This window comes from Enterobacter sp. D2, assembly GCF_034427575.1.
GTDB lineage: Bacteria > Pseudomonadota > Gammaproteobacteria > Enterobacterales > Enterobacteriaceae > Enterobacter > Enterobacter cloacae_M.
On record NZ_JAXQPP010000001.1, the window covers coordinates 401,291 to 514,891 of the forward strand.

The 113,601-nt window shown below is 56.4% G+C and carries 110 protein-coding genes, 5 tRNA genes, 1 pseudogene and 1 riboswitch (2 of these 117 only partly in view); of the genes and pseudogenes, 67 read left to right on the plus strand and 49 right to left on the minus strand.

Features of this window, described 5'->3' with window-relative positions; all coding sequences use genetic code 11:
• From speF to kdpF, 8 genes are all read right to left on the minus strand, one after another.
• Positions 1-235, minus strand: the start of a protein-coding gene (gene speF, locus SPG90_RS01900) for an ornithine decarboxylase SpeF (protein WP_032661123.1). The gene continues 1,964 nt to the left of window position 1, outside the view; only the first 235 of its 2,199 coding nucleotides appear in the window; it begins with the start codon at positions 233-235; its stop codon lies beyond the left edge, outside the window.
• Positions 236-489: 254 nt separating this feature from the next.
• Positions 490-594: a leader peptide SpeFL gene (gene speFL, locus SPG90_RS01905; protein WP_003858645.1), complete on the minus strand. Its 105-nt coding sequence runs from the start codon at positions 592-594 to the stop codon at positions 490-492.
• 279 nt (positions 595-873) lie between these two features.
• A complete protein-coding gene (gene kdpE, locus SPG90_RS01910; RefSeq protein WP_008501074.1) occupies positions 874-1,551 on the minus strand; it encodes a two-component system response regulator KdpE in 678 nt (225 codons plus the stop codon).
• Positions 1,548-4,235, minus strand: coding sequence for a two-component system sensor histidine kinase KdpD (gene kdpD / locus SPG90_RS01915; RefSeq protein WP_126302887.1), 2,688 nt, complete (start codon positions 4,233-4,235; stop codon positions 1,548-1,550). Before kdpD ends, kdpE begins: the two co-directional genes overlap by 4 nt.
• Positions 4,236-4,811: a potassium-transporting ATPase subunit KdpC gene (gene kdpC / locus SPG90_RS01920; protein ID WP_023310778.1), complete on the minus strand. Its 576-nt coding sequence runs from the start codon at positions 4,809-4,811 to the stop codon at positions 4,236-4,238.
• A gap of 12 nt (positions 4,812-4,823) precedes the next feature.
• Positions 4,824-6,872 carry a potassium-transporting ATPase subunit KdpB gene (kdpB, locus tag SPG90_RS01925; RefSeq protein WP_023310779.1) on the minus strand — a complete coding sequence of 683 codons (2,049 nt, stop codon included), beginning with the start codon at positions 6,870-6,872 and terminating at the stop codon, positions 4,824-4,826.
• Positions 6,873-6,890: 18 nt separating this feature from the next.
• Complete coding sequence (kdpA, locus tag SPG90_RS01930) at positions 6,891-8,570, minus strand: potassium-transporting ATPase subunit KdpA (RefSeq protein ID WP_023310780.1); 1,680 nt, start codon at positions 8,568-8,570, stop codon at positions 6,891-6,893.
• Positions 8,570-8,659: a K(+)-transporting ATPase subunit F gene (gene kdpF / locus SPG90_RS01935; RefSeq protein ID WP_014069365.1), complete on the minus strand. Its 90-nt coding sequence runs from the start codon at positions 8,657-8,659 to the stop codon at positions 8,570-8,572. Before kdpF ends, kdpA begins: the two co-directional genes overlap by 1 nt.
• A gap of 309 nt (positions 8,660-8,968) precedes the next feature.
• Between kdpF and SPG90_RS01940 the strand changes: the two genes are divergently transcribed.
• The 7 genes from SPG90_RS01940 to nei all read left to right on the plus strand — a co-directional run bounded on the left by SPG90_RS01940 (position 8,969) and on the right by nei (position 14,868).
• Positions 8,969-9,175, plus strand: coding sequence for a YbfA family protein (locus tag SPG90_RS01940; protein WP_023310781.1), 207 nt, complete (start codon positions 8,969-8,971; stop codon positions 9,173-9,175).
• A gap of 391 nt (positions 9,176-9,566) precedes the next feature.
• Complete coding sequence (gene phrB, locus SPG90_RS01945; protein WP_126302886.1) at positions 9,567-10,979, plus strand: deoxyribodipyrimidine photo-lyase; 1,413 nt, start codon at positions 9,567-9,569, stop codon at positions 10,977-10,979.
• A gap of 10 nt (positions 10,980-10,989) precedes the next feature.
• On the plus strand, positions 10,990-11,733 hold the full coding sequence (locus SPG90_RS01950) for a type 2 GTP cyclohydrolase I (RefSeq protein WP_023310783.1): 744 nt from the start codon (positions 10,990-10,992) through the stop codon (positions 11,731-11,733).
• A gap of 14 nt (positions 11,734-11,747) precedes the next feature.
• Entirely contained in the window at positions 11,748-12,404 is a 657-nt protein-coding gene (pxpB, locus tag SPG90_RS01955; protein WP_045402199.1) for a 5-oxoprolinase subunit PxpB, read from the plus strand.
• Positions 12,398-13,330: a 5-oxoprolinase subunit PxpC gene (pxpC, locus tag SPG90_RS01960; RefSeq protein ID WP_023310785.1), complete on the plus strand. Its 933-nt coding sequence runs from the start codon at positions 12,398-12,400 to the stop codon at positions 13,328-13,330. Before pxpB ends, pxpC begins: the two co-directional genes overlap by 7 nt.
• Positions 13,317-14,057: a 5-oxoprolinase subunit PxpA gene (pxpA, locus tag SPG90_RS01965; protein WP_063408977.1), complete on the plus strand. Its 741-nt coding sequence runs from the start codon at positions 13,317-13,319 to the stop codon at positions 14,055-14,057. Before pxpC ends, pxpA begins: the two co-directional genes overlap by 14 nt.
• Before the next feature lie 19 nt (positions 14,058-14,076).
• Positions 14,077-14,868: an endonuclease VIII gene (gene nei, locus SPG90_RS01970; protein WP_023310787.1), complete on the plus strand. Its 792-nt coding sequence runs from the start codon at positions 14,077-14,079 to the stop codon at positions 14,866-14,868.
• A 99-nt stretch (positions 14,869-14,967) separates the two neighbouring features.
• Here the strand turns inward: nei and SPG90_RS01975 are convergent, their stop codons facing one another.
• Positions 14,968-16,251 (minus strand): citrate synthase, encoded by a 1,284-nt coding sequence (locus SPG90_RS01975; protein ID WP_023310788.1) that lies wholly within the window; start codon positions 16,249-16,251, stop codon positions 14,968-14,970.
• Positions 16,252-16,890: 639 nt separating this feature from the next.
• Here SPG90_RS01975 and sdhC point away from each other — a divergent pair.
• The 26 genes from sdhC to pnuC all read left to right on the plus strand — a co-directional run bounded on the left by sdhC (position 16,891) and on the right by pnuC (position 39,067).
• Complete coding sequence (gene sdhC, locus SPG90_RS01980) at positions 16,891-17,295, plus strand: succinate dehydrogenase cytochrome b556 subunit (RefSeq protein ID WP_020684965.1); 405 nt, start codon at positions 16,891-16,893, stop codon at positions 17,293-17,295.
• A complete protein-coding gene (gene sdhD / locus SPG90_RS01985) occupies positions 17,289-17,636 on the plus strand; it encodes a succinate dehydrogenase membrane anchor subunit (protein WP_008501088.1) in 348 nt (115 codons plus the stop codon). Before sdhC ends, sdhD begins: the two co-directional genes overlap by 7 nt.
• Positions 17,636-19,402 (plus strand): succinate dehydrogenase flavoprotein subunit, encoded by a 1,767-nt coding sequence (sdhA, locus tag SPG90_RS01990; RefSeq protein WP_023310789.1) that lies wholly within the window; start codon positions 17,636-17,638, stop codon positions 19,400-19,402. Before sdhD ends, sdhA begins: the two co-directional genes overlap by 1 nt.
• Positions 19,403-19,417: 15 nt before the next feature.
• Positions 19,418-20,134: a succinate dehydrogenase iron-sulfur subunit SdhB gene (gene sdhB, locus SPG90_RS01995; RefSeq protein WP_008501090.1), complete on the plus strand. Its 717-nt coding sequence runs from the start codon at positions 19,418-19,420 to the stop codon at positions 20,132-20,134.
• Positions 20,135-20,404: 270 nt separating this feature from the next.
• The gene (gene sucA, locus SPG90_RS02000) at positions 20,405-23,212 is read left to right on the plus strand and encodes a 2-oxoglutarate dehydrogenase E1 component (protein WP_126302885.1); all 2,808 of its coding nucleotides are present in this window, start codon (positions 20,405-20,407) and stop codon (positions 23,210-23,212) included.
• 14 nt (positions 23,213-23,226) lie between these two features.
• Complete coding sequence (odhB, locus tag SPG90_RS02005) at positions 23,227-24,447, plus strand: 2-oxoglutarate dehydrogenase complex dihydrolipoyllysine-residue succinyltransferase (protein ID WP_126302884.1); 1,221 nt, start codon at positions 23,227-23,229, stop codon at positions 24,445-24,447.
• Between the two features lie 82 nt (positions 24,448-24,529).
• Positions 24,530-25,696: an ADP-forming succinate--CoA ligase subunit beta gene (sucC, locus tag SPG90_RS02010; protein WP_023310791.1), complete on the plus strand. Its 1,167-nt coding sequence runs from the start codon at positions 24,530-24,532 to the stop codon at positions 25,694-25,696.
• Complete coding sequence (gene sucD, locus SPG90_RS02015) at positions 25,696-26,565, plus strand: succinate--CoA ligase subunit alpha (RefSeq protein WP_008501094.1); 870 nt, start codon at positions 25,696-25,698, stop codon at positions 26,563-26,565. The genes sucC and sucD overlap by 1 nt, the downstream gene beginning before the upstream one ends.
• Positions 26,566-27,298: 733 nt before the next feature.
• Positions 27,299-28,867 (plus strand): cytochrome ubiquinol oxidase subunit I, encoded by a 1,569-nt coding sequence (cydA, locus tag SPG90_RS02020; RefSeq protein WP_023310795.1) that lies wholly within the window; start codon positions 27,299-27,301, stop codon positions 28,865-28,867.
• Between the two features lie 15 nt (positions 28,868-28,882).
• Positions 28,883-30,022 (plus strand): cytochrome d ubiquinol oxidase subunit II, encoded by a 1,140-nt coding sequence (gene cydB, locus SPG90_RS02025; RefSeq protein WP_023334940.1) that lies wholly within the window; start codon positions 28,883-28,885, stop codon positions 30,020-30,022.
• A 14-nt stretch (positions 30,023-30,036) separates the two neighbouring features.
• The gene (cydX, locus tag SPG90_RS02030) at positions 30,037-30,150 is read left to right on the plus strand and encodes a cytochrome bd-I oxidase subunit CydX (RefSeq protein WP_003858598.1); all 114 of its coding nucleotides are present in this window, start codon (positions 30,037-30,039) and stop codon (positions 30,148-30,150) included.
• Positions 30,150-30,440 carry a cyd operon protein YbgE gene (gene ybgE / locus SPG90_RS02035; protein WP_010428735.1) on the plus strand — a complete coding sequence of 97 codons (291 nt, stop codon included), beginning with the start codon at positions 30,150-30,152 and terminating at the stop codon, positions 30,438-30,440. Before cydX ends, ybgE begins: the two co-directional genes overlap by 1 nt.
• Positions 30,441-30,588: 148 nt before the next feature.
• Positions 30,589-30,993, plus strand: coding sequence for a tol-pal system-associated acyl-CoA thioesterase (gene ybgC, locus SPG90_RS02040; RefSeq protein WP_003858593.1), 405 nt, complete (start codon positions 30,589-30,591; stop codon positions 30,991-30,993).
• Positions 30,990-31,682 carry a Tol-Pal system protein TolQ gene (gene tolQ, locus SPG90_RS02045; protein ID WP_008501101.1) on the plus strand — a complete coding sequence of 231 codons (693 nt, stop codon included), beginning with the start codon at positions 30,990-30,992 and terminating at the stop codon, positions 31,680-31,682. Before ybgC ends, tolQ begins: the two co-directional genes overlap by 4 nt.
• A 3-nt stretch (positions 31,683-31,685) precedes the next feature.
• Positions 31,686-32,114: a colicin uptake protein TolR gene (tolR, locus tag SPG90_RS02050; protein ID WP_003858589.1), complete on the plus strand. Its 429-nt coding sequence runs from the start codon at positions 31,686-31,688 to the stop codon at positions 32,112-32,114.
• 28 nt (positions 32,115-32,142) lie between these two features.
• A complete protein-coding gene (gene tolA / locus SPG90_RS02055; protein ID WP_047173431.1) occupies positions 32,143-33,429 on the plus strand; it encodes a cell envelope integrity protein TolA in 1,287 nt (428 codons plus the stop codon).
• A 134-nt stretch (positions 33,430-33,563) separates the two neighbouring features.
• Complete coding sequence (tolB, locus tag SPG90_RS02060) at positions 33,564-34,856, plus strand: Tol-Pal system beta propeller repeat protein TolB (RefSeq protein WP_322408153.1); 1,293 nt, start codon at positions 33,564-33,566, stop codon at positions 34,854-34,856.
• A gap of 35 nt (positions 34,857-34,891) precedes the next feature.
• On the plus strand, positions 34,892-35,413 hold the full coding sequence (gene pal / locus SPG90_RS02065) for a peptidoglycan-associated lipoprotein Pal (protein WP_003858578.1): 522 nt from the start codon (positions 34,892-34,894) through the stop codon (positions 35,411-35,413).
• 9 nt (positions 35,414-35,422) lie between these two features.
• Positions 35,423-36,217 (plus strand): cell division protein CpoB, encoded by a 795-nt coding sequence (cpoB, locus tag SPG90_RS02070; protein WP_023310799.1) that lies wholly within the window; start codon positions 35,423-35,425, stop codon positions 36,215-36,217.
• Between the two features lie 161 nt (positions 36,218-36,378).
• Positions 36,379-36,454, plus strand: a tRNA-Lys gene (locus tag SPG90_RS02075).
• Positions 36,455-36,580: 126 nt separating this feature from the next.
• Positions 36,581-36,656, plus strand: a tRNA-Val gene (locus tag SPG90_RS02080).
• 3 nt (positions 36,657-36,659) lie between these two features.
• Positions 36,660-36,735 (plus strand) — tRNA-Lys (locus SPG90_RS02085).
• Between the two features lie 141 nt (positions 36,736-36,876).
• A tRNA-Lys gene (locus SPG90_RS02090) sits at positions 36,877-36,952 on the plus strand.
• A 31-nt stretch (positions 36,953-36,983) separates the two neighbouring features.
• Positions 36,984-37,059 (plus strand) — tRNA-Lys (locus SPG90_RS02095).
• A 222-nt stretch (positions 37,060-37,281) separates the two neighbouring features.
• Positions 37,282-38,325 carry a quinolinate synthase NadA gene (nadA, locus tag SPG90_RS02100; RefSeq protein ID WP_126302883.1) on the plus strand — a complete coding sequence of 348 codons (1,044 nt, stop codon included), beginning with the start codon at positions 37,282-37,284 and terminating at the stop codon, positions 38,323-38,325.
• Positions 38,326-38,347: 22 nt separating this feature from the next.
• On the plus strand, positions 38,348-39,067 hold the full coding sequence (gene pnuC / locus SPG90_RS02105; RefSeq protein ID WP_045357760.1) for a nicotinamide riboside transporter PnuC: 720 nt from the start codon (positions 38,348-38,350) through the stop codon (positions 39,065-39,067).
• On the opposite strand, the gene zitB is transcribed toward pnuC, so the two are convergent.
• Together zitB and SPG90_RS02115 are read right to left on the minus strand one after the other, a co-directional pair.
• On the minus strand, positions 39,064-40,002 hold the full coding sequence (zitB, locus tag SPG90_RS02110; RefSeq protein WP_045403816.1) for a CDF family zinc transporter ZitB: 939 nt from the start codon (positions 40,000-40,002) through the stop codon (positions 39,064-39,066). The two genes, pnuC and zitB, sit on opposite strands and share 4 nt — an antisense overlap.
• A 106-nt stretch (positions 40,003-40,108) precedes the next feature.
• Positions 40,109-40,489, minus strand: coding sequence for a protein YbgS (locus tag SPG90_RS02115; RefSeq protein ID WP_023310803.1), 381 nt, complete (start codon positions 40,487-40,489; stop codon positions 40,109-40,111).
• A 304-nt stretch (positions 40,490-40,793) separates the two neighbouring features.
• On the opposite strand from SPG90_RS02115, the gene aroG reads away from it, so the two are divergent.
• On the plus strand, positions 40,794-41,846 hold the full coding sequence (aroG, locus tag SPG90_RS02120) for a 3-deoxy-7-phosphoheptulonate synthase AroG (RefSeq protein WP_047173434.1): 1,053 nt from the start codon (positions 40,794-40,796) through the stop codon (positions 41,844-41,846).
• Between the two features lie 60 nt (positions 41,847-41,906).
• On the opposite strand, the gene gpmA is transcribed toward aroG, so the two are convergent.
• The 7 genes from gpmA to modE form a co-directional block, all read right to left on the minus strand.
• On the minus strand, positions 41,907-42,659 hold the full coding sequence (gpmA, locus tag SPG90_RS02125) for a 2,3-diphosphoglycerate-dependent phosphoglycerate mutase (RefSeq protein ID WP_023310804.1): 753 nt from the start codon (positions 42,657-42,659) through the stop codon (positions 41,907-41,909).
• A gap of 206 nt (positions 42,660-42,865) precedes the next feature.
• Complete coding sequence (gene galM, locus SPG90_RS02130; RefSeq protein ID WP_023310805.1) at positions 42,866-43,906, minus strand: galactose-1-epimerase; 1,041 nt, start codon at positions 43,904-43,906, stop codon at positions 42,866-42,868.
• Positions 43,900-45,048 carry a galactokinase gene (gene galK, locus SPG90_RS02135; protein WP_045403812.1) on the minus strand — a complete coding sequence of 383 codons (1,149 nt, stop codon included), beginning with the start codon at positions 45,046-45,048 and terminating at the stop codon, positions 43,900-43,902. The genes galM and galK overlap by 7 nt, the downstream gene beginning before the upstream one ends.
• 5 nt (positions 45,049-45,053) lie before the next feature.
• Positions 45,054-46,100 carry a galactose-1-phosphate uridylyltransferase gene (gene galT / locus SPG90_RS02140; RefSeq protein WP_063440600.1) on the minus strand — a complete coding sequence of 349 codons (1,047 nt, stop codon included), beginning with the start codon at positions 46,098-46,100 and terminating at the stop codon, positions 45,054-45,056.
• A 9-nt stretch (positions 46,101-46,109) separates the two neighbouring features.
• A complete protein-coding gene (gene galE / locus SPG90_RS02145; protein ID WP_023334950.1) occupies positions 46,110-47,126 on the minus strand; it encodes a UDP-glucose 4-epimerase GalE in 1,017 nt (338 codons plus the stop codon).
• A 200-nt stretch (positions 47,127-47,326) separates the two neighbouring features.
• Entirely contained in the window at positions 47,327-48,790 is a 1,464-nt protein-coding gene (modF, locus tag SPG90_RS02150) for a molybdate ABC transporter ATP-binding protein ModF (protein WP_322407890.1), read from the minus strand.
• A 67-nt stretch (positions 48,791-48,857) separates the two neighbouring features.
• The gene (gene modE / locus SPG90_RS02155; RefSeq protein ID WP_126302882.1) at positions 48,858-49,646 is read right to left on the minus strand and encodes a molybdenum-dependent transcriptional regulator; all 789 of its coding nucleotides are present in this window, start codon (positions 49,644-49,646) and stop codon (positions 48,858-48,860) included.
• Between the two features lie 127 nt (positions 49,647-49,773).
• Between modE and SPG90_RS02160 the strand changes: the two genes are divergently transcribed.
• From SPG90_RS02160 to modC, 4 genes are all read left to right on the plus strand, one after another.
• Positions 49,774-49,923, plus strand: a complete 150-nt coding sequence (locus tag SPG90_RS02160) for an AcrZ family multidrug efflux pump-associated protein (RefSeq protein WP_023310811.1) — start codon at positions 49,774-49,776, stop codon at positions 49,921-49,923.
• A gap of 178 nt (positions 49,924-50,101) precedes the next feature.
• Positions 50,102-50,875 (plus strand): molybdate ABC transporter substrate-binding protein, encoded by a 774-nt coding sequence (modA, locus tag SPG90_RS02165; protein ID WP_322407891.1) that lies wholly within the window; start codon positions 50,102-50,104, stop codon positions 50,873-50,875.
• The gene (modB, locus tag SPG90_RS02170; RefSeq protein ID WP_126302880.1) at positions 50,875-51,564 is read left to right on the plus strand and encodes a molybdate ABC transporter permease subunit; all 690 of its coding nucleotides are present in this window, start codon (positions 50,875-50,877) and stop codon (positions 51,562-51,564) included. The genes modA and modB overlap by 1 nt, the downstream gene beginning before the upstream one ends.
• A 2-nt stretch (positions 51,565-51,566) precedes the next feature.
• Positions 51,567-52,625, plus strand: a complete 1,059-nt coding sequence (gene modC / locus SPG90_RS02175; protein WP_126302879.1) for a molybdenum ABC transporter ATP-binding protein ModC — start codon at positions 51,567-51,569, stop codon at positions 52,623-52,625.
• Here modC and SPG90_RS02180 read toward each other — a convergent pair whose 3' ends face one another.
• Complete coding sequence (locus SPG90_RS02180; RefSeq protein WP_047173441.1) at positions 52,626-53,444, minus strand: pyridoxal phosphatase; 819 nt, start codon at positions 53,442-53,444, stop codon at positions 52,626-52,628.
• A 140-nt stretch (positions 53,445-53,584) separates the two neighbouring features.
• Here SPG90_RS02180 and pgl point away from each other — a divergent pair, with 140 nt between their 5' ends.
• Positions 53,585-54,580 carry a 6-phosphogluconolactonase gene (gene pgl / locus SPG90_RS02185; protein ID WP_023310837.1) on the plus strand — a complete coding sequence of 332 codons (996 nt, stop codon included), beginning with the start codon at positions 53,585-53,587 and terminating at the stop codon, positions 54,578-54,580.
• A 121-nt stretch (positions 54,581-54,701) separates the two neighbouring features.
• Here the strand turns inward: pgl and SPG90_RS02190 are convergent, their stop codons facing one another.
• Positions 54,702-55,985 carry a putative acyl-CoA thioester hydrolase gene (locus SPG90_RS02190; RefSeq protein ID WP_126302878.1) on the minus strand — a complete coding sequence of 428 codons (1,284 nt, stop codon included), beginning with the start codon at positions 55,983-55,985 and terminating at the stop codon, positions 54,702-54,704.
• 226 nt (positions 55,986-56,211) lie between these two features.
• On the opposite strand from SPG90_RS02190, the gene hutI reads away from it, so the two are divergent.
• The 5 genes from hutI (at position 56,212) to hutH (ending at position 62,457) form a co-directional block, all read left to right on the plus strand.
• Positions 56,212-57,435 carry an imidazolonepropionase gene (hutI, locus tag SPG90_RS02195; RefSeq protein WP_126302877.1) on the plus strand — a complete coding sequence of 408 codons (1,224 nt, stop codon included), beginning with the start codon at positions 56,212-56,214 and terminating at the stop codon, positions 57,433-57,435.
• Entirely contained in the window at positions 57,432-58,370 is a 939-nt protein-coding gene (gene hutG / locus SPG90_RS02200; protein WP_126302876.1) for a formimidoylglutamase, read from the plus strand. The genes hutI and hutG overlap by 4 nt, the downstream gene beginning before the upstream one ends.
• Positions 58,371-58,389: 19 nt before the next feature.
• The gene (locus SPG90_RS02205; protein WP_126302875.1) at positions 58,390-59,124 is read left to right on the plus strand and encodes a histidine utilization repressor; all 735 of its coding nucleotides are present in this window, start codon (positions 58,390-58,392) and stop codon (positions 59,122-59,124) included.
• 127 nt (positions 59,125-59,251) lie between these two features.
• Positions 59,252-60,937 carry a urocanate hydratase gene (gene hutU, locus SPG90_RS02210; RefSeq protein WP_248182365.1) on the plus strand — a complete coding sequence of 562 codons (1,686 nt, stop codon included), beginning with the start codon at positions 59,252-59,254 and terminating at the stop codon, positions 60,935-60,937.
• On the plus strand, positions 60,937-62,457 hold the full coding sequence (hutH, locus tag SPG90_RS02215; RefSeq protein ID WP_322407893.1) for a histidine ammonia-lyase: 1,521 nt from the start codon (positions 60,937-60,939) through the stop codon (positions 62,455-62,457). The genes hutU and hutH overlap by 1 nt, the downstream gene beginning before the upstream one ends.
• Before the next feature lie 98 nt (positions 62,458-62,555).
• Here the strand turns inward: hutH and SPG90_RS02220 are convergent, their stop codons facing one another.
• Positions 62,556-63,032 carry a kinase inhibitor gene (locus SPG90_RS02220; protein ID WP_047173446.1) on the minus strand — a complete coding sequence of 159 codons (477 nt, stop codon included), beginning with the start codon at positions 63,030-63,032 and terminating at the stop codon, positions 62,556-62,558.
• A gap of 48 nt (positions 63,033-63,080) precedes the next feature.
• Positions 63,081-64,370 carry an adenosylmethionine--8-amino-7-oxononanoate transaminase gene (gene bioA, locus SPG90_RS02225; protein ID WP_072254530.1) on the minus strand — a complete coding sequence of 430 codons (1,290 nt, stop codon included), beginning with the start codon at positions 64,368-64,370 and terminating at the stop codon, positions 63,081-63,083.
• Between the two features lie 86 nt (positions 64,371-64,456).
• Here bioA and bioB point away from each other — a divergent pair, with 86 nt between their 5' ends.
• From bioB to bioD, 4 genes are read left to right on the plus strand one after another with little or no spacing between them, the layout of a single operon-like run.
• The gene (gene bioB / locus SPG90_RS02230) at positions 64,457-65,497 is read left to right on the plus strand and encodes a biotin synthase BioB (RefSeq protein WP_033144975.1); all 1,041 of its coding nucleotides are present in this window, start codon (positions 64,457-64,459) and stop codon (positions 65,495-65,497) included.
• Positions 65,494-66,651: an 8-amino-7-oxononanoate synthase gene (bioF, locus tag SPG90_RS02235; RefSeq protein WP_213751003.1), complete on the plus strand. Its 1,158-nt coding sequence runs from the start codon at positions 65,494-65,496 to the stop codon at positions 66,649-66,651. Before bioB ends, bioF begins: the two co-directional genes overlap by 4 nt.
• On the plus strand, positions 66,635-67,390 hold the full coding sequence (gene bioC, locus SPG90_RS02240; RefSeq protein ID WP_126302872.1) for a malonyl-ACP O-methyltransferase BioC: 756 nt from the start codon (positions 66,635-66,637) through the stop codon (positions 67,388-67,390). Before bioF ends, bioC begins: the two co-directional genes overlap by 17 nt.
• The gene (gene bioD, locus SPG90_RS02245) at positions 67,383-68,084 is read left to right on the plus strand and encodes a dethiobiotin synthase (protein ID WP_045403786.1); all 702 of its coding nucleotides are present in this window, start codon (positions 67,383-67,385) and stop codon (positions 68,082-68,084) included. Before bioC ends, bioD begins: the two co-directional genes overlap by 8 nt.
• On the opposite strand, the gene SPG90_RS02250 is transcribed toward bioD, so the two are convergent.
• Entirely contained in the window at positions 68,047-68,769 is a 723-nt protein-coding gene (locus tag SPG90_RS02250; protein ID WP_023310849.1) for an ABC transporter ATP-binding protein, read from the minus strand. The genes bioD and SPG90_RS02250 overlap by 38 nt on opposite strands.
• Before the next feature lie 752 nt (positions 68,770-69,521).
• Here SPG90_RS02250 and uvrB point away from each other — a divergent pair.
• Complete coding sequence (uvrB, locus tag SPG90_RS02255) at positions 69,522-71,537, plus strand: excinuclease ABC subunit UvrB (protein WP_023310850.1); 2,016 nt, start codon at positions 69,522-69,524, stop codon at positions 71,535-71,537.
• A gap of 72 nt (positions 71,538-71,609) precedes the next feature.
• Here the strand turns inward: uvrB and yvcK are convergent, their stop codons facing one another.
• Positions 71,610-72,518, minus strand: a complete 909-nt coding sequence (gene yvcK, locus SPG90_RS02260; RefSeq protein ID WP_023310851.1) for a uridine diphosphate-N-acetylglucosamine-binding protein YvcK — start codon at positions 72,516-72,518, stop codon at positions 71,610-71,612.
• 225 nt (positions 72,519-72,743) lie between these two features.
• Positions 72,744-72,877: riboswitch (molybdenum cofactor riboswitch) on the plus strand.
• On the opposite strand from yvcK, the gene moaA reads away from it, so the two are divergent.
• The 6 genes from moaA to SPG90_RS02290 all read left to right on the plus strand — a co-directional run bounded on the left by moaA (position 72,865) and on the right by SPG90_RS02290 (position 76,344).
• Positions 72,865-73,854 (plus strand): GTP 3',8-cyclase MoaA, encoded by a 990-nt coding sequence (gene moaA, locus SPG90_RS02265; protein WP_126302870.1) that lies wholly within the window; start codon positions 72,865-72,867, stop codon positions 73,852-73,854. (Overlaps the previous riboswitch by 13 nt.)
• Positions 73,855-73,878: 24 nt before the next feature.
• Positions 73,879-74,391: a molybdenum cofactor biosynthesis protein B gene (gene moaB / locus SPG90_RS02270; protein WP_024908761.1), complete on the plus strand. Its 513-nt coding sequence runs from the start codon at positions 73,879-73,881 to the stop codon at positions 74,389-74,391.
• Positions 74,392-74,394: 3 nt separating this feature from the next.
• On the plus strand, positions 74,395-74,880 hold the full coding sequence (gene moaC, locus SPG90_RS02275; protein ID WP_008501142.1) for a cyclic pyranopterin monophosphate synthase MoaC: 486 nt from the start codon (positions 74,395-74,397) through the stop codon (positions 74,878-74,880).
• Positions 74,873-75,118, plus strand: coding sequence for a molybdopterin synthase sulfur carrier subunit (gene moaD, locus SPG90_RS02280; protein ID WP_047073846.1), 246 nt, complete (start codon positions 74,873-74,875; stop codon positions 75,116-75,118). Before moaC ends, moaD begins: the two co-directional genes overlap by 8 nt.
• Position 75,119: 1 nt before the next feature.
• Positions 75,120-75,572 carry a molybdopterin synthase catalytic subunit MoaE gene (gene moaE, locus SPG90_RS02285; protein ID WP_322407895.1) on the plus strand — a complete coding sequence of 151 codons (453 nt, stop codon included), beginning with the start codon at positions 75,120-75,122 and terminating at the stop codon, positions 75,570-75,572.
• A gap of 64 nt (positions 75,573-75,636) precedes the next feature.
• Positions 75,637-76,344 (plus strand): Bax inhibitor-1 family protein, encoded by a 708-nt coding sequence (locus SPG90_RS02290; RefSeq protein ID WP_126302867.1) that lies wholly within the window; start codon positions 75,637-75,639, stop codon positions 76,342-76,344.
• A gap of 105 nt (positions 76,345-76,449) precedes the next feature.
• Here SPG90_RS02290 and SPG90_RS02295 read toward each other — a convergent pair whose 3' ends face one another.
• Genes SPG90_RS02295 through SPG90_RS02305 form a run of 3 tightly spaced genes read right to left on the minus strand, consistent with a single transcriptional unit; the run spans position 76,450 to position 79,408 of the window.
• Positions 76,450-77,412: a lysylphosphatidylglycerol synthase transmembrane domain-containing protein gene (locus SPG90_RS02295; protein ID WP_033144983.1), complete on the minus strand. Its 963-nt coding sequence runs from the start codon at positions 77,410-77,412 to the stop codon at positions 76,450-76,452.
• Positions 77,412-78,650 (minus strand): cardiolipin synthase ClsB, encoded by a 1,239-nt coding sequence (gene clsB, locus SPG90_RS02300; RefSeq protein ID WP_239632136.1) that lies wholly within the window; start codon positions 78,648-78,650, stop codon positions 77,412-77,414. Before clsB ends, SPG90_RS02295 begins: the two co-directional genes overlap by 1 nt.
• Entirely contained in the window at positions 78,647-79,408 is a 762-nt protein-coding gene (locus SPG90_RS02305; protein ID WP_239632138.1) for an endonuclease/exonuclease/phosphatase family protein, read from the minus strand. Before SPG90_RS02305 ends, clsB begins: the two co-directional genes overlap by 4 nt.
• A gap of 133 nt (positions 79,409-79,541) precedes the next feature.
• Here SPG90_RS02305 and SPG90_RS02310 point away from each other — a divergent pair, with 133 nt between their 5' ends.
• Entirely contained in the window at positions 79,542-79,952 is a 411-nt protein-coding gene (locus SPG90_RS02310; RefSeq protein ID WP_014883088.1) for a YbhQ family protein, read from the plus strand.
• Here the strand turns inward: SPG90_RS02310 and SPG90_RS02315 are convergent.
• The 5 genes from SPG90_RS02315 to cecR are packed head-to-tail and all read right to left on the minus strand — an operon-like array spanning position 79,914 to position 85,554.
• Positions 79,914-81,020, minus strand: coding sequence for an ABC transporter permease (locus SPG90_RS02315; RefSeq protein ID WP_023310860.1), 1,107 nt, complete (start codon positions 81,018-81,020; stop codon positions 79,914-79,916). The genes SPG90_RS02310 and SPG90_RS02315 overlap by 39 nt on opposite strands.
• 9 nt (positions 81,021-81,029) lie before the next feature.
• The gene (locus SPG90_RS02320; RefSeq protein ID WP_322407897.1) at positions 81,030-82,163 is read right to left on the minus strand and encodes an ABC transporter permease; all 1,134 of its coding nucleotides are present in this window, start codon (positions 82,161-82,163) and stop codon (positions 81,030-81,032) included.
• On the minus strand, positions 82,153-83,892 hold the full coding sequence (locus tag SPG90_RS02325) for an ATP-binding cassette domain-containing protein (protein ID WP_322407898.1): 1,740 nt from the start codon (positions 83,890-83,892) through the stop codon (positions 82,153-82,155). The genes SPG90_RS02320 and SPG90_RS02325 overlap by 11 nt, the downstream gene beginning before the upstream one ends.
• The gene (hlyD, locus tag SPG90_RS02330) at positions 83,885-84,880 is read right to left on the minus strand and encodes a secretion protein HlyD (protein ID WP_239632140.1); all 996 of its coding nucleotides are present in this window, start codon (positions 84,878-84,880) and stop codon (positions 83,885-83,887) included. Before hlyD ends, SPG90_RS02325 begins: the two co-directional genes overlap by 8 nt.
• The gene (gene cecR / locus SPG90_RS02335; RefSeq protein WP_039261402.1) at positions 84,877-85,554 is read right to left on the minus strand and encodes a transcriptional regulator CecR; all 678 of its coding nucleotides are present in this window, start codon (positions 85,552-85,554) and stop codon (positions 84,877-84,879) included. Before cecR ends, hlyD begins: the two co-directional genes overlap by 4 nt.
• Before the next feature lie 207 nt (positions 85,555-85,761).
• Here cecR and rhlE point away from each other — a divergent pair, with 207 nt between their 5' ends.
• Together rhlE and dinG are read left to right on the plus strand one after the other, a co-directional pair.
• Complete coding sequence (gene rhlE, locus SPG90_RS02340; protein WP_196350305.1) at positions 85,762-87,147, plus strand: ATP-dependent RNA helicase RhlE; 1,386 nt, start codon at positions 85,762-85,764, stop codon at positions 87,145-87,147.
• A gap of 97 nt (positions 87,148-87,244) precedes the next feature.
• Positions 87,245-89,422 carry an ATP-dependent DNA helicase DinG gene (gene dinG, locus SPG90_RS02345; protein ID WP_322407899.1) on the plus strand — a complete coding sequence of 726 codons (2,178 nt, stop codon included), beginning with the start codon at positions 87,245-87,247 and terminating at the stop codon, positions 89,420-89,422.
• Here the strand turns inward: dinG and SPG90_RS02350 are convergent.
• From SPG90_RS02350 to SPG90_RS02370, 5 genes are all read right to left on the minus strand, one after another.
• The gene (locus SPG90_RS02350; RefSeq protein ID WP_047173460.1) at positions 89,409-89,912 is read right to left on the minus strand and encodes a fimbrial protein; all 504 of its coding nucleotides are present in this window, start codon (positions 89,910-89,912) and stop codon (positions 89,409-89,411) included. The genes dinG and SPG90_RS02350 overlap by 14 nt on opposite strands.
• Entirely contained in the window at positions 89,909-90,901 is a 993-nt protein-coding gene (locus SPG90_RS02355; protein ID WP_045403826.1) for a fimbrial protein, read from the minus strand. Before SPG90_RS02355 ends, SPG90_RS02350 begins: the two co-directional genes overlap by 4 nt.
• 20 nt (positions 90,902-90,921) lie before the next feature.
• Positions 90,922-93,465 carry a fimbria/pilus outer membrane usher protein gene (locus tag SPG90_RS02360; RefSeq protein WP_126302858.1) on the minus strand — a complete coding sequence of 848 codons (2,544 nt, stop codon included), beginning with the start codon at positions 93,463-93,465 and terminating at the stop codon, positions 90,922-90,924.
• 25 nt (positions 93,466-93,490) lie between these two features.
• Positions 93,491-94,165, minus strand: a complete 675-nt coding sequence (locus tag SPG90_RS02365; protein ID WP_126302857.1) for a molecular chaperone — start codon at positions 94,163-94,165, stop codon at positions 93,491-93,493.
• 68 nt (positions 94,166-94,233) lie between these two features.
• Entirely contained in the window at positions 94,234-94,770 is a 537-nt protein-coding gene (locus SPG90_RS02370) for a fimbrial protein (protein WP_023310872.1), read from the minus strand.
• 265 nt (positions 94,771-95,035) lie between these two features.
• On the opposite strand from SPG90_RS02370, the gene ybiB reads away from it, so the two are divergent.
• The gene (gene ybiB / locus SPG90_RS02375; RefSeq protein ID WP_023310873.1) at positions 95,036-95,998 is read left to right on the plus strand and encodes a DNA-binding protein YbiB; all 963 of its coding nucleotides are present in this window, start codon (positions 95,036-95,038) and stop codon (positions 95,996-95,998) included.
• A gap of 115 nt (positions 95,999-96,113) precedes the next feature.
• Here the strand turns inward: ybiB and ybiJ are convergent, their stop codons facing one another.
• The 3 genes from ybiJ to mcbA form a co-directional block, all read right to left on the minus strand.
• Positions 96,114-96,374, minus strand: a complete 261-nt coding sequence (gene ybiJ / locus SPG90_RS02380; RefSeq protein ID WP_023310874.1) for a DUF1471 family protein YbiJ — start codon at positions 96,372-96,374, stop codon at positions 96,114-96,116.
• A 285-nt stretch (positions 96,375-96,659) separates the two neighbouring features.
• Complete coding sequence (locus SPG90_RS02385) at positions 96,660-96,926, minus strand: DksA/TraR family C4-type zinc finger protein (RefSeq protein WP_029739810.1); 267 nt, start codon at positions 96,924-96,926, stop codon at positions 96,660-96,662.
• A 122-nt stretch (positions 96,927-97,048) separates the two neighbouring features.
• Complete coding sequence (gene mcbA, locus SPG90_RS02390; protein ID WP_023310876.1) at positions 97,049-97,315, minus strand: DUF1471 family periplasmic protein McbA; 267 nt, start codon at positions 97,313-97,315, stop codon at positions 97,049-97,051.
• 243 nt (positions 97,316-97,558) lie between these two features.
• Between mcbA and rlmF the strand changes: the two genes are divergently transcribed.
• Positions 97,559-98,470, plus strand: coding sequence for a 23S rRNA (adenine(1618)-N(6))-methyltransferase RlmF (gene rlmF / locus SPG90_RS02395; RefSeq protein ID WP_023310877.1), 912 nt, complete (start codon positions 97,559-97,561; stop codon positions 98,468-98,470).
• A 48-nt stretch (positions 98,471-98,518) separates the two neighbouring features.
• Here the strand turns inward: rlmF and ybiO are convergent, their stop codons facing one another.
• The 5 genes from ybiO to SPG90_RS02420 all read right to left on the minus strand — a co-directional run bounded on the left by ybiO (position 98,519) and on the right by SPG90_RS02420 (position 104,414).
• Positions 98,519-100,732, minus strand: coding sequence for a mechanosensitive channel protein (gene ybiO, locus SPG90_RS02400; protein WP_322407901.1), 2,214 nt, complete (start codon positions 100,730-100,732; stop codon positions 98,519-98,521).
• Between the two features lie 125 nt (positions 100,733-100,857).
• Positions 100,858-101,580, minus strand: a complete 723-nt coding sequence (gene glnQ / locus SPG90_RS02405) for a glutamine ABC transporter ATP-binding protein GlnQ (RefSeq protein WP_023310879.1) — start codon at positions 101,578-101,580, stop codon at positions 100,858-100,860.
• Positions 101,577-102,236, minus strand: a complete 660-nt coding sequence (gene glnP / locus SPG90_RS02410) for a glutamine ABC transporter permease GlnP (RefSeq protein WP_014169254.1) — start codon at positions 102,234-102,236, stop codon at positions 101,577-101,579. Before glnP ends, glnQ begins: the two co-directional genes overlap by 4 nt.
• Positions 102,237-102,320: 84 nt before the next feature.
• The gene (gene glnH, locus SPG90_RS02415; RefSeq protein ID WP_013097464.1) at positions 102,321-103,064 is read right to left on the minus strand and encodes a glutamine ABC transporter substrate-binding protein GlnH; all 744 of its coding nucleotides are present in this window, start codon (positions 103,062-103,064) and stop codon (positions 102,321-102,323) included.
• A 609-nt stretch (positions 103,065-103,673) separates the two neighbouring features.
• Complete coding sequence (locus SPG90_RS02420; RefSeq protein ID WP_226855144.1) at positions 103,674-104,414, minus strand: SHOCT domain-containing protein; 741 nt, start codon at positions 104,412-104,414, stop codon at positions 103,674-103,676.
• Positions 104,415-104,501: 87 nt separating this feature from the next.
• On the opposite strand from SPG90_RS02420, the gene SPG90_RS02425 reads away from it, so the two are divergent.
• Both SPG90_RS02425 and SPG90_RS22350 read left to right on the plus strand, forming a co-directional pair.
• On the plus strand, positions 104,502-105,233 hold the full coding sequence (locus SPG90_RS02425) for a hypothetical protein (protein ID WP_023310882.1): 732 nt from the start codon (positions 104,502-104,504) through the stop codon (positions 105,231-105,233).
• A gap of 200 nt (positions 105,234-105,433) precedes the next feature.
• Positions 105,434-105,638: pseudogene (locus SPG90_RS22350) on the plus strand (IS4 family transposase); the annotation flags it as partial.
• 45 nt (positions 105,639-105,683) lie between these two features.
• On the opposite strand, the gene dps reads toward SPG90_RS22350, so the two are convergent.
• Together dps and rhtA are read right to left on the minus strand one after the other, a co-directional pair.
• Entirely contained in the window at positions 105,684-106,187 is a 504-nt protein-coding gene (gene dps / locus SPG90_RS02430; protein WP_010428924.1) for a DNA starvation/stationary phase protection protein Dps, read from the minus strand.
• Between the two features lie 299 nt (positions 106,188-106,486).
• Positions 106,487-107,374 carry a threonine/homoserine exporter RhtA gene (gene rhtA, locus SPG90_RS02435; protein WP_023310883.1) on the minus strand — a complete coding sequence of 296 codons (888 nt, stop codon included), beginning with the start codon at positions 107,372-107,374 and terminating at the stop codon, positions 106,487-106,489.
• A 354-nt stretch (positions 107,375-107,728) separates the two neighbouring features.
• Here rhtA and ompX point away from each other — a divergent pair, with 354 nt between their 5' ends.
• A complete protein-coding gene (gene ompX / locus SPG90_RS02440; protein ID WP_023310884.1) occupies positions 107,729-108,247 on the plus strand; it encodes an outer membrane protein OmpX in 519 nt (172 codons plus the stop codon).
• Positions 108,248-108,392: 145 nt separating this feature from the next.
• Here ompX and SPG90_RS02445 read toward each other — a convergent pair whose 3' ends face one another.
• Both SPG90_RS02445 and mntS read right to left on the minus strand, forming a co-directional pair.
• Positions 108,393-109,976, minus strand: a complete 1,584-nt coding sequence (locus tag SPG90_RS02445) for a phosphoethanolamine transferase (protein WP_126302854.1) — start codon at positions 109,974-109,976, stop codon at positions 108,393-108,395.
• A 283-nt stretch (positions 109,977-110,259) separates the two neighbouring features.
• Positions 110,260-110,388, minus strand: coding sequence for a manganase accumulation protein MntS (gene mntS, locus SPG90_RS02450; protein WP_014831181.1), 129 nt, complete (start codon positions 110,386-110,388; stop codon positions 110,260-110,262).
• A gap of 183 nt (positions 110,389-110,571) precedes the next feature.
• Here mntS and mntR point away from each other — a divergent pair, with 183 nt between their 5' ends.
• The 4 genes from mntR to SPG90_RS02470 form a co-directional block, all read left to right on the plus strand.
• Complete coding sequence (mntR, locus tag SPG90_RS02455; protein ID WP_023310887.1) at positions 110,572-111,045, plus strand: manganese-binding transcriptional regulator MntR; 474 nt, start codon at positions 110,572-110,574, stop codon at positions 111,043-111,045.
• A complete protein-coding gene (locus SPG90_RS02460) occupies positions 111,042-112,151 on the plus strand; it encodes an anion transporter (RefSeq protein ID WP_126302853.1) in 1,110 nt (369 codons plus the stop codon). The genes mntR and SPG90_RS02460 overlap by 4 nt, the downstream gene beginning before the upstream one ends.
• A gap of 101 nt (positions 112,152-112,252) precedes the next feature.
• On the plus strand, positions 112,253-113,347 hold the full coding sequence (locus SPG90_RS02465) for an HlyD family secretion protein (RefSeq protein ID WP_126302852.1): 1,095 nt from the start codon (positions 112,253-112,255) through the stop codon (positions 113,345-113,347).
• Positions 113,344-113,601, plus strand: the 5' portion of a protein-coding gene (locus tag SPG90_RS02470; RefSeq protein ID WP_033145003.1) for a DHA2 family efflux MFS transporter permease subunit. It continues 1,314 nt past the right edge of the window; only the first 258 of its 1,572 coding nucleotides appear in the window; its start codon is at positions 113,344-113,346; the stop codon falls past the right edge of the window. The genes SPG90_RS02465 and SPG90_RS02470 overlap by 4 nt, the downstream gene beginning before the upstream one ends.

Consider the following 113,601-nt stretch of genomic DNA (forward strand, 5'->3'; position numbering starts at 1 on the left):
GAATGCGCGATAAATAGTCTGCCGGAATGAATTCCTCTTTGTGCGTCGCGACAAAAACAGGAATGCCAAAACCGGTGGCTTCTATTTCGTCCAGGATACCGCTGGCAATATCCGTGACCGCCAGAACAATGGCGGCAACATCAATATAATCAGAGGCACGGACATCTACCAGTTCACGCTGGGTAGTAAAGCAATCCGGACATGCACGACTGGCTGCGATTTTTAAACTTTTCATCTTTCTCTCTTTATTTTAGGTAATAAGCGTCCCTCGATTTCCTGCAAGAAAGAAATCGATAATTTACCGGAAAAAAAGCAAAGGGTGGCCGCTGATTAAAATCAGTGAATTGCTTTTTTGATGATTGAAATTCAGTCCGCCCGGTGCGGATGAGTCTGAATTAAAATGAATGAGCGCATGAGTTCACAGGCAATCGCCTGTAAAATAAGGTGTTTCAGGATAACCTGTAAGCGGGTGCGCCAGAAGTCGAAGGACTACCGGGCATTAAAGAGATGAAAGTCAAAGCAGTTTCGGTGGGCAAACATCATGATATGTGTTGTCCGCCTTATATGGGGCATTAAGCGATTGTTGTTTTCCATGTTTCATTTTCCTTTCAGTAATTGAAAGCATGGTCATTTTATCCAGGAAAAGGCGATTAACCGTGAGGTAGATCACCGTTAACCGATCAAATTAGAAATAAATATTCGTTTTAGATGAATATCGCAGATCAAAATTCTGATTTGTTGGTGTTACGTTAACAGGTTGTGTTATCAATGTTTTAAATGAACAAGAATAACCCGTAAAAATAATGCATGGGTTATTTATGAAATATTTTCTGAGGTATTTTGATTTTATTTAAAAATAAAATGAATAGTTATTCAAAGCATAAACCGATAACCGATACCGGTTTCAGTTAATAAATGGCGAGGGCGAGCGGGGTCAACTTCGAGTTTCTGACGAAGATGTCCCATATATATGCGTAAATAATGACTATGTTCCACCGCGTTGGGCCCCCACACCTGACTTAGCAGCTGGCGTTGGGTGAGAACCTTGCCGTGGTTGTTGAGCAGAACGGCGAGCAGGCGAAATTCTATTGGCGTCAGATGGATTTCTTCTTCACCGCGCACAATACGCCGCGCGGCCAGGTCAACCCGGATATCCCCAAACGTGTAGGTTGGGTCAGCAGGCGTGGTTGCGCTGTGGCGACGCAGCGCCACGCGAAGGCGAGCCTGTAACTCGCCGATACCAAAAGGTTTAATCAGATAGTCATCCGCCCCGGCATCCAGCGCCGCGATTTTATCCGTCTCTTCCGTACGCGCGGAGAGCACGAGGATCGGCATCTGGCTCCACTGGCGGACTTCACGAATAAAATCGATGCCGTCGCCGTCCGGGAGTCCAAGATCGAGGATCACCAGGTCCGGCTTGCGGGTGGCGGCCTCAATTAAACCCCGCTGAAGCGTACCCGCATCATGAACGCGCAGACCGTCTCCTTCCAGCGCAGCGCGCAGAAAACGGCTAATGGCGATCTCATCTTCAACAATCAGAACGTTAATCACAAATCCTCTGGTAATTCATTAAGTTCTGGCGGGGTTTCCAGAGGAAGTGTAACACAAAAACGTGCGCCGCCTTCGGGACGATTCTCTGCGGAAATGGACCCGCCGTGGACGTCAATGATTGCCTGGCAAATCGCCAGCCCCAGCCCCACGCCCGGAATGGCCGACTCCTTATTGCCGCGTGCGAATTTCTCGAAAATAGCCAACTCCTGCCCGGCTGGAATGCCGGGGCCGGTATCCCAGACGTTAAGGCGAAGCGCGCCATCTTCCACTGTCGCATCAACGCCAATTTGAGCACTGGCGCCCGCATATTTGCCGGCATTTTCCAGCAGGTTGATCAGCACCCGTTCAAACAGCGGACCATCGACATGAATTAACGTCAGGGGCTCGGGCATGTTCAGCGCGATATGTCGCCCGCCCAGACCGGGTTCGAGCATTTTCAGGGCGCTGCCCACCACCTCTTCCAGCGTGAGCCACTCTTTTTTGAGGTTAAAACCGCCCGACTGGATACGCGCCATGTCGAGCAGGTTATTCACCAGGCGCGTGGTATTCAGCACGTGCTGGCGGATCTCGCTGGCCTGAAGGGCATGTTTAGAGCCTTCCGCCGCCAGGTCCAGCGTCAGAATTTCTGACTGGCCGAACAGGACGGTGAGCGGGGTACGCAGATCGTGAGACAGCGCCGCCAGCAGCGAGTTACGAATGCTTTCACGCTCGCTCGCCAGACGGGCCTGTTCCTCGCTGGCGGTGAGGGCCAGTCGTTCCAGCGCGCTGGCAACCAGTAGGGTAAAGGTCTCCAGCAGTCTCTGCTGTTCGGGGATCATCAGCTGGCGCAGGTTGGAAGGCTCCACGATGACCAGCCCCTGATTTTTATCGGCGCTGCGCAGGGGCAGAATTTGATAGGGAACGCCGGGCAGGGTGTCGGTCCCTGCGCCCGCCGGTAAGCCTTTGTCAAAGCTCCAGCGCGCGATGGCTTCGTCCCAGGGCGTCATGCCTGAGGCCGACGTCAGCGGGCGCAGCTTGCCGTGTTCGTCCGGAAGTAAAATCAGGTTGCTGGCATGAAACGTCGAACGAATAAACTGCTCGCTGGTCTGTACGATATCCAGCGGCGTGCGGCCCACCGCCAGCGATTTCGACATCTCATAGAGATGGCGCGTGCGCTGCTCGCGATAGCGGGCAATACGCGCCTGATAGCGCACGCCCGCCGTCAGATTCCCGATCACCAGCCCGACGGTGAGCATCACCGCGAAGGTAAGAATGTACTGTACGTCCGACACCGCGAGCGTCCCTCGCGGAGCAATAAAGAACAGATCGAAGCTGATGACGTTGATCACCGTCGCCAGTACCGACGGCCAGCGCCCGTAAAAGAGCGCCACCACCACTACGCCAAGCAGGTAGATCATCACCAGGTTGGCGGCATCAAACGCGATCAGCCACTGGCTGGCAATCACGGTAATCAGGGCGCAGAGCACGACGGCGACAAGACAGCCGCGCAGCTGAATGCGCCATTTATCGCTGAAGGCACGGCTGTCCGGCGCGCGGCTGGGTAACGGCGTGGGCTTATCATCCAGCGCCACGATCACCAGGTCCAGATCCGGTGCGCGGCGGGCCAGCTTGTCGGCAAACGATTCGCGGCTAAACCAGCGGCGATGCTGGCGACGGCCAATCACGATTTTCCCCAGATTGTGCTCACGGGCATAGCGCAAAATAGCTTTATCTTCCTGAGGGTCGGAAAGGGTGGCGGTTTCGGCACCCAGCTCCTGCGCCAGGCGAAGCGAACTCAATATCGCGCGGCGCTGGTTCTCGGGCAGCGCGTGCAGCTGTGGCGTTTCGACATACACCGCATGCCAGACGCTGCCAAATTTGGCCGCCAGGCGCGCGGCGGTGCGGACAAGCTTTTCATTGCCGCTGCCGTGCCCTACGCACAGCAGGATGGCATCTCGCGTATGCCAGACGCGCTCCTGGCCCTGCAGATCGCGCCAGGCACGCATCTGATCGTCGACGCGATCGGCAGTACGACGCAGGGCCAGCTCGCGCAGGGCAATCAGGTTGCCTTTACGGAAGAAATGCTCGATGGCGCGCTCGGCCTGGCCGGCGATATAGACTTTGCCTTCATGCAGGCGCTGGCGTAAATCGTCGGGGGGCAGGTCGACCAGCACCACTTCATCGGCAGAATCAAAGAAGGGGTCGGGCACCGTCTCGCGCACCTGAATGCCGGTCACGCCGCTGACCACGTCGTTCAGGCTTTCGAGATGCTGAACGTTAACCGTCGTGAACACATCGATACCGGCTTCAAGTAACTCTTCAACGTCCTGCCAGCGTTTGGGGTGGCGCGAGCCTGGCGCATTGCTGTGCGCCAGCTCGTCCATCAGGATAAGCGCGGGGCGGCGGGCGAGGGCGGCATCGAGATCGAATTCAGTGACTAACCGACCGCGATGGCTGATGCGGCGGGGCGGCTGGGTTGCCAGCCCCTTCAGCAGTGATGCCGTCTCTTTACGTCCGTGGGTTTCAACCACGCCGATCAGAATATCGAGCCCCTGCGCCCGAAGCCGCTGGGCTTCCGTCAGCATGGCGAAGGTTTTCCCGACGCCTGCGCAGGCGCCAAAGAAAATTTTCAGTTTGCCGCGATGGGCTTCGGCCGTCTGTTCAAGCAGCCTGTCCGGATCCGGGCGCATGGGCTCGTCGGTCATTTAGTTTTTCCTTAGCGCGTCCAGCGCCAGATTCAGCTCAACAATATTCACCACGGGCATGCCGATAAAGCTGACCAGCGGCTTTTGCGTGTGCTCTGCAACCAGCTGGCTAACCTGCTCGACGGTCAGCTGACGGGCCGCGGCGACGCGCGGGATTTGCCATGCCGCGGCTGCCGGCGTCAGGCTGTAGTCCAGCCCACTGGCCGAGGCGGTCACCAGCTCTACGGGCACCTCACGGCTGGCCTGCGGATTAGCGGCGCGCAGGGCTGCCACGCGCTCAGCAACGGCTTTGTCCAGCTCGGGGTTGCTGCCCGCCAGGTTACTGCCGCCGGATGCCATCGGATTATACGGGCTTTCGGCAGTGGCGGAAGGGCGTCCCTGGAAGTAACGGGCATCCGTAAAGTTCTGACCAATCAGGCGCGAACCGCGGTTTTCACCGTTTTGCATAATCAGCGAGCCGTTGGCCCGATCCTTAAACCACCACTGGCCCAGCGCGGTGGTCACCAGCGGGTACAGCCCGCCGGTAATGAGAGACAGCAGAATAAACAGAAGTATAGCGGGGCGTAACATCGTCATTTGATTCACCTTTTAAACCAGGCCGAACAGCGTCAACAGCAGGTCGATCACCTTGATACCGATGAAGGGCACCACCAGCCCGCCCAGCCCGTAAATCCACAGGTTGCGGCGCAGCATGGCGGCGGCCGTGAGCGGCTTATAGCTCACGCCCTTCAGCGCGAGCGGGATCAGGAAGACAATAATCAGAGCGTTAAAGATGACTGCGCTCAGAATGGCCGATGCCGGAGAGTGCAGGTGCATCACGTTCAACGCGTTTAATTGCGGGTAGGTCGCAGCAAACGCCGCCGGAATGATGGCGAAATATTTCGCCACATCGTTGGCGATACTGAACGTAGTCAGCGACCCGCGCGTCATCAGCATCTGCTTGCCAATGTGCACCACTTCAATCAGCTTGGTCGGGTTAGAGTCGAGGTCGACCATGTTGCCCGCCTCTTTTGCCGCCTGGGTACCAGAGTTCATCGCCACCGCCACGTCGGCCTGCGCCAGGGCTGGGGCGTCGTTGGTACCGTCGCCGGTCATCGCCACCAGGCGGCCTTCCGCCTGATACTGACGAATCAACGCCAGTTTCGCTTCCGGTGTGGCTTCGGAAAGAAAATCATCCACGCCCGCTTCGGCGGCAATCGCCGCGGCGGTAAGACGGTTATCCCCGGTGATCATCACCGTTTTGATCCCCATTTTACGCAGCTGGGCAAAGCGCTCCTTGATACCGCCTTTGACGATATCCTTCAGGGCAATCACCCCCAGCACGTGTGCGCCCTCGGCCACCACCAGCGGCGTCGCCCCCTGACGGGCCACGCTTTCGACCAGGCTGTCCACTTCAGGTGGGAAGTGGCCGTTGTTGGCCTCAATGTGGCGACGGATAGCGTCAACAGAGCCTTTGCGGATCATGCGATCCTGAATGTTAATGCCGCTCATGCGGGTTTGCGCTGTGAAGGGCACGAAAGTGGCGTGCAGGCTCTGAACGTCGCGCTGGCGCAGGTTAAAGCGCTGCTTGGCGAGGATCACGATACTGCGGCCTTCCGGGGTTTCATCGGCAAGCGAAGAGAGTTGTGCGGCATCCGCCAGCGTTTTTTCATCCACCCCCGGGGCGGGCAGGAAATCTGACGCCTGGCGATTACCGAGGGTAATAGTCCCGGTTTTATCCAGCAGTAAGACGTCCACGTCACCGGCGGCTTCCACCGCCCGCCCGCTGGTGGCGATGACGTTGGCACCGAGCATACGGCTCATGCCGGCTACGCCGATGGCTGACAGCAGGCCACCAATGGTGGTGGGGATCAGGCAGACCAGCAGCGCCACCAGCACCGTGATGGTGACCGCGGTGCCGCCATAGGCGGAAAACGGCCACAGCGTCGCGGTTGCCAGCAGGAAGACGATGGTCAGGGCTACCAGCAGGATGGTCAGGGCAATCTCGTTCGGCGTTTTACGACGCTGCGCGCCTTCCACCATGGCGATCATCCGGTCTAGGAAGGTTTCCCCCGGGTTAACGCTACACTGGATCACCAGCCAGTCGGAGAGAATGCGCGTCCCGCCCGTCACGGAGGCGAAATCGCCGCCGGATTCGCGGATAACAGGCGCGGATTCCCCGGTAATGGCGCTTTCGTCCACCGAGGCGCCCCCTTCGATGACTTCACCGTCGCAAGGGATAATGTCCCCGGCTTCCACCAGCACCACATCGCCTTTGCGCAGTTCATCCGCCGGAACGTGGTCCATCTGCGCGCCGTATTTCGGTTCACGTAGCTTGCGCGCGAAGGCGGTTTTCTTCACCCCTTTCAGGCTGTTGGCCTGGGCTTTACTCCGGCCTTCCGCCAGCGCTTCCGCAAAGTTGGCGAACAGCACGGTAAACCACAGCCACAGGCTGATGGCGCCGGTAAACATCGCATTTCCCGGCATGTGGCCCGTACCCATGGCAATCGCCAGGGCGGTGGTCAGCACGCTTCCCGCCCAGACAATAAACATCACCGGGTTGTGCCACTGCACGCGCGGACTCAGCTTTTTCACCGCATCCATGAGCGCCTGGCGAACTAATGACGGTTCGAACAGGGCCAGTTGTTTACGACTCATGACAATTTCTCCGCAAAATCAGCGTAAAGAGAGGTATTCCGCGACCGGGCCTAACGCGAGGGCGGGGATAAAGGTCAGGGCGCCGACCAGTAAAACGGTACCCGTCAGCAGGCCGATAAACAGCGCGCCGTGGGTCGGCAATGTCCCGGTGGTGGTCGGTTGGATTTTTTTATTCACCAGCGATCCGGCAATCGCCAACACCGGCACAATGATCCCAAAGCGGCCCACAAACATGCAAAACGCCAGCAGGCAGTTCCAGAACGGTGAGTTGGCGCTTAAGCCCGCAAAGGCGCTGCCGTTGTTGTTGGCGGCAGAGGAGACGGCATACAGTACTTCGCTAAAACCGTGAATGCCGGGGTTAAAGATGCCGCTGCGTCCGGCCTCGGTCATCAGCGCCAGCGCGGTGCCGAGCAGCACAAGCGCCGGGGTGACCAGAATCGCCAGCGCGGTTAATTTCATCTCGCGAACGTCGATTTTTTTACCGAGGTATTCCGGGGTGCGGCCAATCATCAAACCGGCAATAAACACCGCCAGCAGCACGAACAGCAGCATGCCGTACAGACCCGAACCTACGCCGCCAAAGACGACTTCGCCAATCTGCATCAGCCACATCGGGATCATGCCACCCAGCGCCGTAAAGGAATCGTGCATGGCGTTGACTGCCCCGCACGAGGCCGCCGTGGTGACCACCGCATACAGGCTGCTGGCGAGAATGCCAAAGCGGCTCTCTTTACCTTCCATGTTGATATTGCTGTTGGCCCCCAGCTGCATGAAATGGCTGTTGCCGCTCCATTCAGCCCACATCACCAGCGCCACGCAGACCACAAAGATCAGAGACATGGTCCAGAGCAAGGTGCGGCCCTGACGGCGATCGTTAACCACATCACCAAAGGCAAAGCAGAGCGCGGCGGGGATCAGGAAAATCGCCAGCATCTGCACATAATTTGTCAATGCGGTAGGGTTTTCAAACGGATGCGACGAGTTGGCGTTGAAGAAGCCACCTCCGTTCGTCCCGAGCATTTTGATGGCTTCCTGTGACGCTACAGGCCCCATCGGCAGGAGCTGTTTTGCACCTTCCAGCGAGGTATAGGACGCGTAAGGCATCAGGTTTTGCAGGGTGCCCTGCTGGATGAAGAACAGAGCGATCAGCAGCGCAATTGGCAGCAGGATCCACAGCGTAATGCGGGTCAGGTCCACCCAGGCGTTACCCAGGGTATTGATTTTCTGACGCGCAAACGCACGCGTCAGCGCGAAGATCACCGCGATACCGCTGGCGGCCGAGAGGAAGTTTTGCACGGTTAACCCGACCATCTGGCTGAAATAGCTCAGCGTGGTTTCACCGGCGTAGGACTGCCAGTTGGTGTTAGTGACAAAGCTCACCGCCGTGTTCAGCGCAAGATGCCAGGACAGGCCCGGTAACTGTTGCGGATTCAGCGGCAGGATGCCCTGCAACATCAGCATGGCAAAAAGCGCAATGAGCCCAACGATATTCAGCAGCAGAATGGCGATCAGATACTGACGCCAGCTCATCTCCCGATCGTCTATTCCCAGTACGCGCCAGATCCCTTTTTCAACGCTTCCCGTGCCGGGCAAAGGGACGTTGTTGATTAATCGTGCCAGTCCCGATCCCAGTGGCCTTGCCAGAATGAACAGTACCACTAAGAAGCTGGCAATAAGCAGAAACGCCTGAGCAGCCATCAGAAGGCCTCCGCATTTATCAGGGCATAGACCAGATAACCCAATAACAGGAACACCAGCACGATGCCGGCAATAAGACCTGCACTCACAATCCACCTCCGGGTGACTTTCGTTGTTGTACTAACGGTAGGATTTCCGGCGCAAAGATTTCGCAAAAATGGGGAGGGCGGGTGTAAAAAAAGTATAAAAATGGCAAAGCCCACAATTTAACTATTGATAAGTAAATCGTTAACTTTTTTGTAACTTAATTACGGAGAGAATGTAAATATTCACTAAATGGGCAAAAATAAGTGGTCGGATGAGTAGTAAAATTACAAACAAAGCGATATTATTTTAGCCAGGTCACAGATTTTGAATTTTCCGGATGACGTTTCCGGCCAACTATAGGGGAGAAAAATATGGATCTTTATAAAGAGTATCCGGCTCATATCGTGTTCTTGCGCCGCGCTTTCGCCGTAGTGGCTGGCGTGCTGGCTCTGCCGGTGATGCTGTTCTGGAAAGATCGTGCACGTTTTTACAGCTATCTGCACCGCGTCTGGGCGAAAACCAGCGAGAAGCCGGTGTGGATGGATCAGGCCGAGAAAGCGACCTGCGATTTCTACTGATACGAAGACTACACATAGCAATAAAAAAACCGCCAACAGCAATGTGGCGGTTTTTTTGTCCCTCGGGATTCGCGGTCCGTTGGGTGGCTTCAGGCCCTCGTCAGAGGTTACAGGCATATATTTAGCCCTCTTTCTTGCCGGGTGACGCTGCGCTTACCCGGCCTACACAGTGCAAGGATATCAAGTATGGCATGTTTCATTCCAGGCCCGTGCAAGCGTAGCGCCGCCGGGCGAAACGCACATCAAGCTCTTTGTTAGCAGTCTGTAAGGCCGCCTCGGGCGGCCTTTTTTATTTCATCCCGTCTACACTTCATGGCAAAGTAGTTCAATGCATGCTTTTTCCTTTTACGGCATGCCCTTACGGACATAATGGATAATTGCCTGGAGTTTTATGCCCACCCATCTGGTTTGGTTTCGCGCGGACCTGCGCGCACATGACAACATCGCCCTTGCGGCAGCCTGCCGCGCCAAAGACGCTAACGTATTGGCACTGTTTATGGCCACGCCCGAGCAGTGGCGGCAGCACGATATGGCCCCCCGGCAGGCGGCCTTGCTCCGGGCGTATCTGAACGATCTGCAGCACTCGCTCGCTGGAAAAGGCATACCGCTTCTCTATAAAGAGGTGGGTGATTTTGCCGCACAGCTTCAGACGGTGCAGGAGATCTGTAAGCAGCACAAGGTCACGCATCTTTTTTACAACTATCAGTACGAATTCAACGAGCAGCAGCGCGACCGTCAGCTGGAGAAGATGCTGGAAGGGGTGGTCTGCGAAGGGTTTGATGACAGCGTGATGCTGGCACCGGGCAGCGTGATGACCGGCAACCACGAGATGTATAAAGTTTTTACTCCGTTCAAAAATGCCTTTATCAAACGTCTGAAAGAGGCGCTGCCGGAGTGCGTTGCCGCGCCTGCCGTGCGAGGCGAAGCTATAAAAGAGCTACCTGAGCTGACGTTTGATTACCCTCAGCAGCCGTTTGATGAAACGCTGTTCCCCGCCGATGAGAAATCTGCCATCGCCCAACTGCGCCAGTTCTGCAAGCAGGACGCGGCCAGTTACGACGCGCGTCGGGATTTTCCCGCCATCGAGGGTACCAGCCGCCTGTCGGCCTGTCTGGCGCTGGGCGCGATCTCACCGCGCCAGTGTTTGCACCGTCTGCTGGCGGAGCAGCCGCAGGCGCTGGAGGGCGGCGCAGGGTCTGTCTGGCTGAATGAACTTGTCTGGCGCGAGTTTTATCGCCATCTGATGACCTTTCATCCAGGTTTATGTAAGCATCGGCCCTTCATTGGCTGGACCGATAACGTAAAGTGGCAATCGAATGATAAGCAGCTGAAAGCCTGGCAAAGCGGGCAGACGGGCTATCCGATAGTCGATGCCGCCATGCGTCAGCTTAATGAGACGGGGTGGATGCATAACCGCCTGCGAATGATTACCGCCAGCTTTCTGGTGAAGGATCTGCTTATCGACTGGCGTATCGGAGAGCGCTATTTTATCTCTCAGCTGATCGATGGCGATCTCGCGGCGAATAACGGCGGCTGGCAGTGGGCGGCCTCTACCGGCACCGATGCCGCACCCTATTTCCGGATTTTCAATCCGACCACGCAGGGGCAAAAATTTGATGCGGACGGCGAGTTTATCCGCCGCTGGGTTCCTGAACTTAACGGTATACCTGCTAAAGCGATCCACGAACCGTGGGCATGGGCGGATAAACAGCGTGTAAAGCTGGATTACCCTCGTCCGATTGTCGACCATAAACAGGCGCGTGTCGCCACGCTGGCGGCGTACGAAGCTGCCCGCAAAGCATAAGAGAGTGATGATGAAAAACAGCGAACTGGAAAGCCTGATTAACGAAAAACTGAACAGTACCTCTTTCAGCGATTACGGCCCGAACGGGCTCCAGGTTGAGGGACGCGAGACGGTGCAAAAAATTATCACCGGCGTGACGGCAAGCCAGGCTCTGCTGGACGAGGCCGTTCGTCAGAACGCCGACGCGGTGATTGTTCATCACGGTTACTTCTGGAAAAACGAATCGCCGATTATTCGCGGGATGAAGCGCAATCGTCTGAAAACGCTGCTGGCTAATGACATCAACCTGTACGGCTACCATCTGCCGCTGGATGCACACCCGGAGCTCGGCAACAACGTCCAGCTGGCGCAGCTACTGGGGATTACCGTTATGGGTGAGATTGAACCGCTGGTGCCGTGGGGCGAGCTGGCGATGCCGGTTCCGGGGCTGGAGCTGGCATCGTGGATTGAAGCGCGCCTGGGCCGTCGCCCGCTGTGGAGCGGTGATACCGGTCCGGATACGGTGAAGCGTGTCGCATGGTGTACCGGTGGCGGACAGGGCTTTATCGACAGCGCCGCGCGCTTCGGCGTCGATGCTTTTATCACCGGCGAGGTTTCCGAGCAGACCATTCATTCGGCGCGTGAACAGGGGCTGCATTTTTACGCGGCTGGCCATCACGCCACCGAGCGCGGCGGCATTCGCGCCCTCAGCGAGTGGCTGACGGAAAATACCGATCTGGATGTGACCTTTATTGATATCCCTAACCCAGCCTGACGAGAGGTAGTTAAGTGCAGCGAGCACGTTGTTATCTTCTGGGTGAAACCGCAGTGGTTCTGGAGCTTGAACCACCGGTGACGCTTGCCACGCAAAAGCGTATCTGGCGGCTGACCCAGCGTCTGGCCGACATGCCTGAAGTGGTTGAGACCATTCCGGGTATGAATAACATAACCGTCGTGCTGCGTAGCCCGCATACCCTGGCGCTGGATGCCATTGAACGTTTGCAGCGCTGGTGGGAAGAGAGCGAGGCGCTGGAACCGGAGTCGCGTGCCATTCAGGTCCCGGTCGTTTATGGCGGTACGGGTGGGCCAGATCTTGGCGTGGTGGCAGACCACTGCGGATTAACAGAAAAGCAGGTTGTTGAGCTGCACAGCTCGGTTGACTACGTGGTCTGGTTCCTTGGGTTTCAGCCCGGATTCCCGTATCTGGGCGGATTATCTCCCCGGCTGCATACGCCACGCCGTGCCGAGCCGCGCGTGAGCGTGCCGGCGGGGACGGTGGCTATCGGCGGTGAGCAGACCGGCGTTTATCCGCTGACATCTCCTGGCGGCTGGCAGCTTATAGGGCATACCGCGACACCGTTATTTGAACCCGGGCTGGAGACGCCAATACTCTTGCGTCCCGGGGATACCCTTCGCTTTATTCCGCAGAAGGAGGGGGTATGTTAACGCTTATTCGCGCCGGGCTTTACACCTCCGTACAGGATGCCGGTCGCTTTGGTCTGCGCCAGTCGGGCGTGAGCTACTGCGGTGCGCTTGACCGTCCTTCGCTGGAGATTGCCAACCTGCTTGTGGGCAACGAAGGCAGCACGGCGGCGCTAGAAATTACGCTGGGTCAGTGTGTGATTGAGTTTGGTCAGGAAACCTGGTTTGCCTTAACCGGCGCAGGGTGTGATGCGACGCTGGATGGTAAAGCGGTGTGGACCGGCTGGCGGCTGCGGGCGAAAGCCGGGCAGCGCCTGACGCTCAAACGTCCGCTGCACGGCGTGCGTAGCTATCTCGCGGTGGCTGGTGGCATTGACGTGCCGGAGGTGCTGGGTTCATCCAGTACCGATCAGAAGGCCGGGATCGGCGGTCACGAAGGACGTTTGCTGCGCGACGGCGATCGGCTGGCAATCAAACCCTCCGCGCGCCATTTCTCGACCACGCAGGGCGTAAAACAGCTGCTGTGGGGAAACCAGATCCGCGCCTTACCGGGGCCGGAATATCATGAGTTTGACGAGGCTTCTAAAGAGTCCTTCTGGCGTGCGCCGTGGAAGATCAGCCCGCAGAGTAACCGCATGGGCTACCGCCTTCAGGGGCAGCCGCTGACCCGCACGACGGACCGGGAGCTGCTCTCCCACGGTTTATTGCCTGGGGTTATTCAGGTGCCGGGAAACGGTCAGCCCATCGTATTAATGAACGATGCGCAAACTACCGGCGGCTATCCGCGCATTGCCTGCATCATTGAAGCGGATCGCTACCATCTGGCGCAAATTCCCCTCGGCCAGCCGATTCACTTCGTGCAGTGTTCGCTGGAGGAGGCGCTTAAGGCGCGGCAGGATCAGCAGCGTTATCTTGAACAGCTGGCGTGGAGGCTTGATGGTAAAGATTGATTTGAACGCCGATCTGGGGGAGGGAAGCAGCGCTGATTCGGAACTGATGACCCTGGTCACTTCGGTCAATATCGCCTGCGGCTTTCACGCGGGTGATGCCCAAACCATGCTGGAGAGCGTGCGTAATGCCATTAAAAACGGCGTCGCGATTGGGGCTCACCCCAGCTTTCCCGATCGGGAAAACTTTGGCCGTACGGCGATGGATCTGCCCCCTGAGACGGTCTACGCTCAGGTGCTCTACCAGATCGGCGCGCTGGAGGCGATGGTGCGCGCCCAGAACGGCGTGATGCGCCACGTGAAGCCGCACGGCATGCTCTACAACCAGGCGGCGAAAGATGCGGATCTGGCGGACGCCATTGCCCGCGCGGTGCGGGACTGTAATCCGCAGCTGATTCTGGTAGGCCTTGCGGGCAGCCAGCTGATTCGTGCCGGAGAACGGCTGGGCCTGACCACCCGTCAGGAAGTGTTTGCCGATCGGGGATACCAGCCGGACGGCAGCCTGGTGCCGCGGACGCAGGCCGGGGCGCTGATTACCGACGAAGCTAAAGCGCTGGCGCAGACGCTGGAGATGGTGCGCGCCGGGCGGGTGATCGCCGTGGACGGAACACCGGCAAACGTGCAGGCCGATACGGTATGTTTACACGGCGATGGCGAGCATGCGCTCCAGTTCGCGCGCCGCTTGCGGGCAGCGTTCTCTGAAGAGGGTATCCTCGTCAGCGCCGAATAATGACGATAAGGACACAAAAATGCCTGAAGGTCCGGAGATCCGCCGCGCGGCGGATAGCCTGGAGGCGGCGATAAAGGGCAAACCCCTGACGGATGTCTGGTTTGCTTTTCCTCAACTGAAACCGTTTGAATCACAGCTGGTGGGCCAGACGGTGACCCATATTGAAACGCGCGGCAAAGCCTTGCTTACGCACTTTTCCCATAACCTGACGTTATATAGCCATAACCAGCTTTACGGCGTCTGGCGCGTGGTGGAGGCGGACGAGCAGCCGCAAACCACCCGCGTGCTGCGCGTCAGGCTGCAAACGGCGGATAAAGCGATCCTGCTCTATAGCGCGTCGGATATCGAAATGCTTACGCCGGAGCAGCTGCTGACGCACCCATTTCTGCAGCGGGTCGGGCCGGACGTGCTGGACATGCGCCTGACGGCGAGCGACGTGAAGGCCCGGCTGTTATCACCTAAATTCCGTAACCGACAGTTTTCCGGTTTGTTTCTCGACCAGGCCTTTCTGGCCGGGCTGGGCAACTACCTGCGGGTAGAGATCCTCTGGGAAGTCGGGCTGGCGGCGCAGCATAAAGCGTCTGAGCTGAATGATGAACAGCTGGAGGCGTTGTCCCACGCGCTGCTGGATATTCCGCGGCTCTCGTACAACACGCGCGGCGTGGCGGATGAGAACACGCATCACGGGGCGCTGTTCCGGTTCAAGGTGTTTCATCGGGCGGGGAAGAAGTGCGAGCGATGCGGCGGGATTATCGACAGGATTATGCTCTCTTCCAGACCTTTTTACTGGTGCCCGCACTGCCAGAAATAAAAGTAAAACGGTAACCCTTGGGTTACCGTTTTTAATGTTTTCACCCTCTCCCTGTGGGAGAGGGGCGGGGTGAGGGCATCAGGCCGCACCCAACATCTTTTAGCGCTTCAGGTCAGACTTAAAATCACGCTGCTCGTAGCCGGTATACAGCTGACGAGGACGGGCGATTTTCATGCCTTCGCTGTGCATTTCGTTCCAGTGCGCAATCCAGCCTACGGTACGGGCCATAGCGAAGATCACGGTGAACATGGAAGACGGAATGCCCATCGCTTTCAGAATAATGCCAGAGTAGAAATCGACGTTCGGGTAGAGTTTCTTCTCGATGAAGTACGGGTCGTTCAGTGCGATGTGTTCCAGCTCCATCGCCACTTCCAGCAGATCATCTTTGGTACCCAGCTCTTTCAGCACTTCGTGGCAGGTCTCACGCATGACGGTGGCGCGCGGGTCGTAGTTTTTGTAAACACGGTGACCGAAGCCCATCAGGCGGAAGGAGTCATTCTTGTCTTTCGCGCGACGCACGAACTCAGGAATGTGCTCAACGGTGCTGATCTCTTCCAGCATCTTCAGTGCCGCTTCGTTCGCGCCGCCGTGCGCCGGTCCCCACAGGGAAGCGATGCCCGCAGCGATACAGGCGAACGGGTTCGCGCCTGAAGAGCCCGCGGTACGGACGGTAGAGGTAGAGGCGTTTTGTTCGTGGTCAGCGTGCAGGATCAGAATACGGTCCATTGCGCGTTCCAGCACCGGGTTCACTTCGTACTCTTCGCACGGCGTGGAGAACATCATGCGCAGGAAGTTACCCGCGTAAGAGAGGTCATTGCGCGGATACACAAACGGCTGGCCGATGGAGTATTTGTAGCACATCGCCGCCATGGTCGGCATTTTGGACAGCAGGCGGAACGCCGCGATATCACGGTGACGCGGGTTATTCACGTCAAGGGAGTCGTGGTAGAACGCCGCCAGCGCACCGGTGATACCGCACATCACCGCCATCGGGTGAGAGTCACGGCGGAACGCATGGAACAGACGGGTAATCTGCTCATGGATCATGGTGTGACGGGTCACGGTGGTTTTGAATTCATCGTACTGTGCCTGCGTCGGTTTTTCGCCGTTCAGCAGGATGTAGCACACTTCCAGATAGTTGGATTCGGTGGCTAACTGATCGATGGGGAAGCCGCGATGGAGCAGGATACCTTCGTCACCGTCAATGTAGGTGATTTTGGATTCGCAAGATGCGGTAGAGGTAAATCCAGGGTCAAAGGTGAATACACCTTTAGAGCCCAGCGTACGGATATCAATAACATCCTGACCGAGCGTGCCTTTTAGCACATCCAGTTCAATAGCAGTGTCACCATTTAGGGTGAGCGTTGCCTTTGTATCAGCCATTTACGGTCTCCTTAGCGCCTTATGCTTAAGACTGCGCTTTACCGGATTTGCTTTCAGCTGTTAATCACCGTTACCAGATTGTTATTTGGCTTTCCGCTCAGCTCACGAGGACAAACCAGGGTACAGAGCTATGGCGCCTTGCAGGTAAACGAATGAAATATCAGTGAAACCACAGCAAATCAGCGTTTTTGCAGTCCGAATTATTCAAACCTGTATATCACTAATAACTGTCCTGATAACTTCGGTCAATACCATCACACTGTTACATAACTATTTGTCAGGTGAAAGAGAGACCTCATAACTTTTGCGCATTATATGCCTTTTCTGATGACGTTTGTAACAATATTGTTTAACATTTGTCAAATCAGATGATTAAAAATTAAAAAGATGTTGTTATCGTGACCCTGATCACTGTTCCAGAGAAAACCCGACAAACTGTATGTAGGTTAATTGTAATGATTTTGTGAACGGCCTATACTGCCGCCAGGTCTCCGGAACACCCTGCAATCCCGAGCCACCCAGCGTTGTAACGTGTCGTTTAAGCATCTGGAAGCAGTGTTTTGCATGACGCGCAGTTATAGAAAAGGAACGCTGCTTGACCCGCATCGCAGTCCGGAGGAAGGAAACAATAAGAACAGCATGTGGGCGTTATTCATGATAAGAAATGTGAAAAAACAAAGACCTGTCAATCTGGATCTCAAAACGATCCGGTTCCCTGTAACAGCAATAGCGTCCATTCTGCACCGTGTTTCTGGTGTGATTACGTTTGTGGCGGTCGGTATTTTGCTGTGGTTACTGGGCACCAGCCTCTCTTCCCCTGAAGGATTCCTCCAGGCCTCTGCCATCATGAACAGCTTCTTCGTGAAATTCATCATGTGGGGCATTCTGACCGCGCTGGCGTACCACGTCGTTGTGGGTGTTCGCCATATGCTGATGGACTTTGGCTACCTGGAAGAGACTTTCGAAGCCGGAAAACGCTCCGCTAACATTTCATTTGTGATTACTGTCGTGCTTTCACTTCTCGCAGGAGTTCTCGTATGGTAAGCAACGCCTCCGCATTAGGACGCAACGGCGTACATGACTTCATTCTGGTCCGTGCTACCGCCATCGTTCTCACTCTTTACATCATCTATATGATCGGTTTCTTCGCGACCAGCGGCACGCTGACGTGGGAAATCTGGAGTGGGTTCTTCGGATCCGCCTTCACCAAAGTGTTCACCCTGCTGGCTCTGTTCTCCATCCTTATTCATGCGTGGATTGGCATGTGGCAGGTGTTGACCGATTACGTTAAACCGCTGGCGATTCGCCTCCCACTGCAGCTGGCCATTGTTGTTGCACTGGTGGTTTACGTTATTTATGGATTCGTTGTGGTGTGGGGTGTGTAATGAAACTGCCAGTCAGAGAATTTGATGCTGTTGTAATTGGTGCCGGTGGCGCAGGTATGCGTGCCGCACTGCAAATTTCCCAGAGCGGCCAGACCTGTGCGCTGCTCTCTAAAGTTTTCCCGACCCGTTCCCACACTGTGTCTGCGCAGGGCGGTATCACCGTTGCGCTGGGTAACTCCCATGAAGATAACTGGGAATGGCACATGTACGACACGGTAAAAGGTTCCGACTACATCGGCGACCAGGATGCCATCGAATATATGTGTAAAACCGGCCCGGAAGCGATTCTGGAGCTGGACCACATGGGTCTGCCGTTCTCCCGTCTGGAAAATGGCACTATCTATCAGCGTCCGTTTGGCGGCCAGTCGAAAAACTTCGGCGGCGAGCAGGCGGCACGCACCGCGGCGGCGGCTGACCGTACCGGTCACGCACTGCTGCACACCCTGTATCAGCAGAACCTGAAAAACCATACCACCATCTTCTCCGAGTGGTACGCGCTGGATCTGGTGAAAAACGCCGATGGCGCAATCGTCGGCTGTACCGCGCTGTGCATCGAAACCGGTGAAGTGGTTTACTTCAAAGCCCGTGCTACCGTGCTGGCTACCGGCGGCGCAGGCCGTATCTATCAGTCCACCACCAACGCCCACATCAACACCGGTGACGGCGTCGGTATGGCTATCCGCGCGGGCGTGCCGGTTCAGGATATGGAGATGTGGCAGTTCCACCCAACCGGTATCGCCGGTGCGGGCGTTCTGGTGACGGAAGGCTGCCGCGGTGAAGGTGGCTACCTGCTGAACAAACACGGCGAGCGCTTCATGGAGCGTTATGCCCCGAATGCGAAAGACCTGGCGGGTCGTGACGTGGTGGCGCGTTCCATCATGATCGAAATCCGTGAAGGCCGCGGCTGTGACGGCCCATGGGGTCCACACGCGAAGCTGAAGCTCGACCACCTGGGTAAAGAAGTTCTGGAGTCCCGTCTGCCGGGCATCCTGGAACTGTCCCGCACCTTCGCACACGTCGACCCGGTGAAAGAGCCGATTCCGGTTATCCCAACCTGCCACTACATGATGGGCGGTATTCCGACCAAAGTGACCGGTCAGGCGCTGACCGTAAACGAGCAGGGCGAAGACGTGGTTATTCCTGGCCTGTTCGCGGTAGGCGAAATTGCCTGCGTATCCGTACACGGTGCAAACCGTCTGGGCGGCAACTCCCTGCTGGACCTGGTGGTGTTTGGTCGTGCAGTCGGTTTGCATCTGCAGGAGTCCATTGCCGAGCAGGGCGCGCTGCGTGACGCGACCGACGACGAAATTGATGCCTCTCTTGAGCGCCTCAACCGCTGGAACGGTAACCGCAACGGCGAAGATCCGGTGGAAATCCGTAAAGCGCTGCAGGAATGCATGCAGCACAACTTCTCGGTATTCCGCGAAGGCGACGCGATGGCCAAAGGTCTTGAGCAGCTGAAAGCGATCCGCGAGCGTCTGAAAAATGCCCGTCTGGACGACACCTCCAGCGAATTCAACACCCAGCGCGTTGAGTGCCTGGAGCTGGATAACCTGATGGAAACCGCGTTCGCGACGGCGATGTCGGCAAACTTCCGTACCGAAAGCCGTGGCGCGCATAGCCGCTTCGACTTCCCGGATCGTGATGACGAAAACTGGCTGTGCCATTCCCTGTATCTGCCAGAGTCGGAATCCATGACGCGTCGTAGCGTCAACATGGAACCGAAACTGCGTCCGGCGTTCCCGCCGAAGATTCGTACTTACTAATGCGGAGACAGGATAATGAAACTCGAATTCTCAGTTTATCGTTATAACCCGGATGTTGATGACGCTCCGCGTATGCAGGACTACACCCTGGAAGCGGAAGAAGGGCGCGACATGATGCTGCTGGATGCCTTAATCCAGCTGAAAGAAAAAGATCCTACGCTGTCGTTCCGCCGCTCCTGTCGTGAAGGGGTTTGTGGTTCTGACGGGGTGAACATGAACGGCAAAAATGGCCTGGCCTGCATCACGCCAATTTCAGCGCTGCAGCGTCCTGGTCAGAAAATTGTTATCCGTCCTCTGCCAGGCCTGCCGGTCGTGCGTGATTTGGTGGTAGACATGGGGCAATTCTATGCACAATATGAGAAGATTAAGCCTTACTTATTGAATAATGGGCAAAATCCACCCGCTCGCGAGCACTTACAGTCTCCTGAGCAGCGTGAAAAACTCGATGGGTTGTACGAGTGTATTCTCTGCGCATGCTGTTCAACGTCCTGCCCGTCGTTCTGGTGGAACCCGGACAAGTTTATCGGCCCGGCCGGTTTGCTGGCTGCCTATCGCTTCCTGATCGATAGCCGCGACACCGAAACCGATAGCCGTCTGGAAGGACTGAGTGACGCTTTCAGCGTATTCCGCTGCCATAGCATCATGAACTGCGTCAGTGTGTGTCCGAAGGGGCTGAACCCGACGCGCGCCATCGGCCATATTAAGTCGATGCTGCTGCAGCGCAGTGCGTAAGTAGTGAGAGGGGAGCGGTGTTCCCCTCACCCTAACCCTCTCCCTAAGGGAGAGGGGACAGATTGCAGGAAATCTTTAAAAACTGCCGACGGCATTCCCCCTCTCCCTTAGGGAGAGGGTAGGGGTGAGGGTAAAGACCCTTAGACAGTTTCTAAAGGTTCCTTCGCGGGCCAAATGAAAAGAGCTCGCAGGTGAACCCCGGCACGTACACGTGGTGTGCGTGGTAGTTTCTACGGCGAAAGTAAGCATAAAAATGCTTAAGGGATCACGATGCAGAACGGCGCAATGAAAGCCTGGCTGGACTCTTCTTTCCTTTCTGGTGCGAACCAGAGCTGGATTGAACAGCTCTATGAAGACTTCTTAACCGATCCTGACTCAGTGGACGCTAACTGGCGTTCCATGTTCCAGCAGTTGCCTGGCACAGGGGTCAAACCGGATCAATTCCATTCCAAAACACGTGATTATTTCCGTCGTCTGGCGAAGGATGCCTCACGTTACTCTTCTGCGATTTCCGACCCTGACACCAATGCGAAGCAGGTTAAAGTCCTGCAGCTTATCAACGCTTATCGCTTCCGCGGTCACCAGCATGCGAATCTCGATCCGCTGGGACTGTGGAAACAAGACCGTGTGGCCGATCTCGATCCGGCATATCACGATCTGACCGAGGCCGATTTCCAGGAAAGCTTTAACGTAGGTTCCTTTGCCATCGGCAAAGACACGATGAAGCTGGGCGATCTGATTGACGCGCTCAAGCAAACCTACTGCGGCTCCATCGGCGCGGAATACATGCACATTACCTCTACCGAAGAGAAACGCTGGATCCAGCAGCGCATCGAATCCGTAGCGGGCCACGCGACCTTCTCGGCTGACGAAAAAAAACGCTTCCTGAACGAACTGACCGCAGCGGAAGGGCTTGAGCGCTATCTGGGCGCGAAATTCCCGGGCGCAAAACGCTTCTCGCTGGAAGGCGGCGACGCGCTGGTGCCGATGCTGAAAGAGCTGATTCGTCACGCAGGCAAGAGCGGCACCCGCGAAGTGGTACTGGGCATGGCGCACCGTGGTCGTCTGAACGTGCTGGTCAACGTGCTGGGTAAAAAACCTCAGGACCTGTTTGACGAGTTCGCGGGCAAACATAAAGAACACCTCGGCACCGGCGACGTGAAGTACCACATGGGCTTCTCGTCAGATATCGAAACTGAAGGCGGTCTGGTTCACCTGGCGCTGGCGTTTAACCCGTCACACCTGGAAATCGTTAGCCCGGTGGTTATCGGTTCCGTGCGTGCGCGCCTGGATCGTCTGGACGAGCCGAGCAGCAATAAAGTGCTGCCGATCACCATCCACGGCGATGCGGCGGTAACAGGGCAGGGCGTAGTTCAGGAAACCCTGAACATGTCGAAAGCGCGTGGTTACGAAGTGGGCGGTACCGTTCGCATCGTGATTAACAACCAGGTGGGCTTTACCACCTCTAACCCGCTTGACGCGCGTTCTACCCCATACTGCACCGACATCGGTAAGATGGTGCAGGCGCCAATCTTCCACGTTAACGCGGATGACCCGGAAGCCGTTGCTTTTGTTACCCGTCTGGCGCTGGACTTCCGTAACACCTTCAAGCGCGATGTGTTCATTGACCTCTTCTGCTACCGCCGTCACGGCCACAACGAAGCGGATGAGCCAAGTGCAACCCAGCCGCTGATGTACCAGAAAATCAAAAAACACCCGACCCCGCGCAAAATCTATGCTGACAAGCTGGAGAGCGACAAAGTGGCGACGCTGGAAGATGCGACCGAAATGGTCAACCTCTACCGCGACGCGCTGGATGCGGGTGAATGCGTGGTGAAAGAGCTGCGCCCGATGAACATGCACTCCTTTACCTGGTCGCCGTACCTCAACCACGAGTGGGATGAGAGCTACCCGAACAAGGTTGAGATGAAGCGCCTGCAGGAGCTGGCTAAACGCATCAGCACCGTACCGGACGCTATCGAGATGCAGTCTCGCGTGGCGAAAATCTACGCTGACCGTCAGTCCATGGCGGCAGGCGAGAAGCTGTTCGACTGGGGCGGCGCGGAAACGCTGGCCTACGCAACGCTGGTTGACGAAGGCATTCCTGTTCGCCTGTCCGGTGAAGATGCGGGCCGTGGGACTTTCTTCCACCGTCACGCGGTTGTTCACAACCAGTCCAACGGTTCAACCTACACCCCGCTGCAGCACGTGCACAACGGTCAGGGCCAGTTCAAGGTCTGGGACTCCGTGCTGTCTGAAGAAGCGGTTCTGGCCTTCGAATACGGTTACGCCACCGCTGAACCACGTACCCTGACCATCTGGGAAGCGCAGTTCGGTGACTTCGCCAACGGTGCGCAGGTGGTGATCGACCAGTTCATCTCCTCCGGCGAGCAGAAGTGGGGCCGTATGTGTGGCCTGGTAATGCTGCTGCCGCACGGTTATGAAGGTCAGGGTCCGGAGCACTCCTCCGCGCGTCTGGAACGTTATCTGCAGCTCTGCGCCGAGCAGAACATGCAGGTCTGCGTGCCGTCCACCCCGGCTCAGGTCTACCACATGCTGCGTCGCCAGGCGCTGCGCGGTATGCGCCGTCCGCTGGTGGTGATGTCGCCGAAATCCCTGCTGCGTCACCCGCTGGCGGTGTCGAGCCTGGAAGAACTGGCGAACGGAACCTTCCTGCCGGCCATCGGTGAAATTGACGAGCTGGATCCGCAGGCCGTGAAGCGTGTGGTGATGTGTTCTGGTAAGGTTTATTACGACCTGCTGGAACAGCGCCGTAAGAACGATCAGAAAGATGTCGCCATCGTGCGTATCGAACAGCTTTATCCGTTCCCGCACCAGGCGGTGCAGGAAGCGCTGAAACCGTACGCTCACGTTCATGATTTTGTCTGGTGCCAGGAAGAGCCGCTTAACCAGGGCGCATGGTACTGCAGCCAGCATCATTTCCGTGAAGTGATTCCATTTGGGTCAGCCCTGCGTTATGCAGGTCGCCCGGCCTCCGCCTCTCCGGCGGTAGGGTATATGTCCGTTCACCAGAAGCAGCAACAAGATCTGGTCAATGACGCGCTGAACGTCGATTAATTAAAGGATACATAATGAGTAGCGTAGATATTCTTGTTCCCGACCTGCCTGAATCTGTAGCAGATGCGACCGTCGCTACCTGGCACAAAAAACCAGGCGATGCCGTTAAGCGCGATGAAGTGCTGGTAGAAATCGAAACTGACAAAGTGGTACTGGAAGTACCGGCTTCGGCGGATGGTGTTCTGGATGCTGTGCTGGAAGATGAAGGCACAACCGTAACCTCTCGTCAGATCCTGGGTCGCCTGCGCGAAGGCAACAGCGCGGGCAAAGAGTCCAGCGCGAAATCTGAAGAGAAAGCCTCTACGCCGGCTCAACGCCAGCAGGCTTCTCTGGAAGAGCAGACCAACGATGCGCTCAGCCCGGCGATCCGTCGCCTGCTGGCTGAGTACAACCTGGACGCGGCGGCCATTAAAGGCACCGGTGTGGGTGGTCGTCTGACCCGTGAAGATATCGAGAAGCACCTGGCGAAAGCGCCTGCGAAAGCAGAAGCAAAAGCCCCTGCGGCAGCGCCAGCAGCACAGCCTGCTCTGGGTGCCCGCAGCGAAAAACGTGTGCCAATGACTCGCCTGCGTAAGCGTGTGGCTGAGCGTCTGCTGGAAGCGAAAAACTCCACCGCGATGCTGACCACCTTCAACGAAGTGAACATGAAGCCAATCATGGACCTGCGCAAGCAGTACGGTGACGCGTTTGAAAAACGTCACGGTATCCGTCTGGGCTTTATGTCCTTCTACGTGAAAGCGGTGGTTGAAGCGCTGAAACGCTACCCGGAAGTGAACGCGTCCATCGACGGTGATGACGTGGTTTACCACAACTACTTCGATGTCAGCATGGCGGTATCTACTCCGCGTGGCCTGGTGACCCCAGTACTGCGTGACGTGGATACCCTGGGTATGGCTGATATCGAGAAAAATATTAAAGAGCTGGCTGTGAAAGGCCGCGACGGCAAGCTGACCGTAGATGACCTGACCGGCGGTAACTTCACCATTACCAACGGCGGCGTATTCGGTTCGCTGATGTCTACCCCAATCATTAACCCGCCGCAGAGCGCGATCCTGGGTATGCATGCCATTAAAGATCGTCCTATGGCGGTAGACGGTAAAGTTGAGATCCTGCCGATGATGTACCTGGCACTGTCTTACGATCACCGTCTGATCGATGGCCGCGAGTCCGTGGGCTTCCTGGTGGCGATTAAAGAGCTGCTGGAAGATCCAACGCGTCTGCTGCTCGACGTCTAGTTTGCAGTCTTGCCCGGCGGCATATAGCTGCCGGGCCTATAAAAGCACGACCTAACGATTACCTGAAGGATGGATAGAACACATGAACTTACATGAATATCAGGCCAAACAGCTGTTTGCCCGGTATGGCTTACCGGCTCCGGTGGGTTATGCCTGTACTACCCCGCGTGAAGCAGAAGAAGCCGCATCTAAAATCGGTTCCGGCCCTTGGGTAGTTAAGTGTCAGGTTCACGCTGGTGGCCGTGGTAAAGCGGGCGGTGTGAAGGTTGTTAAGAGCAAAGAAGAGATTCGTGCGTTTGCTGAACATTGGCTCGGCAAGCGTCTGGTAACGTACCAGACAGATGCGAACGGCCAGCCGGTTAACCAGATCCTGGTTGAAGCGGCGACCGACATCGCGAAAGAACTGTACCTGGGCGCGGTTGTTGACCGTAGCTCCCGTCGCGTGGTGTTCATGGCGTCTACCGAAGGCGGCGTGGAAATCGAAAAAGTGGCGGAAGAAACCCCGCACCTGATCCACAAAGTGGCAATCGATCCGCTGGCGGGCCCAATGCCTTACCAGGGTCGCGAGCTGGCGTTCAAACTGGGCCTGGAAGGCAAGCTGGTTCAGCAGTTCACCAAGATTTTCATGGGTCTGGCGAACATCTTCCTGGAGCGCGATCTGGCGCTGATCGAGATCAACCCGCTGGTGATCACCACCCAGGGCGACCTGATCTGCCTCGATGGCAAGCTGGGCGCTGACGGCAACGCGCTGTTCCGCCAGTCGGATCTGCGCGAAATGCGCGACCAGTCTCAGGAAGATCCGCGTGAAGCACAGGCTGCACAGTGGGAGCTGAACTACGTGGCGCTGGACGGCAACATCGGCTGCATGGTTAACGGTGCGGGCCTGGCAATGGGCACCATGGACATCGTTAAGCTGCACGGCGGTGAGCCAGCAAACTTCCTCGACGTAGGCGGTGGCGCAACCAAAGAGCGCGTAACCGAAGCGTTCAAAATCATTCTCTCTGACGACAACGTTAAGGCCGTTCTGGTTAACATCTTCGGCGGCATCGTTCGTTGCGACCTGATCGCCGACGGTATCATCGGTGCGGTAGAAGAAGTGGGTGTTAACGTTCCGGTTGTTGTGCGTCTGGAAGGTAACAACGCTGAACTCGGCGCGAAAAAACTGGCTGACAGCGGCCTGAATATTATTGCAGCGAAAAGTCTGACGGATGCAGCTCAGCAGGTTGTTGCCGCAGTGGAGGGGAAATAATGTCAGTTTTAATTAATAAAGATACCAAGGTTATCTGCCAGGGCTTCACCGGTAGCCAGGGGACTTTCCACTCCGAACAGGCGATTGCCTACGGCACGCAGATGGTTGGCGGCGTAACGCCAGGTAAAGGTGGTACCACGCACCTGGGCCTGCCGGTATTCAACACCGTGCGTGAAGCTGTAGAAGCGACGGGCGCAACCGCGACCGTGATCTACGTTCCGGCACCGTTCTGCAAAGACTCCATTCTGGAAGCGATCGATGCAGGTATTAAACTGATCATCACCATCACTGAAGGCATCCCGACGCTGGATATGCTGACCGTGAAGGTTAAGCTGGATGAAGCTGGCGTGCGTATGATCGGCCCGAACTGCCCAGGCGTTATCACTCCAGGCGAATGCAAAATCGGTATCATGCCAGGCCACATTCACAAGCCGGGCAAAGTGGGCATCGTGTCCCGTTCCGGTACGCTGACCTATGAAGCGGTCAAACAGACCACCGATTACGGCTTCGGCCAGTCCACCTGTGTGGGCATCGGCGGTGACCCGATCCCGGGCTCTAACTTCATCGACATCCTGAAGCTGTTCCAGGAAGATCCACAGACCGAAGCGATCGTGATGATCGGTGAGATCGGTGGTAGCGCTGAAGAAGAAGCGGCTGCTTACATCAAAGAACACGTGACCAAGCCGGTTGTCGGTTATATCGCGGGTGTGACTGCGCCGAAAGGCAAGCGTATGGGTCACGCAGGCGCGATTATCGCGGGTGGTAAAGGTACGGCTGATGAGAAATTCGCAGCGCTGGAAGCCGCAGGCGTGAAAACCGTTCGCAGCCTGGCGGATATCGGCGAAGCACTGAAATCCATCATTAAGTAAGTCCTCTCTGCTCCCCGAAAGGGGGGCGTTGAAGTATAAAAATGTCCGTTTCGACATGGTTGGCCGCTGTAAAGCGGCCTTTTTTATTGCCTGCCGGGCGACATGCAACAGTCACTAAATGGTGTTAATTAGAGAGGGGGGGTAAAAGTAAAATAATTGTTATTTATTTACCTTAAAGAGAGCGGATGGAAAAAAACGAAAAACGCACTAAAATTTATGTCCTGAATAAATTAGGCATTCGGGCTTCTGAGTTAATAAAAATCACTTCTGTTTATATTCATCAATCGAGTTGATAACCTTAATTGTATTTTATATACATATTTTTAACATGGTTTTTACTATGTTCACCGCATCAAAACACATTTAACACAACGGATTGTTTTTGATTTAAATCAATGTTTAATCCTTGGAAAAACCCATCAAAAGGCGGTAAATTGTCCCCGATCAAAATGGCCGAAAAGTGGTAATTTTGCTATAAATTGATCGCCGTCGAAAAACGTAAATGTGATTCAATAAAAACCTGTTTATTGTAAGGGTTTTGCAGCGTATTATATTTGCGGGATCAATTTGAGTTTTTTATTAACGTATTTGTAACCTCACGTCATCGTTTTTATCCTTCTTCAGGGTAATAACGACGACAAGGATGCGAATAATTTGTATTGGGGCATGCGTGTGGATCTCTCTCTGATGGGGTTCACTCTCGGAGTCTTCATGCGATGAGCAAGGAGTCATGATGTTAGATATAGTCGAACTGTCGCGCTTACAGTTTGCCTTGACCGCGATGTACCACTTCCTGTTTGTGCCACTGACGCTCGGTATGGCGTTCCTGCTGGCCATTATGGAAACGGTATACGTTCTCTCCGGCAAACAGATTTATAAAGATATGACCAAGTTCTGGGGCAAGTTGTTTGGTATCAACTTCGCACTGGGCGTGGCAACCGGTTTGACCATGGAGTTCCAGTTCGGGACTAACTGGTCTTACTATTCCCACTATGTCGGGGATATCTTCGGTGCGCCGCTGGCCATTGAAGGTCTGATGGCATTCTTCCTCGAATCCACCTTTGTAGGTCTGTTCTTCTTCGGCTGGGACCGTCTGGGTAAAGTCCAGCATATGGCGGTGACCTGGCTGGTGGCATTAGGTTCGAACCTGTCCGCGCTGTGGATCCTGGTGGCGAATGGCTGGATGCAGAACCCTATCGCGTCTGATTTCAACTTCGAAACTATGCGTATGGAGATGGTCAGCTTTGCCGAGCTGGTCCTGAACCCGGTTGCGCAGGTTAAATTCGTTCACACCGTCGCCTCTGGCTACGTGTGCGGTGCGATGTTTGTACTGGGCATCAGCTCTTACTACATGCTGCGCGGTCGTGACTTCGCGTTTGCTAAGCGCTCCTTTGCTATCGCTGCAAGCTTCGGTATGGCAGCAATCCTCTCTGTTATCGTTCTGGGTGATGAATCCGGTTACGAAATGGGTGACGTGCAGAAAACCAAACTGGCTGCCATCGAAGCCGAATGGGAAACCCAACCGGCGCCTGCTGCCTTTACGCTGTTCGGCATTCCCGATCAGGACGCGCAGGAAAACCGCTTCGCCATTCAGATCCCTTACGCGCTGGGTATCATCGCCACCCGTTCTGTTGATAAGCAGGTGACAGGTCTTAAAGAGCTGATGGTTCAGCACGAAGAGCGTATCCGTAACGGTATGAAAGCCTACTCGCTGCTGGAACAGCTGCGTGCCGGTTCTACCGACCAGGCCGTTCGCGACCAGTTCAACAACGTGAAGAAAGATCTGGGTTACGGTTTGCTGCTGAAGCGTTATACCCCGAACGTTTCTGATGCGACAGAAGCGCAGATCCAGATGGCAACCAAAGACTCGATTCCACGCGTTGCGCCACTGTACTTCGCATTCCGTATCATGGTGGGCTGCGGCATCATCATGCTGCTGATCATTGCGGCGTCCTTCTGGTCCGTGATTCGTAACCGCATCGGCGAGAAAAAATGGCTGCTGCGCACCGCGCTGTACGGTATTCCACTGCCGTGGATCGCTATCGAATCCGGCTGGTTTGTTGCGGAGTACGGCCGTCAGCCATGGGCGATTGGTGAGGTACTGCCAACGGCGGTAGCGAACTCGTCCCTGACAGCGGGCGACCTGATCTTCTCCATGCTGCTGATCTGTGGTCTGTACACCCTGTTCCTGGTGGCTGAACTGTTCCTGATGTTCAAGTTCGCGCGCCTTGGCCCAAGCAGCCTGAAAACCGGTCGCTATCACTACGAGCAGTCCACTGCGACTACTCAGCCGGCACGCTAAGACAGGAGTCATCAAATGATCGATTATGAAGTATTGCGTTTTATCTGGTGGCTGTTGATCGGCGTTCTGCTGATCGGTTTCGCCGTCACGGATGGTTTCGACATGGGGGTGGGGATGCTCACCCGTTTCCTCGGTCGTAATGACACTGAGCGTCGAATCATGATCAACTCCATCGCCCCTCACTGGGACGGTAACCAGGTGTGGCTGATCACCGCTGGCGGCGCGCTGTTCGCTGCCTGGCCGATGGTCTACGCGGCTGCGTTCTCCGGCTTCTACGTGGCGATGATTCTGGTGCTGGCCTCTTTATTCTTCCGTCCGGTTGGTTTCGACTACCGTTCCAAGATTGAAGACACCCGCTGGCGCAACATGTGGGACTGGGGCATCTTCATCGGTAGCTTCGTTCCACCGCTGGTGATCGGCGTGGCGTTCGGTAACCTGCTGCAGGGCGTACCGTTCCACCTGGACGAATACATGCGTCTTTACTACACCGGTAACTTCTTCCAGCTGCTGAATCCGTTTGGCCTGCTGGCCGGCGTGGTGAGCGTGGCGATGATCATCACTCAGGGCGCAACCTATCTGCAGATGCGTACGGTTGGTGAACTGCACCTGCGTTCGCGCGCGACGGCTCAGGTCGCTGCGCTGGTCACGCTGGTCTGCTTTGCACTGGCCGGTGTGTGGGTGGTGTACGGCATCGATGGCTACGTGGTGACGTCTGCAATCAACCATACTGCGCCGTCTAATCCGCTGACCAAAGAAGTGGCGCGTCAGGCAGGTGCATGGCTGGTGAACTTTAACAATACCCCTGCGCTGTGGGCTATCCCGGCTCTGGGCGTATTGCTGCCGCTGCTGACCGTGTTGACGTCTCGTCTGGAGAAAGGCGCGCTGGCGTTCGTGTTCTCATCACTGACCCTGGCGTGCATCATCCTGACATCGGGTATCGCGATGTTCCCATTCGTCATGCCATCCAGCACCATGCTGAATGCTAGCCTGACCATGTGGGACGCAACGTCCAGCCATATGACGCTGAACCTGATGACGTATGTTGCTTGCGTGTTCGTTCCGATTGTTCTGGCCTACACCATCTGGTGTTACTGGAAAATGTTCGGTCGTATCACTAAAGAACATATCGAAAGCAACACCCACTCTATGTACTAAGTAAGGAGCTGAATATGTGGTATTTCGCATGGATTTTAGGGACGCTTCTTGCCTGTGCATTTGGTGTCATCACTGCCCTGGCGCTTGAGCACGTCGAAGCGACCAAAGCGGGTGAAGAAAAACACTGATGAATATTATCGCGACGCTTTACGCGGTAATGGACAAGCGCCCGTTACGGGCGCTTTCTTTAGTGATGGCATTACTGCTGGCAGGTTGTATCTTCTGGGACCCTTCGCGCTTTGCAGCGAAAACCAGCGAGCTTGAAATCTGGCACGGCTTCCTCATTATGTGGGCGGTGTGTGCAGGTGTGATCCACGGCGTGGGCTTTCGTCCGAAAGCCGTTCACTGGCAGGGAATTTTCTGCCCGCTGATTGCCGATCTGGTGCTTCTCGCCGGTTTGATTTTCTTCTTCTTCTGAATAAGAAATGTCCGTTAACGTTATGGGCTTACCCGAGCCCATAAAAATTTACTCTCCGTTTACTTTCTCCCATTCCCAACCCTCTTTCCCGCGCGTATAGTAGCGAAGTTTAAAAGCATTAACTTTTGTTGCATTACCGGGATGTAAAGTGAATACAACGCTGTTTCGATGGCCGGTTCGTGTCTATTACGAAGATACCGATGCCGGTGGTGTGGTTTACCACGCCAGCTACGTTGCTTTTTATGAACGGGCACGCACAGAGATGCTGCGCCATCATCACTTTAGTCAACAGGTGCTGTTGGCTGAGCGAGTTGCCTTCGTGGTACGCAAGATGACGCTTGAGTATTTTGCGCCTGCCAGACTCGACGATATGCTCGAAGTCCAAACTGAAATTACATCAATGCGCGGGACCTCACTGGTTTTCACGCAGCGGATAGTCAACGCAGAGAATACCGTACTGAACTCAGCTGAAGTGCTGATTGTTTGTGTTGATCCAACCATAATGAAGCCTCGTGCGCTTCCTAAGTCTATTGTCGCGGAGTTTAAGCAGTGACTGACATGAATATCCTTGATTTGTTCCTGAAGGCGAGCCTTCTGGTTAAACTTATCATGTTGATTTTGATTGGTTTTTCAATCGCATCCTGGGCCATCATCATCCAGAGAACGCGTATCCTCAATGCCGCTGGCCGTGAAGCTGAAGCGTTTGAAGATAAGTTCTGGTCGGGTATTGAGCTTTCTCGTCTGTATCAGGAAAGCCAGGGGCGCCGTGAAAACCTTACAGGCTCCGAGCAAATTTTTTATAGCGGCTTCAAAGAGTTTGCTCGTCTGCATCGTGCAAACAATCATGCGCCAGAAGCGGTAGTGGAAGGTGCCTCGCGTGCGATGCGCATCTCTATGAACCGCGAGCTGGAAAATCTCGAAACGCATATTCCATTCCTCGGCACTGTCGGTTCCATCAGCCCGTATATCGGCCTGTTTGGTACCGTGTGGGGGATCATGCACGCCTTTATCGCGCTGGGCGCGGTGAAGCAGGCGACGTTGCAGATGGTTGCACCGGGTATCGCTGAAGCACTGATTGCGACCGCTATCGGTCTGTTTGCGGCAATTCCTGCGGTTATGGCTTACAACCGTCTGAACCAGCGCGTGAACAAACTGGAACTGAACTACGACAACTTTATGGAAGAGTTCACTGCGATTCTGCACCGTCAGGCGTTTACCAGCACCGAGAGCAACAAGGGGTAAACCATGGCCAGATCGCGTGGACGAGGTCGTCGCGAGCTCAAGTCCGAAATCAATATCGTTCCACTGCTGGACGTCCTGCTGGTACTGCTGCTGATCTTCATGGCGACAGCGCCAATCATTACCCAGAGTGTGGAAGTGGATCTGCCGGATGCGACAGAATCACAGGCGGTGAGCACCAATGACGATCCTCCGGTTATCATTGAGGTTTCCGGCGTAGGGCAATACAGCGTCGTGGTAGAGAAAGATCGTATGGATCAGCTGCCGCCTGAGCAGGTTATTGCTGAAGCGCAGCGTCGCCTCGAGTCAAATCCGAAAACGGTCTTCTTAATCGGTGGCGCGAAAGACGTACCCTACGATGAAATTATTAAAGCGCTGAACTTGCTACATAGTGCGGGTGTTAAGTCAGTTGGCTTAATGACCCAACCTATTTGATCATCCGCGTAGTTTTTGGGAACCGATAGTGTCAAAGGCAACCGAACAGAATGACAAGCTTAAGCGAGCGATAATCGTCTCCGCAGTGCTGCACGTGATTCTCTTTGCAGCGCTGATCTGGAGTTCGTTCGACGAGCATATTGATGCATCAGCCGGCGGCGGTGGAGGGTCTTCCATTGACGCCGTGATGGTGGATCCCGGTGCGGTAGTACAGAACTATAATCGCGAACAACAGCAGAAGGCGAGTGCCAAACGGGCTGAAGAGCAGCGTGAAAAACAGTCGCAACAGCAGGCGGAAGAACTGCGTGAAAAGCAGGCCGCAGAGCAGGAGCGTCTGAAGAAGCTTGAGAAAGAGCGTTTGCAGGCGCAGGAAGCCGCGAAAGAGCAGGCGGAACAGCAGAAGCAAGCCGAAGAGGCCGCGAAGAAAGCCCAGGAACAGCAAAAGCAGGCGGAAGAGGCGGCAGCAAAAGCCGCAGCGGACGCGAAAGCGCAGGCTGATGCCCAGGCAAAATTAGCGGCAGAAGCGGCGAAGAAAGCCGCAGCTGATGCTCAGAAGAAAGCTGAAGCTGAAGCCGCGAAGAAAGCCGCTGCTGATGCCCAGAAGAAAGCTGAAGCGGAAGCCGCGAAGAAAGCCGCTGCAGATGCTCAGAAGAAAGCCGAAGCGGAAGCCGCGAAAAAAGCCGCTCAGGAAGCAGAGAAGAAAGCTGCTGCCGAGGCCGCGAAGAAAGCGGCTGCTGCTGAGAAAGCGGCTGCAGAAAAAGCTGCCGCCGCTGAAAAAGCCGCTGCCGATAAAAAAGCTGCTGCTGAGAAGGCTGCCGCCGATAAGAAAGCTGCAGCTGAGAAGGCCGCTGCCGATAAGAAAGCTGCTGCTGATAAAGCGGCTGCCAAAAAGGCCGCTGCTGCTGAAAAAGCTGCTGCCGCCGCAGGGGTTGACGATCTGCTGGGCGATTTGAGCTCCGGTAAGAATGCACCGAAAACGGGCGGTGGGGCGAAAGGAAACAACGCAGCGCCGACGGGAAGTGGTAACACTAAGAGTAACGGTGCGACAGGGGCTGAAATCAACGGTTATGCCGCGCAGATTAAATCCGCTATTGAAAGCCGATTCTATGATGCGTCTTCCTATACCGGTAAAACGTGTACGTTGCGTATAAAACTGGCTCCGGACGGCATGCTGCTGGATATTAAGTCTGAAGGTGGCGACCCGGCTTTATGTACTGCGGCCCTGGCTGCAGCGCGTCAGGCGAAGATGCCTAAACCGCCGTCTCAGGCAGTTTACGAAGTCTTCAAAAATGCGCCGCTGGACTTCAAACCTTAAGTTACATTTTCCCCGTGCAAACGGGGAAAAATAGACCAGGTTTAGTCACAGGGTTCTGGTAGTTTTGTCTATTTGAGTTTGTTAACATTCTGCTAAATTATCGTGGGTAAGGTTACCCGGATAAGGGAGATATGATGAAGCAGGCATTACGTGTAGCATTTAGTTTTTTAATGCTGTGGGCAGCAGTACTGCACGCAGAAGTACGTATCGAGATCACCCAGGGGGTGGACTCGGCACGCCCAATCGGTGTTGTTCCGTTCCAGTGGGCCGGTCCTGGCGCTGCACCTGAAGATGCCGGTGGCATCGTGGCGGCTGACCTGCGTAACAGCGGTAAATTCAACCCGTTAGATCGTTCTCGTCTGCCGCAGCAGCCGGGCAGCGAGCAGGAAGTACAGCCTGCAGCATGGTCTGCACTGGGTATTGATGCCGTGGTTGTGGGTCAGGTTACGCCTAACCCGGACGGCTCTTACAACGTGGCCTGGCAGCTGGTGGATACCGGCGGTGCACCGGGTACCGTTCTGGCACAGAACTCTTACAAGGTCACTAAGCAGTACCTGCGCTACGCGGCACACGCTGCCAGCGATGCGGTATTTGAAAAACTGACCGGCATTAAAGGGGCGTTCCGTACCCGTATTGCTTATGTGGTACAGACCAACGGTGGTCAGTTCCCGTATGAGCTGCGCGTATCTGACTACGACGGCTACAACCAGTTCCTGGTGAAACGTTCTTCTCAGCCGCTGATGTCTCCAGCCTGGTCTCCGGACGGTTCTAAACTGGCCTATGTAACCTTCGAAAGCGGTCGTTCAGCGCTGGTTATCCAGACGCTGGCAAACGGTGCTGTTCGTCAGGTGGCCTCTTTCCCACGTCACAACGGTGCGCCTTCCTTCTCTCCGGACGGGTCCAAACTGGCGTTTGCGCTGTCAAAAACCGGTAGCCTGAACCTGTACGTGATGGACATTGGCTCTGGCCAGATTCGTCAGGTGACCGACGGTCGCAGCAACAACACCGAACCTTCATGGTTCCCGGACAGTCAAAACCTGGCGTTTACCTCTGACCAGGCTGGCCGTCCACAAATTTACAAAGTCAACATCAACGGCGGTGCTCCGCAGCGTATTACCTGGGAAGGTTCGCAGAACCAGAACGCAGACGTGAGCAGCGACGGTAAATTTATGGTAATGGTGAGCTCCAACGGTGGGCAGCAGCACATTGCCAAACAAGATCTGGTAGCGGGTGGCGTTCAAGTTCTGTCGTCAACGTTCCTGGATGAAACGCCAAGTCTGGCACCTAACGGCACGATGGTAATCTACAGCTCTTCTCAGGGGATGGGATCTGTGCTGAATCTGGTTTCTACAGATGGGCGTTTCAAAGCGCGTATTCCGGCAACTGATGGACAGGTAAAATCACCTGCCTGGTCGCCGTATCTGTAAATAATAATTAATTGATTACTAAAGGAATCATAGAAATGCAACTGAACAAAGTGCTGAAGGGGCTGATGATCGCTCTGCCTGTAATGGCAATCGCAGCGTGTTCTTCTAACAAGAACGCCAGCAATGACCAGAGCGGCGAAGGCATGATGGGTGCCGGCACCGGTATGGACGCGAACGGCAATGGCAACATGTCTTCTGAAGAGCAAGCGCGTCTTCAGATGCAGCAGCTGCAGCAGAACAACATCGTTTACTTCGATCTGGATAAATACGACATCCGTTCTGACTTCGCTGCCATGCTGGATGCTCACGCTAACTTCCTGCGTAGCAACCCATCTTACAAAGTCACCGTAGAAGGTCACGCGGACGAACGTGGTACTCCAGAGTACAACATCTCCCTGGGTGAACGTCGTGCTAACGCTGTTAAAATGTACCTGCAGGGTAAAGGCGTTTCTGCTGACCAGATCTCCATCGTTTCTTACGGTAAAGAAAAACCTGCAGTACTGGGTCACGACGAAGCGGCTTACTCCAAAAACCGTCGTGCCGTACTGGTTTACTAAGAGAATTGCATGAGCAGTAACTTCAGACATCATCTGTTGAGTCTGTCGTTACTGGTTGGAATAGCGGCCCCCTGGGCCGCTTTTGCTCAGGCACCAATCAGTAGTGTCGGCTCAGGCTCGGTAGAAGACCGGGTCACTCAACTCGAGCGTATTTCTAACGCTCACAGCCAGCTTTTAACCCAACTCCAGCAACAACTTTCCGATAACCAAAACGATATTGACTCTCTCCGCGGCCAGATTCAGGAAAGCCAGTATCAGTTGAACCAGGTTGTGGAACGTCAGAAGCAGATTTTGCTGCAGATGGATAGCCTGAGCAGCGGTGGTGCAGCAGCACAAGCACAGCCAGCCGCGGGCGATCAGACCGGTGCGGCGACATCAGCTCCGGCTGCGGATGCTTCTGCTTCAACAGGTGCGCCTGTACAGAGCGGTGACGCGAATACGGACTACAACGCGGCCATTGCCCTGGTGCAGGATCAATCTCGTCAGGATGACGCGCTTGCTGCGTTTCAGAACTTTGTTAAGAAATACCCTGATTCCACTTATCAGCCAAATGCGAATTACTGGCTCGGTCAGCTGAATTACAACAAGGGTAAAAAGGACGATGCGGCGTTTTATTTTGCCTCCGTGGTAAAAAACTACCCGAAATCGCCAAAAGCGCCTGATGCGATGTACAAAGTGGGCGTCATCATGCAGGACAAAGGCGACACTGCGAAAGCTAAAGCGGTTTACCAGCAGGTAGTCTCCAAATTCCCGGGTACCGAAGGTGCTAAGCAGGCGCAAAAACGTCTGAATTCGATGGGATGATTATCGCATGACCAGAAATCGCGTTATTTCTGGTCGTGCAGCATGATTCGTAAGCAGTTAAGTGATCTTCATCGAAATTTTTGTTGCGCTGAATTCTTAAATCAGTAATATATGCCGCCGTTGCCACGGGATATCAAACAACGTGAAAACAGCGTAAAAGTGGGTCGTTAGCTCAGTTGGTAGAGCAGTTGACTTTTAATCAATTGGTCGCAGGTTCGAATCCTGCACGACCCACCACTAAGTCAGGTGGAAGTAGTAGTAAAACGTGAAGGATAACGTTGCGTCAGCAACGGCCCGTAGGGCGAGGCGAAGCCGAGTCATCCTGCACGACCCACCACTTAACGCATATCGGCAGTACAGAGTGGGTGATTAGCTCAGTTGGTAGAGCATCTCCTTTACACGGAGGGGGTCGGCGGTTCGAGCCCGTCATCACCCACCACTCGGGTCGTTAGCTCAGTTGGTAGAGCAGTTGACTTTTAATCAATTGGTCGCAGGTTCGAATCCTGCACGACCCACCAAATTTAATGTCTTACTCAGATATTAAACGTGAAGGATAACGTTGCTTTAGCAACGGCCCGAAGGGCGAGGCGAAGCCGAGTCATCCTGCACGACCCACCAATTTTATTGGTTCCGAGTGATAATTCAGGCAACACCCAAAAGGGTCGTTAGCTCAGTTGGTAGAGCAGTTGACTTTTAATCAATTGGTCGCAGGTTCGAATCCTGCACGACCCACCAGCCTGAATAAATTTGAAGTACATCCCGCAAGGGGTCGTTAGCTCAGTTGGTAGAGCAGTTGACTTTTAATCAATTGGTCGCAGGTTCGAATCCTGCACGACCCACCAGTGTAGAAAGGCGCCCTAAAGGCGCCTTTTTGCTATCTGCCGTCTGTGCAGGTCGGGCAAGGCGAAGCCGCCGGCCGACAAATGCTATCCGCACCTATTTCCGGTGACTTTTCCTCTCATATTCGCTATCTTGTTTAGTATACAAAACACAATTGCCATGCGTTTTGCTATGTCATGCAAAAGAAAGGCAATATTGTTAAGCCCGTAAAACGAGAAGCCATAATGAGTGTGATGTTTGATCCTGAAGCCGCAATCTATCCGTTTCCGCCAAAGCCTGTCCCGCTAAGCCAGGACGAAAAGCAATTCTACCGTGAGAAGATCAAACGTCTTCTTAAAGAACGAGATGCGGTGATGGTGGCCCATTACTACACCGACCCGGAAATTCAGCAGCTGGCGGAAGAGACCGGGGGCTGTATTTCTGACTCACTGGAGATGGCACGCTTCGGTGCAAGACATCCCGCTTCCACGCTGCTGGTTGCTGGCGTGCGTTTTATGGGCGAAACGGCAAAGATCCTGAGCCCTGAAAAAACCATTCTGATGCCGACGCTTAATGCGGAGTGTTCCCTTGATCTCGGCTGCCCGATTGACGAATTCACGGCCTTCTGTGACGCCCACCCTGACCGGACCGTGGTGGTTTACGCCAACACCTCTGCGGCGGTAAAAGCGCGTGCAGACTGGGTTGTCACCTCCAGCATCGCCGTTGAGCTGATTGAACATCTGGACAGCCTTGGCGAGAAAATTATCTGGGCGCCTGACCGCCATCTTGGAAATTATGTCCAGAAGCAGACGGGGGCTGACGTTCTCTGCTGGCAGGGTGCCTGCATTGTGCACGACGAATTCAAAACCCAGGCGCTGGCGCGCATGAAGGCACTTTATCCTGACGCCGCTATTCTTGTTCACCCTGAATCACCCCAGTCTATTGTCGACATGGCGGACGCCGTGGGCTCAACCAGCCAGCTTATCAACGCGGCCAGGACGTTGCCTCACAAGCAGCTCATCGTGGCGACCGATCGCGGTATTTTCTACAAGATGCAGCAGGCCGTGCCGGAGAAAGAGCTCCTTGAAGCGCCAACGGCGGGTGAGGGCGCAACGTGCCGCAGCTGTGCGCACTGCCCGTGGATGGCGATGAACGGCCTGAAGGCCATTGCCGAAGGGCTCGAGACAGGCGGTGCGGTACATGAAATCCATGTGGATGCCGCCCTGCGTGAAGGTGCGTTAATTCCGCTTAACCGCATGCTGGATTTTGCGGCTACACTACGTACTTAATTCAAAACGTCCCGGGGAAAAGATGGATTTTTTTAGCACGCAGAACATTCTGGTTCATATACCGATTGGCGCAGGTGGCTATGACCTGTCATGGATTGAGGCCGTTGGCACGCTGGCGGGATTACTCTGTATCTGGCTGGCAAGCCTGGAGAAGATCAGCAACTACGCGTTCGGGCTGATTAACGTTACGCTGTTTGCGATTATCTTCTTCCAGATCCAGCTGTACGCCAGCCTGCTTTTGCAGCTGTTCTTCTTTGCCGCCAATATTTACGGCTGGTACGCGTGGTCGCGTCAGAACAGCCAGCAGGAGGCCGAGCTGCAGATCCGCTGGCTGCCCCTGCCCAAAGCTATCGCCTGGTTCGTCGCTTGCGTGGTGGCCATTGGCTTAATGACCGTCTACATCAACCCGGTGTTTGCGTTCCTGACCCGCGTTGCCGTGTCGGTCATGTCCGGTTTCGGCCTGAACGTGACGATGCCCGAGCTCCAGCCGGATGCCTTCCCGTTCTGGGATTCCTGCATGATGGTACTGTCGATTGCGGCGATGATCCTGATGACGCGAAAATACGTTGAGAACTGGCTGCTGTGGGTCATCATCAACGTTATTAGCGTAGCGATCTTCGCTCTGCAGGGCGTCTATGCGATGTCGCTGGAATATCTGCTGTTGACCTTCATCGCGCTGAACGGCAGCCGGATGTGGATTAACAGCGCGCGTGAGCGAGGTTCTCGCGCGCTTTCCAGCTAGTGGTGATGATGATGTGAATGTCCGGACTGCGCCTCGTTGAGGTGGCAGTCCGGCCCGTTACAGGGCTGATATTCCATCTGGATGGTTGCGTGGCCAATTTCGTAGTGATGTTCAAGAAAATGCTGGATGCGCTCAAGCAGCGCATCGTGGTCGTGAGGCGGGATCACCTGAACGTGCAGCGTCATGACCGGTTTTTCCCCCACCAGCCAGACGTGCACGTGATGAACATTGCGGACTTCCGGGACTGAACGGCGCAGGTTGCGCTTCAACTCTTCAATATCCATAGATGTCGGTGCCCCTTCAAGCAGTTCATTCACGCTCTCCTTCAGCAGTCGCCAGGCGCTGCGCAAGACCAGACATGACACCAGCACGGACAGAATCGGATCGACAGGCGTCCAGCCGGTATATAGGATCACCAGCGCGGCGACGATCGCCCCGACTGAGCCGAGCAAATCACCCAGGACATGCAGAGCCGCAGCGCGCACGTTGAGGTTCTTTTCTCCGCTGCCGCGGTGCAGAATCCAGAAGGCCAGGATATTTGCCAGCAGCCCCGCCACGGCAATCACCATCATTGTTGTCCCGGCGATTGGCTGCGGGTGTCTGAAGCGCTGTACGGCCTCCCAGACGATAAGAACGGTGATGACCACCAGCGCAATAGCGTTCACAAACGCGGCAAGGGTCGTCAGCCTCAGCCAGCCGAAGGTATGGCGCGCATTGGGAGGACGACGCGCAAACTGTACCGCCAGGAGGGCGAAGAGCAGCGCTGCGGCATCGGTCAGCATATGCCCGGCATCAGCCAGTAGCGCCAGAGAGCCGGAAATCAGGCCGCCAATGACCTCGATAACCATAAACGTTGCCGTGACGCCAAAGGCCAGCATCAGTCGTTTAGCGTTATCGTTGCCGGGAGAGTGTGAGTGGGAATGGGAGTGCGCCATATCTGCTTTCCTGATGTGTTATTGTTTTTAGTGTAGCGTTTTTAATAGGTTACTCCAAAAAGAAAGGAGAGCCTGAGCTCTCCTTTTTCTTACCGGTTACCACCCCTTACTGGGTTGTGCCATCGGTTTTGGTATTCGCGTCGTTCCCTACTTTATCATTAGGATCGGGGCATTTGCCGTCCTTACACATCGAGTTCTTATGAACCTCATCCGAACTCATATTGTCATGATTCATGGTGCCGGAACCGCTGCTGTTGGGATGCAGCATAGTGCCGCCGGTGTTGGTGTTACCGGTATTGATCTGGCTGTTGTCGACATTATTCGGGGCGATGTTCTGTTTCGCATCAGGGGCGGGCTGGCCTGCTGCCGCAGCGGCATTGGCATCCCCGTTGCTATCGGATGTGCCCGTTTCCGCGGCCAGGACGCTGCCGCTTGCCAGAGTGAGTGTGGCGGTCAGGAAGAGGGTTGCCAGTTTAGTCATTTTCATCATGGTGCTCCTGTTCTTGTCGTTACGCTGGATAACTTTCTCCAACAGTGCATCTCTTTCAGAGGCGAAAGATTCCCCCTCACGGACTTACGTCAGTAGGGAATCGCGTTTAAGCGTTTAAAATTGGTTGTTACAGTTAAAAAGCTTAGGTTAGATCTCGTTTTTCGCTATTTTGTGGCGATTTTTAGGCGAATTCCAGGAATTATCTGCGTGAAGTGTAAAACCGTGTTTACACTTCCTGGTCGACAAGATAGATTGAAAGGATTGCTTTCATTACTAAAGATATGGCAGAGCTGGAACGAAGATGAATTATCAGAACGACGATTTACGCATTAAAGAGATCAATGAGTTATTACCTCCTGTAGCGCTCCTTGAGAAATTCCCCGCCACTGAAAATGCCGCAAACACGGTTTCTCATGCTCGTAAAGCGATCCATAAGATCCTGAAAGGTAATGACGATCGTCTTCTGGTGGTGATTGGCCCGTGCTCCATTCACGATCCTGCAGCTGCGAAAGAGTACGCAGCCCGTCTGCTCACTCTGCGTGAAGAGCTGAAGGACGAGCTTGAAATCGTAATGCGCGTCTATTTTGAAAAACCGCGCACCACCGTGGGCTGGAAAGGGCTGATTAACGATCCGCATATGGATAACAGCTTCCAGATCAACGACGGTCTGCGCATTGCGCGCAAGCTGCTGCTGGAGATCAACGACAGCGGCCTGCCTGCTGCCGGTGAATTCCTGGACATGATTACGCCACAATACCTGGCAGACCTGATGAGCTGGGGCGCAATTGGTGCGCGCACGACTGAATCTCAGGTTCACCGCGAGCTGGCGTCCGGTCTCTCTTGCCCGGTGGGTTTCAAAAACGGCACTGACGGCACCATTAAGGTGGCTATCGACGCCATCAACGCAGCGGGTGCGCCGCACTGCTTCCTGTCCGTAACCAAATGGGGCCATTCCGCCATCGTTAACACCAGCGGGAACGGCGACTGCCATATCATTCTGCGCGGCGGCAAAGAGCCGAACTACAGCGCGAAACACGTGGCAGAAGTGAAGGTCGGGCTGGAAAAAGCCGGGCTGCCACCGCAGGTGATGATCGATTTCAGCCATGCCAACTCCAGCAAGCAGTTTAAAAAGCAGATGGAAGTGGGTGCAGACGTCTGCCAGCAGATTGCCGGCGGTGAGAGGGCGGTGATTGGGGTGATGATCGAAAGCCATCTGGTTGAAGGTAACCAGAACCTGGAAGGCAGCGAGCCGCTGGTGTATGGCAAAAGCGTCACAGATGCCTGCATTGGCTGGGACGATACCGATGCTATCCTGCGTCAGCTGGCGAATGCGGTAAAAGCGCGTCGCGGCTGAATTCTCAGTCACAAATAAAAAGCGCGGAAGGCTCCGCGCTTTTTTTATATCTGGCGAAAATTACTTCGCTTTACCCTGGTTCGCGACAGCCGCTGCTTTCGCCGCGATCTCTTCTGCGTTACCCAGATAGTAGTGTTTGATTGGCTTGAAGTTTTCGTCGAACTCATACACCAGCGGTACGCCGGTTGGGATGTTCAGTTCGAGGATTTCGTCTTCACCCATGTTGTCCAGGTATTTCACCAGCGCGCGCAGGGAGTTACCGTGAGCCGCGATGATCACGCGCTCGCCGCTTTTCAGGCGTGGCAGAATGGTTTCGTTCCAGTAAGGCACAACGCGGTCGATGGTCAGCGCCAGGCTTTCGGTGGTTGGCAGCTCAGCGTCGGTCAGCTTCGCGTAACGCGGATCGTGGCCCGGGTAGCGCTCGTCATCTTTGGTCAGCTCTGGTGGGGTGATTGCGAAGCCGCGACGCCACTGTTTAACCTGCTCGTCGCCATATTTCTCAGCGGTTTCCGCTTTGTTCAGGCCCTGCAGCGCACCGTAGTGACGTTCGTTCAGTTTCCAGGACTTCTCAACCGGCAGCCAGGCCTGATCCAGTTCGTCCAGCACGTTCCACAGGGTGTGGATGGCACGTTTCAGCACAGAGGTGTAAGCAAAATCAAAGCTGAAGCCTTCTTCCTTCAGCAGTTTACCTGCTGCTTTTGCTTCGCTTACGCCTTTCTCAGACAGATCAACGTCGTACCAACCGGTAAAGCGGTTTTCGTTGTTCCACTGGCTTTCGCCGTGACGCACCAGAACCAGCTTAGTAATAGCCATCTCTTACTCCTCAAGCATTTTTAGAATGATAACAATTCTCATTATATTGCCGTGGCCGTGCCACCAGCAACGCTTAACCCTAACCATAGCGAAAATAGTCTCTGAGTGTAAGATGCTTGTGAATCCAGGGTTATGATTTTGTCTGCGATCGGCGCTATTTTCAGCAAGGCGCGCAGAAAAAAGCCCTCCGGAGGGAGGGCTGGATATTAATGCGGAATAAAATGATATTCCGTCACGCTCACGTACTCTTCACCCGGGCGCAGCACGCAGTCCGGCTGTGGCCATTCAGGATGGTTCGGGCTGTCCGGCAGGAACTCGCTCTCCAGCGCCAGGCCTTGCCAGTCGCTGTACTCATCGTGTTCGCGCGCCGTCGTGCCTCCGAGGTAGTTGCCTGAGTAAAACTGCAGGGCGGGGGCGGTGGTATAAACCGTCATCTGCAGTTTCTCATCCGCAGACCAGACCTGCGCGGCAGGCTGTTTCACATCGCCTTTGGCCTGCAGCAGGAAAGCGTGATCGTAGCCTTTCACTTTGCGCTGATCGTCATCGCTCATGAAATCCTGGGCGATGGACTTCGCGCTGCGGAAGTCAAAGCTGGTGCCGCTCACGTCTTTGAGGCCCTGATACGGAATGCCCATCTCGTCAACCGGCAGATACGCATCCGCCAGGATCTGCAGCTTATGGTTACGCACGTCGCACTGGCTACCGTCCAGGTTGAAATACGCGTGATTGGTCAGATTGACCGGACACGGCCTGTCGACCGTCGCACGGTATTCGATGGCGATACGGTTGTCGTCGGTCAGCGTAAAGCGCGCGGATGCGACAAGGTTCCCCGGAAAGCCCTGGTCGCCATCAGGCGAATCCAGCGAGAACAGAACTTCGCTATCGTTTTGACGAACAATCTTCCAGCGGCGTTTATCAAACCCGTCCGGTCCGCCGTGCAGCTGGTTCTCACCCTGGCTTGGAAGCAGGGTGTACTGCACGCCGTCGAGTTCAAAACGGCTTTTCGCGATGCGGTTAGCATAGCGCCCAACGGACGCGCCAAGATAGGCGGACTGATTGACGTACTGCTCAGGCGAGGCGCAGCCGAGCAGAGTCTCACGCACGCTGCCGTCCGGCATCGGTACGCGGGCAGAAAGAAGGGTTGCCCCCCAGTCCATCACCGTAACGACCATCCCCGCGCGATTGCGCAGGGTTAACAGGCGATACGGCAGACCATCCGGTGCAAGGGTAGGTGTTTCGTTTAGCACTGTCCGGCTCCTTGTGATGCTTTGCAAACATAGAAGGTTTCTTTGATGCCCGTTTTTGCTTCGTACTGCTTCGCCACGGCATCCTGTACGGCAGGGACCAGCTCCTCAGGCACCAGCGCAACGATGCAGCCGCCAAAACCGCCGCCCGTCATGCGCACGCCGCCTTTGTCGCCGATGGTGGCTTTAACGATGTCCACCAGGGTGTCGATCTGCGGCACGGTGATTTCAAAATCATCGCGCATGGAGGCGTGAGATTCCGCCATCAGCTCACCCATGCGTTTCAGATCGCCTTTCGCCAGCGCGGACGCGGCTTCAACGGTACGGGCATTTTCCGTCAGCACGTGACGAACGCGTTTGGCGACGACCGGATCCAGCTCGTGTGCCACTTTGTTAAATTCATTGAGCGTCACGTCGCGCAGGGCAGGCTGCTGGAAGAAGCGGGCGCCGGTTTCGCATTGCTCGCGGCGGGTATTGTATTCGCTGCCCACCAGCGTGCGCTTAAAGTTGCTGTTAATGATGACGACAGCCGCGCCTTTTGGCAGGGGAACGGCTTTGGTACCCAGCGAGCGGCAATCAATTAACAGGGCATGCTCTTTTTTGCCGAGCGCGGAGATCAGCTGGTCCATAATGCCGCAGTTACAGCCCACGAACTGATTTTCTGCTTCCTGACCATTCAGGGCAATTTGCGCGCCGTCCAGCGGCAGATGATAAAGCTGCTGGAACACGGTGCCCACGGCGACTTCCAGCGACGCAGAGGAGCTTAAGCCCGCACCCTGCGGCACGTTGCCGCTGATAACTAAATCGGCGCCGCCAAAGTTCTTGTTGCGCTTCTGAAGGTGTTTCACCACGCCGCGCACGTAGTTAGACCACTGCTGGCTGTCGTGCGTCACAATCGGGGCATCGAGAGAAAACTCGTCCGTCTCATTACCGTAATCCGCCGCAATCACGCGAACTTTACGGTCGTCGCGCTTCGCGCAGCTGATGACTGTCTGGTAATCGATGGCGCACGGCAGCACGAAACCGTCGTTATAGTCGGTGTGTTCACCGATCAGGTTAACGCGGCCTGGCGCCTGGATAACGTGGGTGGCAGGGTAGCCAAATTTCTCAGCAAACAGGGATTGGGTTTTATCTTTCAGACTCATTTTTTTTAGACTCCTGATTCGCGATAGTGGACGTCGCTAACGGCACGCAGACGTTCTGCCGCCTGTTCCGCCGTCAGGTCACGCTGGGTTTCCGCCAGCATTTCATAGCCCACCATAAATTTACGCACCGTCGCAGAGCGCAGCAGCGGCGGATAGAAATGGGCGTGCAGCTGCCAGTGTTGATTCTCTTCGCCGTTAAACGGGGCGCCGTGCCAGCCCATGGAGTACGGGAAGGAGCACTGGAACAGGTTGTCGTAACGGCTGGTGAGCTTTTTCAGCGCCAGGGCAAGGTCGTCGCGCTGCGCGTCGCTGAGATCGGTGATGCGCTGCACGTGTGCTTTCGGCAGCAGCAGCGTTTCAAACGGCCAGGCGGCCCAGTAAGGGACGACGGCCAGCCAGTGTTCGGTTTCCACCACGGTGCGGCTGCCGTCGGCCAGCTCGCGCTGGGTATAGTCCACCAGCATCGGCGAACCGTTTTCCGCGAAATACGCTTTCTGCAGACGGTCTTCACGCTCGGCTTCGTTAGGCAGGAAGCTGTTCGCCCAGATCTGGCCGTGCGGGTGCGGGTTTGAGCAGCCCATGGCCGCGCCTTTGTTTTCGAACACCTGCACCCACGGATAGCTCTGCCCCAGCTCTGCGGTTTGCGCCTGCCAGGTGCTGACGACCTCTTTCAGCGCGTCCACGCTCAGCTCGGGCAGCGTTTTGCTGTGATCCGGCGAGAAGCAGATCACGCGGCTGGTTCCGCGCGCGCTTTCGCAGCGCATCAGCGGATCGTGGCTTTCCGGCGCGTCCGGCGTGTCGGTCATCAGGGCGGCAAAATCGTTGGTGAACACGAAGGTGCCTTTGTAGTCAGGGTTTTTGTCCCCGGTGACGCGCGTATTGCCCGGACAGAGGAAGCAGTCCGGGTCATGCTGTGGCAGCGTCTGTTTTGCAGGCGTCTCCTGAGCCCCCTGCCAGGGGCGCTTGGCGCGATGCGGGGAGACCAAAATCCATTGCCCGCTTAACGGGTTAAAACGACGATGCGGATGATCGACGGGATTAAATTGCGTCATGACGGATCCTTAGTCCGGATAGCCTTGCGGGTGGCGTGACTGCCAGTGCCAGGTATCCTGTGCCATTTCATCAAGCGTGCGCGTCACACGCCAGTTGAGCTCTTTGTCGGCTTTGGTGGCATCGGCCCAGTAAGCAGGCAGGTCGCCATCACGACGCGGAGCGAAGTGGTAGTTAACCGGCTTACCGCAGGCTTTGCTGAAGGCGTTAACCACGTCCAGCACGCTGCTGCCGACCCCGGCGCCGAGGTTGTAAATATGCACGCCCGGTTTGTTGGCCAGCTGCTGCATAGCCGCAACGTGACCGTCGGCCAAATCCATCACGTGGATGTAATCGCGCACGCCGGTGCCGTCTTCGGTCGGATAGTCATTGCCAAAAATCGCCAGCGAGTCGCGGCGACCCACGGCAACCTGGGCGATATACGGCATCAGGTTGTTCGGGATGCCCTGCGGATCTTCACCCATGTCGCCGGACGGATGCGCGCCGACCGGGTTGAAGTAGCGCAGCAGCGCGATGCTCCACTCCGGCTGCGCTTTTTGCAGGTCGGTCAGGATCTGCTCCACCATCAGCTTGCTTTTGCCGTACGGGCTTTGCGGCGTACCGGTCGGGAAGCTTTCAACGTAAGGGATTTTGGGCTGATCGCCGTAAACGGTGGCGGAGGAGCTGAAGATAAAGTTTTTGACGTTGGCCGCGCGCATGGCGGAGATGAGACGCAGGGTACCGTTGACGTTGTTGTCGTAATACTCGAGCGGCTTCGCAACGGATTCACCGACCGCTTTCAGACCCGCGAAGTGGATCACCGCTTCGATGGCGTGGTCGTGAAGGATCTCGGTCATCAGCGCTTCGTTGCGGATGTCGCCTTCCACGAAAGTCGGTTGTTTACCGCCAAGGCGTTCAATCACCGGCAGCACGCTGCGCTTACTGTTGCACAGGTTGTCGAGGATGATGACGTCGTGACCGTTTTGCAGCAGTTGCACGCAGGTATGACTACCTATGTAACCGCTACCACCTGTTACCAGAACTCGCATATTTCGCTCCATTGGGCTTATGGTATGTAATAACCATAGCATAACAGAGACGCGAAAAGTGTGACATGGGATAAAATAGTGGAATCGTTTACACTCGTTTTCACACTCGCTTTTTTAATGACTGAGAGCATTCTAGATCAAAGAGATAGCGATGTATTGATGCAAGTTATCTGAAAAGAGGAGGGCAGAGCCCTCCACGGTTAATCGACGTTGCTGAGAAGGTAGCGATAACCTTCACCGTCGGGAACAAACTCCAGGCGATGCGTGATGCAGACGGGGGCATCTTCGGCATGGTGTGAAACGAACAGCAGCTGCGTTTCACCTTCGCTAATCAGCACGTCCACAAAGCGGCGGATAAGCTGGCGGTTCAACGGGTCGAGTCCCTGCAGCGGTTCGTCGAGGATCAGCAGCGTAGGGTGTTTCACCAGCGCGCGAACGATCAGCGCCAGACGCTGCTGCCCCCACGACAGACTATGAAACGGCGCGTCAGCGACCCGGTTGTCCATGCCCAGGATATCCAGCCACTGCTGGGCCAGCTTGTGCTGTTTGTCCGACACCGCCTGATAAATGCCGATCGAGTCAAAATATCCGGAAAGGATCACGTTGCGTACCGTGGTACTGACCCGGTAATCCAGATGCAGGCTGCTGCTGACATAGCCGATATGTTTTTTTATATCCCAGATGGTTTCGCCGCTGCCGCGACGCCGACCAAACAGCGTCAGATCGTTGCTATAGCCCTGCGGGTGATCGCCGGTGATCAGGCTCAGCAGCGTGGATTTCCCCGCGCCGTTAGGGCCGACAATCTGCCAGTGTTCGCCGGGATTGACCGTCCAGCTAAGACGGTTGAGGATCGGGCGATCGTCATAAGAGACAATCCCATCTCGCAGCACGATGCGCGGCTGGTGGGGATCGAGCGCATGGCGGGCCGAAGGGGCGTCAGGTTCCGGAAGGGTAATTCCGTCGAGCTGTTCGCTGTGCGCGAGCTGGGCAATGAGCGCCTGCTTGAGCAGCGCTGTTTTTTCACCGGTCTCGGTCAGGTTACAGTCGGCCAGTACGCCCGCGTGCTGAATAAAGTCCGGAATTTCATCGAAGCGGTTAAGCACCAAAACCAGGGTATATCCCTGCTGATTAAGCGACTCCAGCAGGGACGCCAGCTGCGCACGGGACTGCACGTCAAGGCCGTCAAACGGTTCGTCGAGGATAAGCAGCTCGGGCTCGCTCATCAGCGCCTGGCAAAGCAGCGTTTTTCGCGTCTCGCCGGTCGAAAGGTATTTGAAGCGCCGGTTGAGCAGGGCGGTGATGCCGAACCGTTCTGCCAGGCGCTGACAGCGGGCGGGATCTTTCACCTCATCCTGAATAATTTCCGCCGTCGTACGGCCGGTATCTTCTTCGCCTGGGCTGAGTAAATCAGTGTTATTGCGCTGCCACTCCTCGCTTACCAGCTTTTGCAGTTGTTCAAATGACAGGCGCGTAAAGTCGCCCTGGTATTCGCCCTTGAGGAGGGGGAGTTCGCCGGCCAGCGCGCGGGCCAGCGCGGATTTACCGCTGCCGTTAGTGCCGACAAACGCCCAGCTTTCACCCGCGCGTATCGTCAAATCAGCAATCGTCAGCGTTCGGGTATCGCTAAGACGAAACGTGCCTTGCGAAATATGCAATGATGACATGGTTTATCCCTGTTTTTGCAGCGTCAGATATCAGGGATACGCACTGTCGGTACGATTGTCAATGTGCTCAGCACAAAGTGGCGATAATCACCCGGTCCGCGTTGAAATACGCGGTGACGGCAGCACCTTCTTCTAAACCGTCCGACTCGCTGAGCGGTATGGTCGCGCAAAGCGGCTGCCCATCTGCCAGGGTCATTAGCACTTCGCAATGCGCCTGGCCGCGTTCGATATGGCTAATTGCGCCCTGGAGCTGGTTATCGGCCGCCTTTGCGGCGTCGGGATCGCGCGTAATATTGACCCACGGCGCTTTCAGCAGAACCAGCACCTCTTTACCTTCATCCAGCTCAAGACGTTCCGCGCTCTGCGCCGTTATTGCGGCCTTCAGACGAGTGGTGCCATCGGCAAGCAGGATCTCAATATGCTGCTGTATCTGGAGATTGTCGCGCGCCGTCACCGTTCCAAACCACTGGTTGCGGGCGCTGGTTTGTAACGAGAAGCGGGAAATGGCGGCCAGCAAGCTGTCCAGCGGAACGTTATCGTCGTCGCTCAACACATCGAACGCCTTTTGCTGGATCTGGGCCAGCAGATCGTAAAGCTGAATAAGGCGCTGGCCATAGCGCGTCACGATCGCACCGCCGCCGCCTTTGCCGCCTGTGGCTCTGTCCACCAGCGGTTGTTCGCTCAGGGTGTTCATTTCGTTGATGGCGTCCCAGGCACTTTTGTAGCTGATGCCCGCGTTTTTCGCCCCCTGGCTAATCGAGCCCGTTTGTTCTATTTGTTTAAGCAGGGCGATACGCCGCGGATCGGCGAAAAGCTTTTGCTGAAGTCGTAGAGTGAGAAGAATTTCGGCCTGCATAACAGTGTCCTGGCAAAAAGAGTATTGTGGCCTAAATGGTGCAGGGCGCAAAGAGTACCGCACAAAAGGGGATGTTTTTCTCACTTGAAAGGGTAGAATGAGCTATTCACAATATCTGGAGAAAACCATGTTAGAGTTGTTGAAAAGTCTGGTATTCGCCGTGATCATGGTACCAGTAGTGATGGCCATCATCCTCGGTGCCATCTACGGCCTGGGTGAAGTGTTCAACGTCTTTTCGAACATTGGTCACAAAGACCAGGCTAAAAAGCAGCATTGATTCCCCACAAAACGCCCGGCGAGTCCGGGCGTTTTGCTCTCAAGATTTTCCCGTCTACGCCGATATTATTTAACGCATCACCCCGGTTTACCCCTTCAGCGGTACGATTAAACGCTGGGATCTCCCTGACGTTACCGTTATATTAATATGTATATAACGCTACTCACAGGAGTTACAGATGGCACGTTCATGGGTACGCCTTTTCGCAGGGGCAACGCTGACGCTTTCTCTTACCGGACACGCGCTGGCGGACGAAGGTAAAATTACGGTCTTTGCGGCGGCGTCGCTGACCAACGCGCTGCAGGACATCGCGGCGGCGTATAAAAAAGAGAAAAACGTCGAGGTGGTCTCCTCGTTTGCCTCTTCCTCTACGCTGGCGCGCCAGATAGAAGCGGGCGCACCGGCGGATCTGTTCATCTCGGCTGACCAGAAGTGGATGGATTACGCGGCGGAGAAAAAAGCGATTGATGCGGCAACCCGCGAAACGCTGCTGGGGAATAGCCTGGTTGTCGTGGCGCCAAAAGCCAGCGCGCAGGCGGACTTCACCATCAACAAACAGACCAACTGGACGAGACTGCTAAACGGTGGCCGTCTGGCGGTGGGCGACCCGGAGCACGTTCCGGCCGGAATTTATGCCAAAGAAGAGCTGCAAAAGCTGGGTGCATGGGAGACATTGTCACCGAAGCTGGCCCCGGCGGAAGATGTGCGCGGCGCGCTGGCGCTGGTAGAGCGCAATGAAGCTCCGCTGGGCATTGTGTATGGCTCTGATGCCGTTGCCAGTAAGGGTGTGAAAGTGGTGGCAACGTTCCCGGAAGACTCCCATAAGAAAGTGGAATATCCTGTTGCGATTGTTGATGGACATAAAAATGCGGCCGTGACGGCCTTCCGCGATTACCTTAAAGGGCCGGAGGCGTCCGCAATCTTTAAACGCTATGGATTTACGACTCACTGATGATATTGACCGATCCTGAATGGCAGGCTGTTCTGCTGAGCCTTAAAGTCTCTTCCCTGGCGGTTGCGCTGAGCTTGCCCTTTGGGATCTTCTTTGCCTGGCTACTGGTTCGCTGTCGGTTTCCCGGCAAAGCGCTGCTCGACAGCGTGCTGCATCTTCCGCTCGTGTTGCCGCCCGTGGTGGTCGGTTATCTGCTGTTAATTTCCATGGGGCGACGCGGTTTTATTGGCGAAAAACTTTACGACTGGTTTGGGCTGACGTTTGCGTTTAGCTGGCGCGGTGCGGTGCTGGCGGCGGCGATGATGTCATTCCCGCTGATGGTGAGGGCGATACGCCTCGCGCTGGAAAGCGTGGACATGAAGCTCGAACAGGCGGCCCGCACGCTGGGCGCAGGGCGCTGGCGCGTCTTTTTCACCATCACGCTCCCGCTTACGCTACCGGGCATTATTGTCGGGACGGTGCTGGCCTTCGCCCGCTCGCTGGGCGAGTTTGGCGCGACCATCACGTTTGTGTCGAACATCCCCGGCGAGACGCGAACCATCCCGTCGGCAATGTATACTCTGATTCAAACGCCGGGCGGTGAAGGCGCGGCGGCGCGGCTGTGTATTATTTCAATTTTGCTGGCGTTGGCATCGCTAATGGTGTCTGAATGGCTGGCGCGGCTCAGCCGCCAGCGGATGGGGAAATAAGCATGCTGGAACTCCATTTCACCCAGACGCTGGGAAACCATACCCTGACGCTTAACGAGACGCTGCCTGCAAGCGGTATCACTGCCATCTTCGGCGTCTCGGGAGCGGGAAAAACGTCGCTGATAAATGCTATCAGTGGTCTGACGCGGCCGCAGTCAGGACGGATTGTATTGAATAACCGCGTCTTAAACGACGTGGAAAACAAGGTTTATCTCACGCCGGATAAACGCCGCATTGGCTATGTTTTCCAGGACGCGCGCTTATTCCCGCACTATAGCGTGCGCGGCAACCTGCGTTACGGCATGGCGAAAAGCATGGCCGGACAGTTTGATAAGCTGGTGACGCTTTTAGGCATTGAGCCTCTGCTCGACAGGCTGCCATCGTCGCTCTCCGGCGGAGAAAAACAGCGCGTGGCCATTGGCCGCGCGTTGCTGACCGCACCCGAACTGCTGCTACTCGACGAGCCGCTGGCCTCGCTCGATATTCCGCGTAAACGCGAACTTCTGCCTTATCTACAGCGGCTGACCCGGGAAATTAATATTCCGATGCTCTACGTCAGTCATTCGCTGGATGAGATCCTCCATCTGGCCGACAGGGTGCTGGTGCTGGAAGAGGGCAGCGTGAAGGCCTTCGGCAACCTGGAAGAGGTGTGGGGCAGCAGCGTAATGCACCCGTGGTTACCCAGGGAACAGCAGAGCAGCATTCTTAAAGTGAGCGTTCTGGAACACCATCCGCACTACGCGATGACCGCCCTGGCGCTGGGCGACCAGCATCTGTGGGTCAATAAGATCGACAAACCGCTACAGTCCGCGCTGAGAATTCGCATCCAGGCGTCGGACGTCTCGCTGGTGCTGCAGCCGCCGCTGCAAACCAGTATTCGAAATATTCTGCGCGCCAAAGTGGCGGAGTGTTTTGATGATAACGGGCAGGTGGAAGTGAAGCTTGAAGTCGGCAGCAGGAAGCTCTGGGCGCGCATCAGCCCGTGGGCGAGGGATGAGTTAGGGATCAAACCCGGCCTGTGGCTTTACGCGCAAATTAAGAGCGTCTCGATCACCGCCTGATTACAGCAGGTGGGTGTAAATGTACTGCGCGATGCTGTCGGTGGTGTTGTCGCCAATCACCACGTTAGCGCGCGCTTTTACCGCGTCGTCGGCATTGCCCATCGCCACGCCGGTACCGGCGGCTTCCAGCATGCTGATGTCGTTGTAGTTGTCGCCGAAGGCGATCACGTCACGCATCGACCCGCCCTGAGACTCTACATACTGCGTCAGGCGCTTGCCTTTGCTGTTGCCTTTGCGGGCAATGTCCACCTGGTCATGCCAGGACCATTCGCACTCCAGACCCAGCGTTTGTTCCACGTGTTTTGCGAAGGTATTCAGTTTGGTGGTGTCTTCATCGGTCAGGGCGAATTTCCAGATTGCCTCAACGTCCTGGGCGGCCTGACGCAGGGAGGAAACCTGGGTAAAGACCGGACGCTGCGCTTCAGGCAGGGACAACGCCCAGTTGCTGGTGCGCACCACGTGGCCGGTAGGGCGCTCGTAGACCATTGCGTTATCCACATACATCAGGCCGTGAACGGCATGCTCATCCAGCAGATCGATCAGCTGCAGCGCCTGGGGAACCGGCAGCGGGTCGGATTCTAAAACCTTTTTTGCCTGATAATCATACAAATAAGTGCCATTACAACAAATTGCAGGTGTATCTAACGCCAGTGCCTGATAAAAAGGGTGAATGGCAACGTGATGTCGACCCGTTACGATAAGGAGTTGATATCCCGCTTCCTGCGCGCGTTTTAGCGCCTCAAGGGAGGAGGGGAGAAGGGTTTTTTGCGGCGTCAGTAAGGTACCGTCTAAATCCAGAGCAATCACACGCGAGGTCATCTGTTTTCCCGGGTTAATATTGAATTTACGTTTTGATGGGATGGTACACCGAGAGGCGAACGCTTCAAAACTCCTGTCGACAATTCAGCATTCACCGTCAAAAGTTAACTACTTTCATGCGCAGTGAGGAGTGAATATTCATGAAACAAACCGTTTATACCGCCAGTCCTGAAAGCCAGCAGATCCACGTCTGGCGTTTAAATACCGAAGGGACACTCACGCTGGTTCAGGTTGTAGATGTGCCAGGCCAGGTGCAACCGATGGTCATCAGCCCGGATAAACGTTTCTTGTACGTGGGTGTGCGCCCGGAGTTCCGCGTGCTGGCCTATCGCATTTCTCCGGACGATGGCGCGCTGACGTACACTGCCGAAGCCCCGTTGCCGGGCAGCCCAACCCATATCTCGACCGATCGTAAAGGCAACTTTGTCTTCAGCGGCTCTTATAACGCGGGCTGCGTCAGCGTAACGCGTCTGGAAGAGGGCATTCCGGTCGAAACCGTGGATGTGGTGGAAGGGCTTGAAGGCTGCCACTCGGCGAATATCTCTCCGGATAACCGCACGCTGTGGGTGCCTGCGCTGAAGCAGGATCGTATCTGCCTGTTCACCCTGAGCGATGATGGTCACCTGGTGGCGCAGAATCCTGCCGAAGTGACTACCGTTGAAGGCGCCGGCCCGCGCCATATGGTCTTCCATCCGAACCAGCAGTACGCCTACGTGGTCAATGAGCTGAACAGCTCTGTGGACGTATGGGAGCTGAAAGATCCTAACGGTCAGATCGAGTGCGTGCAGACGCTGGACATGATGCCGTCTGATTTCTCCGATACCCGCTGGGCGGCGGATATCCACATTACGCCAAATGGTCGCCATCTGTACGCCTGTGACCGTACCTCCAGCCTGATTACCGTGTTTAGCGTCTCTGAAGACGGCAGCGTGCTGGCGATTGAAGGGTTCCAGCCAACGGAAACCCAGCCGCGCGGCTTTAATATCGATCACAGCGGTAAATACCTGATTGCGGCGGGGCAGAAATCCCACCACATCGCGCTGTATGAAATTAAAGGCGAGCAGGGGCTATTGGAAGAGAAAGGACGTTACGCCGTAGGCCAGGGGCCAATGTGGGTCGTGGTCAACGCTCACTAAGCGGCTAAAAACAAAAAACCTCGCGAATGCGAGGTTTTTTTTATGCCCGGTGGTACTGCGTTTACCGGGCCTACGGGCTATGTAGGCCCGGTAAGGCGAAGCCACCACCCGGCAAAACAGCTTACTGCTTCGGCTCAGCAACCACTTTGCTACCCAGACCGCGGTTGTTGTATTCCCACATGCGGTTGAAGTTAGCGTCGTTCAGGTTGCGCTGCACGTTGCCTTTATCATCCACCGCGCCGGTATTGCCGGAGAATGGACGTTTGGAGATCGCGGCATCAGCCCACGGCTTCGCCATGTTGAAGCCTTCGTTGATCACGCTGTCGCGGATCACGACCTGGCCGTTGGTCGCAGAGTCCACGTCCAGGGAGCGTCCCAGCTGCGCCACGCCGTCACTGGCAGCGTTAAAGCGGCTGTTCACGGCCAGGAAGCCGTAGAAGAGGTTAGACTGGGTTGCCGGAGCAAACACGTAACCTTCCTGCTGAGTACGTGAGTTCACCACGCGGAAATCGGTATTATCAAACACCACCGCGCCGCGACCGGACACCAGATCCACGTCACCTTCAACGTAGCTGTTGGTCACCAGGGTACGAGTCAGGCGGTTATTCTGCAGGGTGTTCTGCACGCCGCTGTTGGTCACGAAGAAGGTGTTCTGACGGCCAAGAATGTTGACGTTGTTAATCTGCACCTTATCGCCATCGCTACGCAGCGCAACGGCCTGGTGGCTACCGGCATCAACGCTGTCGCCCAGGGTATTCTGAATGGTCAGGTTCTGCAGCTGCAGACCGTTATTCTGAGACCAGAACACCGCCGAGCACATCACGCCAATGGTGGCGGAACGCTTGCTCTGGCAGTTATCAAACATATACCAAGCCGGTTTGCCCGGCATATATTTACCGGCCGGGTTCACCAGGTGACGCCAGGTGTTGCTGTCGATTTCGGAATCAATCGCCAGGCCAATTTTTACGTCGATCGCTTTTTCGCCCAGACCGTAAAGCGTAATGCTGCCCGGTGCCGCCGGAACATACACGGTGCCTTCATATTCACCCGGCAGGATCGCGATGTACTGGCGAGACGCGCTGTGTTTAGTGATGGCAGCATCAACCGCAGCCTGAATAGAGGTATGCGTTACGCCCTGCGCACCCGCCGGGCCAACCACGAAGTCAGGCTGTTTAGGCAGGTTGATAGAAGACGGTGTCCACGGCGCAGCGTTAGGATCCATCGCCGAGAAGTAGTGCGCACGATCGAAGTTCTTCGCTTCATCAGCGGACAAAATCGGGCGGGAGGCGGTACCGGGCGCAACCTGCTCAGAAGGGCGCTGATCCGGTGGTGTTGAACTGCATGCGGATAAGGTCACGCCAAAGGCGAGTGCTAACGCCAGACGGGAAATCCTGGAAATGTTCAAGGTAGAGCTCCTGGGTATGCAAGTCTTAAACGGGATAGACGAAATAGCCTGCTTTTTTATACTAAGTTGAGCGAAACGGGAAGATAAAAAGGGTAAAAGTTGCATTTTTAGCCCCGGAGCGGCAGGTAAGTGATCACAAATAAATAACATTTTCAGTCAAGGCGGTTGACAGCCGACGGTGGATGCAAATAAATGTCTATACAACCTAAGACAAGTGGAATGCCCCATGCAGCAGATTCATCCCGACGATGTAATATGGCGAAATGCGCGACTGGCTACGATGGCTCCGGACGTACCTGCGCCTTATGGACTGAAAGAGCAACACGCCCTGGTCGTGCGCGGCCACACTATTCTGGCCGCGATCCCTGAATCTGACATTCCTTCCGGACACCGTCACTGTGTCGATCTTCAGGGACGTCTGGTCACGCCTGGCCTGATTGACTGCCATACCCACCTGGTATTTGGCGGCGACCGCGCGGCGGAGTGGGAGCAGCGTCTGAACGGCGTCTCTTATCAAACCATTAGCGCCCAGGGGGGCGGGATTAACGCTACCGTGACGGCGACGCGCAGCAGCTCAGCCGAAACCTTGCTGAAACTGGCGCAGCAGCGGCTCCAGCGTCTCATGAATGAAGGCGTGACGACCGTTGAAATTAAATCAGGATACGGCCTCAACGCCGAGGCCGAAGAGAAGATGCTGCAGGTTGCCCGCCAGCTGGGCCTCAATAATCCGATTGATATCAGCCCAACGCTGCTGGCGGCCCATGCGGTTCCGCCGGAATACCGGCAGGATCCTGATGCGTACCTCACGCTGGTCTGCGAGCAGATATTGCCCACGCTGTGGCAAAAAGAGTTATATGAAGCAGTCGACGTGTTTTGTGAAAACGTCGGCTTTACCCCGTCGCAAACCGAACGCCTCTTCAAGGCCGCCGCCGCGCTGGGTATCCCGGTGAAAGGGCATGTCGAACAGCTGTCGAATCAGGGCGGCGCGGCGCTGGTCAGCCAGTATAAGGGCCTTTCCGCCGATCATATTGAGTATCTCGACGACGCAGGCGTTCAGGCGATGGCGCAAAGCGGCACGGTTGCGGTCCTGTTGCCGGGTGCGTTCTATTTTCTTCAGGAGCGCCAGCGTCCACCGGTTGAACAGCTCAGAAAACAGGGCGTGCCGATGGCGGTCGCCACCGACTATAACCCCGGCACCAGCCCGTTTACGAGCCTGCACCTGGCGATGAACATGGCCTGCGTCCAGTTTGGCCTGACCCCGGAAGAAGCCTGGGCTGGCGTCACGCGCCATGCCGCGCAGGCGCTGGGCCGCGGTGAAACCCACGGGCAGCTGCGGGCAGGGTTTGTCGCCGATTTTATCGTCTGGGATGCTCATCATCCGGTAGAGATGGTCTACGAGCCGGGACGCAATCCGCTGTATAAACGTATTTTCCGTGGGGAGGCAGTATGAGGTTATGGCGGCCCGTAGCCGAAACCGTCTGGCAGGGGCGCGATGACAGCGCCGAGGCCAGCAGCGCAAAGCGCATTTTCCAGACGATAAAGCAGCAGGGCCAGTTCACGCCGCTTTCATCCGGCATCGCGCTGATAGGCTTTGAATGTGATGAAGGGGTAAAACGCAATCAGGGCAGGCCCGGCGCCGTGCAGGCACCGGATATGCTGCGAAAAGCGCTGGCAAATATGGCAAGCCATCAGGGGCATGACCGGCTGGCGGATATGGGCTCGGTGTACGTTGAAGGCGGCGAGCTGGAAGCGGCACAGCAGGCGTTAAGCGATGCCGTCACGGCCTGTCAGCAGTCCGGGATGCGGACGCTGGTGTTTGGCGGCGGGCACGAAACCGCGTGGGCGCACGGTCGCGGCGTGCTGGACGCCTTCCCGAGCGAGCGGGTTGTCATTATCAACCTTGATGCCCATCTCGATCTGCGCAAGGCCGACCGGGCGACGTCCGGCACCCCGTTTCGCCAGCTGGCGCGCTACTGCGATGAGCGCGGGCGGGAATTTCACTACGCCTGCCTTGGCGTGAGCCGGGCGGCGAACACGCTGGCGCTGTGGGATGAGGCCGAACGCCTGAACGTCACGCTGGTGGAAGATCTTCATTTCAGGCGCGATGCGCTATCCGCCCTGGAAAGGGTGCTGGCGCAGGCCGATCGTATCTATCTGACAATCGACCTGGACGTCCTGCCCGCCAGCGAAATGCCTGCCGTGTCCGCACCGGCTGCGTTAGGCATACCGGCGCTGGATCTTCTCCCGGTTATCGAACAAATCTGCCGCAGCGGTAAGCTACAGGCCGCCGATCTGGTAGAGTTTAACCCGCAGTACGATCGGGACGGGCAGGGCGCTAAGCTCGCCGCCCGCCTGGCCTGGCAAATTGCTCACTGGTGGGCATAACACTATTCAAGGAGTCACGATGTTTTCACGCTCACCTCTGCCGCAGCCGAGCCCTCCCGCGCCTTTCTACGAAAAGGTGAAGCAGGCAATTAGCGAAAAAATCGCTACCGGCGTCTGGCGCCCGCACGATCGCATTCCTTCCGAGGCCGAGCTGGTGGCGCAGTTTGGTTTTAGCCGGATGACCGTCAACCGGGCGCTGCGCGAGCTGACCGACGAAGGGCTTCTGGTGCGCCTGCAGGGCGTGGGGACGTTTGTGGCGGAACCGAAAGGACAGTCGGCGCTGTTTGAAATCCGCAGCATTGCGGACGAGATAGCCGCGCGTAATCATCAGCACCGCTGCGAGGTGCTGGTGCTCGAAGAGACCCAGGCCAGCGCCGAGCAGGCCACAGAGCTTAACGTCAAGGAGGGAAGCCGCATCTTCCACTCCGTGATGGTGCATTTCGAAAACGACATTCCGGTGCAGATTGAAGATCGCTGCGTTAACGCTGAGCGGATACCGGACTATCTGAACCAGGATTACACCCAGACCACGCCGCATGCCTATCTCTCGCTCGTCGCACCGCTGACGGAAGGGGAGCACATTGTGGAGGCCGTGCGCGCCACGCCGCAGGAGTGCGAAAGGCTGCGCATTAAAGAGCACGATCCGTGCCTGCTGATCCGCCGCCGTACCTGGTCCTCGTCGCACATTGTGTCGCATGCCCGGCTGCTTTTCCCGGGGAATCGCTACCGGCTGCAGGGCCACTTCATGTCATAAGTTTTATAAGCGTGATCGCTAACGCAATATAACAAAATTGTATCTTTTTTGTTAAATCTGACCTTGTGTGTGCTTGTCTATACAAGTATATCTAAATGCATCATCTGTCCCCTATGAGGAGCACACAATGTCGTCAGGTAAATACCGCCAGCAGGACGTCCGCGCCGCGCGCGGCTCCACGCTTACCGCCAAAAGCTGGCTCACCGAAGCCCCGCTGCGCATGTTGATGAACAACCTCGACCCTGAGGTGGCGGAGAACCCCCACGAGCTGGTGGTCTACGGCGGCATAGGCCGCGCCGCGCGCAACTGGGAATGCTATGACGCAATTGTAAAATCCCTGACCGAACTCGAACACGACGAAACCCTGCTGGTGCAGTCCGGCAAGCCGGTTGGCGTGTTCAAAACGCACAAAAACGCGCCGCGCGTGCTGATCGCTAACTCTAACCTCGTGCCGCACTGGGCCACGTGGGAACACTTCAACGAACTGGACGCAAAAGGACTGGCGATGTATGGCCAGATGACCGCGGGGAGCTGGATCTACATCGGCAGCCAGGGGATCGTGCAGGGCACCTACGAAACCTTCGTGGAAGCCGGTCGCCAGCACTACAACGGCTCACTGAAAGGCCGCTGGGTATTGACCGCGGGTCTCGGCGGCATGGGCGGCGCGCAGCCGCTGGCCGCCACGCTTGCCGGCGCATGCTCGCTCAACATTGAGTGCCAGCAGAGCCGCATTGATTTCCGTCTGCGCACCCGCTACGTCGATGAGCAGGCAACCGATCTGGACGATGCGCTGGCGCGCATCAAAAAATACACCTCTGAAGGCAAAGCGGTGTCGATTGCCCTGTGCGGCAACGCGGCGGACATTCTTCCTGAACTCGTCGCCCGCGGCGTGCGCCCGGATCTGGTCACCGACCAGACCAGCGCCCATGACCCGCTGCACGGCTATCTGCCAAAAGGCTGGACGTGGGAAGAATATCAGCAAAAAGCGGAGACCGACCCGGAAGGTACGGTGCTTGCCGCGAAACGCTCTATGGCGGAACACGTCTCAGCGATGCTGGCCTTCAGCCAGATGGGCATTCCGACCTTTGACTACGGCAACAACATCCGCCAGATGGCGAAAGAGATGGGTGTAAACAACGCCTTCGACTTCCCGGGCTTCGTTCCTGCCTATATCCGCCCGCTGTTCTGCCGCGGTATCGGTCCGTTCCGCTGGGTTGCCCTGTCCGGTGACCCGGAGGATATCTACAAAACCGACGCCAAAGTGAAGGAGATCGTCGCTGATGACGAACATCTTCACCACTGGCTGGACATGGCCCGCGAGCGCATTAACTTCCAGGGCCTGCCGGCGCGTATCTGCTGGGTAGGGCTGGAGTGGCGTCAAAAACTCGGCCTCGCCTTCAACGAAATGGTGCGCTGCGGTGAAGTCTCCGCGCCGATCGTCATCGGCCGCGACCACCTGGACTCCGGCTCCGTCGCCAGCCCGAACCGCGAAACCGAAGCCATGCGCGACGGCTCGGATGCGGTCTCCGACTGGCCGTTGCTGAACGCTCTGCTGAATACCGCCAGCGGCGCGACCTGGGTGTCGCTGCACCACGGCGGTGGCGTGGGGATGGGCTTCTCCCAGCATTCCGGGATGGTCATCGTCTGCGACGGAACCGATGAAGCCGCCGCGCGTATCGCTCGCGTACTGCACAACGACCCGGCAACCGGCGTGATGCGTCACGCGGATGCGGGTTACGAAATTGCCATTGACTGTGCCAAAGAGCAGGGCCTTAACCTGCCGATGATCCCAGCCACACAAGGAAAGCATTAATGAACGCATTAACACTCACTCCCGGCTCGCTGACGCTCAGGCAGCTGCGTAACGTCTGGCGCAAGCCGGTCACCCTTTCGCTGGATGCAAGTGCCCATGCCGCCATTAACGACAGCGTCGCCTGCGTCGAAGCCATCGTTGCCGAAGGGCGCACCGCCTACGGGATTAACACCGGCTTTGGCCTGCTGGCGCAGACCCGCATCGCGACACACGATCTGGAAAACTTACAGCGTTCGCTGGTGCTGTCGCACGCGGCGGGCGTGGGTCAGCCGCTGGATGATGAGATTGTCCGTCTGATGATGGTGCTCAAAATCAACAGCCTGGCCCGCGGCTTCTCCGGCATTCGACTGAGCGTGATTCAGGCGCTGATGGCGCTGGTCAATGCGGAAGTCTATCCGTGGATCCCGGCAAAAGGTTCCGTCGGTGCCTCCGGCGATCTTGCGCCGCTGGCGCACATGTCGCTGCTACTGCTGGGGGAAGGCAAAGCGCGCTGGCAGGGCGAGTGGCTTCCTGCGAAAGAGGCGCTGAAAAAAGCCGGGTTAAACCCGATCACCCTGGCGGCGAAAGAGGGGCTGGCGCTGCTGAACGGCACGCAGGCATCGACCGCTTTCGCGCTGCGCGGCCTGTTTGAAGCGGAAGATCTGTTTGCCTCGGCGGTGGTGTGCGGTGCGCTGACCACCGAAGCCGTGCTGGGCTCGCGTCGCCCGTTCGATGCCCGCATCCACGAGGTGCGCGGTCAGCGCGGGCAGATTGATGTCGCCGCGATGTACCGTCACGTGCTTACCGACACCAGCGAAATTGCCGATTCACACCATAACTGCGAGAAGGTTCAGGATCCCTATTCCCTGCGCTGCCAGCCGCAGGTGATGGGCGCGTGCCTGACGCAGCTGCGCCAGGCGGCAGAAGTGCTGCTGGTGGAGGCCAACGCGGTGTCCGATAATCCGCTGGTCTTCGCCCAGGAAAACGAGGTGGTCTCCGGGGGCAACTTCCACGCCGAGCCGGTGGCAATGGCGGCGGATAATATCGCCCTGGCGATTGCCGAAGTTGGCGCGTTGTCCGAGCGCCGCATCGCGCTGATGATGGATAAACATATGTCCCAGCTGCCGCCGTTCCTGGTGCGTAACGGCGGGGTCAACTCGGGCTTTATGATTGCCCAGGTGACCGCGGCGGCGCTGGCGAGCGAGAACAAAGCCCTGTCGCACCCGCACAGCGTGGACAGCCTGCCAACGTCAGCGAACCAGGAAGATCACGTTTCGATGGCGCCGGCTGCCGGGCGTCGTCTGTGGGAAATGGCCTCCAACACCCGCGGCGTGCTGGCGGTGGAGTGGCTGGCGGCATGTCAGGGTGTCGATCTGCGTGAAGGGCTAAAATCCAGCCCGCTGCTGGAGCAGGCGCGTCATGTGCTGCGCGAGCACGTATCGCACTACGATGATGACCGCTTCTTTGCGCCGGATATTGATAAGGCGATGCAGCTTCTGGAAGAGGGAAGCCTTGTAGGACTGTTACCTTCGGTGCTGTGATTTTTTGCCCTCACCCTCTCCCACAGGGAGAGGGAATTGCCCGGTTTTCACCCTCTCCCTGTGGGAGAGGGCCTGGGTGAGGGCATCAGCAGGCATTATTATGAATACATCGCCGTAATCGACGCGCTGCCCAGCGAATGGAAATGCACGTTAAACCCTACCATCGCGCCGCTCGCCCCTTCATCGACCTCAATCTTCTCCACATCCAGCGCGTGTACCGTGAAGATATAGCGGTGGGTTTCCCCTTTTGGCGGCGCCGCGCCGCCGTAGCCCGCTTTACCAAAATCGGTGCGCGTCTGAATGGCGCCTTCAGGCAGGGCAACCAGGTCTGAACCGGAACCCTGCGGCAGGACGCGCGTGTCGGCAGGCAGGTTCGCCACAATCCAGTGCCACCAGCCGGAGCCGGTAGGTGCATCCGGGTCGTAGCAGGTCACGACAAAGCTTTTTGTTCCGGCCGGAACCTCGTCCCACGCCAGGTGCGGGGAGATATTGTCTCCCTGATACCCCATGCCGTTGAATACGTGGCGTTCCGGTAGTTTTTCACCGTCGCGCAGATCTTCACTGATGATTTTCATACGGTTTACCCTTGTTGATCGCTCGTTCAGCAAGTGTAATGCATAGGGTTACATCGTGAAATGCGCGGGAATGTTAACGGCTGTTACAACCGCGTCGGTTAATTTACGCAGCTGCTCTGGCGTAATGCTGTACGGCGGCATCAGGTAGATAAGCTTGCCGAAAGGCCGCACCCAGACGCCCTGCTCAACGAAGAAGCGCTGCAGCGCCGCCATATTGACCGGATGGGTGGTTTCAATCACGCCGATGGCGCCCAGCACGCGCACGTCTGCCACGAAATTCGCACCCGAGGCGGCGCTCAGCTCCTCTTTCAGCTGCGCCTCAATCGCCGCCACCTGCGTCTGCCACTCGCCGCTCTCCAGAATGGCGAGGCTTTCGCTTGCGACGGCGCAGGCCAGCGGGTTGCCCATAAACGTCGGGCCGTGCATAAAGCAGCCCGCCTCGCCGTCGCTGATGGTGTCGGCCACCTGGCGGGTCGTGAGCGTGGCGGAGAGCGTCATGGTGCCGCCGGTCAGCGCCTTGCCCAGACACAGTATATCCGGCGCAATGCCCGCATGTTCGCAGGCAAACAGCTTGCCGGTGCGGCCAAAGCCGGTGGCGATCTCATCGGCAATCAGCAGAATGCCCTCGCGGTCGCACATCTTGCGAATACGCCTCAGCCATTCCGGATGGTACATCCGCATTCCGCCTGCGCCCTGCACAATCGGCTCCAGGATCACGGCGGCGATTTCATGGCGATGCGCCGCCATCAGCCGCGCGAAGCCGACCATGTCCATCTCGTTCCACTCGCCGTCGAAGCGGCTCTGCGGGGCAGGGGCAAACAGGTTTTCCGGCAGATAGCCTTTCCACAGGCTGTGCATCGAGTTGTCCGGATCGCACACCGACATCGCCCCGAAGGTATCCCCATGATAGCCGTTGCGGAAGGTGAGGAAGCGCTGGCGCGTTTCACCCTTCGCGTGCCAGTACTGCAGCGCCATTTTCATCGCCACTTCCACCGCCACGGAGCCGGAATCGGCCAGGAACACGCACTCCAGCGATTCAGGCGTCATCGCCACCAGGCGACGGCATAAATCCACCGCGGGCTGATGGGTGATTCCGCCAAACATCACGTGCGACATCTGGTCAATCTGGGCCTTCATCGCCGCATTCAGGCGCGGGTGGTTGTACCCGTGAATGGCCGCCCACCACGAAGACATCCCGTCAACGAGCTGTTCGCCGCTGGCGAGGTGCAGCTCGCAGCCGTGGGCCGAGGCCACCGGATAAACGGGAAGAGGGCGGGTAGTGGAAGTGTAAGGGTGCCAGATATGCTGCTTGTCGAAGGCGAGATCGTCCTGGGTCATAATCGACTTGTAAACCATTTTGAAAAGTTTTAGGTTTACGAGTATAAACCGAACCGAAAATTAACAAAACCCTTTGGAGAAGCCCGATGGCTCACCACGCACGCTGGACGATGTCGCAAGTCACTGAATTATTCAACAAACCTTTCCTTGAGCTGATGTTCGAAGCCCAACAGGTGCATCGTCAGCACTTCGATCCGCGCCATGTTCAGGTCAGCACGCTGCTGTCGATCAAAACCGGTGCCTGTCCTGAAGACTGCAAATATTGCCCGCAGAGCGCGCGCTACAAAACCGGTCTCGAATCCGAACGGCTGATGGAAGTGGAGCAGGTGCTCGACTCCGCTCGCAAGGCGAAAAACGCCGGCTCGACCCGCTTCTGCATGGGCGCGGCGTGGAAGAACCCGCACGACCGCGACATGCCGTATCTGGAGCAGATGGTGAAGGGCGTGAAGGAGATGGGCCTCGAAGCCTGTATGACGCTCGGCACATTAAACGAGGAGCAGGCGCAGCGCCTCTCCGCCGCAGGGCTGGACTACTACAACCACAACCTCGACACCTCGCCGGAGTTTTACGGCAACATCATCACCACGAGGACCTATCAGGAGCGTCTGGACACGCTGGATAAAGTGCGTGACGCGGGGATCAAGGTCTGCTCGGGCGGTATTGTCGGCTTAGGCGAAACGGTGAAAGACCGCGCGGGCCTGCTGCTGCAGCTGGCAAACCTGCCGACCCCGCCGGAAAGCGTGCCGATCAACATGCTGGTGAAGGTTAAGGGAACGCCGCTGGCGGACAACGACGACGTGGATGCGTTTGATTTTATTCGCACCATCGCGGTGGCGCGCATCATGATGCCGACCTCTTTCGTGCGCCTCTCTGCCGGTCGCGAGCAGATGAACGAGCAGACCCAGGCGATGTGCTTTATGGCCGGAGCCAACTCCATCTTCTACGGCTGCAAGCTGCTGACCACGCCGAACCCGGAAGAGGACAAAGACGTTCAGCTGTTCCGCAAGCTGGGGCTTAACCCGCATCAGACCGAGGTGCTGACGGGCGATAACGAGCAGCAGCAGCAGCTGGAGCAGCAGATTTTCAACGCCGACACCGACCAGTTCTACAACGCGGCAGCCGTATGACCTGGCAGGCACGCATTAATACCGCGCTGGACGAACGCCGGGCGGCAGAGGCGTTTCGCGTTCGCAGGGTGGTGGAAAACGGCGCGGGCCGTTTTCTTACCCGCGAGGGGCGGCAGTTTTGTAATTTCTCCAGCAACGACTATCTCGGGCTGAGCCAGCATCCTGCCATCATCCGCGCCTGGCAGCAGGGTGCGGAGCGGTTTGGCGTGGGCAGCGGCGGCTCGGGACACGTCAGCGGCTACACCACGGCGCATCAGGCGCTGGAAGAGGCGCTTGCCGACTGGCTCGGCTACCCGCGCGCGCTGCTGTTCATCTCCGGCTTTGCCGCCAACCAGGCGGTCATTACCGCCCTGATGGGAAAAGAGGACCGTATTGTCGCTGACCGCCTGAGCCACGCCTCGCTGCTGGAGGCGGCAAATTTAAGCCCGGCGCAGCTGCGCCGCTTTACCCATAACGATGCGGGGCAACTCGCCGCGCTGCTGGATAAACCCTGCGACGGACAGCAGCTGGCGGTCACCGAAGGGGTGTTCAGCATGGACGGCGACAGCGCCCCGCTTGCCGCGCTGCACGAGGCCGCAAAGCGGCAAAACGCCTGGCTGCTGGTTGACGACGCCCACGGCATTGGCGTAGTGGGTGACGAAGGTCGCGGCAGCGCGCATCAGCAAAACGTAAAGCCGGAGCTGCTGATTGTCACCTTCGGCAAAGGCTTTGGCGCCAGCGGCGCCGCCGTGCTGTGCAGCGAGTCCGTCGCCGACTATCTGCTGCAGTTTGCCCGGCACCTGATCTACAGCACCAGCATGCCCCCGGCGCAGGCCGTGGCGCTGTCTGCGTCGCTGGCGTTGATCCGCAGCGCGGAAGGAGATGAGCGTCGCCAGCGGCTGGCAGACCATATCTCATGCTTCCGCAAGGGGCTAGCGGCGCTGCCCTTCCACAGCCCCGATTCGCAGAGCGCCATCCAGCCGGTGATTGTCGGCGAAAACGGCCGCGCGCTGGCGCTGGCACAGGCGCTGCGCCAGCGCGGCATGTGGGTGACCGCCATTCGCCCGCCAACGGTCCCGCCGGGCACCGCGCGGCTGCGTTTAACCCTGACGGCGGCGCATGAGGCTCGGGATATCCAGACGCTGCTGGAGGCGCTCCATGACGCCGGTGAATAAACAGGCCGTTGCGGCGGCATTTGGCCGGGCCGCGCAGAGCTATTCGCAGCACGATGAGCTGCAGCGTTTGAGCGCGCAGGGGCTTCTGGCCGCGCTTGGCGAGAACCGCTTTCCGCAGGTGCTGGACGCCGGATGTGGTCCCGGCAGCAACAGCCGCTACTGGCGCGGGACGGGAAGCCAGGTGACGGCTATCGACCTCTCGGACCAGATGCTCGACGAGGCGCGTCAGAGGCAGGCAGCGGATCGCTATCTGCTGGCGGATATCGAGGCGATCCCGCTGGCGGATGCGCAGTTCGATCTGGTCTGGAGTCATCTGGCGGTCCAGTGGTGCAGCAGCCTGCCGCAGGCCTTGCGCGAGCTTTATCGCGTCGCGCGACCGGGCGGGAAGGTGGCCTTTACCACCCTGCTGGAAAGTTCGCTGCCGGAGCTGCATCAGGCGTGGAAAGCGGTGGATGAGCAGCCGCACGCTAACCGATTTTTATCGCATGAGCAGGTGACGCAGGCGCTGGCAGGCTGGCGCTACCGCAGCGTGGTGCAGACCATCACCCTCAATTTTAGCGATGCGTTGAGCGCGATGCGCTCGCTGAAGGGCATCGGCGCCACGCACCTGCACGCCGGGCGGGAGAAAAAACCGTTGACCCGGGGACAGCTGCAGCGTCTGGAGCTGGCCTGGCCGCAGCAGCGGGGACATTTCCCGCTCTCTTATCAACTTTTTCATGGGATTATCGAACGTGAGTGAACGTTATTTTGTCACCGGAACGGATACGGAAGTGGGAAAAACGGTGGCCAGCTCGGCGCTGCTGCAGGCGGCGCGAAAGCTTGGGAAAAACACCGCCGGATATAAGCCGGTTGCTTCCGGCAGCGAGATGACGGCGGAAGGATTACGCAATACCGACGCGCTGGCGCTCCAGCGTAACAGCACGCGTGAGCTTGCCTATTCAGCAGTGAATCCGTACACCTTTGCCGAGCCGACCTCGCCGCACATCATCAGCGCTGACGAAGGTCGTCCGATTGATTTCACCGTGCTGTCAGCCGGGTTACGGACGCTGGAAAGCCAGGCCGACTGGGTGCTGGTGGAAGGCGCAGGCGGCTGGTTTACGCCGCTTTCGGACACGCAGACGTTTGCTGACTGGGTGCAGGCCGAGCAGCTTCCCGTCATTCTGGTCGTCGGCGTCAGGCTGGGCTGCATCAATCACGCCATGTTGACCGCGCAGGCCGTACAGCAGGCCGGGCTGACGCTGGCGGGCTGGATAGCCAACGACGTGGTTGCGCCGGGGAAACGACACCAGGAGTATCTGGCGACGCTCAGGCGAGTACTTCCCGCCCCGTGCCTCGGGGAAATTCCCTGGCTTGCTGACGGCGTGGAAAATGCCGACACCGGGCGTTATCTCGATCTCAGCGTCTTGCTTCCCGCGACATCCAGTGCGCGATAAGCTCGTCATCCAGCTCGTTAACGTGGCCCTGCGCCACGTTACGCCCGCGATAGAGCATGCAGAAGCGGTCCGCAACCCGGCGGATAAACGACAGCTGCTGCTCCGCTAATAGCACCGTCATACCAAACTCCCGGTTTAAGCGCACCAGCAGCTGCCCCAGCTTCTGGGCGAAGCTGTGTCCTGCGCCGTGCAGAGGCTCATCGAGGATCAGCAGGTGCGGACGGTTCACCAGCGCATTAGCCAGCGCCAGCTGGTACTGGTCGTCCGGAGAGAGCGTGTTCGCACGGGCCAGTCGCAATGCGTAGAGCGCCGGAAACAGGTCGTAAACGTCATTTTTCGCCTCCGGGTTGGGTTTCCCCATCGCCCGCATGGCAATATGCAGATTCTCCTCAATCGTTAACTGGGAGAAGATCCGCCTGTCCTGCGGGACATAGCCTATCCCCGGTCCTGAGCGCTGTTCTGGCGGCAGGTTAAGCAAGTCGCGCGGCGGTGCGCCCGCCTCGTGCCAGATGATGCTACCGCTTTCAACGGGCACTCTCCCGGCGATGCAATTCATGAGGGTGGTTTTCCCCATCCCCGGCAGGCCAACGACGCCTGTACACATCCCTTGCGGAAAATCCAAATTCACGTTCCATAGCGTATGTTGGCTTCCGTAAAACTGATTCACAGCACGCAGACTCAACATCTTTTTCTCCTTAAAAATGTGTGTAGGTGAGGCTCGCGTTTGAATCTGCAAAACCCCTGCCAGAAACCGAAAAGTGTTCAAAAAAACGGCTTTTTTAGGAATAAGTCACCAGAGAGGGGCTGAGATAAAAGGGAATTGCACATCGACGGTGCTGGAGGTGGTGAGTTGTGGTGCAGAACCCGAAATGATGAAAATGTGAGCAAGATCCCATCGGTTGGTTATGAATGACGCAACTGTTAATCATCAAAAAATAGCTATAAAATTTTTTTACTGCCGTCTCGTGGGAAAAACCGGGAATTTGCCGAGCGCCAGTCTGCATGGGCTGGAAGCAGTTATCCACTATTCCTGTGGATAACCATGTGCATTAGAGTTAGAAAACACGCGATAAGCGAGAGAAGACGCGGCTTACGCCCAAATTGGCGCGAAACGCGGCTTTAGAAAATATCGTTTATTATTTAATTGCTTAGATAAAAGCAATTCCCGTCATGAAAGTGTCACCCGTTGCCACAAAACTATCATTACCTGGCTTGACAAATGTTAAAAAAGAAAAAGTTCTGGGGATAACCTGACCTGACTGGTGTTTTATATTGTCACAGTCCAAATTTTGGCCGCTATCGCGCTAATCATTCAGGCGCTATGCTAAATATCCTGACATGCCACTGGTTTTTCATCCAGTGTTTTTTACTGGCATTCCTGGCAACAACGAGTAAAATTACTCACCTGCCGCTTATAACGTCATCAGGTTGTCGCCCATGAGTAAACCGTTCAAATTGAATTCTGCTTTCCGTCCATCTGGCGATCAGCCTGAGGCGATCCGTCGTCTGGAAGAGGGGCTGGAAGACGGGCTGGCGCACCAGACGCTGCTGGGGGTAACCGGCTCGGGTAAAACGTTCACCATCGCCAACGTGATTGCGGATCTCCAGCGCCCAACGATGGTGCTGGCACCCAACAAAACCCTGGCCGCGCAGCTTTACGGCGAGATGAAAGAGTTCTTCCCGGAAAACGCGGTGGAGTATTTCGTCTCCTACTACGATTACTACCAGCCTGAAGCCTACGTACCGAGCTCTGACACCTTCATCGAGAAGGATGCCTCGGTGAACGAGCACATCGAGCAGATGCGTCTGTCGGCCACGAAGGCGCTTCTGGAGCGTCGCGATGTGGTCGTCGTCGCGTCGGTTTCCGCGATCTACGGTCTGGGCGATCCGGATCTCTATCTCAAGATGATGCTGCACCTGACGCAGGGGATGATTATCGACCAGCGCGCCATCGTTCGCCGTCTGGCGGAGCTGCAGTATGCCCGTAACGATCAGGCGTTCCAGCGCGGCACCTTCCGCGTACGCGGTGAGGTGATCGACATCTTCCCGGCGGAATCGGACGATATGGCGCTACGCGTCGAGCTGTTTGACGAAGAGGTTGAACGCCTGTCGCTCTTCGACCCGCTAACCGGACACATTGAATCGGTGATCCAGCGCTTCACCATCTACCCGAAAACGCACTACGTGACGCCGCGCGAGCGTATCGTGCAGGCGATGGAAGAGATCAAAGTGGAGCTGGCCGAGCGCCGTAAGGTGCTGCTGGCGAACAATAAGCTGCTCGAAGAGCAGCGCCTGAGCCAGCGTACCCAGTTTGACCTTGAGATGATGAACGAGCTGGGCTATTGCTCCGGCATTGAAAACTACTCGCGCTTCCTCTCCGGGCGCGGGCCGGGCGAGCCGCCGCCGACGCTGTTTGACTACCTTCCGGCAGACGGTTTGCTGGTGATCGACGAATCCCACGTCACGATCCCGCAGATCGGCGGGATGTACCGCGGTGATCGGGCGCGTAAAGAGACGCTGGTAGAGTACGGGTTCCGCCTGCCGTCAGCGCTGGATAACCGTCCGATGAAGTTTGAAGAGTTTGAGGCATTAGCGCCGCAAACCATTTACGTCTCGGCCACGCCGGGCAACTACGAGCTGGAGAAATCCGGTGAAGACGTTGTCGATCAGGTTGTGCGTCCGACCGGGTTGCTCGACCCGATTATTGAAGTTCGTCCAGTGGCTACGCAGGTGGACGATCTGCTCTCAGAGATCCGCGCCCGTTCCGCCATCAACGAGCGCGTGCTGGTGACCACGCTCACCAAGCGTATGGCGGAAGACCTCACCGAGTATCTCGAAGAGCACGGCGAGAAGGTGCGCTATCTGCATTCGGATATCGACACCGTGGAGCGCATGGAGATTATCCGCGATCTGCGTCTGGGCGAGTTTGACGTGCTGGTGGGGATCAACCTGCTGCGAGAAGGTCTGGATATGCCGGAAGTCTCGCTGGTGGCGATTCTGGATGCGGACAAAGAGGGTTTCCTGCGTTCTGAACGCTCCCTGATCCAGACCATCGGCCGCGCCGCGCGTAACGTCAACGGGAAAGCGATTCTGTACGGTGACAAAATCACCCCGTCGATGGCGAAAGCGATTGGCGAAACGGAGCGCCGCCGCGAGAAACAGCAGCGCTACAACGAAGAGCACGGCATTATCCCGCAGGGGCTGAACAAGAAGGTGGTGGATATTCTGGCGCTGGGTCAGAACATTGCCAAAACCAAAGCGAAAGGTCGCGGCAAGGCGCGTTCAGTGGTGGAAGAAGATACCGTCGTGCTGACGCCGAAAGCGCTGCAGCAGAAAATCCACGAGCTGGAAGGGCAGATGATGCAGCACGCGCAGAACCTGGAGTTCGAAGAAGCGGCGCAGATCCGCGACCAGCTTCATCAGCTGCGGGATCTTTTCATCGCGGCATCGTGAGTAAAGCGTTGTTTTCTCCCTCTCCCTGAGGGAGAGGGCCGGGGTGAGGGCATCAGGCCGCACAAAACGAATCTAGCCCAGCGCCTGAATCGCCTTCTCCAGCGCCTCGCGCAGCAGGTGACGGTCATGGCGATACTTAATGTCACTCGCTTCCAGCGGCTCCTGCACCACCACGCGGTCGCCAATACCCGACACATCCACCTTCGGCCCGACCACGACGCCGTCGATAATTTTTTTACCGACGTACTGCTCCATCAATTCAAGCTTATCTGCCAGCGACAGGCTCGCCGCCGCCGGACTCAGTTCACGTCCCAGGTTACCGATGTAAACCATCGGGGCAGGGGTGCGGCGCAGCGCCTGCGCCAGCTCTTTCACCAGCAGAATGGGCATCAGGCTGGTATAAAAACTGCCCGGACCGATCAGGATAAGATCCGCTTCTCCGATGGCCTCCACCGCTTCTCGCGTGGCGGGTACGCTCGGATAGGTCATTAACTCCGTGGGCGGCAGAATGAGCTGGTCAATATTTACCTCGCCGTAAACTTCATGCCCTTCGGCATCGATGGCCATCAAGTCTACCGGTTGTTCTGACATGGGGATCAGGAATGCGTCAACTTTCAGCAGATTACGGATTAAATTAATGGCTTCCAGAGGCCTTACGCTCAGGTGATCGAGCGCCTTTAACATCAAATTTCCGAGGTTATGTCCGGAAAGTTCGCCATTACCGCCAAAACGGTACTCAAACATCGCCGATGCGACGCTCGGCTCGGTAATTAACTGGTTCAGGCAGTTGCGCATATCTCCCCAGGCAATGCCGCCTTCGGCACGTCGAATGCGCCCGGTTGAGCCGCCGTTGTCGGTGGTGGTCACTATCCCTGTCAGCCTTGAGCCGAGTGACGACAAAGAGGACATAACCCGGCCTAAGCCGTGTCCTCCGCCAAGAGCGACCACTCGGTCAAGATCCGCAAAAGTGCGATTGCGCATACGTATTCCTTATCACGTTCGATCGCGTAACAGTAACCTAACTACCCCTAAAAGACGATGCCTCACCCGATGCAAAATGACGTATATCAATGTGAAAATGCGGTTTTTAGGTATTCTGTAGCGAAAATGCAGGATTGATTCGCTGTATACGTAATTATATAGCGAAAAGCGACAATGGCGCCGTGAGAATTTCCGCGCTACTATCGCCCTAACCACGTTTTCAAAAATGAAAACATACACTCTAGCCCTTGCGCCTGTGTCGAAAGATATGGCGCTCTGGCCGTGGCGAATTTGCCACCAGGGTACAGAAAGAAATGACTGTGCCTCCCGATCTGGAAAGGTGTACATGGCTTCACAACTTACTGATGCTTTCGCGCGTAAGTTTTATTACTTACGTCTGTCGATTACCGATGTGTGCAACTTCCGTTGCACCTACTGCCTGCCCGACGGCTACAAACCGGGCAGCGTTACCAATAACGGCTTTCTCTCCGTGGATGAAGTGCGCCTCGTCACGCGCGCCTTCTCTGAGCTCGGCACCGAAAAAGTTCGCCTTACCGGCGGTGAACCCTCGCTGCGCCGCGATTTCCCCGACATCATTGCCGCCGTGCGTGAAAACGAACGTATCCGCCAGATTGCGGTGACCACCAACGGTTACCGTATGGCGCGCGACGTGGCGAACTGGCGCGATGCGGGGCTGACGGCGATCAACGTCAGCGTCGATAGCCTGGACGCCCGTCAGTTCCACGCCATTACCGGCCAGGATAAATTTCAGCAGGTCATGGACGGCATCGACGCGGCATTTGCGGCCGGGTTCGAGAAGGTCAAAGTCAACACGGTGCTGATGCGTGATGTGAACCATCATCAGCTCGATACCTTCCTTGCATGGATTAAATCCCGCCCCATTCAGCTGCGTTTTATCGAGCTGATGGAAACCGGCGAGGGCAGCGAGCTGTTCCGTCGCCATCACATCTCCGGCATGGTGCTGCGCGACGAGCTGCTGAAACGCGGCTGGATCCACCAGATCCGCCAGCGCAGCGACGGTCCGGCGCAGGTCTTCTGCCATCCTGATTACGAAGGCGAAATTGGGCTTATCATGCCTTACGAGAAAGACTTCTGTGCCAGCTGCAACCGCCTGCGCGTCTCCTCCGTGGGCAAGCTCCATCTCTGCCTGTTCGGCGACGGCGGCGTGGACCTTCGCGATCTGCTGGAAGACGATGCTCAGCAGGACGCGCTTGAAGCACGCATTTCTGACGCGCTGACGCATAAAAAACAGACCCACTTCCTGCATCAGGGCAATACCGGTATTACTCAGAACCTGTCTTATATCGGCGGGTAATCAGGCTTAAGAAGGAATCAGAATATGAGTCAGGTAAGCGCAGAATTTATCCCGACACGCATTGCTATCCTTACCGTTTCCGACCGCCGGGGCGAAGAGGATGATACCTCTGGCCACTGGCTGCGCGAGGCGGCCCATGACGCGGGGCATCACATCGTCGATAAAGCGATCGTGAAGGAGAACCGCTACGCCATTCGCGCTCAGGTTTCGCAGTGGATTGCAAGCGATGAGGTGCAGGTGGTGCTGATCACCGGCGGCACCGGTTTTACCGCAGGCGATCAGGCCCCCGAAGCGCTGATCCCGCTTTTCGACCGCGAGGTAGAAGGCTTCGGCGAAGTGTTCCGCATGCTCTCCTTTGAAGAGATTGGTACCTCCACGCTCCAGTCGCGCGCCGTTGCCGGGGTGGCTAACAAAACCTTGATTTTCGCTATGCCGGGCTCGACCAAAGCCTGCCGCACCGCGTGGGAAAACATCATCGCCCCGCAGCTGGACGCCCGTACCCGTCCGTGTAATTTCCATCCCCATTTAAAGAAATAAGCTATGTCACAACTGACCCACATTAACGCCGCTGGCGAAGCGCATATGGTGGACGTCTCCGCCAAAGCCGAAACGGTGCGCGAGGCGCGCGCGGAAGCGTTTGTCACTATGCTGCCGGAAACGCTGGCGATGATTATCGACGGCAGCCACCATAAGGGCGACGTCTTTGCCACCGCGCGCATCGCGGGGATTCAGGCCGCCAAGCGCACCTGGGACTTAATTCCGCTGTGCCATCCGCTGATGCTGAGCAAGGTGGAAGTAAACCTGCAGGCACAGCCGGAGCATAATCGCGTGCGCATTGAGTCACTTTGCCGCTTAACCGGCAAAACCGGCGTGGAGATGGAGGCGCTGACGGCGGCCTCAGTTGCCGCGCTGACCATCTACGACATGTGCAAAGCGGTGCAGAAAGATATGGTGATTGGCCCGGTTCGCCTGCTGGCAAAAAGCGGCGGCAAATCCGGTGATTTTAAGGTGGACAGCCATGATTAAGGTGCTCTTTTTTGCGCAGGTGCGCGAGCTGGTCAACACCGACAGCCTGACGCTGGATGCCCCTTTTGAAAACGTTGCCGCCCTGCGCGCGCATCTGGCGGCACAGAGCGACCGCTGGGCGCTGGCGCTGGACGAAGGCAAGCTGCTGGCCGCCGTTAACCAGACGCTGGTGGAGCTTACCCATCCGCTGAAGGCCGGGGATGAAGTGGCCTTCTTCCCGCCGGTCACAGGGGGCTAATATGACTGAAACCCGCATTCTGGTTGGCCCTGAACGCTTTAACGTGGGGACAGAATACAGCTGGCTGGCGGAACGCGACGAAGACGGCGCGGTCGTGACCTTTACCGGCAAGGTGCGCAATCACAACCTCGGTGACAGCGTGAAGGCGCTGACGCTGGAGCACTATCCCGGCATGACGGAGAAATCGCTGGCGGAGATTGTCGACGAGGCGCGAGGCCGCTGGCCGCTCGGGCGCGTCACGGTTATTCACCGTATCGGCGAGATGTGGCCCGGCGAGGAGATTGTCTTCGTCGGCGTGACCAGCGCCCACCGCGGCAGCGCGTTTGCGGCAGGGGAGTTCATTATGGATTTCCTCAAAACCAAAGCCCCGTTCTGGAAGCGCGAAGCCACGCCGGAAGGGGATCGCTGGGTAGAATCTCGCGACAGCGATAAGCAGGCCGCCAGCCGTTGGTAGTTGGTTTACGTGGATGTGTTACTCTTAACGAGTGTGTCTACTTAATCTTAATCAGGAGTGAATCATGGACCGATTTCCGCGTTCCGATTCAATAGTACAGCAGACCCGTAGCGGCCTGCAGACGTATATGGCTCAGGTGTACGGCTGGATGACGGTTGGCCTGCTGCTTACCGCGTTTATCGCGTGGTATGCGGCGAACACGCCTGAACTGATGATGTTTATCTTCTCCAGCAAAATTACCTTCTTTGGGCTGATTATCGCGCAGCTGGCGCTGGTGTTTGTGCTGTCCGGTCTGGTGCAAAAGCTGAGTGCCGGAATGGCGACCACGCTGTTTATGCTCTATTCGGCGCTAACCGGGCTAACGCTTTCCAGTGTCTTCATCGTTTACACCTACTCCTCCATCGCCAGCACCTTCGTGGTGACCGGCGGGATGTTTGGTGCGATGAGTCTCTACGGTTACACCACCAAACGCGATCTGAGCGGCTTCGGCAGCATGCTGTTTATGGGGCTGATTGGGATTGTGCTGGCGTCACTGGTGAACCTGTGGCTGAAGAGCGACGCGCTGATGTGGGCCGTGACCTACATCGGGGTGGTGATCTTCGTTGGGTTGACGGCGTATGACACCCAGAAGCTGAAAAACATCGGCGAGCAGATCGACGTACGCGACAGTTCAAACCTGCGCAAATACTCAATCCTGGGCGCGCTGACGCTGTATCTGGACTTCATCAACCTGTTCCTGATGCTGCTGCGAATTTTAGGCAACCGTCGTTAAGGTTGTTTTGCCGGGTGGCGGTGCGGTCTGGTGCCCTCACCTTGACCCTCTCCCACGGGAGAGGGAACAAACACCAAAAACGGCAACAAGGTTGCCGTTTTGCTTTTATTTCGCCAACGCCTTCTCGTTCTTCGCTCTCAGCTTCTTCGCCCGACTCTCCAGCACCAGATAACAGACCGTTGCCAGCGCCAGCGGCAGGAAATAATACAGCATGCGGTACGCCAGCAGGGCGGCGATAATCGTTCCCTGAGAGACATGCTCCCCGGCCAGCAACGCGATAAAGACCGCCTCCAGCACGCCGATCCCCGCCGGGATATGCACAATTACGCCCGCAATGCTGCTCACCAGCAGCACGCCCAGCACGAAGAAGTAGTTCACGTCCTCGCCAATCAGCAGCCAGATAATGGCCCCCATTGCCATCCAGTTGGCGCTGGAGACCGCCATCTGCAGCACCGCAAACTTCCACGAGGGCAGAACCAGCTTTTGCCCCTTGATGGTCATATGGCGGCGTCTGGCAAACGCGCAGGCCCACAGATAAACGGCGATAATCAGTAGCAGCACGATGCCCAGAATGCGCAGCGTGGCCTCATCGATATACCAGTGCGCGGGCAGTTGCACCACGCCGATGGTGAAGATCACCCCACCGAGCAGAATATAGCCCAGCCAGTTGGTGGTGATGCTTAACGAGAAAATGCGCGTGATGGTCCCGCCCGGCAGGCCGAGCCGCGAGTAAAGGCGATAGCGCATGCCAATGCCGCCGACCCAGGTGCTCAGCGTCAGGTTAAAGGCGTAGCAGATAAACGACACCAGCATAACCTGACGTTTGGCCAGCTTGTGGCCGCAGTAAGCGCGGCCCAGCAGGTCATAGCAGCCGTACATCAGGTAGCTGACAATAACCAGCCCCACAGCGCCCAGCAGCACCATCCGGTTATAGTTGCGGATGACTTTCCACACCTCTTCCCAGTCAACTTTCTGCGCGTAGACCACCAGCAGAACCGCGACCGCAATAAAAAACAGCCAGGTCAGGATCTTTTTTGCCAGCCGCCAGCGCGGATGCGATTTCGACATCAGGGTTTGCCTCCATCTTCCGCTTCAATACGGTCCTGGGTTTCCATTTCCGGTTGTACCGGCGGGTCCACCTGCGCCAGCTTAGGCGTATGCGCCGGAAGCCAGCCGACCATCGCCGGGAAATGGCGCAGGAAGTGGAACACCACCACGCTGATGCCCAGGTTCCACCAGGTACGTTTGGGGACCATGGACTCGTCCACGCGCACGCTGTCGTTAACGATTAGCGCCTGCAGGTTATCCCGCAGGGTCTGGTTAAACTGGCGATCGTGAATGATCAGATTAGCCTCGAGATTGAGCGATAAGCTCAGCGGATCGAGATTACTCGAACCCACGGTGGCCCAGTGATCGTCCATCAGCGCCACTTTGCCGTGCAGCGGTCGGCGGCGATATTCGTAGATCTGTACGCCGCCCTTCACCAGGTAGTTATACAGCAGGCGTGCGCCCACTTTGACAATCGGCATATCCGGCTCGCCCTGCACAATTAGCTTCACGCGTACCCCGCGTCGGGCCGCATTGCGCATGGCGTGCAGCAGACGATAGCCCGGGAAAAAGTAGGCGTTAGCAATAATCACTTCGCGCTTCGCGTTGGCGAGCATCTTGAGATAATGACGTTCTATGTCGTCCCGGTGCTCGCCGTTATCCCGCCAGACGAAAAGGGCCTGCGCTTCGCCGGGCTTCCGGTTCTCTTCCGGGCGATGGCGGCGTCTCCACCAGCGGCGAACGGCCTCTTTACCCGGCAGGTTCTCCAGCTCAAACAGTAAGATGTCCTGCACCACCGGGCCTTCAATGCGAATGGCGTAGTCCTGCTTCGCCTCCGGGCCGTAGTCGGACATATGCTCAGCGGAGTAGTTAATGCCGCCGACAAACGCCACCGTCTCATCCACCACCACAATTTTGCGGTGCATCCGGCGGAAAAGATTGGTACGCATGCCGAACAGGCGAGGGCCGGGATCGTAGTAGCGAAACACCACGCCCGCGGAGGTCAATTCATTCACAAACGCATCGCTGAGATCCGGCGAGCCATAGCCATCAAGCAGCACTTCAATTTTGACGCCGCGCCGGGCGGCGCGCAGCAGCACGCTATGCAACTGCTTGCCCACGTCGTCTTCGAACCAGATAAAGGTTTCGAGGATCACCTTCTGCTGTGCATGGTCAATTGCTTTAAATACGGCCGGATAATACTCGTCCCCGTTGACCAGCAGCGTGATTCGGTTGCCTTCCTGCCAGGAACATTTCATAGGTGGATCTCCGCGCTGAGCGGGGCATGGTCGGAAAGATGTCGCCAGTTAAGGAGAGCCAGGGCGGTCGGGCTGCTGGCGTGGGCATTTTTCACGTAGATGCGGTCAAGCCGAAGCAGCGGGAAACGGACCGGGAAGGTACGCGCAGGCCTGCCGTTGGCGCGAGTAAAAATCTCTTCCAGCCCGGCATCCACCTTCAGCGGATGGTTTGCCCGCTGTCGCCAGTCGTTGAAATCGCCCGCCACCACCACCGGTTCACCTTCGGGAAGCGCGTTGGCCCATTCGGCCAGCATTTTCAGCTGCGCCTGACGATGGGCTTCGCGAAGGCCCAGGTGAACACAGCCGACATGGACTGGTCGCTCGAGGTCTGGCGGCGTAATGCGGCAGTAAAGCAGGCCGCGTTTTTCGCTTTCCCCGACGGAAACGTCGCGGTTTTCGTAATGTTCAATGGGGTAACGGGACAGTACCGCGTTTCCGTGATGTCCTTCCGGATAGACCGCGTTGCGGCCGTAGGCGTAATCACTCCACATGGTGTCGGCCAGAAATTCATAGTGCGGCGTGTCGGGCCAGTTCTCAAAGTGGAGCGGATGCACTTGGTGTGCGCCCATCACCTCCTGCAGGCAGACAATATCCGCGCTGACGGTGCGTACCGCGTCGCGCAGCTCCGGTAAAATGAAGCGGCGATTAAATGCTGTGAAGCCCTTATGAATGTTTATCGTCAGCACCTTAAGCGAGAAATGCTGCATTTTTTGAGTCATAAGCTCCTTCCTGAGTGACTATCCCAATGAAAATAAAGTGTAGTCGTCGTCACAAAAAGATGCGGCGTTACGGAATTTTCCGTAAAGTGCGGTAGTCTGATTAAGCAGAGAAAAATCCTTCAGGAGAGAAGCCATGAAGTGGCAACAACGTGTTCGTGTCGCAACTGGCCTGAGTTGCTGGCAGATAATGTTGCATTTACTGGTCGTGGCCGTACTGGTGATGGGCTGGATGAGCGGCACGCTGGTGCGTGTTGGCCTGGGGCTATGCGTCCTTTATGGCGTCACCGTGCTGTCGATGCTGTTCCTACAGCGCCACCATGAAGCGCGCTGGCGCGAGGTGGGTGATGTGCTCGAAGAGCTCACCACCACCTGGTATTTTGGCGCGGCGATGATCGTGCTTTGGCTGCTGTCGCGCGTGCTGCAAAACAACCTGCTGCTGGCCCTGGCGGGTCTGGCTATCCTCGCTGGGCCTGCGGTGGTCTCGCTGCTGACCAAAGAGAAAAAGCTACGCAATGTTGCGTCTAAACATCGCGTACGCCACTGAGCCCGTCGTGGCCGCTATGACCAGTAGCGGCCACAAACTTCCCCAGACAATATCCAGACTCGCATCCTTCAGATAGATTTGCTTGGTGATGTCCGTAAAGTGCCGAATCGGGTTTACCCACGTCAGATCCTGTAGCCACACCGGCATGTTCTCGACGGGTGAAACATAACCCGAGAGCAAAATCGCGGGCATCATAAAGACGAACACCCCGATAAACGCCTGCTGCTGCGTCGAGCAGAGCGCCGAGATCAGCAGTCCAAACCCCACCAGCGACAGCCCGTAAATCACCATAGTGAAGTAAAACAGCGCCAGCGAACCGGCGAACGGGATCTGATAGGCCCAAATTCCCACCCCCAGCACGATGGTGGCCTGGAACGTCGCGACGATCAGTGCCGGGACCGCTTTGCCGACGAAAATTTGCCAGGTGGCGAGCGGGGAGACCAGCAGCTGGTCCAGCGTGCCCTGTTCGCGCTCGCGGGCGACGGAAAGGGAAGTCACGATCATCACCCCAATAGTGGTAATCATGGCGATCAGCGACGGCACCACGAACCACTTGTAGTCCAGGTTCGGGTTGTACCAGTTACGCACCACCAGCTCGCTGTTGTTGGGCTTCGGTTTGCCCTCCATCAGCTCCTGCTGGTAATCCTTCACCACCTGCTGCAGGTAGTTGGCGGCAATCTGGGCGCTGTTGGAGTTACGCCCGTCGAGGATCAGCTGCATCGGCGCGGTCTGGAAAGTATCCAGATTGCGGGAGAAATCCGCCGGGAACCGCACCAGCAGTAGCGCTTTTTGCGTGTCGATGGTGGGCTGGATCTCCTGCGGGCTTTTCAGCAGCAGGATGTGGGTAAAGGCTTTCGCACGGGCAAAGCGCTGCGTCAGCTCGACGGAATGTTTGCCGTTATCTTCGTTGTAAATGGCAATGGTGGCGTTGGTCACCTCAAGGGTGGCGGCAAACGGGAACAGTAAAACCTGGATCAGTACCGGCAAGACCAGAATGGCGCGGGTTTGCGGCTCGCGCAGCAGGGATTGCAGCTCTTTGCGTATCAACGTCCATAATCGGTGAAACATGTTCGCTCCTTAATCCAGTCGCCGTTTGGTTTTCATCCACGTCAACCCAATAAACATCGCCGCTGACGCCATTAAAAACAGCGTGTTGACGAGCAGCACCACCGGAATATTCCCCGCCAGGAACAGGCTTTGCAGCGTGCTCACAAAGTAGCGTGCCGGGATGATGTAGGTCACGGCGCGGATCACCGCAGGCATACTGTCTATCTGGAAGATAAACCCGGACAGCATAATCGACGGTAAAAAGGCGGCATTGAGGGCCACCTGCGCGGCGTTGAACTGGTTGCGGGTGATGGTGGAGATGAGCAGCCCCATGCCCAGCGTGCTGAGTAAAAACAGGCTGGTGATAAAAAACAGCACCACCAGCGAGCCGCGATACGGCACGCCGAGGATAAAGACCGAGACAAGCATGCAGAGCAGCATTGCCAGCATGCCGAGGAAGTAGTAGGGAATGAGCTTGCACAGCAGCAGCTCGACGCGCGTCACTTCGGTTGAAAGCAGCGCCTCCATGGTGCCGCGCTCCCACTCGCGGGCGATCACCAGCGAGGTCAGGATCGCGCCAATCACCGTCATGATAATTGTCACCGCGCCCGGAATAATAAAGTGCTGACTGATGGCGGCGGGGTTAAACCAGTAGCGCGTCTGCACGTCGATGAGCGGTTTAAATTCTTCACCCCGATCTTCCGCCCGCTGCATCTGCCAGAGCTGCCAGATCCCCTCCGCGTAGCCCTGCACGAAGTTGGCGGTGTTTGGCTCGCTGCCGTCGGTGATCACCTGGATCGGCGCATCGGCATTTGCCCGCGCCATATTGGCGGCAAAATCCACCGGAATGACGATCAGGCCGCGAATTTTCCCGGCCTGCATTTTCTGGATCAACTCCTGCCTGTTATCGCTGATGGTGGCGTCAATGTAGGGCGATCCGGTCATGGCGTGAGTAAAGTCCAGCGCATCCTCACTCTGCTGCTCCAGCAAAATCCCGACCCGCAGCTTGCTGGAGTCCAGGTTAATGCCGTAGCCAAAGATAAACAGCAGCAGCAGGGGGATCACTACCGCAATCAGCCAGCTGCTGGGGTCACGCACGATCTGACGCGTCTCTTTAACGCACAGCGCGCGCACCCGGCGCCAGGAAATGGCCTTACTGCGCATGGGCATTCTCCTTATCCCAGTCGTGGATGAGGGTGATAAACGCCTGCTCCATGGTCGGGTCCGGAACTTCATCATCGGCGGCCTGGTTTTTCAGGTCGTCCGGGGTGCCGTGGGCAATCAGCTTGCCGCGATACACCAGCCCGATGCGGTCGCAGTACTCCGCCTCGTCCATGAAGTGGGTGGTCACCATCACGGTCACCCCTTTTTCCACCATGCTGTTGATATGCAGCCAGAACTCGCGGCGGGTGAGGGGATCAACGCCGGAGGTCGGCTCATCCAGAAACAGAATATCCGGCTCGTGCATCAGCGAGCAGGCCAGCGCCAGCCGCTGCTTAAAGCCGAGCGGCAGTTCGTCGGTGGCGTGGGAAGCAATCGTCGCTAACCCGAAGGCGTCGCTCATGCGGCGGATCTTCTCGTTCTGCGCCCGTCCGCGCAGGCCGTACACGCCAGAGAAAAAGCGCAGATTCTGTTCGACCGTCAGGTTGCCATACAGCGAGAACTTCTGCGCCATATAGCCCAGATGCTGGCGCGCCTTGCCGGAGCTGACCTTCAGATCCATATCCAGCACCAGCGCTTTGCCGGACGTCGGCACCAGCAGGCCGCACATCATCTTAAAGGTGGTCGATTTTCCCGCGCCGTTCGGTCCGAGCAGGCCAAAAATCTCGCCGCGTTTTACCGCGAAATTGACGTTGTCGGTGGCGGCGAAATCCCCAAATTTCTTGGTGAGGGACTTGGCCTCAATGACCGTTTCGCCCGGCGTGCCGTCCACCGTATGCAGAATGGCGCCAAGCGGCGACTCTGACGTCCCCGCGCCGCCCAGCAGGTCGATAAACGCGTCTTCAAAGCGCGGCGCGGTCTCTTCCATCTCGATTTCAGGCATGTCGGGCGCGCGGCGAATCTCGTCGACGGTGGCCTCTTTTTTGAGGATCACCCGTACCGAGCGGCCCTGGATCATCCCGTCGCTGACCTGCGGCAGCCTGAGCACCCGCTGCAGCAGCCTGCGGTTGGACTCCTGCGGGCTGTGCAGCAGGAAGCTGCGCCCGGCCATGCTCTGCGTCAGCGTCGTCGGCTCGCCCTGATACAGCAGTTCGCCTTCGTTCATCAGCAGCACGTCCCGGCACTGTTCCGCTTCGTCGAGGTAGGAGGTGCTCCAGAGGATCAGCATCCCGTCGCCCGCCAGCTCGTGCACCATCTGCCACAGCTCGCGGCGCGAAATCGGATCTACGCCGACGCCGGGCTCGTCCAGCAGCAGCACTTTCGGCTCGCCGACCAGCGTGCATGCCAGCCCCAGCTTCTGCTTCATCCCGCCGGAGAGCTTGCCTGCCAGCCGGTCGGTGAACGGGCCGAGGGAGGTAAACTCCAGCAGGCGCGCGAAGGTTTTCTGCCGCGTTTCGCCGGTGACGCTGCGCAGGTCGGCGTACAGGTTCAGGTTTTCCATCACCGTCAGGTCTTCGTACAGGCCAAACTTCTGCGGCATATAGCCGAGCATGGCGTGAAGGGCTCCGTCATCCTCGATCGGGTCAAGACCGAGCACGCGGGCCGATCCTTCATCCGGCTTCAGCAGCCCGGCCAGCATCCGCATCAGCGTGGTTTTCCCCGCGCCGTCCGGGCCGACCAGCCCGGTCACATAGCCTTTCTGGATAGTGCAGTTCAGCGGCGCGACGGCCGGTTTGTCCATTCCCGCGAAGCGTTTAACCAGATTATTGAGCTGAATAACCGCGTCATTCATGTCGTTCCCCGTTGTCTACTTTTACGGTGACGGGCATGCCCTGACGCAGCGCGTCGTCCGCATCGGTCACGATGATGCGCAGGCGATACACGAGGTCGGTACGCAGGTCCGGTGTTTCAACGGTTTTCGGCGTGAATTCGGCGGTAGGGGAGACAAAGCCCACCTTGCCGTGATACGGCTTGTCCGGGCGGCCGTCGGTATAGAGCAGCAGCTCGCGGCCCGGCTGCATCTGGCCGAGGTTTGGCTCATCAACGTAGGCGCGTACCCAGACCGGGCGGGTCAGGGAGAGCGTTAAGACGGTGCTGCCGGCGCTGAGCATGCTTCCCGGCTCCACGGCGCGGGTCATCAGCATGCCGTCAGACGGCGCGATTAAGGTGGTGTCGTGCAGATCCAGCTCTGCCTGGGCCAGCTGCGCCTGCGCCTGTTCAAGGCTGGCCTTCGCCTGGGCGATATCCTGCGGTCGGTTACCGGTGTTGTACTGGCTTAATTTATCCTGCGCGGATTTCAGCGTGGCCTGCGCCTGGTCGCGGGACGAACGCGCATTTTCCAGATCGTTGGCGGAAATGGTGCGGCTTTTCCACAGCCCCTGCTGGCGCGCGTAGAAGTTCTGCGCGTAGTCATAGGCGGCTTGCGCCTGCTTAACGGCGGCGGCGGCCTGGGCAATCTCTTCGTCGCGATAGCCTGCCAGCATCAGGTCATACTGTGCCTGGGCGACGGACACGCCTGCTTTGGCCTGCAGCAGCGCATTCTCATAGGGCGCTTTGTCCAGCATCCCCAGCGTCTGCCCGCTTTTAATGGCATCGCCTTCGTCCACGTTCAGCGAGGCGAGACGTCCGCCCACGCGGAAGCTCATATTCACCGTACGAATATCCACGTTACCGTACAGCGTCAGGCCTTTATCCTGATGGCTCTGATACCACAGCCATCCACCGACTCCGGCGGCAAGCAAAACAACAACCACCAGAATGATGGCGACAGGTTTTTTCATGACTTCAGGCTCCTTTGCGTTAAGCCTTGCAGGATCAGATCGACGTGACAGGCGATCACCTTGCTAATCTGCGCGGCTTTATCCTCATCAAATTGTGTCCAGCCGGTGCGTAACAGGATGGTTTCCCTGCCCAGACGGAAGGCAAGGATTTCACCCAGCAGGGCGTGGGTATGCAAAACTGTCTCGGTATCACTGGCGTCCCGCCCGGTATAGGCGGCGATCAGCCGGGTCAGGTGCGAGTGCATTGGCTCAATCACCCGATCGTGTACCCGCTGGTAGGCGACGGTCGGGGAGAGCTGCTCCCGTGAGATAAACTTGCTCAGGTTGAGCGTATCGTCGTGCGTCAGCAGGCGGATCATATCGTGACAGGCATTGAGAATAAGCTGGCGAACGGCGGCGCGATCCGGCGACGGCTGGCCGAGCAGCGCGGTGGCTTCCTCAACGTGCGGGTGAAACTGCGTGCCGATAAAATCGGCGATCCACTCGGCGCAGGCGAGGTATAAATCCTCTTTTGAGCCAAAATAGTAGGTAATCGCCGCAATGTTCTGCCCGGCCAGCGCTGCAATATCGCGCGTGGTTGCATGCAGCCCGTACTCACCAAACTGCGCCAGCGCGGCGGCGATAAGCTGATTTTTGGCCTGTTCACCTTTGGTTGTTGTGGGTGTCGTATTCATGGCGGCATTAAGAATTAATCAATCGATTGATTAAGATTATGCCTGATTCCCGTTTACGTCGAGGGAACGCTGAGGGATATTTTATGCGCTACGTCACAAAAGCTGCTACACTCCGCTCCTTCGCGACATTGTGGTTTTTGTCCTCCCCTATTCGTTATATCTCCCTGAAAACTACACCTGTGATGGTCGGGGCGGTTCGGAGTTTTTATGTCTTTTGATTCCCTTGGCCTGAACCCGGAAATTCTGCGCGCGATCGCAGAGCAGGGCTACGTTGAGCCAACCCCAATCCAGCAGCAGGCGATCCCCGCCGTTCTTCAGGGCCGTGACCTGATGGCGAGCGCCCAGACCGGTACCGGCAAAACCGCGGGCTTTACCCTGCCGCTGCTGGAACTGCTGGTAAAAAATCAGCCGCACGCCAAAGGCCGTCGTCCTGTCCGCGCCCTGATCCTGACCCCAACCCGCGAGCTGGCGGCGCAGATTGGTGAGAACGTGCGTGACTATAGCCGCTATCTCAACATCCGCTCGCTGGTGGTTTTCGGTGGCGTCAGCATTAACCCGCAGATGATGAAGCTGCGCGGCGGCGTGGACGTGCTGATAGCAACGCCGGGCCGTCTGCTGGATCTCGAACACCAGAACGCGGTGAAGCTCGATGGCATCGAAATTCTGGTGCTGGACGAGGCCGACCGCATGCTCGACATGGGCTTCATCCACGATATTCGTCGCGTGCTGGCCAAGCTGCCCGCGCGTCGTCAGAACCTGCTCTTCTCCGCGACCTTCTCCGACGAGATCAAGGCGCTGGCGGAAAAGCTGCTGCATAACCCGCTGGAAGTGGAAGTGGCGCGCCGCAACACCGCCTCTGAGCAGGTGACGCAGCACGTTCACTTTGTGGATAAAAAGCGCAAGCGGGAACTGCTCTCCCAGATGATCGGCCAGGGCAACTGGCAGCAGGTGCTGGTCTTTACCCGCACCAAGCACGGCGCCAACCACCTGGCGGAACAGCTGAATAAAGACGGCATCCGCAGCGCCGCCATTCACGGTAACAAGAGCCAGGGCGCGCGTACCCGTGCGCTGGCGGACTTTAAATCCGGCGACATCCGCGTGCTGGTGGCGACCGACATCGCTGCCCGTGGTCTCGACATTGAAGAGCTGCCGCACGTGGTGAACTACGAGCTGCCGAACGTGCCGGAAGATTACGTTCACCGTATCGGCCGTACCGGCCGCGCGGCGGCAACCGGTGAAGCGCTCTCTCTGGTCTGCGTGGACGAACACAAGCTGCTGCGCGACATCGAGCGCCTGCTGAAGAAAGAGATCCCGCGCATCGAAACCCCGGGTTACGAAGTGGATCCGTCGATCAAAGCCGAGCCGATTCAGAACGGTCGTCAGGGCGGCGGTGGACGCGGTCAGGGCGGCGGCGGTCGCGGTCAGCAGCCGCGTCGTGCCGAAGGTAGCGCGCCGAAATCATCCGGCAAACCGCCGCGTCGTAACAACGACAGCAAACCGGCGGGTGAAAACCCGTGGCGCAGCGGCGAAGGGAAACCGGCAGGAGAAGGGCAGCGTCGACGCCGCCCGCGCAAGCCCGCTAACCCGCAGTAATCTGGAAGCCCGGTCGTAAAGCCGGGCTTTTCTTTTTGCGGCAGCGAAGAGAAAGTGCCACAATAGTGGCTGTTTATACAGTGTTTCAGGTTTTCCGATGGCTTTAACCGCTGCGCTCAAGGCGCAAATTGGCGCATGGTATAAGGCGCTACAACAGCAGATCCCCGATTTTATCCCCCGAGCGCCGCAGCGGCAGATGATTGCCGACGTGGCAAAAACGCTCGCCGGGGACGACGGGCGACATCTTGCGATTGAAGCCCCGACCGGCGTCGGGAAAACCCTGTCGTATCTCATTCCCGGCATCGCGATTGCGCGGGAAGAGGACAAAACGCTGGTGGTCAGCACCGCCAACGTGGCCTTGCAGGACCAGATCTTTAGTAAAGATTTACCGCTGCTGCGCAAAATTATCCCCGACCTGCGGTTTACGGCAGCCTTTGGGCGCGGGCGTTACGTGTGTCCGCGTAACCTGGCGGCGCTGGCCAGCAGCGAGCCGAATCAGCAGGATCTGCTCGCGTTTCTGGATGACGAGCTGACGCCAAACAATAAGGCCGAGCAGGAGCAGTGTGCAAAACTCAAAGCCGAGCTCGACGGCTATAAGTGGGACGGCCTGCGGGATCACACCAGTCAGGCCATCAGCGATGACCTGTGGCGCAGGCTCAGCACCGACAAAGCCAGCTGCCTGAACCGCAACTGCCACTACTACCGCGAATGCCCGTTCTTTGTCGCCCGGCGCGAAATTCAGGAAGCCGAAGTGGTGGTGGCTAACCACGCCCTGGTAATGGCGGCGCTGGAGAGCGAAGCGGTGCTGCCGGAGCCGAAAAACCTGCTGCTGGTGCTTGATGAAGGTCATCATCTGCCGGACGTGGCGCGTGACGCGCTGGAGATGAGCGCCGAAATCACCGCGCCCTGGTTCCGCCTGCAGCTGGATCTCTTCTGCAAGCTGGTGGCGATCTGCATGGAGCAGTTCCGCCCGAAAACCACGCCGCCGCTGGCGGTGCCGGAGCGGCTGAGCGACCACTGCGAAGAGGTGTATAGCCTCATCTCATCCCTGAACAACATCCTGAATCTTTATCTTCCGGCAACCCAGGAAGCCGAACACCGCTTTGCGATGGGTGAGCTGCCGGAAGAGGTGATGGAGATTTGCCAGCAGCTGGCGAAGCATCTGGAAAAGCTGCGCGGGCTGGCGGAGATGTTCTTAAACGATCTCAGCGAGAAAACCGGCTCGCATGACGTGGTACGTCTGCACCGCGTTCTGCTGCAGATGAACCGCGCGCTGGGGATGTTCGAAGCGCAAAGCAAGCTCTGGCGTCTGGCCTCGATGGCGCAGGCGTCCGGCGCGCCGGTCACCAAATGGGCCACTCGCGAAGTGCGGGACGGGCAGGTTCATCTCTTTTTCCACTGCGTGGGCATCCGCGTGGCCGATCAGCTGGAAAAGCTGATCTGGCGCAGCGTGCCGCACGTTGTTGTCACCTCTGCCACGCTGCGCTCCCTGAACAGTTTTTCAAGGCTGCAGGAGATGAGCGGGCTAAAAGAGAAAGCGGGCGACCGCTTTGTGGCGCTGGACTCGCCGTTTAACCACTGCGAGCAGGGCAAGCTGGTCATTCCGCGCATGAAATTCGAGCCGCTTATTGATAACGAAGAGCAGCACATCGCTGAAATGGCGGCCTACTTCCGCGATCAGGTCGAGAGTAAAAAGTACCCCGGCATGCTGGTGCTGTTTGCCAGCGGGCGGGCGATGCAGCGCTTCCTCGAACACGTCACCGATCTGCGTTTACTCCTGCTGGTGCAGGGGGAGCAGCCGCGCTACCGGCTGGTGGAAACCCACCGTAAACGCATTGATAGCGGCGAGCGCAGCGTGCTGGTGGGGTTGCAGTCGTTTGCTGAAGGTCTGGATTTGAAAGGCGATTACCTGACGCAGGTGCATATCCATAAAATAGCCTTCCCGCCTATCGACAGCCCGGTGGTGATTACCGAGGGGGAGTGGCTGAAAAGCCTCAACCGCTATCCGTTTGAGGTGCAGAGTTTACCTGCGGCGTCGTTTAATCTGATTCAGCAGGTCGGCCGCTTGATACGTAGCCACGGCTGCTGGGGCGAGGTGGTGATTTATGACAAACGCCTGCTCACCAAAAATTACGGCCAACGGCTCCTGAACGCCCTGCCGATCTTCCCGATCGAACAGCCAGAGGTGCCCGAGGTAAAAAAACGCCCGGCAAAACCAGCCGCCGGGCGCAAGAAAAGCATCCGTGCTAAGGGGCGCAGTCCTACTGGTAAATGAAGGTCACCTGTACCACGCTGCTGAACGTTCCTGCCGTGACCGGCAATGAGGTGGCGTAATAGCGGGCGGCCAGCGGGAAATCCGCCGTGTGATTGTTCTGGTTGATCAGCACGCTGAAGCTGGCGTCCGGGGCAAGCGAGATCTGATCCTGCGGGTCGGCAAGCTCCAGCGCCAGTCCTTTCGCGGTTCCGGTGCTGGCGAATTTAGTCGGATGAAGGCTGTCTGGTTGACCGTGAAAGGTGGCCGTGGCCAGCACGGAAGTGGTTGGGCATTTCGACAGGGTTAAGTCGAATGATGTCCATTGTCCGGTATCGCCCACGTCCTTAAAATCGCCGGTATTCGCTTTGCCCAGATTGACCGTCAGGTTCTGGCTGGCGCTGTCCACCTGGCAGGCGTTGGCATAAATGTTTCCGCGAACATCGAGTTGAATTTCTTCCGCCAGGCTCTGGCTGGCCACACCAAGCAGTAAAAGGGTTAATAACGTTTTCATTTGTAGGCTACCGTAATGGTTGCGACGGCATTCGCCGTTCCGGGCGTCACCTCCGAACTGGTTTGTTCGTAAGAGACGCTGAAGGGATATTGCGACTGGACATTGGCATAGGCGGTAAAGGTATTCATATATTGCCCGAAAACAGGTATCTGACCGTCAAAGAGCATTTTCACCCCCACGCCGGTGGCGACGCCGCTTTCCGGCGTTAATTTGATCACGCCGGGAAAATTCGTTTCATAGCCATTGGCGCTGGTGATCATCATTTCCGGCTGTACATCCCGATCGCAGAGCATGCCGATATTGAATACCGACTGTGAGACCAGGGTTCCCGGACCGGTAAAACGGCTCACCGGAAAATCACCCAGCGTGACGGTCAGGGATTTAGGTGACACCGAACAGGTCACTGCTTTTACCTGAACATTGCCTGAGTAAGAGAGGGTATTAGGGTCACCCAGGGCCTCAACGCGTCCCACTGCAAGGTTGAATTGCGTATTGCTCATTGTCAGTGCGCCCGAAGCCACGGTTTCGCTGGTTTTTACCAGTTCCAGCATCACGTCAAAGCTAAAGGGGATGGTAGAGTCACTGTTTATCGTACCGGAGACCTGGCCTACGGGCATGTTCGCCGAACAAATCTGGTCCGCAGCGCCGGTCACGCGCTGTCCTTTATCATTTTTTAGCGAGATACCGATACCAGCAACGCCTGTTTCATAGACGCCAGGGAGCCCGGGGATCTCTTTGCCGAAGCCGTTGTAGCACGCGATGATTGGCTGACCCGCATCCGGCGCGTAGTAACAGTTTCCCGATATGTGCACGGTGCGTTCAGTTCCCGGAATGGTCGAACCCACGGGCAGGCTGGTGGAGACCGAAATCGACGTTAATGATAGTAGCGCGGGCAGGCTCGGCGATTGGCAAGAAGCTTTTGCGTGCGGCATAAAGAGTGCTGCCGTCGCCAGAACTAAAAGTAAGAAAAATGATTTTGCTATCTGAATCATGATCGGTCCGGTGTTAATCAGTGACACTGCGCCGCAGCATTAATAATGTTGGTGTTATCCTTCTCTTGCATCAGGGCGTAATCGGCGACGCAATGCTCGCTCCCCTCCTTGCCCCAGGAAACGAAAAGGCGTCCGTGCTGCGGCAGTCCGGTGAGATACACCAGGCCGTCGTTACCGACGATAAATTCACTGCTCTTATCTTCCGTGGTAACCGTTGCGCCGAAGGGCAGCGGTTTATCATTCCAGGCGAGGGTCATTAAGACGCGGTTGCCCACGCGAGTATCGAAGCTGGCGCGAACTACCGCGCCGCGTGATGGTGTTACCGTCTGCGAGGCGTGCGTGACGTCGGCATCGTCTGGCAGTGTCTCCGTGTCCAGTGAAATGGGGTTGTGACGCCACGGCGTGACAAAGGGCACCAGCGTATAGCCGCGAGAGTCCGTTTCCACGCCCGTCTGGTTGGCAACGTGCGTGCCGTGTGTTCCCGGCGCTTTAATCAGCACCACGGTTTCGCCCAAGGTCTGACCGAAGGTGACGCCGTCAGAGTGGGCGACGATGCCGCCCTGGATCCCGGCGCTCACGGTGTGCTGATGGCTGTCCTGGCTGACGCCCCCGCGTATTTCACCGTAGGTACCTTTGTAATCCGCATTCATACTGGTAGAAGTGTTGTTATTGGCGCTGTCCAGTCCCTGCTGAACGTTCCAGCTCAGCTTGTCTCCCTCCAGCGCGGTACCATTCAGGCCCAGATTGTGGGTGGTGCCGTCTTTACCGTTGTTCAGGCTGTAGTTTGCCCAGGTGTCAGGCAGCCAGCGGTCGAGCGGAACCGACACGTTGAGGCCGATTTGTTGGTCATCGCTGATGGATTTACCGTCCTCGTCCGTGTCGTCGCTGTTTTTATTGACGCTGTAGCTCAGGCTATAGCTCACGCCGTGCCAGCTGTTGTTGTAGCTCACGCTCAGGGAGGTCATATCCTGACTCTGGCTCCAGTAACGCTCTTTCACCAGGCTTAGCGTCACCGAACCCCACTTATCGCCCAGCGTCTGGTCGATGGTGGCCTCCGCTCGTGCGCGGCGCTGCTGTGGAGCGGACCAGTCGTTTGCACGAGTCCAGGACTCCATAGTGTCCTGCAGGGTGTAAAAGCCTTTGCTGTTGTAGCGATAACCCGCCAGCGAGAAGCTAGTGCCGGTCGCGGTAAAATTTTTGCTATAGCGCAGACGAAGGGATTGCCCTTTGCTGGTTTTGCGCTTTTTCAGTAACGCTTTGGCGCGGGTAACGTCTAAGGAGAACGCGCCGAGGTCGCCAACGTTTTTCCCTGCGCCGAGCGCGGCGGAGTGGTAATGCGAACTCTGCTGCGTACCGCCGTAAAGGGTGACCCCGTGTGACAGGCCATAGATGGCGCTGCCCTGGGCGAAAGGGGTCTTCTCAACCTCTTTATCGTATGAACGGTAACGCCCTGCCGCGACGCTGTATTTCAGGTGTTTTTCCCGCTGCAGCACCGGCACGGAGGCAAACGGCACCACGAAATGACTCTCGCTACCGTCGGTCTCTTTTACCGTGACGTTCAGATCGCCGCTGCTGCCGGTGGGGTAGAGATCGTTAATCTCAAACGCGCCGGGGGCCACGGTGTTTTGATAGATAACGTAGCCATTCTGGCGAACCACCACCTGGGCATTACTGTGCGCCGTGCCGCGTACCACCGGGGCATAACCGCGCTCGCTGTCCGGCAGCATGTCGCTTTCGGTAGCCAGCTGTGCGCCAGTGTAAGAGACGCTGTCGAAAACGTCGGCCTGGGTGCTGCTCTGCCCCACGGTCAATTCGCTCTTCAGCCCCACGATATCGCGCTGGGCATAGGTATAGACCGGGGTCAGCTTGCCGTCGTCCTGACCCCCGTCCGAATTGTGGTTCCAGGTACTGTAATTACGCACGCGCCAGGCACCGGCGTTAAAGCCGGGGCGCAGATTAATAAACTGGCTGCTGTTGTCCGCTTTCCCCTGTTGGCGGGCGCGGCTTTGGCTGGCGTTAACGCTATAGTTCAGGATGCCCGCGGTGATCCCTTCGTCATACTCTTTCGGATCGATGTAGCCGCGAGGCACCTGGCCCAGCGCCGACTGGGGAATACTCAGCAGTAGTTGCTGGTTTTTGATGCGGAAAGTCGCCGAGGCCGAAGGGATGGCGCTGAGATCCGCGCATTCCCCTTTTGCCGCCAGCTTTGGATAATCTTTTGTTTTGATGCCCAGATGCGTTAATTCATCCAGACTCAGGCAGGGCTGCAGGGAATCATCTCCCTGCGCATCTTTTTGTAATGTAAAAAGGACGTCACGGGTGTCGATTTTATTGTTATTGACGAACATCGTTACCTGATATTTGCCTGGCGCCTGACCGGGACCTTTTTCATAAACAGAGAGATCGGTCTTTGCCTGCTCTGGATTATCAATATCCAGCAGGGCAGGGTTAAAATAATCATCAGCGTGGGCCTGGAGCGCGCAGCATGTCACCGCTATCCCACAAAAAGTGGGCAGCATTTCACGCAGTCGACGTAATAGCGGCTTAGTTGTGCTGTACATGATTATCCAGGCGTCGAATAGAGTATTAACGAACGGATGCAGACCAGGTTTTACTGATGCTTCCGTAATCGTTAATGACCGACCAGCTCACGGTGTTACCGCTCATATTTGACGGAAGGGCAAAGCGGGTAGCGGTATTTGGCACAGCCCAGGTCGCTTTTGTTACTTTTTGGCCGTTCAGCGTTACGCTCTGGAAATTCATATAAAAAGGAGTAGGGTTGTTGACCACCAGATCGTTGCCTTCGCGGTGCCATTCCAGTTTATCAGCCACCGCTTCGGGTTTGCCTTTAATCGAAGTAGGGCGATACAGCAATTTAATACGGGTATTAATGGCGATTTGTAATGTATTAACGCCCTCTTCATGGCTTGAAGAAGGAATGGCTTTAATATTTAACCAGTACAACGACTCGCGATCTTCCGGCATATTTCCGCCGGTGCGTACCACGCGCAGCACGTTATCTTCTTTAGCATTCAGACGGAACAGCGGCGGGGTAATCAGAAACGGTGCTTTACCGCCTTTTTTCAAACCGGTATCCACCCCGGATTGTACCAGATAGTTAATATCATCCGGATTGGAAACCCCAATCGAAGACTCTTTTTTCTCTCCCTGATAAACCAGTCGGGTGCCATTAATGATCACACCTGCATGGGCTGTTACTGCGGTCAGTAAAAGCGCGCTTAATAAATAACTGTGTCGCATAAATATGTCTCAAAGAAAGAGGAGATAGTAACCTTTGCGTGAAGGCGAATATCTCCTCATTAAACGTATCAGTTATAAATAACGGTAAAAGTAGAGGCTGAGTTAGCCTGCCCGGCCGTGATCGCAGCCTGAGTCTGAATATAACGTGCGCCAAACTCCAGATTAGTTACCGTCGTTCCAGGAGTTAAAGGATACTGCTTTGAAGGCGTATACAGACTGACGGGCTGTTCGGATGAATCAACCAGCTGAATCGCCACGCCGGTTGCAGTTGTCGCACCCGGGGTTAAGGCCAGCGTGGTATTATTATCCGCATCGGGCGTACCACCGAAGTTGATGGCTGCAGACGTGACCGTTTCCGGGCAGTCTTTTAACTGAATATCAAATTTCGTTAAGGTGCTGGTAGAGCCTGCGCCGGTAAATGTTGTTTTGGATACTTTGCCCAGCGCAACATTCAGCGGACTGCTTAAACCGTTCACCACCTGACAGGCGGAATCGATAATTTCACCCGTGAAGTTAATTTGCCCTTCGCCGGTGGATGCCGCGAAAGAAGATGCAGAGCATCCCAAAGCGGCAGCAATGAATAAACCTAAAATGACTTTTTTCATATTTAAACCTGTATGTTTCTCCTTTCGACCTCTGCGTCCCGCATTATTCGAAGTTATGTCTCAACTACTCACCGCTGGCTATTTAATCAGAAAATTCAGGCCGGGAAAGATCCCGCGAAGCTTCCAAATAATTCAATTAATTCTTGCAAAATAATTTTTTTACTAAAACAATTGATTATAAAAATCCGCAGGGCGGGCAAAAAAACTAACAGCGGAGTCATCATCAGGGCTATATTGTTGATAACCTGCTGTAAGGAGAAATGTCGTGGATTATCGCAAAATTATCAAAGAGGTAGGGCGCGGGAAAAATCATGCCCGCGATCTGGACCATGAAACCGCGCGTGCGCTTTATACCCGCATGCTGGAGGGCGACGTCCCCGACCTGGAGATGGGGGGCATTCTGATCGCGCTGCGTATCAAAGGCGAAGGTGAAGCGGAGATGCGCGGGTTCTATGAAGCCATGCAGGCGCAAACGCTGCGCTTAACGCCGCCGGTGGCAAAACCCATGCCGATCGTGATCCCGAGCTACAACGGCGCGCGCAAGCAGGCAAATTTAACTCCATTGCTCGCAATCTTATTACACAAGCTGGGATTTCCGGTGGTGGTGCACGGCGTAAGCGAAGATCCCACCCGCGTGCTGACGGAAACCATTTTCGGGATGTTGGGCATCGAGCCAACGCGTCATGCCGGTCAGGCGCAGGCGAAGCTGGATGGCCATCAGCCTGTTTATATCCCGGTCGGCACGCTCTGTCCGCCGCTGGAAAAGCAGCTCGATATGCGCTGGCGCATGGGCGTGCGCAACAGCGCGCACACGCTGGCGAAACTGGCCACGCCGTTTGGCGAAGATGCCGCCCTGCGTCTCTCCAGCGTTTCGCATCCGGAATACGTGGCGCGCGTGGGGCAGTTCTTTGAGGCAATTGGCGCAAGGGCGTTACTGATGCACGGCACGGAAGGCGAGGTTTATGCGAACCCGCAGCGCTGTCCGCAGGTGATGCTGATCGATTCTGCCGGAACGCGCGCCGTTCTGGAACGCGGGGAAGAGAATAGCGGTGTGATATTGCCTGAGGCAAAAGATCCCCATACCACAGCCCACTGGATTGAGCAGTGCCTCGCCGGAAATGTTCCTGTTCCGCATTCCATAAAGCTGCAGATGGCCTGCTGTTTGCTGGCAACCGGAGAAGTGGAATCCGTCCAGGCCGGCCTTGAACGCGTGGCGCAGGCGTTTTAGACAAAAAAAGCCCGTCCAGTGGCGGACGGGCAAGCAAGGGTAACAACAACAGGGTCAATGAGGGTGGAGCAGCTCACCAGAGGGTATGGCGAGGGTACAGCATTCGTTCAGTCGATTATTTGTAGATAACCGCGGTACCGCTCAGCTTGTTATTGCCGTTAGCGGAGGTAATGGTGTATCCGCTTGCACCGGCAGCAGCGGCTTTCTCAGCCAGTTTGGCTTCCAGACCGTCCAGGGTGGTTGCGCCATCAGCACTCACCACACCGACTTTGTTCATGTTCTGTGCCTGAGTGGAAGAGACTGGCTCTACAGCGAAAGCGCCGAAAGACAGAGCGGACAGGGCAACAGCAGCTACAGCATATTTGATGGTTTTCATAATTAATCTCTCGCAGGTGTTTCTGTTAAGGGGACAATGTTCCGTCGATGTGATAAGTATCACGGTTTTTTGCGAGTGATAAAATCGAAGAGAATTGACGTGGTTGCTCAAAAAAATTGAATGACAAATAACTTATTGAATATTAATAAATTCAAAGCACCACTTTACACTTCTTGCGGATGCGCTTTACCGAAGCGATACGAAGGGCACGTTTTGCTACGCGTCTGGCTAAAAACCGTGAGCGTAAAGGAACGCGCGCGCTCGGTTAGCTTTGGTAAAGCAAAGTCAACGTAACTGGCTGTCTTTCGAACCTCTGCGATTATATCCCGAGTGTGATGCATTTTTTGAATCTTTATGCTGTTGGCACGTGATGCAAAGCCGCACGCCGGGAATGGCTTTTCGGCGCGCCTCCGGAATGGGTTCTCCGCATTCTTCGCATTCCGTTAGGCTTTCACCGCGCGGAATTTCACCGCGGGCACGCGCAACCGCATCTTCAATAGTACTGTTGATCTGTTCGTTAACAGCGTCGTCATTTGCCCAGCCGGAAGCCATAGCGTCCTCCTGAAATCGGTTTAGGCCATATGTTTACTATGGGGTTAAAAAATGAACAATCAAGGCGAAGAGAGAAGTGAACTGCACCCGTTGAGCAGATGCAGTCTTGTGGAAGAGACAGATTATTTATAAATGGTCGCAGTGCCGTACATATGGTTATCTCCGCCAGCGGAGTTCACCACGAATCCTTTTGCACCTTCCTGACGGGCTTTTTCGGCGAGCTTATCCTGTAGATCGTCAAGGTTACTGGCACGGCTTACCGAAACGGTGCCCGCAGCACGTAGCTGGCTCGTATCGGTACTTTGGGTCAGTGACTGAACGGCCATGGCAGAGAAGGACGCGGTCGCCAGGGCGGCTGCGATAACAGCAAGGGTCAGGTACTTTTTCATAATCACATCCTCATGAGGAAACAACAGGTGATTCCCTTTAAGTTTAGAAGCCTGACGAGTGTGACTTAGCGCAAATATTTGATGATGATCTGCTTATTTTTTGAACAATGTAAATTGACAATTCGCTGACGGATCATAGACATAAAGGTGTTTGATTTATGGCGGGTTTTTGAGTGTAGCAGAGAAAGATTTACCGTTGGGCCAGCAAAGAGTATCTTACGCCGCTGTTTAAAGGAGAATGCCATGACTGCCCAAAAGCCGGGATTGCACCCGCGAAATCGCCACCGCAGCCGCTACGACATGAACGCGTTATGCCTGAGCTGCCCGCCGCTGCAGGACTATCTTGTTCAGACCCCTGCGGGTGAATCCTCGGTCAACTTTGCTGACCCGCAGGCGGTTAAAATGCTGAACAAAGCCCTGCTGGCGCATTTTTACGGTGTAGCTCACTGGGATATCCCGGAAGGCTTTCTCTGTCCACCTGTGCCGGGCCGCGCTGACTACGTACATCACCTTGCCGACCTCCTTGCCGAAGGCAATGAGGGTGTCGTTCCACAGCAGGCCACCATCCTGGATATTGGCACCGGTGCGAACCTGATTTACCCGCTGATAGGGGCGCATGAATATCAGTGGCGCTTTACCGGAAGCGAAATCGGTGACGAGGCCTTTGCCAGCGCCCAGGCGATTATCAGCGCTAACCCGGGATTGAGCCGCGCCATTCGCCTGCGTCGTCAGAAAGACGCGGCGTCGATATTCAACGGCATTATTCACAAAAACGAAAGCTATGACGCCACGATGTGCAACCCGCCGTTCCATGATTCGGCGGCATCGGCCCGTGCGGGCAGCGAGCGCAAGCGCCGTAACCTGGGTCAGGCTGAAGATGCCGCGCTGAACTTCGGCGGACAGCAGCAGGAGCTCTGGTGTGAAGGGGGCGAAGTGGCGTTTATCCTGCGCATGATTGCGGAAAGCAAACAGTTTAGCCGTCAGGTGAAGTGGTTTACGACGCTGGTTTCCCGGGGGGATAACCTGCCGCCGCTCTACCGCGCGCTGACCGAAGCGGGCGCCGTAAAAGTGGTGAAAAAAGAGATGGCGCAGGGCCAGAAACAGAGCCGCTTTATCGCCTGGACGTTTATGGACAACAACAAACGTCGCAAATAGCACTCCGTCGTAGGCCGGGTAAGGCGAAGCCGCCACCCGGCAACCAGGTCACAGCGTCGGCTCCTGCGGAGGGAGCGGCGATGCGGGCGGCGGCAATACCTGATACGTCTGCACGGGCATCCGCACGTTCGCCAGATCAAAGTGTTTTTTCACCATGCTGTCGAGCGCAAAGCGCACCGTCCACTGCTTCAGCGGCTGGGTGGTGAACGACACGCGCAGGGTAAAGGCTGTGTTCGTCAGCCCGACGATGCCGGCAAATGACGGCTCTCCGATCACCAGCCCGCGAATATCCTCCATCTCCATCAGTTCTTCTACCGCATCGCGAAGTGCCTGCTTCGCTTTGTCCGCATCCTCGTGGCGATCCACATCGTAGTTCGCCACAACGGAACCAATGCCGCGCACAAAGTTGGCGAAGGTGGTGATCGAAGACCAGGGAATGATGTGGTACGCCCCGGTGTCCTGACGCACGCCAACCGAGCGGATGGACATCCTCTCCACGGTGCCGGTTAACGGCCCGATGGTCACCAGATCCCCCGTGTTCATCCCGTTTTCAAACTGAATGAAGATACCGGTAATAATATCCTTCACCAGCGTTTGAGAGCCGAAGGAGATGGCCAGCCCCAGGGCACCGGCACCCGCCAGCAGCGGGGCGATATTCACGCCGATTTCCGACAGCACGATCATGATGGTGATGGTGCTGATAATCACCGCCAGCGCGTTGCGGAACAGGGTTAACAGCGTTCTTGCCCGTGCGCTGGGCAGGGGCCTGCCGTGAATATCCGATACCAGGCGGTTCTCAATAAGGCTCGCCAGCAGCGTCCAGCCGACGGCAGAGAAGAACAAAATCAGCGCGATGCGAATCAGAATGTCGACCGTTTTTTCACCTGCGCCGTTATGCAGCCAGTTCCAGAAATCAAACAGGCTCCACGCGTTAAGGAGCAGCATGATCGCCACGCAGACGGTGAGAATGCGCGCCACCTTGAGGGATACCGACATCCAGCCGTTCACCCGTTTTTGCAGTTCCGGGTAATTACGCTGTACCTGCGGCGACAGGGTGATGGTTTTCGAGATCCAGCGCGACAGCAGCCCCGAGACAAATGCCGCGATGCCGATAATGGCCAGGCTTTTGAATGTTGCCCCCATCATAAATTTCAGGCTGTTTCCCGGGTCGAACAGCGAGAAGAAGCACAATACGATGAAGTAGGCGCTTGCCAGCCAGTGCCACACCAGGGCGAATGCGCGAATAAACAGGCTGAAGAACGAGAGGGAACGATCGGCCAGATGCAGCAGGCTCTCAGTGATGGTCTTTTTATTGTGGAAGATAAGGTACAGCGACCAGACGGTAATGCAGAGCATGATAATGACGTTTGCCAGCGCGCCAAACTGGACGTTCACCTGGTTGGAGATGATCGGCACGGCAACCAGCAGACCGTAGCCAATCAGCCCGCTGAGCACGCTCAGGCGCAGCGCCCAGTATGTTGCGCTCTCGTCCCGAATGGAGAAGGGACGCAGCGCCGGCACGTGAGGGCAAAAGAGTAACCGCAGCAGCGCCTTGAAGAACTCAATCAGGGCAAAGGCATTCAGGAAAAGCGACTGCTGGAAGGCGATGGTTTTGTTGCCCGCGTTCAGCCTGTCGGCCAGCATCTGGCCTAAGAACAGCGTCAGCGCCAGCAGCAGTAAATCGATGATAAAGGCTGAGGCGATCATCAGCGGCAGGTGCAGCCAGCTGCTTTTCTGCTGATTCTTTCTGCGTCCCCATTGCCCCATTTTGCGGTACAGCGGCCACGCGCACAGGCGCACCAGCCAGTAAAAAAGGAAGACTGCACCGGCCAGCATCAGGAACTGCATGGCGGCGGCGGTAAACGTTTGTGGGTTAAACGGCTTATGCGGTGAGCCAATCAGGTTGCGGTAGAGCTGGGCAAAGCGCGAGGAGAGCGCTTCCCCATAGTGGCGGCTCACGTCAGTGACATTTTCCAGCACCGTTTTTTGCTCCTCCACCTGCGGAGGGGTGAGGGTCGGAACGGTTTCCTGGGGCGGTGTGGCGGCGGCTTTGCGCAGCTGGCCAATGAGCTCCTGCCGGGAGGTGTCGTTTTCAAGGACGTCGGCAAGCGCGCCGTAGGCGGCTTTTTTCTGTTCAACATCGGGTTCCGGAGGCGGCGTACTTTGCTGGGTAGCGGTGTTCCCGGTGGTCACTCCGGGGATCGCGACGGCGAACGATGGCGCACTAAACAGGCTATTCAACAGCAGCAGGATCCACGGCACGGCGTCCTCCGGTGAAAATGTCGAACAAAATGATAAGTATAGAAGTCGGGACGCGGAGGGGGATTTTTGGGAACAATCTGGCGTAAAAAAGCCGGGCATGCCCGGCTTACGTTTGAAGCGAACAATCAGGAGACGTGCTGCAGGAACTCCTGCAAACGCTGGCTCGGCGGGTTCGCAATCAATTCCTGCGGGTTACCGTCTTCCGCGATACGGCCTTTATCAATAAAGATCAGGCGGGACGCCACTTTTTCAGCAAAGCCGATTTCGTGGGTCACGATAACCATCGTCATCCCTTCTTCCGCCAGATCCTGCATGACTTTCAGCACCTCGTGGCGCAGCTCCGGGTCGAGTGCGGACGTAGGCTCATCAAACAGCATCATTTTCGGTTTGACCGCCAGGGCGCGAGCAATCGCCACACGCTGCTGTTGGCCGCCTGACAGCTCGGAAGGGTAGTGGTGCGCACGTTCTGCCAGGCCGACTTTCGCCAGCAGATCTTTTGCCAGCGCTTCCGCCGCCGCTTTGCTGGCACCGCGCACGCGCAGTGGGCCAAACATCACGTTTTCCAGCGCCGTGAGGTGCGGGAACAGGTAGAACTGCTGGAACACCATGCCCGCTTCCTGACGAATCAGACGGTCGTCCACTTTTGGGTCGTTTACCTTCAGGCCGTCGACGATCAGATCGCCGCTGGTGATCTCTTCCAGCTTGTTGATGCAGCGCAGCAGGGTGGATTTACCGGAGCCGGATGGCCCAATAATCACCACCACTTCACCCTGTTTGATGTTCAGATCGATATTGTGCAGCACCTGGGTTGGGCCAAAGTGCTTGGAAACGTTTTTAAATTCAATCACAGGATTTTCATCCTTCTTTCAAGACGACGCAGAACGAAGCTCAGAACCAGAGTAATGATCAGGTAGACAACGGCTACCGCACTCCAGATTTCCAGCGCGCGGAAGTTGCCTGCAATGATCTCCTGCCCCTGACGGGTCAGTTCGGCCACGCCGATAACAATGAACAGCGACGTATCTTTAATGCTGATGATCCACTGGTTACCGAGCGGCGGCAGCATGCGACGCAGCGCCAGCGGCAGAATAACGTGGCGGATCGTTTCGCGACGAGAAAGACCTAGCGCCAGACCGGCTTCACTGAAACCTTTATGAATCGACAGCACCGCACCGCGGGTGATTTCCGCAATGTAGGCGCCTGAGTTGATCATAATGGTGACGACGGCCGCGCTGAACGGGTCGATGCGCAGGTCGGTGAACGCCATAGGCAGGGCGAAGTAGATGAACATGACCTGCACGACAATAGGCGTGCCGCGGATCACTTCGATGAAAACCAGTGCGATGTGGTTTGCGATCCAGCCGCCGTAGGTGCGGGCGAAACCGGCGACAAGACCGATAATCAACCCACCAACCAGACCCAGGACCGAAATCCACAGGGTCATTTTAGCGCCTTCAAGCAAGATAGGAATGGCAGGCCAGATGGCGCTCCAGTCAAACTGCATGATAATTTCCTGTTACTGTTACCGTGTTTCAAAAATAGCAGGGGCGAAAGGTCGCCCCCGAGTGAACGTCATTTTTACGTCTTATTATTTAGGCTCGGTACCGAACCATTTTTTGTAGATTTCGTTGTAGGTGCCGTTCTCTTTCAGCGTTTTCAGCGCGCCGTTAACTTTCGTGCGCAGGTCGTCGCTGCCTTTCGGGAATGCGATACCGTACTGCTGCGCTTCCAGAGACTCGCCAACGGCTTTGAACTTGCCGTTACCGGCTGTCTTAATGAAGTACAGGATGTTAGGCGTGTCGTGCAGAACAGCGTCAGCACGGTTGGTGCCGAGTTCCATGTACGCGTTGTCGATGTTCGGGAACTGACGCAGGTCTTTGGTTTTGATATTTGCTTTCGCGTAATCAACAGAACCGGTGCCGCTCTTCACTGCCACCACTTTGCCGTCGAGATCTTTCACGCTTTTTACGTCGTTATTATCGGCTTTGACCATGACCAGCAGGCCGCTTTTGTAGTAGCCGTCAGAGAAGTCGATCGCTTTTTTACGTTCATCGGTAATGGTGATGCCTGCCAGTGCCAGATCAACGTTTTTGGTTTGCAGTGCCGGGATGATACCGCTGAAGTCCATTGGCTTCAGGGTGTAATCCAGCTTGAGTTCTTTTGCGATAGCGGCCCACAGATCCACATCAAAACCAACGTATTTATCACCCTGTTTGAATTCAAACGGAACGAACGCCGTGTCGGTCGCCACAACCAGTTTGTCGGCAGCCTGAGAGGACACTGCAAAAGCCAGGGTAAGTGCAGCCAGTGAAACTTTTAATACAGACTTCATAGCATTTCCTTTTATATCCACGGGGCGATCCCCTGCGAGAACAGGTGGCACAATGAAAAAATCGTGCCAACTTTACAAGCTATTGTTTTACAAAGGGGATGGTGTCATGCATTGCACAATAAATGGGGCAATGAGGTGTTATTGCACCAAACTGGAGCACCGTTTTGGTGCGCTTCGTTTGGCTCAACTGACTGGGAGATATTTAGCGTAAATTCTGACGAAAAAACAATCTTCCGTTAACGGTTGTGTGAGGTGATTATTACATTTCGTTCACTTTTGCAGGTGTGCAGGCAAAAAGTGTGCACCATAGATGTGCAAAACCCTCACCAATGGCACAGGTGACAGGCAGCTGAAACTGAAAGTGTCAAAACAGGCACGGAAAGAGAAACCTTCACTGCCAGAGTACTGATATGTCTGAGGGATATCTTGTGAGGTGCACGGCGTAGAGAAAATGGTGCTGACATCGCTGCCGCGGACCGCTATTACGGCGTGAGGCAACAAACGCCCCCGACCAGCAAGGCCGAGGGCGATTAAGATAGCAAAAACCGTTCTCCGGTGAATTGGCTGCGGAATCCAATAATTTCCCCAGTTAATCCGGAGGAAGGAACGTTAAATCAGCTCCATTAATTTGCTTTTTTTGGCCTGGAATTCTTCTTCCGAAATGATCCCGCTCTCTTTGAGTTCGGAAAGCTTTTTGAGCTGCTCATAGGGATCCTGATGGGTCATAGCCGGTTCGGCTATTGGTGTTTCCGTCTTTACTCCGCGGCCAGCTTCAATCGCCTCAATCAGGGCGAGTTCTGCATCCTTGCTGAACATCTTAAATTCCAGATCGTCGTGGGAAGTATGGATCCGAATGACCCGGTGACCCAGCGTGGACTTGCGTTCAATCGACGTAATGGATTTTAACGGGATAGTCTCAATCACCTCGCCGAGAAAACCTTTACGGTAGAATGCCACTCGCTGGCCCGTAACGATCAGTGCACCGTTGTGCTGTTTGTCCTTACCCTGTCCCATCACTTTGCCGATATAACCTTCTCCCCACTGCAGAACGGCTTCACCAGGATTGAGATGGTTTGCTTCGAATTTGCTGACGTGCTTATTTTCTTTCATCAAAAAACTCCCTTTAAGAAGACCGATGCATTTGGCCTGCATCGGATTGAAGTCACTGCAAAATGAATCATCTATCATATTGCATACCCGGGATAACTGCACTTCTTGAAAGGCGATTTTGTACACGGTATTTACCGGATGATCTGCTTCAGACGCGGAGGGGTCAGCGAGCGGATGCGAAGAAAGAATCCTGCCGGCAGAATGAAGACGACCGCCACGTCTCTTCCGGTGCTGGCGCATAAGAGTGAATTACTCCCTAATTAGATCTTATTTTTCTGATAATATGACATTGTTTTTTAATGGATATATACAGTCAAAAGGATAACGATGAGCACTTTTCTTTCTTTAATCGCATTTATTCTGTTTGTAGCCTTTATTATTGGCCTGATTAAACCTTCGCTGGTCAAAATGCCCGGTCGTAAGCAAGTCAGTGCCGTTTATCTGGGCGGTTTTCTGGGCCTCTGCGTAATCAGTGCCATCCTGCTACCGGCCGACCGCAGTCCGGCCGTCGTGAAAAAACAGGATCAGCCGCAGAATGCGGACGTCTCCCCGCCGCCTTTCAAATATGCCGATAAAACCCTTACCGAGTATCGTAGGGAGCGTAAGGATACGCGACACAAGATTGTGGCTGCTTATATGGCATATCGTCAGGTGCCCGTCGCGTCAGAAGAGGGGTTTTATGCCTGCGTGAGCCAGAACAGCTACACCACGCAGGGTGACACACCGTTTGGCGTGATAGCGAACTGGTGTTTCACTGAATACCGTTCCAGTCCTGAGATGCTGGCAAAACGCATCAACTTCGATACATTTCAGGATAATTTTAGCGGTTGGAACGGGGCTTATCGTCCGTTAGAGGCCATGATCAAAGCCGACATGCATGATGATTCCTCCTACAAACACCTCTCCACACGGTATCATCTGGTTCTGACCGACGATCCGCATGCCACGATAGATACCACATTCCGTGGCACCAACGCCTTTGGTGGCGTAGTCAAAGAGACTGTCTCTGCGCGGGTAGATCTGCGAACCGGGAATGTTATTTCGATCGTTGAACAGTAAGGGCAGCAAGCTTCCTCGTCTGTTCGTGCGAGTGAAGGGCCAACAGCGAGGCTGCTTTTTTAACATTCATTGAAAATATGATTTGTATCATATGTCTTGCTCTCTTTTTTCGCCGAAAAATTAAGCATTAGCGTTTGGCGGCAGAGCGATTATGCGCTCTGCCGTTTTTTTATCCTCGACCCGACGTTAACACCTTGCTCAAGATCGCGTCCTGGCTTATAGCGACGGACATGCCAGTGCTGGAAATAGAGCGTCACCAGGAACCGTCTCGAAAAAGCTGGAACATCTGCGTGGAAATCTGGAAGCGTTGTTCATAATAAAACGCCCCCGACCATGAAGGCCGCGGGCGGTTAAGATATCAAAACCATTTATTCAGTGAAACACAGTGCCGCTCCGCTTATGTGAACGGCATCGCGTCATGGCGAGGGTTTAATAGAGCAATTATATGAATTACTCGATGTTAGATTCGATAAACCACAGGAATTGATCAAGGTCGCGTGACGCGGCGGTGAAAATGTCTGCGGTATCTTCGTCTTTGGCTTCGCCAATCGCTTTGCGCACGTCATTGGCCACAATCGCATAGCGGTCCGCCAGCTCTTTAAGGTGATCCTGAACGGTATGGATATCCAGCGGATAACTCTTCAGTGGCGTTTTGCTGTTGATCACCTGTGTGGTACCAAGCGCCACGCCGCCCAGCTGAACGGCACGTTCAGCCATCGTATCGAGGTGGGTTACCAGTGCTGTGCGGAAGCCATCCAGCATTTCATGAACGGCAATAAAGTTTGCACCGCGCATATTCCAGTGGGCCTGTTTGGTGATCAGCGAAAGATCGATGAACTGGATCACCTGGCGATTCAGCAACTCAATGGTCGCCTTCTTGTCGCTATCCGATACATCGTTACGGGTATAAAGCAGATTAGACGCTTTCGTTTTCACCAGTTTAGCGGTACTCATAATCTCATATCCTCTTGATGTTTATGTCCCAGGTAATTACGGAACTAAGTATAGCACCGGATTTTTTCTCTGCGGTTTGGCTATGCCTATCGGTTTAATAGCGAGAAGTGGCTTGAGAATTTAATTTATTGAAATTAATGGGTAATTTTTAAATTGATACAGATCAATCTTAATTGCTGATTGGGGATGTAAACGCAGAGGGATATTTCGAAAATAGCGCAAAGTGTGTAAGAAATTATAACGTCTGTCTTTCTGGCCTTTATTCTGCATGGCGTGGAAGCCATGCAGAATATATGGCCTTAGCTGATATCCACTTTCTCAACTTTAGGCTCCGGGCGCATGGTGAGCGTCGAGCCCATTGATGCCGCGATAATCGAGCAGAGCGCCAGCGTCTGGGTCAACGTGAGGGTTTCGCCGAGAAACACCATTCCGGAAATGGCGGCTAGCGCAGGCTCCATGCTCATCAGCGTGCCAAATATGCGCGTCGGCAGACGCGTAAGGGCAATCATCTCCAGAGAGTAGGGGAGTGCGGTAGAAAGAATCGCGACCGCCAGCCCGATGGGCATGACGGACCATTGCCAGATAGATTCGGTTGCCTGCGCCATGCCGATAGGCACGAAGACGATGGCTGCGATCAGGGAACCTAAGGCGACGGTCGCCGGACCGTGCTCTTCTCCTGCACGCTGGCCCGTAAGTATATAGACGGCCCAGCAGGCGCCTGCACCCAGCGCCAGGGCTGCACCCGTCAGATCAATCTCAGCGACGCTCTGGCCCAGCGGCAGCAGGAACCATAAACCCAGAACGGCTAACACGACCCAGATAAAATCGACCGGACGTCGCGAGGAGAACAGCGCCACCGCCAGCGGGCCGGTAAACTCCAGCGCGACGGCGATCCCCAGCGGTATCGTCTGAATAGAGAGGTAGAACAGATAGTTCATTGCCCCAAGGGAGAGTCCATAAAACAGCAGGGGTAAACGCTGCTCCTTTTTGAAGCGCAGACGCCAGGGTTTGAAAATGACCACCAGTATCACCGTGCCCAGCACGATACGCAGGGCAGTCACCCCAGGCGCACCGACCAGCGGAAAAAGTGATTTTGCAAGCGAAGCACCGCTTTGAATGGACAACATGGCAATGAGTATGACTGCTACCGGCAACCAGACCGACGACGTGCGGGATAACCCAGGCATCCTTTCTCCTGTCAGCTTATGTCAAATGAGGTAAAGGTTGCAGTGTAAAGGAAATAAGCGGCAACGGTTGAGGTGCTGTTGAAAAAAAACCTCGTGAAATCCGTAAAATGGTTAAGCGCTGGTGGATTTATCGCCTGATAGATTAGGAATAATCTGGATGAATGTAACGGCGCTTGCGCGCACTATGCGCATTTAGTAGTGAAAATTGCATGTGATTTGAAAGAGATAGCTGACGCTGGAAACGTTCTGTTACAGGAAAGGTTTCATTAGACATCACGAATCACAAAGAGTTTCGCAAATTTTTTTGATATATTTAAAACTTACGGACTTACTTGAAGCACATTTGAGGTGGTTATGAAAAAAATTGCATGTCTTTCAGCACTGGCCGCTGTACTGGCTGTTTCCGCAGGTACCGCTGTAGCTGCTACTTCTACTGTTACTGGTGGTTACGCTCAAAGCGACTATCAGGGCGTGATGAACAAAGCTAACGGTTTCAACCTGAAGTATCGCTACGAGCAGGATAACAATCCACTGGGCGTGATCGGTTCTTTCACCTACACCGAGAAAGATCGTTCTGAAAACGGCGCATACAACAAAGGCCAGTATTACGGTATCACCGCTGGTCCAGCTTACCGTCTGAATGACTGGGCGAGCATCTACGGTGTTGTAGGTGTTGGCTACGGTAAATTCCAGCAGACTGAAAACCAGAGCGAAAGCCGCACTGCAAGCAACAGCGACTATGGCTTCTCCTATGGCGCAGGCCTGCAGTTCAACCCAATCCAGGACGTTGCTCTGGACTTCTCCTATGAGCAGAGCCGTATCCGCAACGTTGACGTTGGCACCTGGATCGCGGGCGTAGGTTACCGCTTCTAATCACTCCGGTGAGCTAATAAAAAATCCGCCCAATGTGGCGGATTTTTTTTGTGGAAAGTAAAAGCAAAACGGCAACCCCAGGTTGCCGTTTTTAGTGTTGTTCCCTCTCCCCGTGGGAGAGGGTCAGGGTGAGGGTATCGGACCGCTACTTACTCTTAATATCGAAAATATCCGTACCCAGATGGTTGTAGTCAACTTTCTGTAACTTGAAGTTGGTAACGTACACTGGGGGAGCTTTCTTGTTAGAGACAAACGGGTAAGCCGTTTTTATCTGCTCGGCTGTAATTCCCGTCCACTGCGAGAAGAACTGCAGGAAATCATTTGCCGAACGGCGCGCTTTAATCACGCGATGCGTTTTATCATCACTCGACAGCACCATAAACGGCACCTGGAAGTTCTGCTGGAACTTGTCATCATGCGCCAGGTACTGCACCTCTTTACCACGCTCTTTAAACGCCAGCCCATGATCCGAGAAATAGACCATGGAGAAGCTGTCGCCCGTATTGCGTAGCTGATCGTACAGCTTGCTCAGCAGGTCGTCGGTTTGCGTCATGGTGTAGAGATAGCAAGAGGTCTCTTTGGACTGCACGAACTCCGCGTACTTCCCGCCGGTCCGATCGCAGGCCTGCGGGTGCGACCCCATCAGGTGCAGGACGATCAGCTGAGGCTGGGTGCGCGGAGTGGCGAAGACCTGTGCCGTCATTTTCAGCAGCGCTTCGTCTTTGGTATTTTTGTCGGCTTCAAAGTCGCCGTTCTTCAGGAACTGCACTTCGTCGGCACGTTTGGCGATACTGGCGATGGCCGTATCGTATTCGCCAATTTGCCCCTGATTGGAGAACCACCAGGTCTGATAACCCGCGCGGTTTGCCAGGGTGACAAAATTATCCTGATACTGAGGTTTGCCGTCGACGACCCGGTTAAGCGTCAGGCCGAGCGATTTCTGCGTCGAGCCGCTGGCCGCAACATAATCGGTAAACAGCGTGCCTTTGACCGAACTGGCAAACGGTGTGTTATCCCAGTGTCCGCCGAAGGCTCCCATTGCATCGCGACGGGCACTTTCCCCAATCACCACCACATAGGTGTGATACTTCGGCTTAACGGCCAGCACGTTCCAGGTGTCTTTCATATTGGAAAGCTCAGCCATGCGCGCCTGTTCGTCGAGAACCTCTTTATTATTGACAACGACGTCCTTCACGAAGCGAAAAACCGGATAGCCGATATTGGTGAGCCTGAGCTTACCGTCCCAGGGAATATTCTGGATGGGGGCGACAAACGCCACGGCAACGCTGAACACCAGACAGAGTATTTCGATCTTACCCCAGGATTTTTTCTCGCCCGACTGACGGCGGATGGCGATAACGCCCAACGCGAAGATAAAGATCCCGACCACGTAGCTGTACCACGGGAAGATCGTCAGGATCTCCGTTGACTCTTCCATATTGGTCGAGTGCAGCGCCAGCAGGGTATTAAAGTTTGGCGAGCCGTAAGCCTGACCGAACGGGAAATAGAGTGCAGCAACCAGCGAGCAGATCCCGATTAACGCTTTTTGCACGCGCGGTGCGGTTCGCCACAGCACATGCAGAACGCAGGTGAAAGCCACCGCGTAGAGCAGACTAAAGGGATAACCCAGCGCAAAGTTAATCAGCAATGACTGCAAAAAGTAAAAACCCGTCCACGGGCTTAAGGCCCGGCTGCGGGTCACAACGGTATCTATCAGGGTTACATTCATAGGTCACTATCATGGATGAAAACGCCATGTGCTCACCCTGGCGTCAAGGGTCATAACCTGCCTGACAGTGCGTGGAGAGGGAATGAGGGTCCGCTTCAGCGAGCCGCAAATTGTGCAGGGCTGCAAGAAGATAGTGCGAGCGCTAAATAATATCAACAGTTGCTAAGCAGATGTTTTGCGAAGGGGATTGCAAATCCGCAAAAAAGATCGGGAATAAGGCGGCTGGAAGCCAGTTTACAGCGTGATTGTGACGGGAAAATGAAGCGGCGTACCGCAACGCCGCTTAGTGGGAAGGTTTGTCGTCCTGATGCGGTTTGTTGTTAAACATATCGCACAGCATGTTCAACAGCATTAAGCGCACTTTAAAGGGAGAGTGGGTAAACACGGTCATGCACCTCTTGAATTCGTTCATAAGACCTCCTGAGTTTTGATCCCTTCGATCCGTGAAGGGTGACTGCATTACATACAGATATAGCACAGGCTATATTGTATAGCTATGGCTATTTCGTTAATTTTTTGTGCTTGCGGAGCTATGGTTTACAATGTGCGCTCTCGAAACCGGGCGCTGGAAGCGTCACCCCACTGAGGAAGTACAATGAACCGTCGCGCAGGTCATCCGACAATGAGGAAAACGACGCAACTGGTGAATGTTGAAGAACATGTCGAAGGTTTTCGCCAGGTCCGTGAAGCGCACCGGCGTGAACTGATTGATGACTATGTTGAACTCATTTCCGATCTGATTCGTGAGGTTGGTGAAGCGCGCCAGGTCGATATGGCCGCCAGGCTGGGGGTTTCACAGCCAACTGTCGCTAAAATGTTAAAACGCCTGGCCTCCGTGGGCTTAATTGAAATGATCCCCTGGCGCGGTGTTTTTCTGACGCCGGAAGGGGAGAAACTCGCACAGGAGAGCCGCGAGCGCCATCAGCTTGTCGAGAATTTTTTACTGGTGCTGGGCGTCAGCCCGGAGATCGCCCGCCGGGATGCGGAAGGCATGGAACACCACGTCAGCGAAGAGACGCTGGTGAAGTTTCGCGAATTTACCCTTAAATATGGTCCCTCCGCTGAATGAAAATCCCCGGACTGCAGGCCCTGGCACGCGATCGTTTCTTCCATCTTTTATTAATCATTGGCGCAGCGTTGAGCCTCTTTGTGCCGTTTGCGCCACGCGCCTGGCCCGCCGCAATTGACTGGCGCACCATCATTACCCTGAGCGGTTTGATGATGCTCACCAAAGGGGTCGAGCTGAGCGGCTATTTTGACGTTCTGGGCCGTAAAATGGTGCGCCGCTTTGCCACCGAGCGCAGGCTGTCCCTGTTTATGGTGTTCTCCGCCGCGGTGCTGTCGACGTTTCTGACCAACGATGTGGCGCTGTTTATCATCGTGCCCCTCACGCTTACGCTGCGTAAGCTATGCGAGATCCCGGTCAGCCGGTTGATCATCTTTGAAGCGCTCGCCGTTAACGCCGGCTCACTTCTGACGCCAATCGGCAATCCGCAAAATATCCTTCTCTGGGGACGTTCCGGGCTGTCGTTCGCCGCCTTTACCTGGCAGATGGCCCCTCTGGCGCTGGTGATGATGCTGTCGCTGCTGGCGGTATGCTGGTTTGCGTTTCCTGATAAAAAACTGCAGTACCACAGCGGCACAACGGGCCCGCAGTGGCAGCCGCGTCTGGTGTGGAGCTGCCTCGGGTTATACATCGTCTTTCTGTTTGCGCTGGAGCTGAAGTATGAGCTGGCGGGCGTCCTGCTCGTTGCCGCAGGCTTTGTCGTCCTGGCGCGTCGCGTTCTGGTAAGCGTGGACTGGACGCTGCTGCTGGTCTTTATGGCGATGTTCATCGACGTGCATCTGCTTATTCAGCTCCCGGTGCTGCAAACCGTTCTGCACAGCGTCAGCAGTCTGCCGCAGGCAGGGCTGTGGCTGACGGCGATTGGCCTGTCGCAGTTTATCAGCAACGTGCCTTCCACCATTCTGCTGCTCAACTACGTTCCGCCGGACACGCTTCTGGCCTGGGCGGTGAACATCGGCGGGTTTGGGCTGCTGCCCGGCTCGCTGGCAAACCTGATAGCCCTGCGCATGGCCAACGATCGTCGTATCTGGTGGCGTTTCCACATCTGGTCGATTCCGATGCTGGTTTGGGCCGCGGCGATCGGTTTCGGAATATTCCTTCTCATATAGTGCGCAATTTGTCAGTTTTTCCTGGCAAACGTATAGCAACGTCCTAGCTTTAGTGAACGGCATAGTGTGATGCCGCTCACTGACAGGACCGTTGCTGAACTATGGCTGAAGATCAAAACTCGCCTGCTGACGAGCAGGACAAAAACAATAATGAGCGTAAGCGCCCGGGCAAGAAACCGTTAATTATCCTCGGCATTGTCGTGGTGGTAATGGTGGTCGTGGCGCTGGTCTGGTGGTTTTTAACCCGTAACGAAGAGACGACCGACGACGCCTTTACCGACGGCGACGTGGTGACGATTGCCCCCAAAACGGCGGGCTACGTTACCGAGCTGCGCGTGCGCGATAACCAGCGCGTGAAAAAGGGCGATCTGCTGGTGGTTATCGATCCGCGGGACACCACCGCGCAGCGCGATCAGGCTCAGGCCCAGCTTGGGCTGGCTATCGCGCAGCTGCATCAGGCCCAGGCGCAGCTGGCGCTTTCAAAAGTCCAGTATCCCGCCCAGCGTGACGAAGCCAAAGCGCAGGTGCTGAAAGCGCAGGCCGATCTGGCGAACGCGCAGGCGGAGTACCGTCGTCAGCGCGGCGTCGACCCGCGTGCGACCACCCAGCAAAGTATTGATTCCGCGAATGCTCAACTGCGCAGCGCCCAAGCGGGCCTGGCCAGCGCTCAGGCGCAGCTGGAAGTGGCAGAGCAGGTACAGCTGCAAATCCGCCAGCAGGAAACCAACGTTGAAGCGCGCGAGCGTCAGGTCGATCAGGCTAAAGCGCAGCTGGAAACCGCCAACCTTAATCTCTCCTATACCGAAGTCCGCGCCCCGTTCGACGGTTTTGTCACCAAACGCAACGTGCAGCCCGGCACGCTGGTGCAGGCGGGAACGGCGCTGTTCTCGCTGGTTTCCCCGAACGTGTGGGTGGTCGCGAACTTTAAAGAGTCGCAGCTTGAACGCATGAAGCCGGGCGATAAGGTCACCGTGTCCGTCGACGCGTGGCCGGATATGGAGCTTGAGGGCCACGTAGACAGTATCCAGCAGGGCAGCGGCTCGCGCTTCTCCGCCTTCCCGGCAGAAAATGCCACCGGTAACTTCGTCAAAATTGTGCAGCGCGTGCCGGTCAAAATCGTGATTGATAAGGGCCTGGATCCAAACAAACCGCTGCCGCTGGGGCTGTCGGTCGCACCGAAGGTGACGGTGGAATGACGGATCACAGCCACGACAGCTGGAAGCCCGCCAGCAATCCGTGGGCGGTGGCGATTGTCGTCACCCTGGCGGTATTCATGGAAATTCTGGATACCACCATCGTCAACGTGGCGCTCCCCCACGTGGCAGGATCGCTCTCGTCCAGCTATGACGAATCTACCTGGGTGTTAACCAGCTATCTGGTCGCGAACGGCATCGTGCTGCCCATCTCGGCGTTTCTGAGCCGGGTGTTTGGCCGCAAGCAGTTCTTCCTG

Bases quoted from the DNA above. Each gene is read 5' to 3' on its own strand.
- nadA (WP_126302883.1), top strand. From the start codon at position 37,282: ATGAGTGTGATGTTTGATCCTGAAGCCGCAATCTATCCGTTTCCGCCA.
- glnH (WP_013097464.1), bottom strand. From the start codon at position 103,064: ATGAAGTCTGTATTAAAAGTTTCACTGGCTGCACTTACCCTGGCTTTT.
- cydB (WP_023334940.1), top strand. From the start codon at position 28,883: ATGATCGATTATGAAGTATTGCGTTTTATCTGGTGGCTGTTGATCGGC.
- uvrB (WP_023310850.1), top strand. From the start codon at position 69,522: ATGAGTAAACCGTTCAAATTGAATTCTGCTTTCCGTCCATCTGGCGAT.
- modF (WP_322407890.1), bottom strand. From the start codon at position 48,790: ATGTCATCATTGCATATTTCGCAAGGCACGTTTCGTCTTAGCGATACC.
- rlmF (WP_023310877.1), top strand. From the start codon at position 97,559: ATGACTGCCCAAAAGCCGGGATTGCACCCGCGAAATCGCCACCGCAGC.
- rhlE (WP_196350305.1), top strand. From the start codon at position 85,762: ATGTCTTTTGATTCCCTTGGCCTGAACCCGGAAATTCTGCGCGCGATC.
- kdpA (WP_023310780.1), bottom strand. From the start codon at position 8,570: ATGGCTGCTCAGGCGTTTCTGCTTATTGCCAGCTTCTTAGTGGTACTG.
- rhtA (WP_023310883.1), bottom strand. From the start codon at position 107,374: ATGCCTGGGTTATCCCGCACGTCGTCGGTCTGGTTGCCGGTAGCAGTC.
- pxpC (WP_023310785.1), top strand. From the start codon at position 12,398: ATGTTAACGCTTATTCGCGCCGGGCTTTACACCTCCGTACAGGATGCC.
- zitB (WP_045403816.1), bottom strand. From the start codon at position 40,002: ATGGCGCACTCCCATTCCCACTCACACTCTCCCGGCAACGATAACGCT.
- speFL (WP_003858645.1), bottom strand. From the start codon at position 594: ATGGAAAACAACAATCGCTTAATGCCCCATATAAGGCGGACAACACAT.
- pgl (WP_023310837.1), top strand. From the start codon at position 53,585: ATGAAACAAACCGTTTATACCGCCAGTCCTGAAAGCCAGCAGATCCAC.
- sdhB (WP_008501090.1), top strand. From the start codon at position 19,418: ATGAAACTCGAATTCTCAGTTTATCGTTATAACCCGGATGTTGATGAC.
- moaE (WP_322407895.1), top strand. From the start codon at position 75,120: ATGACTGAAACCCGCATTCTGGTTGGCCCTGAACGCTTTAACGTGGGG.
- mntR (WP_023310887.1), top strand. From the start codon at position 110,572: ATGAACCGTCGCGCAGGTCATCCGACAATGAGGAAAACGACGCAACTG.
- modA (WP_322407891.1), top strand. From the start codon at position 50,102: ATGGCACGTTCATGGGTACGCCTTTTCGCAGGGGCAACGCTGACGCTT.
- SPG90_RS02385 (WP_029739810.1), bottom strand. From the start codon at position 96,926: ATGGCTTCCGGCTGGGCAAATGACGACGCTGTTAACGAACAGATCAAC.
- moaD (WP_047073846.1), top strand. From the start codon at position 74,873: ATGATTAAGGTGCTCTTTTTTGCGCAGGTGCGCGAGCTGGTCAACACC.
- SPG90_RS02370 (WP_023310872.1), bottom strand. From the start codon at position 94,770: ATGAAAAAAGTCATTTTAGGTTTATTCATTGCTGCCGCTTTGGGATGC.
- gpmA (WP_023310804.1), bottom strand. From the start codon at position 42,659: ATGGCTATTACTAAGCTGGTTCTGGTGCGTCACGGCGAAAGCCAGTGG.
- galE (WP_023334950.1), bottom strand. From the start codon at position 47,126: ATGCGAGTTCTGGTAACAGGTGGTAGCGGTTACATAGGTAGTCATACC.
- mcbA (WP_023310876.1), bottom strand. From the start codon at position 97,315: ATGAAAAAGTACCTGACCCTTGCTGTTATCGCAGCCGCCCTGGCGACC.
- sucC (WP_023310791.1), top strand. From the start codon at position 24,530: ATGAACTTACATGAATATCAGGCCAAACAGCTGTTTGCCCGGTATGGC.
- bioB (WP_033144975.1), top strand. From the start codon at position 64,457: ATGGCTCACCACGCACGCTGGACGATGTCGCAAGTCACTGAATTATTC.
- sucA (WP_126302885.1), top strand. From the start codon at position 20,405: ATGCAGAACGGCGCAATGAAAGCCTGGCTGGACTCTTCTTTCCTTTCT.
- SPG90_RS02305 (WP_239632138.1), bottom strand. From the start codon at position 79,408: ATGACTCAAAAAATGCAGCATTTCTCGCTTAAGGTGCTGACGATAAAC.
- ybiJ (WP_023310874.1), bottom strand. From the start codon at position 96,374: ATGAAAACCATCAAATATGCTGTAGCTGCTGTTGCCCTGTCCGCTCTG.
- odhB (WP_126302884.1), top strand. From the start codon at position 23,227: ATGAGTAGCGTAGATATTCTTGTTCCCGACCTGCCTGAATCTGTAGCA.
- SPG90_RS02445 (WP_126302854.1), bottom strand. From the start codon at position 109,976: ATGAATGTAACCCTGATAGATACCGTTGTGACCCGCAGCCGGGCCTTA.
- sdhC (WP_020684965.1), top strand. From the start codon at position 16,891: ATGTGGGCGTTATTCATGATAAGAAATGTGAAAAAACAAAGACCTGTC.
- pnuC (WP_045357760.1), top strand. From the start codon at position 38,348: ATGGATTTTTTTAGCACGCAGAACATTCTGGTTCATATACCGATTGGC.
- SPG90_RS02295 (WP_033144983.1), bottom strand. From the start codon at position 77,412: ATGTCGAAATCGCATCCGCGCTGGCGGCTGGCAAAAAAGATCCTGACC.
- ompX (WP_023310884.1), top strand. From the start codon at position 107,729: ATGAAAAAAATTGCATGTCTTTCAGCACTGGCCGCTGTACTGGCTGTT.
- hutH (WP_322407893.1), top strand. From the start codon at position 60,937: ATGAACGCATTAACACTCACTCCCGGCTCGCTGACGCTCAGGCAGCTG.
- bioC (WP_126302872.1), top strand. From the start codon at position 66,635: ATGACGCCGGTGAATAAACAGGCCGTTGCGGCGGCATTTGGCCGGGCC.
- hlyD (WP_239632140.1), bottom strand. From the start codon at position 84,880: ATGAAAAAACCTGTCGCCATCATTCTGGTGGTTGTTGTTTTGCTTGCC.
- cydA (WP_023310795.1), top strand. From the start codon at position 27,299: ATGTTAGATATAGTCGAACTGTCGCGCTTACAGTTTGCCTTGACCGCG.
- SPG90_RS02425 (WP_023310882.1), top strand. From the start codon at position 104,502: ATGAGCACTTTTCTTTCTTTAATCGCATTTATTCTGTTTGTAGCCTTT.
- hutG (WP_126302876.1), top strand. From the start codon at position 57,432: ATGAGGTTATGGCGGCCCGTAGCCGAAACCGTCTGGCAGGGGCGCGAT.
- SPG90_RS02250 (WP_023310849.1), bottom strand. From the start codon at position 68,769: ATGTTGAGTCTGCGTGCTGTGAATCAGTTTTACGGAAGCCAACATACG.
- SPG90_RS02320 (WP_322407897.1), bottom strand. From the start codon at position 82,163: ATGCGCAGTAAGGCCATTTCCTGGCGCCGGGTGCGCGCGCTGTGCGTT.
- bioA (WP_072254530.1), bottom strand. From the start codon at position 64,370: ATGACCCAGGACGATCTCGCCTTCGACAAGCAGCATATCTGGCACCCT.
- SPG90_RS02460 (WP_126302853.1), top strand. From the start codon at position 111,042: ATGAAAATCCCCGGACTGCAGGCCCTGGCACGCGATCGTTTCTTCCAT.
- SPG90_RS01950 (WP_023310783.1), top strand. From the start codon at position 10,990: ATGAAAAACAGCGAACTGGAAAGCCTGATTAACGAAAAACTGAACAGT.
- modB (WP_126302880.1), top strand. From the start codon at position 50,875: ATGATATTGACCGATCCTGAATGGCAGGCTGTTCTGCTGAGCCTTAAA.
- SPG90_RS02180 (WP_047173441.1), bottom strand. From the start codon at position 53,444: ATGACCTCGCGTGTGATTGCTCTGGATTTAGACGGTACCTTACTGACG.
- SPG90_RS01975 (WP_023310788.1), bottom strand. From the start codon at position 16,251: ATGGCTGATACAAAGGCAACGCTCACCCTAAATGGTGACACTGCTATT.
- SPG90_RS02315 (WP_023310860.1), bottom strand. From the start codon at position 81,020: ATGTTTCACCGATTATGGACGTTGATACGCAAAGAGCTGCAATCCCTG.
- SPG90_RS02465 (WP_126302852.1), top strand. From the start codon at position 112,253: ATGGCTGAAGATCAAAACTCGCCTGCTGACGAGCAGGACAAAAACAAT.
- clsB (WP_239632136.1), bottom strand. From the start codon at position 78,650: ATGAAATGTTCCTGGCAGGAAGGCAACCGAATCACGCTGCTGGTCAAC.
- SPG90_RS02160 (WP_023310811.1), top strand. From the start codon at position 49,774: ATGTTAGAGTTGTTGAAAAGTCTGGTATTCGCCGTGATCATGGTACCA.
- cpoB (WP_023310799.1), top strand. From the start codon at position 35,423: ATGAGCAGTAACTTCAGACATCATCTGTTGAGTCTGTCGTTACTGGTT.
- galT (WP_063440600.1), bottom strand. From the start codon at position 46,100: ATGACGCAATTTAATCCCGTCGATCATCCGCATCGTCGTTTTAACCCG.
- cydX (WP_003858598.1), top strand. From the start codon at position 30,037: ATGTGGTATTTCGCATGGATTTTAGGGACGCTTCTTGCCTGTGCATTT.
- kdpC (WP_023310778.1), bottom strand. From the start codon at position 4,811: ATGACGATGTTACGCCCCGCTATACTTCTGTTTATTCTGCTGTCTCTC.
- SPG90_RS02290 (WP_126302867.1), top strand. From the start codon at position 75,637: ATGGACCGATTTCCGCGTTCCGATTCAATAGTACAGCAGACCCGTAGC.
- moaA (WP_126302870.1), top strand. From the start codon at position 72,865: ATGGCTTCACAACTTACTGATGCTTTCGCGCGTAAGTTTTATTACTTA.
- ybgE (WP_010428735.1), top strand. From the start codon at position 30,150: ATGAATATTATCGCGACGCTTTACGCGGTAATGGACAAGCGCCCGTTA.
- modC (WP_126302879.1), top strand. From the start codon at position 51,567: ATGCTGGAACTCCATTTCACCCAGACGCTGGGAAACCATACCCTGACG.
- modE (WP_126302882.1), bottom strand. From the start codon at position 49,646: ATGCAGGCCGAAATTCTTCTCACTCTACGACTTCAGCAAAAGCTTTTC.
- glnP (WP_014169254.1), bottom strand. From the start codon at position 102,236: ATGCAGTTTGACTGGAGCGCCATCTGGCCTGCCATTCCTATCTTGCTT.
- nei (WP_023310787.1), top strand. From the start codon at position 14,077: ATGCCTGAAGGTCCGGAGATCCGCCGCGCGGCGGATAGCCTGGAGGCG.
- moaC (WP_008501142.1), top strand. From the start codon at position 74,395: ATGTCACAACTGACCCACATTAACGCCGCTGGCGAAGCGCATATGGTG.
- SPG90_RS01940 (WP_023310781.1), top strand. From the start codon at position 8,969: ATGGATCTTTATAAAGAGTATCCGGCTCATATCGTGTTCTTGCGCCGC.
- bioF (WP_213751003.1), top strand. From the start codon at position 65,494: ATGACCTGGCAGGCACGCATTAATACCGCGCTGGACGAACGCCGGGCG.
- mntS (WP_014831181.1), bottom strand. From the start codon at position 110,388: ATGAACGAATTCAAGAGGTGCATGACCGTGTTTACCCACTCTCCCTTT.
- kdpD (WP_126302887.1), bottom strand. From the start codon at position 4,235: ATGACCGACGAGCCCATGCGCCCGGATCCGGACAGGCTGCTTGAACAG.
- hutU (WP_248182365.1), top strand. From the start codon at position 59,252: ATGTCGTCAGGTAAATACCGCCAGCAGGACGTCCGCGCCGCGCGCGGC.
- galK (WP_045403812.1), bottom strand. From the start codon at position 45,048: ATGAGTCTGAAAGATAAAACCCAATCCCTGTTTGCTGAGAAATTTGGC.
- pxpA (WP_063408977.1), top strand. From the start codon at position 13,317: ATGGTAAAGATTGATTTGAACGCCGATCTGGGGGAGGGAAGCAGCGCT.
- cecR (WP_039261402.1), bottom strand. From the start codon at position 85,554: ATGAATACGACACCCACAACAACCAAAGGTGAACAGGCCAAAAATCAG.
- SPG90_RS02325 (WP_322407898.1), bottom strand. From the start codon at position 83,892: ATGAATGACGCGGTTATTCAGCTCAATAATCTGGTTAAACGCTTCGCG.
- yvcK (WP_023310851.1), bottom strand. From the start codon at position 72,518: ATGCGCAATCGCACTTTTGCGGATCTTGACCGAGTGGTCGCTCTTGGC.
- SPG90_RS02205 (WP_126302875.1), top strand. From the start codon at position 58,390: ATGTTTTCACGCTCACCTCTGCCGCAGCCGAGCCCTCCCGCGCCTTTC.
- sdhA (WP_023310789.1), top strand. From the start codon at position 17,636: ATGAAACTGCCAGTCAGAGAATTTGATGCTGTTGTAATTGGTGCCGGT.
- sucD (WP_008501094.1), top strand. From the start codon at position 25,696: ATGTCAGTTTTAATTAATAAAGATACCAAGGTTATCTGCCAGGGCTTC.
- dinG (WP_322407899.1), top strand. From the start codon at position 87,245: ATGGCTTTAACCGCTGCGCTCAAGGCGCAAATTGGCGCATGGTATAAG.
- dps (WP_010428924.1), bottom strand. From the start codon at position 106,187: ATGAGTACCGCTAAACTGGTGAAAACGAAAGCGTCTAATCTGCTTTAT.
- SPG90_RS02350 (WP_047173460.1), bottom strand. From the start codon at position 89,912: ATGAAAACGTTATTAACCCTTTTACTGCTTGGTGTGGCCAGCCAGAGC.
- kdpB (WP_023310779.1), bottom strand. From the start codon at position 6,872: ATGAGTCGTAAACAACTGGCCCTGTTCGAACCGTCATTAGTTCGCCAG.
- phrB (WP_126302886.1), top strand. From the start codon at position 9,567: ATGCCCACCCATCTGGTTTGGTTTCGCGCGGACCTGCGCGCACATGAC.
- SPG90_RS02220 (WP_047173446.1), bottom strand. From the start codon at position 63,032: ATGAAAATCATCAGTGAAGATCTGCGCGACGGTGAAAAACTACCGGAA.
- SPG90_RS02420 (WP_226855144.1), bottom strand. From the start codon at position 104,414: ATGCGCCAGCACCGGAAGAGACGTGGCGGTCGTCTTCATTCTGCCGGC.
- moaB (WP_024908761.1), top strand. From the start codon at position 73,879: ATGAGTCAGGTAAGCGCAGAATTTATCCCGACACGCATTGCTATCCTT.
- SPG90_RS02365 (WP_126302857.1), bottom strand. From the start codon at position 94,165: ATGCGACACAGTTATTTATTAAGCGCGCTTTTACTGACCGCAGTAACA.
- tolB (WP_322408153.1), top strand. From the start codon at position 33,564: ATGAAGCAGGCATTACGTGTAGCATTTAGTTTTTTAATGCTGTGGGCA.
- sdhD (WP_008501088.1), top strand. From the start codon at position 17,289: ATGGTAAGCAACGCCTCCGCATTAGGACGCAACGGCGTACATGACTTC.
- pal (WP_003858578.1), top strand. From the start codon at position 34,892: ATGCAACTGAACAAAGTGCTGAAGGGGCTGATGATCGCTCTGCCTGTA.
- SPG90_RS02115 (WP_023310803.1), bottom strand. From the start codon at position 40,489: ATGAAAATGACTAAACTGGCAACCCTCTTCCTGACCGCCACACTCACT.
- SPG90_RS02360 (WP_126302858.1), bottom strand. From the start codon at position 93,465: ATGTACAGCACAACTAAGCCGCTATTACGTCGACTGCGTGAAATGCTG.
- SPG90_RS02310 (WP_014883088.1), top strand. From the start codon at position 79,542: ATGAAGTGGCAACAACGTGTTCGTGTCGCAACTGGCCTGAGTTGCTGG.
- tolR (WP_003858589.1), top strand. From the start codon at position 31,686: ATGGCCAGATCGCGTGGACGAGGTCGTCGCGAGCTCAAGTCCGAAATC.
- aroG (WP_047173434.1), top strand. From the start codon at position 40,794: ATGAATTATCAGAACGACGATTTACGCATTAAAGAGATCAATGAGTTA.
- hutI (WP_126302877.1), top strand. From the start codon at position 56,212: ATGCAGCAGATTCATCCCGACGATGTAATATGGCGAAATGCGCGACTG.